The sequence below is a fragment of the Citrobacter freundii complex sp. CFNIH9 genome (assembly GCF_002903305.1).
In the GTDB taxonomy this organism is placed as follows: Bacteria; Pseudomonadota; Gammaproteobacteria; order Enterobacterales; family Enterobacteriaceae; genus Citrobacter; species Citrobacter portucalensis.
Map to the genome: position 1 here is coordinate 4129446 of NZ_CP026238.1, position 115343 is coordinate 4244788.

Consider the following 115343-nt stretch of genomic DNA (forward strand, 5'->3'; position numbering starts at 1 on the left):
ATTAATCGTCGTCTGGGACTCACCATTCTGCTGATTACTCACGAGATGGACGTTGTAAAACGTATTTGTGACTGCGTGGCGGTCATCAGTAATGGTGAACTGATTGAGCAAGACACCGTTAGTGAAGTGTTCTCACACCCGAAAACGCCGCTGGCACAGAAATTTATCCAGTCCACGCTGCACCTGGATATTCCGGAAGATTATCTGGAACGTTTAAAAGCGGAGCCGGAAGCCGACAGCGTGCCGATGCTGCGTATGGAATTCACCGGTCATTCGGTCGATGCACCGCTACTTTCTGAGACGGCCCGTCGCTTTAATGTGAATAACAACATTATTAGCGCGCAGATGGATTACGCCGGCGGCGTGAAGTTCGGCATCATGCTGACTGAAATGCACGGCACACAGGAAGATACACAAGCAGCCATTAGCTGGTTGCAGGAACACCATGTAAAAGTAGAGGTACTGGGTTATGTCTGAGCCGATGATGTGGCTGCTGGTTCGCGGCGTATGGGAAACGCTGGCAATGACCTTTGTGTCCGGTTTTTTTGGCTTTGTGATTGGTCTGCCGGTCGGCGTGTTGCTGTACGTAACGCGTCCGGGGCAAATTATTGAGAACGCGAAGCTCTACCGTACGCTCTCTGCGCTGGTGAACATTTTCCGTTCCATCCCGTTCATCATCTTACTGGTGTGGATGATTCCGTTCACCCGCATGATCGTAGGCACCTCTATCGGACTGCAGGCAGCTATCGTTCCGCTGACCGTCGGTGCCGCGCCGTTTATCGCCCGTATGGTGGAAAACGCGCTGCTCGAAATCCCGACCGGGCTGATAGAAGCCTCTCGTGCGATGGGCGCCACGCCGCTGCAAATTGTACGTAAGGTATTACTGCCAGAAGCGCTGCCAGGACTGGTCAATGCGGCCACCATCACCCTTATCACGCTGGTTGGTTACTCCGCGATGGGCGGTGCCGTCGGTGCCGGTGGTCTTGGACAGATTGGCTATCAGTACGGCTATATTGGTTACAACGCTACCGTAATGAATACAGTACTGGTATTGCTCGTCGTTCTGGTTTATTTAATTCAGTTATCCGGCGATCGCATCGTCCGGGCTGTCACGCACAAATAACGTTGCACACAACACTAAAAACTCATTAAGAAAAGGAAATAAGCATGGCGTTCAAATTCAAAACCTTTGCGGCAGTTGGAGCCCTGATCGGTTCTCTGGCACTTGTGGGTTGCGGTCAGGATGAAAAAGATCCTAATCACATCAAAGTGGGCGTTATTGTTGGCGCAGAGCAGCAGGTTGCAGAAGTCGCGCAGAAAGTGGCAAAAGAAAAATACGGTCTGGACGTTGAGCTGGTCACGTTTAACGATTACGTTCTGCCTAACGAAGCGCTGAGCAAAGGCGATATCGATGCTAACGCCTTCCAGCACAAACCATACCTGGACCAGCAGATCAAAGATCGTGGTTACAAGCTGGTTGCTGTAGGCAATACTTTTGTTTACCCGATTGCGGGCTACTCCAAAAAAATCAAATCACTGGATGAGCTGCAGGACGGTTCCCAGGTCGCGATTCCAAACGACCCGACTAACCTTGGCCGTTCCTTGCTGCTGCTGCAAAAAGTGGGCTTAATCAAACTGAAAGACGGTGTTGGCCTGCTGCCAACCGCGCTGGACGTGATTGAAAACCCGAAAAACCTGAAGCTGGTTGAACTGGAAGCACCGCAGCTGCCGCGTTCCCTGGACGATGCACAAATCGCACTGGCGGTCATCAACACCACCTACGCCAGCCAGATCGGCCTGACTCCGGCAAAAGACGGTATCTTTGTTGAAGATAAAGATTCCCCGTACGTAAACCTGATTGTAACTCGTGAAGACAATAAAGATGCTGAGAACGTGAAGAAATTCGTTGAAGCATACCAGTCTGACGAAGTGTACGAAGCAGCAAACAAAGTCTTCAACGGCGGTGCTGTTAAGGGCTGGTAATTTTAGGCTGTTTACAGAATCTGTAATATCATCAGGACGGGCGCTTGCCCGTCTTGTCATTTATGCAAGCACCTGATTCAATATCTGACGTTTAGATCATTCATTGAGGAAATATTATGCGTGCTTTACCGATCTGTTTAGTAGCACTCTTGCTGAGCGGCTGTTCTATGTTAAGCAGATCCCCTGTTGAACCCGTTCAAAGCACCGCAACCCCGCCGAAAGCGGAGCCGGAAAAACCGAAAGCACCGCGCGCTACGCCGGTAAGAATCATTACTAACGCTGAAGATTTAGTAGGCAAACCGTTCCGCGATCTTGGCGAAGTTAGCGGTGAATCCTGCCAGGCTTCAAACCAGGATTCCCCTCCGAGCATTCCAACCGCACGCAAACGCATGCAGATTAACGCATCAAAAATGAAAGCTAATGCGGTATTGCTGCACAGTTGCGAAGTGACCAGCGGAACGCCGGGTTGCTATCGTCAGGCGGTTTGCATCGGTTCTGCACTGAACATTTCGGCGAAATGAGCCATTTTCAGTTCGAGCAAATAGGCGTTATCCGCTCACCTTATAAAGAAAAGTTCGCCGTTCCACGCCAGCCCGGTCTGGTGAAAAGCGCCAGCGGTGAACTGCATTTGCTCGCACCTTATAACCAGGCCGATGCCGTTCGCGGCCTGGAAGCCTTCAGTCATTTGTGGGTGATTTTTGTTTTTCACCAGACAATGGAAGGTGGATGGCGTCCGACCGTGCGCCCTCCCCGCCTTGGCGGCAACGCCAGAATGGGTGTCTTTGCCACGCGTTCAACGTTTCGTCCTAACCCTGTTGGCATGTCGTTGGTTGAGCTACGGGGCATCCGTTGCCATAAAGAGCACGTGATCCTCGAACTCGGTGGGCTGGATCTTGTTGATGGCACGCCAGTCGTAGATATAAAACCGTATCTGCCGTTTGCCGAATCGTTACCCGATGCTCGCGCCAGCTATGCTCAGGATGCCCCCCAGGCCAGCGTAGACGTGACGTTCAGTGAAGATCTCGCGGAGCAGCTACCGAAGCTCGAACAACGTTACCCGCATCTTCGTCAGTTTATTGCCGAAGTGCTGGCGCAGGATCCGCGTCCTGCCTACCGTAAAAACGAGGAAGAAGGCAAAACCTACGCCGTCTGGCTGCTGGACTTTAACGTCCGCTGGCGCGTCACGCCGTCAGGATTTGAGGTCTTTGCTCTGGAAGCCCGCTAATTTGCGTCGCGTACTCTTTTGACATCCCTTTCTCGCTGGTAAACTAAACCACTTTTGTTTTGTGCCAGGCTCGTTTTGAGCCTGTTCGATCGTTCAACTGGAACCGTAACAACATGCGTACTAGCCAATATCTGCTCTCCACTCTGAAGGAGACACCTGCCGACGCCGAAGTCATCAGCCACCAGCTGATGCTGCGCGCCGGGATGATCCGCAAGCTGGCCTCCGGGTTATATACCTGGCTGCCGACCGGCGTGCGCGTCCTGAAAAAAGTCGAAAACATCGTGCGTGAAGAGATGAACAACGCCGGTGCGATCGAGGTGTTGATGCCGGTCGTTCAGCCTTCTGAACTGTGGGAAGAGAGCGGCCGTTGGGAACAATACGGCCCGGAACTGCTGCGTATTGCTGACCGTGGCGATCGTTCGTTCGTCCTCGGCCCAACGCATGAAGAAGTGATCACCGACCTGATCCGTAACGAGCTGAGCTCTTACAAACAGCTGCCGCTGAACTTCTATCAGATTCAGACCAAATTCCGTGACGAAGTCCGTCCGCGCTTCGGCGTGATGCGCTCCCGCGAATTCCTGATGAAAGATGCATACTCTTTCCACACCTCTCAGGAATCCCTGCAGGAAACCTACGACGCGATGTACGCTGCGTATAGCAAAATCTTCAGCCGTATGGGGCTGGATTTCCGTGCAGTACAAGCGGATACCGGTTCTATCGGCGGCAGCGCCTCTCACGAATTCCAGGTGCTGGCGCAGAGCGGCGAAGACGATGTGATCTTCTCCGACTCTTCCGACTATGCGGCGAACATCGAATTTGCCGAAGCCGTTGCGCCGAAGGAGCCGCGCGCGGCAGCAACCCAGGAAATGACGCTGGTAGATACGCCGAACGCTAAAACCATCGCCGAACTGGTTGAGCAGTTCAACCTGCCTATCGAAAAAACCGTGAAAACCCTGCTGGTGAAAGCGGTTGAAGGCAGCAGCTACCCGCTGGTCGCCCTGCTGGTTCGTGGCGATCACGAGCTGAACGAAGTCAAAGCGGAAAAACTGCCGCAGGTTGCCAGCCCGCTGACCTTTGCCACCGAAGAAGAAATTCGTGCGCTGGTAAAAGCAGGTCCTGGCTCGCTCGGTCCGGTGAATATGCCAATTCCGGTGGTTATCGACCGTACCGTTGCAGTAATGAGCGATTTCGCTGCCGGTGCCAACATCGACGGTAAACACTATTTCGGTATCAACTGGGATCGCGACGTGGCCACCCCGGAAGTTGCTGACATCCGTAACGTGGTCGCCGGCGACCCTAGCCCGGACGGCAAAGGTACGCTGATGATCAAACGCGGTATCGAAGTCGGCCACATCTTCCAGTTGGGTACCAAGTACTCTGAAGCGATGAAAGCCGCCGTTCAGGGCGAAGATGGCCGTAACCAGACGCTGACTATGGGCTGCTACGGTATCGGGGTCACTCGCGTAGTCGCTGCTGCTATTGAACAGAACTTTGACGATCGTGGCATCGTATGGCCAGATGCCATTGCCCCGTTCCAGGTCGCCATTCTGCCGATGAACATGCACAAATCCTACCGTGTGCAGGAGTTGGCTGAAAAGCTGTACGCTGAGCTGCGCGCGCAGGGTATCGAAGTGCTGATGGACGATCGTAAAGAGCGTCCGGGCGTGATGTTTGCCGATATGGAACTGATCGGTATCCCACACACCATCGTGCTGGGCGACCGTAACCTCGACAACGACGATATCGAATACAAATACCGTCGTAACGGCGAGAAAGAGCTGATTAAAACCGGCGACATCGTCGACTTCCTGGTCAAAGCCATTAAAGGCTAATACCAACAAAAAGGCCCTGATTATCAGGGCCTTTTTTCTATCGATTAATTACACGCTTTACCAGGGATAAATTTCGCGTCTTTATCCGCCATCAACGTTTTCACTTTCTCACCCGTATCCGGGTTTGACTCCAGCGTGAAATGCGCCTCAAGCGTCAGCAGTACGGACTGTCCGTTTTCCGCACGAGCGGCTAAATAGTCGCGTTCAAGCTGAGCGTTATTCGCCACCGGCATCCGTTTACCCGTTGCGCAGTCGGTAAAGATTGCCGCGTCAGCCATATAGAAATACATGCCTCGCATCGGCATTGGCGTCACCGGTAAGCTGGCGGAAACCGGCTGGAGCGTGTAGTTAAACTGTGACTCAATCGGGTTACCTTCACGATCGAGCATTTCCAGCGCCTCGCCTTTAGCCCGGTAGTACGATTTTTCACCTTTACTGTCGGTCAGCACCAGTTTGTCGGCTGTACGCGCCCATGTGCCATAAGAGGCAAACGAAGACGGTTCATCCCGCACGCCCTGATAGCGTTCGTTCATCACCCATGTGCCGTCTTTTTCCAGAAACAGAGAGGTTTCAATCCCTTCGCAGTCCGCGCAAGGTAAGATGCCACGCCAGCTTTGCTGCATCGGTTTTAATTCTGCCGCCCGCGTCGGCTGTAGTACTTCAACTTCAGTACGGTTATTACAGCCGATCAAGGAAAAAAGCGTGCATGCAGCGACCACGGACAATATTGCTGTTTTCACTATCAATTCCTTATTAATTTTTATTCCCGCTCGTCAGTCTTGCGTTCGACGAACTCTCCCACGCAGTGCTTTCACTGTGGATTTTTGCGCCTTCGATGACAACCTGCGCTCTTTCGAGGCGCGCGTAGGGCGAGTTGCCTGTCGGCTTTTTTGCACCGCGGTTAATTCTTTTATCACCGCCACCAGTCGGGAGATTGCCGCTTCCCGATTGAGCTCCTGGCTACGGTATTCCTGCGCCTTAATGATAATAATGCCATCGCCGCTAATCAGATGATGGCTGGCGGCCAGCAGGCGTTCCTTGTAATACTCTGGCAGGCTCGAGGCCCGAATGTCAAAGCGCAAATGGATAGCCGTCGAGGTCTTGTTAACGTGCTGACCACCCGCGCCTTGTGCCCGAATCGCCGTGATTTCCAGCTCATTATCAGGTATAGAGACGTTTCGGGAGAGAACAATCATGAACGCGGCTGCCACGCGGTCAGATGAATTTCCAGATTGTTCTGAGAGTCGGACAGCCAAATAGCGCCGTCCTGAATAGTCGCCTGCAGCGCCATTGTACGACCAGCAAAATCACTCAGTTGCGCCAGCTGTTCATCATCCAGATACCACACGGTGAGATTTTTAAACTGCGCACATTTGTTCTGGTTTTGCTGCCACCAGATCTGAGCCGCACGGCTGTTGTAGGCAAACAGAGCAACCTCACCAGACTGGGTACAGGCTTTCTTGATACGGCGCTCATCCGGCAGACCCAGCTCAATCCAAAGATCGATGCCCAGATGGTCGTTACGCAGCCATGCTTCAGGCTCGTCTTCCGCGCTCAGGCCACGCGTGAACTGCAGCCGTTCATCGGCATATTTAATCCAGGCCAGCAGGCGCAGCATCATGCGCTCCTGGGTTTCAGAGGGGTGACGCGCCAGCGTCAAGGCCGCGTCAAGAAACTGGTTGCGGTCAAGATCCGCTACGTTGACGACGGCTTTATAAATTGTCGCTTTAAGCGCCATGGGAGAACTCCTTTCGAATCAGGCGCACATTGTAGCGAAAACGGCGGCAAAAGGCTGCTAACTGCTCATCTATCAAGGCGCTGATATTGCTTGAATGAGTATGGTATAGTCACCTTGCTAAACAGAGTTTATCTTCGTAGGCTTAGACTTGCATCCACGGTTAAGTCAGAGTGCTGACAGGAGGGCATGTGGAAAAATATTGTGAGTTAATACGCAAGCGGTACGCGGAAATCGCCAGCGGAGACTTAGGGTATATCCCGGATGCGCTGGGTTGCGTATTGAAGGTGCTTAATGAAGTGGCGGCAGACAGCGCCCTTCCAGAGTCGGTCAGGGAAAAAGCGGCCTATGCTGCCGCGAACTTACTGGTGAGCGATTATGTCAATGAATGAAACGTATCAACCCATCAATTGCGATGATTACGACAATCTTGAACTCGCCTGCCAGCACCATTTGTTACTGACGCTGGCGTTAAAAGATGGCGAAGTTTTGCAGGCGAAAGCGAACGACCTGGTTTCACGCAAAAACGTGGAGTATCTGGTCGCAGATGTCGCAGGTGAAACCCGGGAGCTTCGCCTCGACAAAATTGCCAGCTTCAGCCACCCGCAGATCGGTACCGTGGTGGTCAGCGAATCCTGATTATTTTGGTGCCGGATGACGGTGCAAAGCACCTTATCCGGCCTACTTTCCACGCCAAACCAGACTCACGCCTTCTTCATCTTCCGCCGCTCCCTCACGCGTCACGAAAACACCCGCAGCCGCAATCAACGTTTCGCCGTAAAACAGCATCGGTGTGGTATCTCGTCGCCAGGGCGGGATCCCCTGCTCCTGCCAGATTTTCTTTAATTTCCGTCCACCGTTACGCCCGACAATATGCAATAACCCTGGTGCTTTGAAACGAATGCTGACGGCTTCATCCGCTTGCGGCATGCGCAATTCACCCGCAGAAATTAACTGAACCGAACCCAATCCGGCAGGCAGCGCCAACGGTGTTTTCCACTCTAACCATGGGATAACGGTTTCGCTTTGCCCATCGACTGACTTCACCCACCACAGCTGTGACTGATAACGACGGACCTCGTACTCCCCGAGGCGAAAACAGGGTGAGGCATCTTCCCGCGCCAGCGCCACTTCCTGCCAGATACGTTCCAGTCCATCACGAGAAGGCATCGGCGCATTTAACCCCGCCAGCCAGCGACGAAGCAGCGCGGCACGACGCACGTCGCTCATCATCATTAACGGTACCAGTAGCAGTGTGCCGTGGGCTGTGATGCAATCGGCTAAATCGCTGGCCAGCAGTTCATCCAGTAAACTCTCCTGCTCAGCACACAGCGCGGCGCTGCGGGCTACGGCTTGCGCGAAGTGCGGCCAGCGCTGTTGGAGCAATGGGGTAACGCGCAATCTGAGGAAATTGCGATCGTAGGTATCATCCTGATTGCTTTCATCTTCAATCCAGCATAATTCATGCTGCCGCGCCCATGCTTCAAGCGCCTCTCGCGTTTGCGCCAGCAGCGGTCGAATCAGCTGGGTTCCGGCGAACGGTGAGTTTTCGCCCATGGCGGAAAGTCCGGCAGGGCCGCTGCCGCGCTTAAGCGCCAGCAAAAAGGTTTCACACTGGTCATCGAGATGCTGGGCGGTCATCAGCACCTCGCCCGGTAGTAAGGTCTGCGCAAATGCCTGATAGCGCGCTCGTCGCGCCTGAGCTTCGATGCCCAGGCCATCGTCCTCAAGGTGTACCCGCTCAACCACCAGCGGCACCTGCCACTGCATACATACTGACTCACAGTGCTGCACCCAACTGTCTGCATGTGGGCTTAATCCGTGATGAATATGGATTGCGCGTAAAGCGACCTCAGGATGCTGCGCTCGCCACTGCACCAGCTGATGCAGGAGTACGGTTGAGTCCAGCCCGCCGCTAAAGGCGACCAAAATCGATTGAGAATTCAGCAGTGAAGTGTTCAGCGTGAGTGTCGTCATGATGGTTACTTACAATGGCATTGCCCGGCACGTTACCGGGCTAACGCCACAATGACAAGCCTTACAGCTCGTACAGTTCGAGGGGCAATCCGTCCGGATCGTTGAAAAACGTAAAGCGTTTACCGGTAAATGGATCGATACGTATGGATTCACACTTCACGTGGTGTGCTTCCAGATGCGCGATCGACTTTTCCACATCCTCCACGCTGAACGCCAGATGACGCAAACCGCAGGCTTCCGGTCGGCTCGGACGGCAAGGTGGAAACGGGAAAGAAAAAAGCTCAATCACATACTGGCCGTTCAATGCCAGATCGCCTTTCCACGAGTCTCTCTCTTCCCGATAGGCTTCGCTCATCAGTGTAAAGCCAAGCACATCGCAGTAAAATGCCTTACTCGCCGCGTAGTCCGTCGCAATAATGGCAATATGGTGAACCTGTTTTAATCCCAGCATAGCGTCATCGCCTCTTTCATTTTTCTGTCAGCACGTTACTCGTACGTCTTAGGGTCAGGCAAGTCGTTATGCCATTTTTAAGACTCTCACGCGATACACGCCATCCTCGCCCAGTTTAGCGCCATGGATATCGGTTTCAAATCCCGGGTAGCGCTGCCCCACTGAACACAGCATCAGAAGAAAATCGAGGACAGCCCGGCTTTTGGCAGTGATCATTTCCCCGGGCATCAAGAGCGGCACGCCTGGAGGATAAGGCAGGATCATATTGGCGGACACGCGTCCTACCAGTTGATCAAGCGCCACGGTTTCCACCTCACCTTTGATCTGCCGCTGCCAGGCCTGGTGCGGTGTCATTTTCATTTCCGGCAAGGTATCAAATGCCCGCAGCATCAGTCCGGAGAGATCGTGCTGGCGGATCAGCTTATGGATCCCCTGTGCCAGATCCTGAATACGCATATTGCGATAGAAATCGGGATCTTCAGCATACAGATCCGGCAGCATATTTTTCACGCGTAAATTCAGATCGTACGAGCGCTTAAATTCCGTCAGGCCACGTAGCAGCCCCATCGCCCGGGTCTTATCTATGCCAATACTGAACAGGAACAACAGGTTATACGGTCCCGTTTTTTCGACGACGACGCCGCGTTCATCAAGGAATTTCGCCACCAGCGCCGCGGGGATCCCCTCTTCGCTCATATTTCCCTGTTCATCCATTCCCGGCGTCAGAATCGTGACCTTCACCGGGTCGAGGAACATGTGGTCGGCATCAGCATCAACAAATCCGTGCCAGTCTTCACCTGGCGCTACCGGCCAACATTCTGCTTCATCGACCTTTTCCGGCTGCCAGATATCAAAGAACCAGCCATCCGACTCTTCGCGCAGACGCTGCACTTCTTTACGGAAATGCAGCGCCCGTTCCACCGAACGATTGATTAACCGCTTGCCGGAATTACCACGCAGCATTGCCGCCGCCGTTTCTATCGACGCCACAATCGGATAGCTCGGAGACGTGGAGGTGTGCATCATAAAGGCTTCGTTGAACGTGTCTTCATCATAGTCACCCTTAATGTGGATCAGCGAAGCCTGTGACAACGCCGCCAGCATCTTGTGGGTGGACTGTGTTTCAAAAATCACCTTTCCCGGTACCCGTTCGCCGCTCATCCCGCTTTTCCCCTGATAGATCGGATGAAAATGGGTATATGGCACCCAGGCTGAATCAAAATGGATGGAGGGCACATCCAGGGTTTGCTTGATCCAGTTGGTGTTATAAAGCAGCCCGTCATAGGTGGAGTTGGTGATCACCGCGTGTACCGGCCATTGCGCCTGAGTCGTCTCTTCTACCTTACGTTCAATACTTGCATGGGTAAATTCCCGACGGGGTATACCGCCGAGGATCCCCAACGCGTTACGCGTAGGCTTCAACCAGATTGGCACCACATCGCTCATCATCAGCAAATGCGCCAGCGACTTATGGCAGTTGCGGTCAATCAGTAACGTACTGCCTGCAGGCGCAGCATACATGCCGACAATCTTGTTCGATGTCGAGGTGCCGTTGGTCACCATATAGCTCTGTTCGGCACCAAAAGTACGCGCGATGTACTCCTCCGCTTCGAGGTGTGGTCCGGTATGATCAAGCAATGAACCCAGTTCGGTTACGGAAATGGACACGTCGGCTTTCAGCGTATTGCCGCCAAAGAAATCATAGAACAGGCAGCCGACCGGGCTTTTCTGGTACGCCGTACCCGCCATGTGCCCGGGCGTACAGAAGGTATACTTTCCTTCCTTCACATAGGTAAACAGCGCCTTGGTGAACGGAGGCGTGATGTTATCGAGGTATTCGCTGGTGTACTGGCGAATGCGGGTGGCAATGTCTTCAGACTGACCCAGCGCATACTCAAAAAACCACAGCGCCATGCGCAGGTCGTGCGCACTGACATCCATCGTCGAATGGGTATTAATAAAGGCATAGAGCGGGAGATACTCGTTGAGCTGGTTGATGTCACTGCACAGCTCCAGGCTATATTCATCCCAGTCAAAAATGACGCCGCAAATTCGCGGGTTGTGTTCGATAAACTTCAGCAGGTCAACGCTATTCTGCGGCCAGATAATCTGAAATCCCTGCTGTTGCAGCGCACGTTCAAGTTCCTTGATGGGCTCATCTTTATAAAAGACGCCATGCGGTCCCATGATGGCAATGATATTCATGCGTTCCTCCTGGAAAAACCTTAGTTAATCATAGCCTGCCCAAACCACAGGTAAAAAAAAGGGCCACAACGTTGTGGCCCTTTTCGGAATTAATGCAGTTTACGCGTAACCGTAGCTCATCAGACGCTGGTAACGACGGTTTTTCAGATCGTCTTTGCTTAACACGTCGAGATCGGCGAGATCGGCCAGCAGCTGTGCTTTCAGGGACGCAGCCATCACTTCCGGATTGCGGTGTGCGCCGCCTAACGGTTCCGGAATGATAGAGTCGATAAGCTTCAGCTCTTTCAGACGCGGGGCAACAATTCCCATCGCTTCTGCGGCCAGCGGTGCTTTGTCGGCGCTTTTCCACAGAATTGAAGCACAACCTTCCGGGGAGATAACGGAATAGGTGCTGTATTGCAGCATATTCACTTTATCGCCTACACCGATCGCCAGCGCGCCACCGGAACCACCTTCACCGATAACGGTGCAGATTACCGGTACGCTCAGACGCGACATTTCACGCAGGTTGCGCGCGATCGCTTCTGACTGACCACGCTCTTCCGCGCCCACGCCCGGGTAAGCCCCTGGGGTGTCGATGAAGGTAATGATCGGCATGTTGAAACGCTCGGCCATTTCCATCAGACGCAGCGCTTTGCGATAGCCTTCCGGCGCTGGCATGCCGAAATTACGGCGAATCTTTTCTTTGGTCTCACGGCCTTTCTGATGACCAATGATCATCACCGGACGGCCATCCAGACGCGCGATACCGCCGACAATAGCTTTATCATCCGCATAGGCACGATCGCCCGCCAGCTCATCAAATTCATCAAACGCCAGGCGGACATAATCCAGGGTGTACGGACGCTGTGGATGGCGCGCCAGTTGGGCTACCTGCCATGCGCCAAGATCGGCGAAGATTTTACGCGTCAGTTCTACGCTTTTTTCACGCAGGCGATGCACTTCTTCATCGATGTTAATATCCAGTTTCTCATCCTGACGGCTAACCGCAGTCAAAGAATCGATTTTTGCTTCCAGCTCTGCAATCGGCTGTTCAAAATCAAGGAAATTCAGACTCATAGTATTCCTGTATTAGTCAAACTCCAGTTCCACCTGCTCCGAACCAATAAGGCCACGGAGATCGTTTAGCAAACGATCGCTCGGAGAGACACGCCACGTCGCGCCAAAACGCAACCGCGCACGTGCATCCGCCCTCTGATAGTAGAGATGTACTGGAATTGTCCCCGAGCGGTGGGGTTCCAGAGACTGACGGAGTCGGTTTAAAAGCTGGTCATCAATTTGCCTGTCCGTCAGCGAGATAGCAAGCCCGCGAGCATATTTTTCCCGGGCTTCGTCAATATCCATGACTTCACGGGCCATCATTTTAAGCCCGCCGCTGAAGTCATCAAAGCTGACCTGTCCGCTGACGATAAGTATGCGGTCTTTTTCCAGCAATTGCTGGTATTTATCCAGAGCATCGGTAAACAACATAACTTCCAGACGTCCGGAACGGTCATCCAGTGTACAGATGCCGATACGATTGCCGCGCTTGGTGACCATTACCCGCGCAGCAATGACGAGCCCCGCAGCCGTGGTGACTTTACCACGTTCTGTCGGATGCATGTCTTTCAGCCTGTAGCCTCCGACATAGCGCTCAATTTCTTTTAAATACTGGTTGATGGGGTGTCCCGTCAGGTAAAGCCCCAACGTTTCACGCTCACCATCTAATACCACCTGCTCCGGCCACGGTTGGCAACTGGCATAGGATTGTTCAATTTGCTCCGGTTCTTCTGCCAGTACGCCAAACATATCGGCCTGACCGATGGCTTCGGCTTTTGCATGCTGATCGGCGGCTTTTAGCGCATCGTTGAGCGAATTCATCAACGCCGCGCGATGCGGGCCAAGGCGATCAAACGCCCCGGACATGATTAGCTTTTCCAGCACCCGGCGGTTAAGTTTTTTGATATCCGTGCGCGCACAGAGATCAAACAACTCACGGAAGTAACCACCTTCGTTACGCGCCTCAATAATAGCTTCAATTGGTCCTTCACCCACGCCTTTTATCGCGCCGATGCCATAAACAATCTCGCCATCATCATTCACGTGAAAATGGTAAAGACCGGAGTTGATGTCCGGCGGCAGGATTTTGAGCCCCATACGCCAGCATTCATCTACCAGCCCGACCACTTTCTCGGTGTTATCCATATCGGCGGTCATTACCGCCGCCATAAACTCAGCAGGATAATGCGCCTTCAGCCACAGCGTCTGGTAAGAGACCAGCGCATAGGCTGCGGAGTGCGATTTGTTAAATCCGTAACCGGCGAATTTCTCCACCAGGTCAAAGATTTTCATCGCCAGTTCGCCGTCTACGCCGCGCTTTTTCGCCCCTTCTTCAAAGGTGCCGCGCTGCTTAGCCATCTCTTCCGGCTTTTTCTTACCCATCGCACGACGCAGCATATCCGCGCCGCCAAGGGTGTACCCGGACAACTCCTGGGCAATCTGCATAACCTGTTCCTGATACAGGATAATGCCGTAGGTCGGCTCCAGTACCGGTTTCAGACACTCATGCTGCCATTGTACGTCCGGGTAGGAAATCTCTTCGCGACCATGCTTACGGTCGATAAAGTTATCTACCATCCCCGACTGTAGCGGACCTGGGCGGAACAGAGCCACCAGTGCGATCATGTCTTCGAAGCAGTCAGGCTGCAGACGTTTGATCAGGTCTTTCATACCGCGGGATTCAAGCTGGAAGACCGCCGTGGTCTCCGAGCGTTGCAGCATATCGAAGCTTTTCTTGTCATCCAGCGGGATAGCCGCAATATCCAGCGGTGGCTCACCGTTCTTTTCACGGCGCGCGTTGATCATTTCCAGCGCCCAGTTGATGATGGTGAGCGTACGCAGGCCGAGGAAGTCGAACTTCACAAGACCGGCATATTCCACGTCGTTCTTATCAAACTGAGTAACCGGGTGCAGCCCCTGCTCATCGCAGTACAGCGGCGCAAAATCAGTAATTTTTGTCGGTGCGATAACCACACCACCGGCGTGCTTACCAGCGTTACGCGTGACGCCTTCCAGCTTACGCGCCATATCAATCAGCGCTTTAACCTCTTCATCTGCTTCATAGATTTCCGGCAGTTGGGGTTCGGCTTCAAAGGCTTTTGCCAGCGTCATGCCCGGATCGGGCGGCACCAGTTTCGAAATACGGTCAACGAAACCGTACGGATGTCCCAGCACGCGGCCCACGTCGCGGATAACCGCTTTTGCAGCCATCGTACCAAAGGTAATAATCTGCGAAACCGCATCACGACCGTACATTTCCGCCACGTGCTCGATAACCTGGTCGCGTTTCTCCATACAGAAGTCAACGTCGAAGTCGGGCATTGAGACACGTTCCGGGTTAAGGAAACGTTCGAACAGCAGGTCAAATTCCAGCGGATCGAGATCGGTAATTTTCAGCGCATAGGCGACAAGTGAGCCAGCGCCGGAACCACGTCCCGGGCCCACCGGTACGCCGTTATCTTTCGACCACTGGATAAATTCCATAACGATCAGGAAGTAGCCAGGGAATCCCATCTGGTTGATAACTTTAAGTTCAACTTCCAGACGTTCATCGTAAGGCGGGCGCTTCTGCGCACGAACTTCAGGGTCAGGGAACAAAAATTCGAGACGTTCTTCCAGCCCTTCGCGTGATTTCGCCACGAGGAAATCCTCGGTGGTCATATCGCCGGTCGGGAACTGCGGCAGGAAGTATTCGCCCAGACGCACCGTCACGTTGCAGCGTTTGGCTATCTCGACGGTGTTTTGCAGCGCTTCCGGAATATCGGAGAACAGCTCGCACATCTCATCTTCGCTGCGCATGTACTGCTGCGGCGAATAGTTACGCGGGCGTTTCGGGTCATCAAGGGTGAACCCGTCGTGGATTGCTACGCGGATTTCATGCGCGTCGAAATCTCCGGTTTCCAGGAAGCGGACATCGTTAGTCGCCACCACCGGTAGACCACGCGTTTCGGCCAGTGCTACGGCTGCATGCAGATAATTTTCTTCATCTTGCCTGCCGGTGCGAATCAGTTCGAGGAAATAGCAATTGGGAAAATGTTCTTCGTAAAACGCCACGCACTCGTCAACCAGTGCGCTATTGCCGCGCAGCAGGCTGCGTCCGACATCGCCCATGCGACCGCCGGAGAGCAAAATCAAACCTTCTTTTAGCTCAACCAACCAGTCCCGGTCGATAACCGGTCCTTCTGCGCCATAGCCGCGCTGATAGGCTTTCGAAATCAACAACGTCAGGTTCTGATAGCCGGTATTATTTGCGGCCAGCACGGTGAGTTGCGTGAGTTCATCGCCCAACAGCTCACTGCGGACATGAAAATCTGCGCCAACTATCGGCTTGATACCCGCGCCGTGGCCCGCTCCGTAAAACTTCACCAGACCACACAGGTTGGTAAAATCGGTGATCGCCAGCGCAGGCATGCCTAACGCGGCCGCCTTTTTCACCAGCGGCCCGGTTTTCGCCAGCCCATCGATCATGGAGTAGTCGCTGTGCACCCGTAGGTGGACGAAACGTGGTTCAGACATCTTCAGATTCCTTCGACACAAGAATCAGGACGAGAGTCCCAGTGCGCGTTTGACGGGGCCAAAGCTGCGGCGATGGTGCTCAGTCGCACCATGCAGTGCCAATTTTTCCAGATGAAATGCGGTTGGATAGCCTTTGTGCTGTGCAAAACCATACTGTGGAAAAACCGTATCCAGCGCCGCCATTTCAGCGTCACGGGTCACTTTTGCCAGAATCGATGCGGCGCTAATCTCCGCCACGCGGCTATCACCTTTGACCACCGCCATCGACGGTACCGGTAATGCCGGGCAACGATTGCCGTCAATCAGCACGTATTCAGGCGCAATATGCAGACCCGCAACCGCACGCTGCATGGCCAGCATGGTGGCATGCAAAATGTTCAGCTCGTCGATTTCATGCGGTTCCGCCCGACCCAGGCTCCAGCTTAACGCTTTTTCTTTAATTTCATCAAACAGCGCCAGGCGACGTTTTTCTGACAGTTTTTTTGAGTCGTTAAGACCGATAATAGGGCGAGCCGGATCCAGAATGACGGCAGCTGTGACGACTGCGCCAACCAAAGGGCCGCGCCCGACTTCATCCACACCCGCTACTAAATGCGTATGCGGATACACAAATTCAATCATTGCGCTAACTCCAGGACCGCATCCGCTGCCTGCTCATCAGCATTGCAACGGATCTGCTGGTGCAGTTCACGGAATGTGTCGTGCATCGCATGGCTGGTTTTACCATTTGCCAGCAACGGCAACAGCGCTTGCGACAACGCCTGCGGTTCACACTCTTCCTGCAACAGCTCTTTAACCAGTTCTCTTCCCGCCAGCAGGTTAGGTAGCGAAACGTAATCCGTTTTCACCAGGCGCTTCGCCAGCCAAAAGGTGAAGGGTTTCATACGGTAGCCAACCACCATCGGGCATTTTGCCAGCATACATTCCAGCGCGGCGGTACCTGAAGCCAGCAGTGCGGCATCGCTGGCCACCATTGCTTCACGTCCCATCCCATTGAGCAGATGTACAGAAAGCTCCGGTGCAACTTCCGCTTTAATGCGTTCAAACTGCTCGCGACGTTTGGCATTCACCAACGGCACCACCACTTCGAGATCCGGATAAGGCTGGCGTAATAGCTGCGCCGTTTTCAGAAAATCGGCGCTGAGCATCTCCACTTCTGCACCGCGGCTTCCTGGCAATAGCGCCAGGCAGTGAGCGTCATGAGGAATGCCCAGAACATCACGTGCCGCATTTTTATCCGGGTCCAACGGCATGGCATCCGCCATGGTATGACCGATAAAGCGGCACGGGACGTTAAATTTGTCATAAAACGCTTTTTCGAAAGGCAGAAAGGCCAGCACCATGTTGGTGGATCTGCCTATTTTGAAAACGCGTTTCTGTCGCCACGCCCAGACGGACGGACTGACATAATGAATGGTTTTAATGCCCTGTTTTTTCAAGTTCCCTTCGAGGGTAATATTGAAATCAGGCGCATCAATGCCGACGAAAACATCCGGCTTTAAGTCGGTGAATCGGCGAGTGAGGTCGGCACGAATATGCAGTAAACGGCGCAGGCGTCCGAGCACTTCAACAATGCCCATGACCGCCAGCTCTTCCATTTCGTACCAGGCTTCACAACCTTCGGCCTGCATCAGCGGACCCGCCACGCCAACAAAACGCGCATTGGGAACGCGAGCCTTGAGTGCACGGATTAACCCTGCACCAAGAATATCGCCGGAGGTTTCTCCGGCGACGAGGGCAATCGTTAAAGGACGCTGTTCAGTCATTAACGAATCAGGCCACGCGTTGAGCGCTCAAAGAAGTCGCTGAAAGCCTGAACTTCGGGGTACTGTTTCGCCAGTTCCGCGATTTCTGGTTTCACTTCTTCCAGCGTTTTACCGCTACGGTACAACGCTTTGTAGGCGTTACGAATCGCGGTAATCGCTTCGCGGGTGAATCCACGACGCTTCAGACCTTCGATATTGACGCCAAACGGCGTCGCGTGGTTGCCCTGGGCGATAACGTACGGAGGCACGTCCTGGGCTACACCAGAACAGCCGCCAACCATCACATGTGCACCGATGATGCAGAACTGATGCACCGCAGTCATGCCGCCGATGATAACAAAATCATCAAGCGAAACATGTCCGGCAAGCGTGGCGTTATTCGCCAGAATACAGCGGTTGCCTACCGTACAATCATGCGCGACGTGCGCATTAATCATCAGTAAGTTATCGCTGCCCACCTTCGTCACTCCACCGCCCTGCACTGTGCCACGATGAATGGTGACGCTTTCGCGGATGCGGTTGCGATCGCCAATTTCCACACGGGTCGGTTCACCAGCATATTTAAGATCCTGGTTAACTTCACCGATGGAGGCAAACTGATAGATCTCGTTATCGCGACCAATTTTTGTATGGCCATTCACGACAACGTGAGACTTCAGTACGGTACCCTCACCAATTTCAACATGGGGTCCAACAATACAAAATGGGCCAATGTGAGCATTGGCACCAATGCTGGCGCCCTCTTCTACAATGGCGGTCGGGTGAATAAAGGCGGATTTATCAATCACGTATCAGGCCTCCCGGCTACGGGCACACATCATCGTTGCTTCGCACACAACTTTACCGTCGACCAGCGCAACCCCTTTAAAACGGGTCAGGCCACGGCGCGTTTTCTCGAAAGTCACTTCCATGATCATCTGATCGCCAGGCACGACAGGACGCTTAAAGCGTGCTTCATCAATACCAGCGAAATAATACAGTTCGCCTGGTTCCAGTTTTCCTACGCTTTTAAACGCGAGGATACCGGTAGCCTGTGCCATCGCTTCCAGAATCAATACGCCAGGGAAAATAGGTTTACCCGGGAAGTGGCCCTGAAAGAAAGGCTCGTTAACGGATACATTTTTCACTGCGCGCAGAAAACGACCTTCTTCAAAATCCAGCACGCGGTCAACCAGCAGAAACGGAAAACGGTGCGGCAGAAGTTCTAAAATCTCTTCAATATGCAGAGTATGAGTGTTAGTAGTCAAAATACTCTTCCTGTCAAAATATACTAAAAGGCAATAATAACACGGCCTGTCGCAATCGTATGAATGGGACAGGCCGAAAAGTCAGACATGCAAAAACGGTGCTTTAGTCTTGTTGATTAACCTTGCGCTCAATCGCTTTGAGGCGCTTGCTCATATCATCAATATTCATCACCAGTGCAGCTGTTTTACGCCATACCTTGTTGGGTTGTAGCGGAATGCCTGAGGAGTAGACGCCAGGTTCAGTGATAGGACGCATCACCATACCCATGCCAGTTACCGTAACTTTGTCGCATATTTCCATATGCCCATTGATCACGCTGGCACCGCCAATCATGCAATAACGGCCAATCTTCAGGCTACCCGCCATAATGACGCCACCGGCTACCGCCGTATTGTCGCCAATCACAACGTTATGCGCAATCTGGCACTGGTTATCAATGATAACACCATTACCGATCACAGTATCGTCCAGAGCACCACGGTCAATGGTGGTACAAGCGCCGATCTCGACGCGATCGCCGATAATCACGCGACCAAGCTGGGGGATCTTCACCCAGTTACCACGATCGTTCGCGTAACCAAATCCATCAGATCCAACGACAGTGCTGGACTGGATCAGGCAATTTTCACCGATCTGGATGTCGTGGTAAATCGTCACATTCGCCCACAAGCGTGAACCTGCACCGATTTTGGTATTTTTTCCGACGAAGCAACCTGCACCGATAACCACGTTATCGCCCAGTTCTACGCCAGACTCAATGACCGCATTTGCGCCCACAGAGACATTATTACCCAGCTTCGCCGTTGCATCGATCACTGCACTGGGTGCAATGTTCTGTGCAGGCTGAGGCGTGGTATCTAAAATTTGCGCCATACGTGCATAGGTCAGGTAGGGATTCTTCACTACCAGCGCCGCACTCTTAGCAAAAGGAAGATCGTCCTGCGTCATCACAACGGCAGACGCCTGGCATACGCCTAAATGTTCACGGTATTTAGGATTCACCATGAACGTGATATTGCCAGTTTGCGCAGATTGCATGGACGCTACGCCGGTGATGACGATATCGCCATCACCGTGTAATTCTGCATCCAACTGCTCTGCTAAATCAGCCAGTCGAATTGAAGGCATTACTTATTTAACCTGTTTCAGTACGTCAGCGGTGATGTCTTTTACATCGCTGCTGTTGTATGCAACGGTGTTTGCGTCAACGACCAGATCAATGCTCTGGCTGCTGGCAACAGATTTCACAGCTGTCTGGATACGAGTAACCAGTTTGCCACGTTCTTCGTTGGAACGACGTGCACGATCCTGCTCGAAAGCCTGAGCTTTCTGAGAGAAAGTCTGGCGCTGAGCCATGACGTCTTTTTCCAGCTTGGTACGATCGCTACCTGCTTTCATTGATTGCAGACGCTGCATTTTAGATTGCAGATCGGATTCCATACGCTGCAGTTCGCTGGCACGGCCTTTGAACTCGTTTTCCAGCGTAGCAGAAACACCCGTCTTCTGTGCAACCTGTTGGAACAGGCTACCCATATTGACGATTGCAATTTTGTCAGCAGCCTGTGCGGACGTTGCCATCGCTAAACCGAGACCTGCAGCTAATAACCACTTTTTCACAATTAACTCCTTACCATCCCATTTGCACCCGAAGGTGCAGTTCTTTGCGTGGCCAGGCGATCCCATGCAAGATCGCCTAAAGTCATCGCTACACTACCACTACATTCCTTTGCGAAGAACAGTTACCAGGTTTTACCAATGTTAAACTGGAACTGTTCCGCTTTGTCTCCATCGTACTTCTTGAACGGCTGGGCGTAGGAGAAAACCAACGGCCCCAATGGGGACATCCATTGTAACGCGATACCTGCAGACATACGGATATTGCTCGGATCACCGTAATCTGGAACCCCAATAGCACGAGTTTGATCGCTATCCTGCCAGTTAGTATCCCAAACGGTACCCATATCCCAGAAGAAGGAGGTACGGACCGAGTTAGCATACTTATCGCTGATAAACGGCGTCGGGGTAATAAATTCCAGGCTGGCTACGGCCATGGCGTTACCACCGACCGCATCGTCTGATTTACAGTACGAACCGTCTTTATTGGTACACTCTTCGTAGCTGTCAGTATCGCCGGCGTAAGCCCCAGGTTTATAGACCGCTTTCGGACCGATGGTATTAGACTGGAAACCACGCACGGTGCTGGAGCCACCCGCATAGAAGTTCTCGTAGAACGGCAACTCTTTGCTGCCTATACCGTCTCCATAACCTACCTTGGTACGACCCAGGATGACCCATTTATGATCGTCATCGATCGGCACATAGGTCGCGGTATCCAACGTCGCTTTATAGTATTCGTTGTCAGAACCCGGAATGGTGACTTTGCCGTTCAGGTTGACGCGCGTACCTTCCGTTGGGAAGTAGCCGCGGTCAAGCTTGTTATATGTCCAACCATAGTTAAAGGTGAAGTCATCCGCAGCAAAGCTGTTGGTATTGGTCTCACCCATTGACTCAAGATAACGATCCATCGCAACCTGCGGCTGCATATTGGACAGTTTGTTATGTACATAACCCAGGCCCGCACGCAACGTGTTGTATTCGTTGACCGGGAAGCCCAGCGTCACGTCTGTACCATAACTTTTGTTGGTATAGTCGGACAGGTCTGCATCATCCGCTTCAAAGTCGTTATAGAAGACGCGGCCACCAAGGCTCACACCATCAACGGTGAAGTACGGGTTAGTGACAGACAACTCAGTATAGGTCTGGTAGTCGTTTTTGGTGCCGTTAATCCCGACAGAATAACCGGTACCTAACCAGTTATCTTGCTGAACGCCAGCCTGGAAGCTCACGCCGCTCTCGGTACCGTAACCGACGCCGAAGTTAAAGCTACCGGTGTTACGCTCTTTGACCTTGTAGACCACATCAACCTGATCCGGGCTGCCCGGAACACGCTGAGTATCGGTATCAACGGTTTCAAAGTAACCCAGACGGTTCAGACGCTCTTTACCCTGGTCGACCAGATCGCTGCCCAACCATGCGCCTTCCATCTGACGCATTTCGCGACGCAGAACGGAGTCTTTAGAAGTGTCGTTACCTTCAAAACGGATCTTACGCACATAGAAACGGTTACCCGCATCCACGTTTACACGTAATTTAACGGTTTTGTCGGCGTCGTTGATTTCAGGCTGCGACTGAACGCGCGGATAGGCATAGCCATAGCGACCCAGAAGCTTCTTGATGTCATCTTCCATTTTGGTCACTTTGGTGCCGTTATAGAGTTCACCTGGCTCGATCTTCGTCAGGGTCTCAATTTCGGCGGAGTGCCCGGCCAGGTTACCGCTCACCTGAACCCCAGAAAGCTTGTACTGCTCGCCTTCAGTGATGTTAACGGTGATGTAGATGCCTTTTTTATCCGGCGTCAGGCTGACCTGAGTGGAATCAATATTGAAGCGAGCATAACCGCGATCCAGATAGTAGCTACGCAGGGTTTCAAGGTCGCCCGCCAGCTTCTGTTTCTGGTATTTACGATCGCCCACCACGTTCCACCACGGCACTTCGTCACGCAACTGGAAGTGAGAGATAAGTTCGTCAGTCGAGAAGGCATGGTTGCCGACGATATTGATCTGTTGGATCTTCGCCGAAACACCTTCCTGGAAGACCAGCTTGAGGTCAACGCGGTTACGCGGCAACGGCGTCACCACCGCTTTCACACTGGCGCTGTACTTACCGACGCTATAGTAGAAATCTTCCAGGCCCTTTTCGATATCGGCAAGCGTTGTGCGATCCAGAGACTCGCCAACACGCACGCCAGACGCCTCGAGGTTTTGCTTCAGCATGTCATCTTTCACCGATTTGTTACCGGAGAAAGTGATGCTGGCAATCGTCGGACGTTCTTTTACCTGAACCAGAAGGGTATCACCATCGCGCAGGACGCGGACATCCTCAAAGTTTCCGGTGGCGAACAGAGCACGAATGGTATTACTGATGTCTTCATCATTAACCGTGTCGCCTGTGCGCACCGGCATACTGAGGAGAGCCGCACCAACGGCGACTCGCTGTAGGCCTTCGAAATGAATGTCCTTCACTACGAACCCTTCAGCACCGTATACGGTGGCGCTGCTAAACAGCAGCGACGCTATGAGCAACTTTTTCATCGCCATCGTTATTATGCGTTCTTCCTAACACTCTCTTACAACCGAGAGAAATCATTGAAAAGTGCAAGCCCCATTAACAACACCAGCAAGATAGAGCCAATGCGATAACTAAAGTCTTGAACCCGCTCGGATACCGGACCGCCCTTCAGCTTTTCAATCGCCAGGAACAGCAGATGCCCCCCGTCAAGAACGGGCAACGGAAACAGGTTGATTATCCCTAAGTTCACGCTGATAAGCGCAAGGAACATCAGGTAATAAATAATCCCGAACTCCGCTGACATCCCAGCCCCCTGGGCGATAGAAATCGGCCCACTGAGGTTGTTCAGTTTTACATCACCGGTAATCAATTTTCCCAGCATACTGACCGTCAGCTTCATCAACTGCCACGTTTTATCCGAGGCTTCGAGGATGGCGCTGAATGGCCCATACTGGCGTACAGTCTTATACTCATCAGGCAGAGGAATAACTTTAGGCACCACGCCCGCAAACCCTTCTGCCTTACCGTTAACCTGTTTTGAATCTGGGGTTAACGTTAAAGACAAGGAACTTCCTTGTCTTTCAATATCTAGCGCTAACGGCGTATCCGGATTATCGCGCACCAGCGTCACGAACGTCATCCATTGCGTCAGCGACTGACCATTGACTTTAACGATCCTGTCGCCAGCTTGCAAACCTGCCTTACTTGCAGCGGAGTTAACCTGCACTTCTGACAGTACCGGTTCAATCTGCGGACCACGCGGACGCATGCCCAAACTAGAGACAGGATCCTCTTTGTCTGGCTCAAATGCCCAATGGCGTAAATCCAGCGTTTTGTCCTGTCGCTGGTTACTGCCAAATTGCGCCACGCTGAGGGTCGTATGCTCATCGCCAATTTTGGATACCAGTTGCAATCGCACGGCATCCCAATCAGGGGTTTCGATGCCATCAACCGCTTTTAGTTCCGTACCCGGCTGAATTTGCGCCTGTGCAGCAATCGAGTTGGGTGTTATTTCACCAATAACCGGACGAACGCCAGGGACGCCAATGATAAACACCAGCCAATAAGCAAAAATAGCAAAAAGGAAGTTTGCAATCGGACCCGCGGCGATAATGGCAGCACGTTGTCCAACCGTTTTATTGTTGAAGGCGTAATGGCGCAATTCCGGTGCGACCGGTTCAGCGCGCTCATCCAGCATTTTGACGTAACCGCCGAGGGGAATCATGGCGATGACGTATTCCGTACCTGATTTATCGGTACGCCGCCAAAGCGCTTTTCCAAAGCCAATGGAAAAGCGTTCGACGCGGACTCCGCAGCGCCGCGCAACCCAGAAATGACCAAATTCATGCACGGTGATAAGCACACCAAGTGCGATGATGAATGCAGCCAAATTCCAGAGAATACTCAGCATAAGACCATCCGTTAGAGCGTCCTGAACACCAGTAACAACAGGCAGGCAAAGACCGGTACCGCAGCCGTCAGGCTATCAATACGATCCAGAATACCGCCGTGTCCTGGAATTAAGTGACCACTGTCCTTAATACCTGCTTCACGCTTAAACATACTCTCGGTCAGGTCACCCAGCACGGAGGCCAGGGCTGCAACGATGGAGCAAATGAGCAAGGTGACAGGCGCAACTTCAAGATTCGCCCACATGCCATAACCCCATGAGATCACGGCCGCAGTGGCGAGTCCGCCAAAAAAACCCTGCCAGGTTTTTCCAGGAGAAACCTTCGGTGCCAGCTTATGTTTGCCAAACAGCTTACCAAACATATACGCACCAGAGTCCGCTCCCCAAACGAGGATCATGACATACAGCAGCCATAGCGCGCCACTATAATGATTCTCATCATAGTGCCATGCACGTAGCGCCAGCATTCCCCAAAAGAACGGGACAATGGTTAACACGCCGAAAATTATGCGTAATGTTTTGGAATTACGCCAGACCGACGCAGACCCTGGGTAAAACAATACCAGTAACAGCGCTACGACCCACCAGCCCAGCGACGCCCACAGCGATACTTCAACCAGCGGTTGATGGATATCGCGATGGTATTCTGGCAGCAAAAATAGCATCAGTGCCAGCAATAGCCCGCACAAAACCGCCAGCCAGACTCGCTGCGTACGCGTGGTAAAACCGCTTAACTGTCCCCATTCCCAGGCGGCCAACATACAGACGACCAACGTAACAATGGCGAACCCCACCGGCGGCAGCAAAAACAGCGCCGCGATGACAACGGGTATTAAAACAAAAGCAGAAATCAGGCGATACTTCAGCAAAAGCGACCCCCATCAGGCTTTTTCATCACCGGGTTCGGTGCCGCCGAAACGACGCTCACGATTAGCAAAGGCATGCAGCGCACCTTCAAAGTCTTGTTCATCGAAATCGGGCCAGAGAACATCGGTAAAGTAAAGTTCGGCATAGGCAATTTGCCACAACAGAAAATTACTAATTCGGTGCTCTCCCCCAGTCCTTATCACTAAATCCACAGGAGCCAGCTCATGCATACAAATTTGCTGCCCAAGCATCTCTTCATCGATTTGCTCAGGATGCAGCACACCGTCCTGCACCTGTTGCGCCAGTTGCCTGACTCCCTGGACAATATCCCACCGTCCACCGTAATTCGCTGCAATATTCAGCGTCAACCCGGTATTCTGGGCGGTAATCGCTTCTGATTTGCGAATCCGTTCTTGCAAACGTGAGTTAAATCGACTGATATCCCCGATAATACGCAGGCGTACGTTATGGCGATGTAGGTTTTTCACTTCGCTATCAAGTGCCCACACAAACAGTTCCATTAACGCGCTCACTTCCTGCGCAGGTCGGTTCCAGTTCTCACTGCTAAAGGCATACAGCGTTAACGCATCAATACCGTTATTTGCAGCAAAAGAGACAGCCCGGCGGACGGATTTTGCTCCAGCCTTATGCCCAAAGGCGCGAATCTTCCCTTGCTTTTTCGCCCAGCGGCCATTGCCATCCATGATAATTGCGACATGGCGACAACCATGTGCTGGCAAATTTTCGCTTAATGGTTTAGTTGCAGACAACATAACGCGTTATTAGTCCCTGAAAGGATTTACGGTACTCAGGAATACTGAAGCCTATCCACAAAAAAGCCGTGTCAAACCACGGCTTACCCGACCGAAAAAAAGCAAATACCCGCGATCGGGTGGCGCAGACTATATCACTGAAGCCCAACGCTAACAAATAGCACGATTCTCCGTAGAGGGATTATCATCAGCTTGAGAGTCGCATCACTTCTTTTCTGGCGACTTCCCGCGCGATGGCATCGACCTTCAACACGTCGTCAACGCTCTGCGGTTCCTGCAAATCCATCTTATCCAGTACAGATAAATTGAGATCGGCAATATCGGTAAATCGGATCTGCTGCGCCAGGAATGCGGCAACGGTAATTTCATTCGCGGCATTGAGTGCGGTCGTCGCCGCCTGACCTTGCTCAAACGCGTCCATCGCCAGTTTCAGGCACGGATAACGCTGGTAATCAGGTGCGGAAAACGTCAACGCACTGAGTTTGCAAAAGTCGACAGGCTTAACACCGGACGTCACACGTTCTGGCCATGCCATCGTATGGGCAATAGGTGTACGCATATCAGGTTCACCCAACTGCGCCAGAACACTACCATCCTGATAACGGACCATCGAATGAATAACCGACTGCGGGTGAATCAGCACTTCCATCTGGCTTGCACTGGCATTAAATAACCAACGCGCTTCAATGTATTCCAGACCTTTGTTCATCATGGTGGCGGAATCGACAGAGATTTTTCGTCCCATCGACCAATTCGGATGACGGCATGCCTGATCGGGGGTCATAGAGACCAGATCGCGCAATGGCGTTTCACGGAATGGGCCACCAGACCCGGTAAGCAGAACTGACATGACGCCGTTTTGCTCAAGGTCAGCGTATCCCAGATTGTGTTGGATAGGTTGCGGTAAACTCTGAAAAATCGCGTTATGCTCGCTATCTACCGGCAAAAGCTGCGCTTTGTGGCGTTTCAAGTCGTCCATAAACAGACGACCGCAGGTCACCAGCGATTCTTTATTCGCCAGTAAAATGCTTTTGCTCGCACGAATTGCCGCCAGCGTCGGCAGCAAACCCGCTGCGCCGACAATCGCCGCCATGACCTGATCAACATCATCCAGCGCAGCCATATCACAGGCAGCCTGCTGCCCGCTCATCACCTCGGTACGGCTACCCTGTGCCAAAAGAGCAGCTTTTACCTGTGCCGCGCTTTTTTCATCATCCATTACCGCATAGCGAGGTGCAAACTCCAGGCATTGCTCTACCATACGGGCAACATTTTTACCCGCCACCAACGCAGCAACACGAAATTTTTCCGGGTTATGGCGTACTACATCCAGCGTACTGCAACCAATGGAACCGGTTGATCCCAGGATGGTTAATTGCTTCATCGGACATCCAGAAGAATTTTACTCGCCATACTTCAAGTTGCATGTACGTTGGCTTTACTCGGCCTTTGGCGTCACCGCCTTCCTGCAACTTGAATTATTTAGAGTATGTAGACAGAAAAAAGCAAAACGCCGCCATCCAGCCTTCTCAGGCCTTCTAAGCGGCGTTTTTAGCGTACAGGCGAATCAGAACTGCATCAGTTCTGCTTCTTTCTCTGCCAGCGCCGCATCAACTTTTTTGATTGCTGCGTCAGTCAGTTTCTGTACGTCGTCCTGAGAACGGCGATCGTCATCTTCGCTGATCTCTTTTTCTTTCAACAACGCTTTCACTTTGTCGTTTGCATCACGGCGTACGTTACGTACCGCAACACGCGCGCCTTCAGCTTCACCACGTACGATCTTGGTCAGATCTTTACGACGTTCTTCGGTCAGCGGCGGCAGCGGAACGCGGATGTCAGAGCCCGCAGAGCTTGGATTCAGACCGAGGTCGGAAGCCATGATTGCTTTCTCAACGGCTGGACCCATAGAACGGTCAAATACGTTGATTTTCAGGGTACGGGAATCTTCAACCGTTACGCTTGCCAGCTGGCGCAGCGGAGTCGGCGTGCCGTAATATTCCACGACAATACCATCCAGCAGGCTAGGAGAAGCACGACCCGTGCGAATTTTGCTGATTTGGTTTTTGAACGCTTCGACGCATTTGTCCATGCGTACTTCAGCATCTTTTCTGATATCGTTGATCACGTTACGAATCCTTGAAAGCTTGTTTCAGTCAGACCATACCCGCCACGCAAGATGTGACAAGTATAGTCTTGATTAATTTTGAGGGACGTATCCCGCGACATTAAAGCGGAATATTACCTGCATTTAGCCGCAACGGGAATTATTCCGTGATTAACGTGCCTTCTTTTTCACCCATAACAACACGGCGCAGTGCACCTGGTTTGTTCATGTTAAAGACACGAATCGGTAATTTGTGGTCACGAGCCAGCGTGAACGCGGCAAGATCCATTACTTTCAGCTCTTTATCCAGTACTTCAGTGTAGGTCAACTGTTCGTACATAGTCGCCGTTGGATCTTTAGCCGGGTCGGCAGTAAATACGCCATCGACTTTGGTGGCTTTCAGAACCACATCCGCTTCAATTTCAATACCGCGCAGGCAGGCTGCAGAATCGGTGGTGAAGAACGGATTGCCGGTACCCGCAGACAAAATAACAACGCGGTTGTTACGCAGCAGGCTGATAGCTTCGGCCCAGCTGTAGTTATCACACACGCCGTTCAGAGGAATTGCGGACATCAAGCGAGCGTTCACATAGGCGCGGTGAAGCGCATCGCGCATCGCCAGACCGTTCATTACGGTGGCTAACATGCCCATGTGGTCGCCCACAACGCGGTTCATCCCCGCTTTCGCCAGACCAGCGCCACGGAACAGGTTACCACCACCAATCACTACGCCAACCTGAATACCCAGCTCAACCAGCTCTTTGATTTCCTGAGCCATGCGGTCGAGGATGCTTGCATCAATACCGAAGCCTTCTGAACCTTGCAGAGCTTCGCCACTTAACTTAAGCAGAATACGTTTGTAGACGGGTTTTGCATTGGTAGCCATGTTTCTTTCCTGAGACTGTCAACGAATGAGATGAGTTAATTCCGGCGACATTGTATGTCGCTTTTCAGCATGACCACTATAGCGGTTCGCTGAATTTACAAGCCAGACACAAAAAGAAGCCGCCCTCAGGCGGCTCCTTTAAAAATTAAGACTGCTTGGACATCGCAGCAACTTCTGCTGCAAAGTCAGTCTCAACTTTCTCGATGCCTTCACCCACTTCAAAGCGGATGAAACCAGTTACGTCAGCGTTATGCTCTTTCAGCAACTGACCAACAGATTTGCTCGGTTCCATGACGAAAGGCTGACCGGTCAGAGAAACTTCGCCGGTGAATTTCTTCATGCGGCCTTCAACCATTTTCTCTGCGATTTCTTTCGGCTTGCCAGACTGCATAGCGATGTCCAGCTGAACCTGGTATTCTTTTTCTACCACTTCAGCGGAAACGTCTTCCGGTTTAACGAATTCTGGTTTGCTTGCAGCAACGTGCATTGCCAGCTGTTTAACCAGTTCTTCGTCAGCGCCAGTTGCAGCAACCAGAACACCGATACGAGCACCGTGCTGGTAGTTACCCAGAACTTCGCCTTCCAGGGAAGCAACGCGACGGATGTTGATGTTCTCACCGATTTTAGCAACCAGAGCAACACGTTCTTCTTCGAACTGTGCTTTCAGAACTTCAACGTCAGTGATTTTGCCAGCAACGGCAGCGTCCAGTACTTTGTCAGCAAATGCCTGGAAACCAGCATCTTTAGCAACGAAGTCAGTCTGGCAGTTAACTTCCAGAATGAAAGCGATGTTGCCGTCGATTTTGGTTTTGATTACGCCGTCAGCAGCAACGTTGCCTGCTTTTTTCGCCGCTTTGATTGCACCGGACTTACGCATGTTTTCGATTGCCAGCTCGATGTCGCCATTAGCTTCAGTCAGTGCTTTTTTGCAATCCATCATGCCTGCGCCAGTACGCTCACGCAGCTCTTTTACCAGGGATGCGGTAATTTCAGCCATTCTAAAATCCTCGGAAGATTTGATCTGCCCGGCATGAAACCGCACAGATTTAAAAGTGAAAAAGGGGGCCATATACAGGCCCCCTAACCAAACGTGATACTACCTGGTCTATAAGGGCTCTAACGAGCGTGCCTTATTATTCAGCTTCTACGAAGCTTTCTTCCGCCTGGGAAGCCAGATCCTGAGAACGGCCTTCACGAACGGTAGTAGCTACAGCGCCCAGGTACAGGGTCACAGCACGGATTGCGTCGTCGTTACCCGGGATAACGAAGTCAACACCGTCCGGATCAGAGTTGGTATCAACGATAGCAAATACTGGGATACCCAGGTTGTTTGCTTCTTTGATAGCAATGTGCTCGTGGTCAGCATCGATTACGAACAGAGCGTCCGGCAGACCGCCCATGTCTTTGATACCGCCCAGGCTGTTTTCCAGTTTCTCAAGCTCACGAGTACGCATCAGCGCTTCTTTCTTGGTCAGCTTTTCGAAAGTACCGTCCTGAGACTGAGTTTCCAGATCTTTCAGACGTTTGATGGACTGACGAACGGTTTTCCAGTTAGTCAGCATACCGCCCAGCCAGCGATGGTTCACGAAGAACTGGTCGCAGCTGTTAGCAGCTTCTTTCACCGCTTCGCTTGCAGCGCGTTTAGTACCAACGAAAAGGATTTTACCTTTACGAGCAGAGATCTTGTTCAGTTCAGCCAGAGCTTCGTTGAACATCGGTACAGTTTTCTCAAGGTTGATGATGTGAACTTTGTTACGCGCACCGAAGATGAACGGCTTCATTTTCGGGTTCCAGTAACGGGTCTGGTGACCGAAGTGAACACCAGCCTTGAGCATGTCGCGCATGGAAACAGTTGCCATGATTAAAACCTCTATATATAAAAGTTGGGGTTAAGCCTCCACGCATCCCATATTACCGACCCCAAAGGGCACCCCGGAATATGTGCCGATACGTGTGTGTTGTTACACAAAGTGAGATTTGTCGCTCCCGTCCATCGTGTGTAGTCTTCGAATGGATCGGAAGTCCGGCGCGCTTTATACCACAAATACGCCACCGACACCAATAATTGTTGGCGGTCTGTGCTGAATGAACGATGAATTTCGTGTTACAGGAAGGCGGCAAATTTTTGAATCCCCGGGAGCTTACAACCAGTAAGTGACTGGGGTGAAAAAATGTAGCCAACGCATCTGTGGCACGAAAGGCGAAGTTCAGAATGATTCTCAATTTGGCAGGGTACACCCCAGACTGATACCATTGGCAGCACTTAAACAATTATTGCCGATATCATCGGCACTGATGGACAGAATTTATGGCTATCTCAATCAAGACCCCTGAAGAAATCGAAAAAATGCGCGTCGCTGGCCGCCTGGCCGCTGATGTACTGGAAATGATCGCGCCGTTTGTTAAACCGGGCGTCAGCACCGGCGAGCTGGATCGCCTCTGTAATGACTATATCGTGAATGAGCAGCAGGCCATTTCCGCCTGCCTGGGCTATCACGGTTATCCGAAATCCGTGTGCATCTCTATTAATGAGGTGGTGTGCCACGGGATCCCGGACGACGCCAAGCTTCTGAAAGACGGCGATATCGTTAACATCGACGTCACCGTAATTAAAGACGAGTACCACGGCGATACCTCCAAGATGTTTATCGTCGGCAAACCTACTATTCTGGGCGAGCGTCTGTGCCGCGTCACACAGGAAAGCCTGTACCTGGCGCTGCGGATGGTAAAACCGGGCATTCGCCTGCGCACGCTGGGCGCTGCAATTCAGAAATACGCGGAAGGCGAAGGTTTCTCTGTTGTTCGTGAATACTGCGGTCACGGTATCGGTCGCGGCTTCCATGAAGAGCCACAGGTTCTGCACTACGATGCAGACGACGGTGGTGTGGTACTGCAGCCGGGCATGACGTTCACCATAGAACCGATGCTGAATGCCGGTGATTACCGCATCCGCACCATGAAAGACGGCTGGACGGTGAAAACCAAAGACCGGAGCTTGTCTGCACAGTACGAGCATACTATTGTAGTGACGGAAAACGGCTGTGAAATTCTGACGTTACGCAAGGATGACACCATCCCGGCGATCATCACACACGGCGAATAATGTTTTGCCTGATGGCGATGCATTCGCATCTTATCAGGCCTACAAATTGTACTACTTAGTAGGCCGGATAAGGCGTTCACGCCATCATCCGGCTTTTTAATGGGTGGCGCATAATGAATACTCTTCCTGAACAGCACGCAAATACTGCCCTCCCCACCCTGCCTGGCCAACCGCAAAACCCAGGGACATGGCCACAGCAAGATCTCAACTGCTCCGGCATTAAAGCGCATATCGACACCTTCCAGAACTGGTTAGGCGAAGCGTTTGACAGTGGAATTTCCGCAGAACAGCTCATTGAGGCCCGCACCGAATTTATTGACCAACTGCTACAGCGTTTGTGGATAGAAGCTGGGTTCGGGCAAATAGCCGATCTGGCGCTGGTTGCCGTTGGCGGCTACGGGCGAGGCGAACTGCACCCGCTTTCCGATATTGACCTGCTGATCCTGAGTCGTAAAAAGCTGCCTGATGCGCAGGCCGAGAAAGTCGGTGAGCTGTTAACGCTGCTATGGGACGTGAGGCTGGAGGTTGGGCATAGCGTGCGTACGCTGGAAGAGTGTCTGCTGGAAGGATTGTCAGATTTAACCGTCGCCACCAACCTGATTGAAACTCGCCTGCTGATCGGCGATGTGGCGCTGTTTCTGGAGCTGCAAAAGCATATTTTTAGCGAAGGTTTCTGGCCTTCCGACAAGTTTTACGCTGCCAAAGTGGAAGAGCAGAATCAGCGCCACCAGCGCTATCACGGCACCAGCTACAACCTGGAGCCGGACATCAAAAGCAGTCCCGGCGGCCTGCGCGATATCCATACCCTGCAATGGGTGGCCCGCCGCCATTTTGGTGCCACCTCACTGGACGAAATGGTCGGCTTCGGCTTTTTGACACTGGCAGAACGTGCCGAGCTGAATGAATGTTTGCATATCCTGTGGCGGATTCGCTTCGCCCTGCATCTGGTCGTTAGTCGTTACGACAACCGCCTGCTGTTTGACCGCCAGCTCAGCGTGGCGCAACGGCTAAACTACGGCGGCGAAGGCAACGAGCCTATCGAGCGGATGATGAAAGACTATTTCCGCGTCACCCGACGGGTCAGCGAACTGAATCACATGCTGTTGCAACTGTTCGACGAGGCGATCCTCGCCATGCCCGCCGATGAAAAACCGCGCACGATTGATGACGACTTCCAACTGCGCGGCACGTTGATCGATCTGCGCAACGACGATCTGTTTATCCGCAAACCAGAAGCGATACTGCGGATGTTTTACATCATGGTGCGTAACAGCGCGATCAGCGGGATTTACTCCACCACGCTGCGCCATTTGCGTCATGCCCGCCGTCATTTAACGCAGCCGCTGTGCTACATCCCGGAAGCGCGATCGCTGTTTCTCAGCATGTTACGCCATCCGGGCGCGGTGAGCCGCGGTCTGCTGCCGATGCATCGCCACAGCGTGTTGTGGGCCTATATGCCGCAATGGTCGCATATTGTCGGCCAAATGCAGTTTGACCTGTTTCATGCCTATACGGTGGATGAACACACCATCCGCGTAATGCTCAAGCTGGAAAGTTTTGCTAACGAAGAGACCCGTCAGCGCCATCCGCTGTGTGTGGATCTATGGCCGCGTCTGCGACAGCCGGAGTTGATTCTGATTGCCGCGCTGTTCCACGATATCGCCAAAGGTCGCGGCGGCGATCACTCGGTACTCGGCGCTCAGGATGTGCTCAAGTTCGCCGAACTGCACGGCCTGAATTCCCGCGAAACGCAGCTGATCGTGTGGCTGGTGCGCCAGCATTTGCTGATGTCGGTGACCGCTCAGCGCCGCGATATTCAGGATCCCGAAGTGATCAAGCAATTCGCCGAAGAGGTACAAACGGAACACCGTCTGCGCTTTTTGGTGTGTCTGACCGTCGCGGATATTTGCGCCACCAACGAAACGCTGTGGAATAGCTGGAAGCAAAGCCTGCTACGCGAGCTGTACTTCGCAACGGAAAAACAACTCCGTCGTGGCATGCAAAATACGCCGGATATGCGTGAGCGTGTACGCCATCATCAGCTTCAGGCGCTGGCGCTACTGCGAATGGACAACATTGATGAAGAAGCGTTGCACCACATCTGGTCACGCTGTCGCGCCAACTACTTCGTGCGTCACAGCCCAAATCAGCTGGCCTGGCATGCGCGCCATCTGCTGCAACACGATCTCAGCAAGCCGTTGATCCTGCTCAGCCCACAGGCCACGCGCGGCGGGACAGAAATTTTCATCTGGAGCCCTGACCGCCCTTACCTGTTTGCCGCCGTCTGCGCTGAACTGGACAGGCGTAATCTTAGCGTCCACGATGCGCAGATTTTCACTACCCGCGATGGGATGGCGATGGATACGTTCATCGTGCTGGAACCGGACGGCAGCCCGTTGTCTTCAGATCGACACGAAGCGATCCGTTTTGGACTGGAACAGGCCATCACGCAGCGCAGTTGGCAGCCACCGCAACCGCGTCGCCAGCCGGCAAAATTACGCCACTTTACCGTCGATACTGAGGTCACCTTTTTGCCGACCCATACCGACCGAAAATCATTCCTGGAGCTTATCGCTCTCGACCAGCCCGGCCTGCTGGCGCGGGTCGGGCAGATTTTTGCCGATCTGGGAATTTCGCTGCATGGCGCCCGAATTACAACCATTGGCGAGCGAGTAGAAGATTTATTCATAATCGCCACCGCCGACCGGCGCGCCCTTAATAATGAGCTGCAGCAGGAAGTGCATCAACGGTTGACAGAGGCCCTCAATCCAAACGATAAAGGGTGATGTTTTTATTTATTATGGAAAGAGTTTAACAATGCAGCAGTTACAGAACGTTATTGAGTCCGCTTTCGAGCGCCGTGCCGACATTACTCCGGCAAATGTAGATACCGTAACCCGCGAAGCGGTGAATCAGGTTATTTCTTTACTGGATTCCGGTGCACTGCGCGTCGCAGAGAAGATTGAGGGTCAGTGGGTCACGCATCAGTGGCTGAAAAAGGCGGTCCTGCTCTCTTTCCGTATTAACGATAATCAGGTCATCGAAGGTGCGGAAAGCCGTTACTTCGATAAAGTACCGATGAAATTCGCCAACTACGACGAAGCGCGCTTCCAGAAGGAAGGTTTCCGTGTGGTTCCGCCTGCGGCCGTGCGTCAGGGTGCGTTTATCGCCCGTAACACCGTGCTGATGCCATCTTACGTAAACATCGGCGCTTATGTTGATGAAGGTACGATGGTTGATACCTGGGCGACAGTCGGTTCCTGTGCGCAAATCGGTAAAAACGTACACCTGTCCGGCGGCGTTGGCATCGGCGGCGTACTGGAGCCGTTGCAGGCTAACCCGACCATCATCGAAGACAACTGCTTCATCGGCGCACGCTCTGAAGTGGTTGAAGGCGTGATCGTCGAAGAAGGTTCTGTTATCTCCATGGGCGTGTACATCGGTCAGAGCACCCGTATTTACGATCGCGAAACTGGCGAAGTGCATTATGGTCGCGTTCCGGCAGGCTCCGTGGTCGTCTCCGGCAACCTGCCGTCGAAAGATGGTAAATACAGCCTGTACTGCGCGGTGATTGTGAAGAAAGTCGATGCCAAAACGCGTGGCAAAGTGGGAATCAACGAACTGTTGCGCACTATCGACTAACAGCGATTTGAAAAAGCGGGCTTAGCCCGCTTTTTTTACATCTGCGAGTGGCATAAACAAGGCTTTTCGTTAATTATTCAATGGTTATAGTGAGCTTAAGGGTACCGCTATGTATGACAATCTGAAAAGTCTGGGCATTACTAATCCTGAAGAAATCGATCGTTACAGCCTGCGGCAAGAAGCCAACAACGATATCCTGAAAATCTATTTCCAAAAGGATAAAGGCGAGTTTTTTGCCAAGAGCGTGAAGTTCAAATATCCCCGTCAGCGCAAAACGGTGGTAGCTGATGGCATCGGCCAGGGTTACAAAGAAGTGCAGGAGATCAGTCCCAACCTGCGCTATGTGATCGATGAACTGGATCAGATCTGCCAGCGCGATCGCAGCGAAGTCGATCTTAAACGCAAGATCCTTGATGATTTACGTCATCTCGAAAGCGTCGTGACCAACAAGATCAGCGAAATTGAAGCCGATCTGGAAAAACTGACGCGTAAATAACCGCGCGTGAATGTATTCGTAAGCCGGGTAAGGCGAAGCCGCCACCCGGCATTTTGCCTGATAAGCGTAGCGCCATCAGGCAATTAATCAATGCTGTTCATCCAGTTGTAACGCCACATACAGCAGCAGTCGGTCGTCAAAATTCCCCAGATCCAGTCCGGTCAGTTCTGAAATACGATTCAGGCGATATTCCAGCGTATTGCGGTGAATAAACAGTGCCTTTGAGGTCGCCAGCGGCTGGACGTTATGACGAAACCATGCCGCCAATGTCCGACGCAGCAACCCATTGTTATCCATCGCTTTCAGCCTCACCAACGGACGCGCCAGCTCATTGGCCTGCCAGCCACCGCGCAGGCTGTCCAGCAGCACTGGCAACATCAAATCCTGATAGAAATAGCTACGGCTTTCCGGCATCCGCTGTTTACCGACCATCATGGTGGTGCGCGCCGTACGATACGAACGGGCAATGCTACCAGGCCCGGTAAAATAGTTGCCCAGCGACACGCGAAAACGCAGCTGTCCGTTCTCTTTCATGCGGGCAATAAGCTGCTCAACCCGCTTACGATGATCTTCAGCGTCCCAGCGGCCAAACTGATTGAGCGCCGGTTTCAGCACCACCATCTCGGTCAGAGAGACAATCGCAATCAGATTATTACGTTCGGGCGTGGTCAACGCATTCTGCAATTGCTGTAACTCCGCCATCGCACTGTCAACGCCAAGCTGGCCACTATCGACCTCCAACACCGCCACCACGCGTGGCTGGTTCAAATCAATGCCTAAACGCTGGGCCCATTCCATCAGCGCTGGCGTATTCTCTTCCGCCTGAATCAGGTTCATCACCAGCTCTTCACGCAGACGGCTATCCTGCGCTAACAGATGCATCAAGCGCGACTGTTCCAGCATCATTTCGGCGGTCATACATACTAACTCGCCGTATTTACGCAGATGCTCCGGCTCGCCGGTAAGGCCGATAACGCCAACGATTTCGCCTTCCAGACGTAGAGGCAGGTTTATCCCCTGTCGTACACCGTGCAAGTGACGTGCCACCGCATCGTCGATATCGACCACCCGACCCTGCGAAAGCACCAGCAGCGCGCCTTCGTGCAATTCACCAATACGTTCGCGATCGCCGCTGCCGATTATCCGCCCACGGGCATCCATTACGTTGATATTGGTATCAATGATGCGCATGGTACGCGCCACGATATCCTGCGCCATTTTGGTATCAAGATGCCAACCAGCCATAAACCCCTCCTGTGAGCAGAGCTCAAGCATAGGGAAGATAATAAGCGGCGACATTGTGCAAATGCACAAAGCGAAAGGGAGAAGTATGGAGTTGTGGGAAGTATCACAAAAAGAAACCCCTTCCTGTGCAGGAAGGGGCTGAGGGAGATTACTGCATCAACAGATAGATGGAGCTGTCACCGCGCTGAATGTTCAGCGCCAGTACAGCCGGTTTGCTGTCGAGGATTTTGCGCAGTTCAGCGATGTTTTTCACCGGCTGCTGGTTCGCGCCGATAATCACATCCCCTTTCTTCAGGCCAATCTGTGCAGCCGGAGAATTCGGTTTCACGTCGCTTACCACGACACCTTTGTCCTGGCCTTTGTTGCTCATATCGGCACCTTCGATGCCTTTAAAGATAGAGCTGGAGTCAACCTGAGTCTGGCTGCTCTGCTGCAATTCCAGGTTCACGGTGACCGGCTTACCGTCACGCAGCAGACCCAGGGTGATTTTGCTGCCAACCGGCATCGTACCGACCTGCGCACGCAGGGCGGCGAAGCTGCTGATAGGTTTGCCGTTCAGGGAGGTAATCACATCCCCGGCTTTAATCCCCGCTTTCGCTGCGGAAGAGTTCGGCATCACCTGGCTGACGAATGCGCCACGCTGGGCGTCAACTTTCATCGCTTTCGCCAGCTCAGAGCTCAGTTCGGTACCCATAATGCCCAGCTCGCCGCGTTTAACCTGGCCGAACTCAACCATCTGTGAAGTCAGGTTTTTCACCATGTTGCTTGGGATCGCAAAACCGATACCGATGTTACCGCCGTCCGGTGCGAGGATCGCGGTATTAATACCGATCAGCTCACCGTTCAGGTTGACCAGCGCACCACCGGAGTTACCCCGGTTGATCGCAGCATCCGTCTGAATAAAGTTTTCGTAGTTCTCCGCGTTCAGGCCACTACGTCCCAGCGCAGAAACAATACCGGAAGTCACCGTTTCACCGAGGCCAAACGGGTTACCAATTGCCACGGTGTAATCACCCACGCGCAGCGCATCGGAATCTGCCAGCTTAATCGCCGTCAGGTTTTTCGGATCCTGAATTTGGATCAGCGCGATATCGGAGCGCGGATCTTTACCCACGATCTTCGCGTCAAATTTACGACCATCGCTCAACTGAACTTTAATCACCGTGGCGTTATCTACCACGTGGTTATTGGTCACGACATACCCTTTCGCGGCATCAATAATTACGCCGGAACCGAGTGCCATAAATTTCTGCTGCTGGCCGCCGCCATTGTCAGCGCCCGGTGCGCCGCCCTGGCAGAACGGTGAACTCTGGAACGGAGAACCGTCCTGGCAGAACGGTGAATTATCACCGAAGAACTGCTGGAAATTACGCGGCATGCGCGGCGTATTTACCGTCGTGCTCCCCTCGACGTTAATACTTACCACCGATGGCATCACTTTTTCGAGCATCGGGGCCAGGCTTGGCATCTGTTGGGCGGTCATTGCTGAAGACGACGTCTCAGCCGCTGTAGCAGACAGGGGGGACAACGCCAAACCTAAACTCAGAGCCAGTGCACTCATTGCTAATGTGGTTTTTTTCATGTGTTTCGTTCTCGATTAACAGGTAACGCAAAATTGCTGTATACGTCAGAGTCGTTTTATAGCGCTAAGTTCCAGAATTAAGTTTAAGGAAAAAGTAAAATTTTATTGTCCATCTTTACAAATGAGTATTTATTGTTCTACGGCCATCAAGCGACGATATTCATCCCAGGCATACAAATCTGTCATTCCGCTGATATAATCCTGAATCAGCCGGCAGCGATAATAATATTCCAGAACCGAATACTCGGCGCACCCCGTCGATATTTTACTAACCGCCTCAACATACGCAAGACGATGGCGGGTAGACAACTTCTGAAATAAACGGGACTCGATAGGAAAACGTTTTACTCTTTCATTGTCGACCAGTTCAGAAAAATCTGACTGAGACATTTTTAATAACGGCTGATAGATCTCCAGCAACCCGCTGATCACCCGATAGCCCTGTAGTTCCAGTTGTTCAACATCCGGATGGCTAAACACATGTTTTACCGCCACATTTTTATAAACACCCAGTAACTGGCTGAAGCTGCTGGCATCTTCTAGCAGCGCATGATTAAAGCTGCCTTCATAAATCTGCGGCAAATTATCAATAAACCGCTGGGCCGCATATGGCACCAGTTTATTCAGCGTATTGACGCGTAAATACATAAAGAACTGATCTTCGGTACTCCGGCTTAATGTATTTGAACGTGACTTCTCCCAGGCGTTCTCAACAACCTGGCTAAACAGGGAACCTTTTTCATGCTGCCCCCACGCCTCATACAGGTGGTGATAAAGTTGCTCGACGCTAAAGATTCTTTTCTCAACGGCATCTTCCAGATCCGCCACGCAATAAGAGATATCATCGGCAGCTTCCATAATCCAGGTTAATGGAAAGCGACTGTAAGGCGCTAATGATAATTCTTTACGCAACCGCTCAATATACGGTTCTTCAGAAAGGTAATAACCCGGCTTCTTCATTAAATAATTGTGTGTTTCGGGTGCACTGCCGCGCCACCACGCTGGACGGGTATATTTTAAAATACCGCCAACCTGCGCCCAGGTAAGGTTCATACGCATCAACGTATGCACAAGGCGAATACCCTGCGCATTGCCTTCAAAATGGCACAGGTCCTGGCGTACCTTACGGCGAATATCATTCAGCGACTCCTCGCCTTCACGCAACCGTAATGCCGCCACCTGGCAGCGGTCATCACTTAGGGGCTGACTTTCTGCGTCTGCGGGATACAGCCGCTGGCGGAACCAGTCATTAATCGCCGCTTCCCCAAAATGGCCAAACGGCGGATTGCCAATGTCATGCATCAGGCAGGACATTTCGACAATACTCTCAAATGGCCCTGTCAGTTCATCCAGGCCATACTGCTCCAGCAGCTTTAGTTCTTTCAGTCGGCTGAGGATCTCTTTCGCGATATAGCGCCCAACCTGCTGAACTTCCATCGAGTGCGTCAAGCGCGTGCGTACTGCCGCATTACGCTCCAGCGGAAAGACCTGCGTTTTTTGTTGCAGTCGGCGAATGGCCGGTGAATTGATAATACGTCCGCGATCGCTTTCGAAAATACGCAGGATCTCATGCTCAGTCTTCACGCCCTGCGGCGAACGGTAACGACGATGCCAGTTTATTTTTTTTCGGAAATCGATCTGTGCCATGTCCTCTCCCGCCTGAGAAATGCGCTACCCCTTAAGCGCATGATAGACTATGCCCTCAAATCTGGCTTATCGCGAGTAAATCTATGAAAATCGGCATCATTGGTGCAATGGAAGAAGAAGTTACGCTGCTGCGTGACAAAATCGAAAACCGTCAGACCATCGCGCTCGGCGGTTGTGAAATTTACACCGGCCAACTGAACGGTACAGAGGTTGCGCTGCTGAAATCGGGTATCGGTAAAGTGGCTGCGGCACTGGGCGCTACGCTGCTGCTTGAACGCTGCAAGCCGGACGTCATCATTAATACCGGTTCTGCGGGTGGCCTGGCCTCTACGCTGAAAGTCGGGGATATCGTAGTTTCTGACGAAGCGCGCTATCACGACGCCGACGTCACTGCCTTTGGCTATGAATTTGGTCAGCTACCGGGCTGCCCGGCTGGTTTTAAAGCCGATCCTGCGTTGATTGCTGCCGCAGAGTCTTGCATCGCCGAACTCAATCTGAACGCCGTTCGCGGACTTATTGTCAGCGGCGACGCATTCATTAATGGATCCGTAGGGCTGGCTAAAATTAAGCATAACTTCCCGCAGGCTATTGCCGTTGAGATGGAAGCGACCGCAATTGCGCACGTTTGCCACAACTTTAACGTGCCATTTGTCGTGGTTCGCGCTATCTCTGACGTTGCCGATCAGCAGTCCCATCTCAGCTTTGACGAATTCCTGGTGGTTGCCGCGAAGCAGTCAAGCCTGATGGTTGAAACGCTGGTACAGAAACTGGCGCATGGCTAAATTACTCTCCAGGGCGCTGGTCGCCCTGCTTTTCACTCTCCCGGCGTTCCTTTACGCCGCGCCGCGTGTTGTGACGCTTTCTCCTGCCAATACTGAACTCGCTTTTGCCGCTGGCATTACCCCCGTTGGCGTCAGCAGCTATTCAAACTACCCGCCAGAAGCCAAAAATATTGAGGAAGTCTCAACCTGGCAAGGGATGAATCTTGAACGTATTGTGGCGCTGAAACCTGATTTGGTTGTCGCCTGGCGCGGGGGAAATGCTGAGCGGCAGGTGAATCAACTGACCTCTCTGGGTATTAAGGTCATCTGGGTGGACGCCGTTACCATTGAGCAGGTTGCCGATGCGCTACGCCAATTAGCGGCATGGAGCCCCAAGCCTGAACAAGCTAAACAGGCGGCGCAAACCATGCTTGATGACTATGCTTTACTTAAATCTCAGTATGCCAACAAACCGAAAAAACGCGTGTTTCTCCAGTTTGGTGCCAATCCTCTGTTTACCAGTGGAAAAGGTTCTATTCAGCACGAAGTTCTTGAGGTATGCGGCGGAGAAAACATCTTTGCCGGTAGTCGGGTTCCCTGGCCGCAGGTTAGCCGTGAGCAGGTCCTGGCACGAGCCCCCCAGGCTATTGTTGCCACAGGCGGTCCGGGTGAAACTCTGAAAATTGAGCAATACTGGGGAAACCAGCTAAAAATACCCATTATTACACTTAATAGTGACTGGTTCGAACGCGCGAGCCCGCGTATTATCCTCGCCGCAAAACAACTCTGTAATGCGCTTTCACAGATAAATTAGCGCCTGCCCCCACCAGGTCTGTTGTGAGGATTTAAAAATGCTCGTCTATTGGCTTGATATTGTCGGCACCGCGGTATTTGCAATCTCTGGCGTATTACTGGCCGGAAAATTACGTATGGATCCGTTTGGCGTCCTGGTACTCGGCGTGGTTACCGCCGTTGGTGGTGGAACGATCCGCGATATGGCGCTGGATAATGGACCGGTTTTTTGGGTTAAGGATCCGACCGATCTGGTGGTGGCGATGATCACCAGCATGCTGACGATCCTGTTGGTACGTCAACCAAGACGCATACCGAAATGGATCCTTCCGGTGCTGGATGCCGTTGGTCTGGCGGTGTTCGTGGGTATTGGGGTCAACAAGGCATTTCTCGCAGGAACAGGGCCGCTGGTGGCGATTTGTATGGGGGTGATTACCGGCGTTGGTGGTGGGATCATTCGCGATGTGTTAGCTCGTGAAGTCCCGATGATTTTGCGCACCGAGATCTACGCCACAGCCTGTATTATCGGCGGGATCGTGCATGCGACAGCGTTTTATACCTTTGATGTTTCACTGGAAAACGCCAGTATGATGGGGATGATTGTCACGCTGCTGATTCGGCTTGCCGCCATTCGCTGGCATCTGAAATTGCCGACGTTTGCGCTGGATGATAACGGGCGTTGATATGACGATACAGAACATGTAGGCCGGATAAGGCGTTTACGCCGCCATCCGGCACATTGCCCGGTGGCGCTACGCTTACCGGGCCTACAACATCAGACCATCAGTATTACAGACAGCAATCAGATGCTGAAAGAAGAACCACACCCGCAGGTGCTTTTCGCATTCGGGTTAGTCACAACGAAGCGGGAACCTTCCAGACCTTCAGTATAGTCAACCGCGCCGCCCACCAGATATTGCAGACTCATCGGATCAACGACCAGACCAACACCTTGTTTCTCGATGGTCATATCACCTTCATTGACCTGATCATCAAAGGTGAAACCGTACTGGAAACCGCTGCAACCACCGCCAGTGATATACACGCGTAATTTCAGATTCGGGTTATCTTCGTCAGCGATCAGGCTTTTAACTTTATTGGCTGCTGCTTCAGTAAATTGCAGTGGCAGCGCTACGTCATCACTCATATTTTGCTCCAAACGACATCGGCAATTGGGTAAATTTCAACCCAATATTTTGGGCCATTATCTAATACCCTGGTATTTCGTTCAAGTATTCTCGCCAGCGGCAGTACCCTGGCTTTTTGCCGCCTGCTCCGCTTCCTGTTTTGCCAGCGTACGAGCCAGGATAGTCGAGTATAGCGGCTTTCCGCCCATAAATTGGGCTAATAGTGTTGCGCCAAGACAGGTAATAATCATTGGCAAAATGAGCTGATAGTTATCGGTCATCTCCAGCACCAGTACAATACCCGTTAGCGGCGCACGCACCGAAGCAGCCAACAAAGCCCCCATTCCGGCAATGGCAAAGGTTCCGGCCTCCAGGTGATACTGCGGAAAAGAGGCCGCCGCAGCCATACCGAACGCCGTACCAAGCAACGTCCCCAACGCCAGCATCGGGGCAAAGATCCCACCGGGCGCGCCGGACGAGAAGCACAGCAGCGTGGTGACGACCCGGGTGATAAATATAAACAGCAGCAGACCAACGCTAAAATTGCCTGCCGCGGCGATAGGAATCAGGTTAAAGCCACCGCCTGCCGCTTCCGGTTGAATTAACCCGAGGATCCCGCACAGACCGCCGATCGCGCCGCCCATCAGCACCCATTTTTTAATTTCACCACCGTGGAAGCGCTGGAACATATCCTGGGTGCGCAACACCATGGTGTTGAACAATGGCCCGACACAGCCAAAAATAAGCCCGAGCACCAGATACAGCCACAGCGTATTTACCGGCGCATTGGAGAGCTTCCCAACTTCAATAATCGGCGCTTCGCCGTTGAACACGCGAAACACAATGCTCGACATAATAACGCCGGTAAACACGGCTTTGATCGACACAAGGTTATAGCGAAACTGCGGGCGCATCTCTTCAATAATGAACAGGATCCCCGCCAGCGGAGCGTTAAACGCCGCCGAAAGGCCCGCAGCCGCACCGGTAGCCAATAAGGTATGCCGCGCTTCGGCGCTACGCATGCGGAAAATATCCAGCACCATGCGCCCGAGGTTACCGCCAATCTGCACGGTCGGACCTTCACGCCCAAGCACCATGCCAGCACCCAGCGTGCCCATGCCGCCGATAAATTTCACCGGCAGGACACGCCACCAACGCACAGGTCGCAGCTCTTCCAGTGCACCTTCAATCTCTGGGATCCCCGAACCACCGGCTTCCGGCGCAAATTTACGCACCAGGAAATAGCCGACCATCGCCAGCAACGCCGAGAGAATAAACGCCAGCGGCCACAGCAGAATGTCATGGTCCGCAACCTGAGCCAGCGTGCCAATGCGCTGATTCTGCACCCAGGTCACCGCTTTCTCAAATGCCACGCCAACAAGCCCTGTCACAGTACCCACTACTGCAGCCATCAACAGGATCGCCAACGGCGTTTTGTCTCGTTCCAGGAGACGACGAATTTGATCCCTGCGGCGTAAACGCACAATTTGCTGTGCTTCAAAAGAGGGAGTGTCTGTCTTCATCAGATGATCATTAATTGGTAATACAAATACGGAATCGGCATTCTACTCGCACATTTCGCGAAAATCCCCTGCAAATCGCATTGTTTCAAATGCGTAAAACTTTCATAACCTTCTCTGAATAACTAGAATAGCGGGCATTTACTTTTTCTACGAACCAGGACCCCATCCATGAGTAAGTCTGAAAATCTCTACAGCGCAGCACGCGAACTTATCCCAGGCGGCGTTAACTCCCCCGTTCGCGCCTTTACTGGCGTGGGTGGTACTCCGCTGTTTATCGAAAAAGCGGACGGCGCGTATCTGTACGATGTCGATGGTAAAGCCTATGTCGATTACGTCGGTTCCTGGGGACCGATGGTACTGGGTCACAACCACCCGGCAATCCGTAATGCGGTGATTGAAGCTGCGGAGCGCGGTTTAAGCTTCGGTGCACCGACCGAGATGGAAGTGAAAATGGCGGCGCTGGTCACCGAATTAGTGCCGACCATGGACATGGTGCGCATGGTGAACTCCGGTACGGAAGCGACAATGAGCGCAATCCGTCTGGCGCGCGGTTTCACCGGTCGCGATAAAATCATCAAATTTGAAGGCTGCTACCACGGCCATGCCGACTGCCTGCTGGTTAAGGCCGGTTCCGGTGCATTAACGCTGGGCCAGCCGAACTCCCCAGGCGTTCCGGCCGATTTCGCGAAACACACCCTGACCTGCACCTACAACGATCTCGCTTCAGTACGTGCGGCATTTGAACAGTATCCGCAGGAGATCGCGTGCATCATCGTTGAGCCGGTCGCCGGCAACATGAACTGCATCCCGCCGCTGCCGGAATTCCTGCCGGGCCTGCGTGCGCTGTGCGATGAGTTTGGCGCACTGTTGATCATCGATGAAGTGATGACCGGTTTCCGCGTAGCGCTGGCCGGAGCACAGGATTATTACGGCGTCGTGCCGGATCTGACCTGCCTCGGTAAAATTATCGGTGGCGGAATGCCCGTTGGCGCATTCGGCGGTCGCCGCGATGTGATGGACGCACTGGCGCCGACCGGTCCGGTTTACCAGGCGGGGACGCTTTCCGGTAACCCGATCGCGATGGCGGCAGGTTATGCCTGTCTGACCGAAGTCGCCCAACCGGGTATTCATGAAACGCTGAACGAACTGACGACGCGTCTGGCGGAAGGTCTGTTGGAAGCTGCCGAAGAAGCGAATATTCCGCTGGTGGTTAACCATGTGGGCGGGATGTTCGGGATTTTCTTCACCGATGCAGAAACCGTAACCTGCTATCAGGATGTGATGGCATGCGACGTCGAACGCTTCAAGCGCTTCTTCCACATGATGCTGGATGAAGGAATTTATCTGGCGCCGTCTGCTTTCGAAGCGGGCTTTATGTCCGTGGCGCACAGTGAAGACGATATCAATAACACCATCGACGCCGCGCGCCGGGTGTTTGCGAAGTTGTAAAAAAGAGAACGTGCAGAAATGTAGGCCGGGTAAGGCGAAGCCGCCACCCGGCTTTTTTATTGCCGGATGTCGACGCAAAGCGTCTTATCCGGCCTACATGAAAGGGGTCAGCCTCAGCGGCTCTGCTTTCTCAGCAGATAGATAAAGTACGGCGCACCAATAAACGTCGACAATAATCCCGCCGGGATCTGATACGGAAACAGCACCATCCTGCCGCACCAGTCAGCAAAGACCAGCAACACGCCACCCGCCAGCGCCGAAATCAGCATATGCGGCATCGCCCGGCGAAAACCCATCATACGGGCAATATGCGGAGCCATCAGCCCGACAAAGCTCAACGGTCCAATTGTCATGGTGGCTGTCGCCGTCAGCCCTGCCGCCAGCAGCAGTAACCCCACGCGTGATGGCGTGATAGCCATACCGACAGCCCGCGCCGTATCTCCGCCGAGCGGTAAAATTGTTAGCCAACGGCGGCACAGCGGCGTCATCGCCAGCAGAATCACCATCACAATCCCGGTACGCAGTACCTGCTCTCCGCTCGCGTTATAGGTTGAACCGGAAATCCAGGTCAACACGCCCGCCATGCGCGGATCGCCGCTGGCCTGCAGCATCATCAGCAGCATAGTAAAGGCCGTACTGAGCGCCATACCGGCCAACAGCATACGGTGCGGTGAAAAACCACCGCGCCCGGCGGCAATCATAATGATAAGCAGAGTGCCCGCGGCCCCGAGGCTTCCGGCGGGCAGCAGCCAACCAAAAGCATTTCCGGGGACCAAAAACAGCATGAGCACCACGCCAAATGCCGCACCGGAGCTAATGCCCAGCACTTCCGGGCTGGCCATCGGGTTGCCCGTCAGACGTTGAATAATACAGCCCGCTACCGCCAGCATCACCCCGGCAATCAGTGCCGCCAGAATGCGAGGCCAGCGCCAGGGCATCAGCTCATCCAGCATCGCGCCGCTAGCCCATGTCCAGCCATGTGCGTCGCGGCCAAACGACTGCGCCACCACGAGGGTTAGCAGCAAGATTACGCCACCTGCCAGCGCAAACATCAGCACATTCTGACGCTCAGCGGCGATGCGATTACTGGCGTTCATATCCGGGGCGCTCATACTCCTCAAGCGCGGCAACAACCACAGTAGCAACGGTGCGCCAATCAACGCCGTCACTGAACCGGTGGAGACTTCCATCCATACGCGGGTCAGCCACAGAATGATTTGGTCGGAGAGCCAGAGGATCAACGCACCAATCAGCGGGGCAAGCACCAGACGTGCCAGCAAACGACGCGCACCGAGCATTTTCGCCAGCAGCGGTGCAAACAGGCCAATAAAGCCGATAATCCCAACCGCGTTAACCAGTAAGGCGCTGATGACAATGGCCAGCGATAACGCCGCCAGACGTGCCAGCGACAGCGCCAGACCGAGGTTGCGCGCCACGCCGTCATCCAGTCCCATCAGCGTCATTGGGCGTAATAACAACAGAGTCAGCATCACACCGCCCAACAGCTGCGGCCACAGACGCTGTACGCCGCTCCAGTCGGTTTGCGTTAACGTGCCGCTGCTCCATAAAAACATGCTTTGCAGCTGATCGTGATGGAAGATAACCATCAACTGGTTAATCGCCCCGCAGTACAGGCTGACCACCAGCCCGGCAAGGATTAACGTCACCGGAGAAAGACGCTTGCCCCAGGCAACGCCAAACACCAGCGCCCCAACGACACATGCTCCCGCCAGCGCCGCAAATTGCGTGGTCAGCGCACCAGGAATAGCCCACAGCGTGGTAACCGTAATGCCCAACTGCGCACCAGTCGCAACGCCCAGCGTGGTTGGCTCCGCCAGCGGGTTACGCAACACCTGCTGAAACAACACGCCGACCAGGCCCAGCCCGGCGCCGACCAGTAGCGATATCGCCAGCCTCGGCAGCAGGCTATAGTGAAAAACCATCTGCTCAATGATGTCGATATCCGGTGACCAGATAGCCTGTTGCCACTGACTGCGCGGTAGCGCAACGGAGAAGTTAACCCATGTCAGCCAGCAGGCAGCAACAAACAGCACCAACAACAGCAACGCCGGATGGCGGCTTCGCCTTATCCGGCCTACAAAGCGCCCAAACCGTAGGTCGGATAAGGCGCTTTTCGCGCCGCCATCCGGCATTTCAAGTTTCCTGCTCACGCTTTGCCTCCCAACGCATTATCCAGAATACGGGCAAAATGCATGGCCGATAGCGTTGCGCCATAGAACCAAACGGCAGGCACACGTTGAAAACGTCCGTCACGGACAAACGGCATCGCCTGCCATAATGGCGTAGACATCAGCGCAGCCATCTCTTTATCGTTGCCGTGATCAAAGCACAGCACATCGACATCCTTATAAGCAGCCAGACGGTCAATACTCACGGCAGTGCTGCCCCAGAAGTTTGTTTCTCCCTGCCAGGCGTTAGGGATCCCATATTCGTCCAGTACGTCCTGGAACAGGCTGTTTGAACCAAACACCAGCATATGCCGCGAATCAAGCAGGGATGTCAGGAGCACGGGACGCGCGCCGCGTTGCATAAAGCGCGGTTTCAGGCTGGCGATATAACGATCGTACTCAGCCAAATGGCGTTCAGCAGAAGCTTGCAGATTGAACAATTGCGCCATTTCCTGCAGCGACTGTCGCGCAACGGCCAGCGGCTTTTTGCCATCGCTGAAGTTAAATCCCCGGCCAGGTGCAATCCGCGCCAGCTTTTCAGGGGAAGGACCGTAACCTGCCGACCAGAGCAGAAATGAGGGCTTCATTTCGGTCAGCAGTTCGAGATTGGGTTCCGTACGTAGCCCGACGTCAATTACCGAGTCCGGCAGAGGAGGCTCACTGACCCACAGCTTGTAGTTAGGGATATCTGCGATGCCATACGGCGTAATACCCAGCGCCAGCAGCAGCTCTACCGGCAGCCATTCCAGCGCTACAATGCGCTGTGGATCAACCGCCGCGGCGTGCGCCGTATTCATCCGCCACAGCAGAGGCGACAGCGCCATCGCCGTAAGCAGCCGCCGACGGGTAATATGATGTAATCCGATCATTAATAGACAAAACTCACGGGTGCGGCACCGGCCGGATGCGGCAAAATGCCCATCGGGATACCGTAAATTTGTTCCAGAGTTTCACTGCGCATCAGTTCAGCAGGCGTTCCTTGAGAAATCATCTCACCGCCGCGCAGCGCAACGAGGTAATCGCAGTAACGGGCCGCCATATTGATATCATGCAGCACCGCAACCACCGTCAGCCCGCGCTGCTGGCTTAAGCGGTGCACCAGCGCCAGCACGTCAACCTGATGGGCAATATCCAGCGCGGAAGTCGGTTCATCAAGCAGCAGACAGCGGCTGTCCTGTGCCACCAGCATGGCAATCCATGCGCGTTGGCGTTCCCCACCGGACAGGCTATCGACCAGACGGTGCGCCAGCGGCTTTAAACCGACCAGCGAAATTGCTTCTTCTACCTTCTCTCTGTCGGCAACGCCAAAACGCCCCAGCGCCCCGTGCCACGGATAACGACCAATCGCCACCAGTTCGCGTACGGTCATCCCTTCTGCCTGCGGCAGCTGTTGCGGCAGATAGGCGACCTTGCGGGCAAACGCTTTACTACTCCAGCTCTCCAGCGGCTGTTCGTCGAGCAGGATTTCACCTTCTGACGGCGGCTGATGACGTCCCAGCATTTTCAATAATGTCGATTTACCGGAACCGTTGTGGCCGATAAGACCAGTCACTTTCCCTACAGGAAAAGTTAATGAGAGAGGATGCAAAAGCGTGCGACCAGGCACACGAAAGGAGACATTACGCAACGCAAAAGTGGTGTCGGGATGGGATCTGTTTTCCTGCATAGCAGCCAACTTGTAAAACGGGCACGCAAAGCGTGCCCAAAGAGAAATTAGAAACGGAAGGTTGCAGTTGCAACGACCTGACGTTCTGCGCCCCAGAAGCAGCCATAAGTATTGAAGCAGCTGGCGACGTATTCACGGTCAAACAGGTTGTTCACATGCAGCGCCACGTTGGAGCCAGCCATACCTACACGCGCCAGATCGTAACGCACTAACGCATCTACCAGCGTGTAGCTTCCCACTTTGAAGGAGTTTGCCGGATCGCCATAACTGGAACTAGTATAACGAACACCCGTACCCAACGTCAGCCCGGAAAGCGCACCATCATAGAGGGTGTAATCCCCCCACAGTGATGCCATATGTTTTGGCACCTGGGCAGGCGTATTGCCTTTGTAGTTGGTGTCAGTGGTGTATTCCGCATCGGTATAGGTATAAGAACCAACCACGTTAACGCTGGCTGACAGCGCCGCTTTCGCTTCAATTTCTACACCACGTGAGCGAATTTCGCCGCCTTCAACTGACCAGATCGATCCATTCGGGTCGGCCATCAGGTTGTTGGTTTTGGTCAACTGGTAAACGGCACCGGTCAACACGATCGGACGATCGCTCGGTACGTACTTCACGCCCGCTTCGTACTGCTTACCTTTAGATGGCGCAAAGATATTACCGCTTTCCCCAACCTGAGAATTTGGTTCAAACGATTCGCTGTAGCTGAAATACGGGGTTACACCGTTATCGAACAGATAGTTAACACCGCCACGCCAGGTGAACTGTCGGTCATCACGGGAGTCCAGCACACCAGAAACTCGGTTCAGAGAGTCCTGCTTAGCCCAGTCGTAACGACCGCCCAGAGTGACCAGCACCTTATCCCACTGCATCTGATCCTGAGCGTACAGGCCCGTTTGTTCCTGTTTATTCAGAACGCGATAAGCTGCGCCAGGTCCAGGGTGCGAGCCAAAGTCAAAATCGCTACGGTCAAGATTATAGATATCAGACGGCGCTACCGAACCAGCCCAACCGAACCAGGAGTTGATATCGTTACGCATACGCATATAGTCAACGCCGGTCAGCAATGTGTGATCCAGGGAACCGGTGGCGAATGTGCTCTGCAACTGGGTATCAACAGAGAAATTCTGCAATTTTTCATTATCGTCAACGTACTGACGAGTCAGCGTGTGATCCCAATCTGACTGAGGGATGCTGGCGCAAGGGCTGTTAGCCGGATCTTTGGTATACAGCGGATCGGAGCACATGCCATAGCCGTACACGCTTTTCTGCGACACTTTGTTTTGGGCATAACGCAGGTTCTGACGTACGGTAAAGGTGTCGTTAAATTCGTGGTCGAAGCTGTAGCCCACCATCTTCTCGTTACGAGAGTAGGTATTGTTGTCCGCACCTTCGTTGAAATCGGTCGGCAAACGTGAACCATTTGGCAGCTTAGACACGGTCCCCTCTTTCGGCAACCAGCCGTAATAACCGGTTTCCGGCTCGTTCTGGAAGTAGGAGAGGAAGGTGAAATTCGTCTTATCATCCGGACGCCATGTGAAAGATGGCGCGATGGCATAACGCTGTTCTTCTGCGCCCTGCTGCTGCGCATTCGCGGAACGCGCCAGGCCGGTCAGACGGTATGAGTACACACCATCGTCATCCAGCGCATCGCTGAAGTCAAAACCGGTCTGGAACAGGCTGTCAGTGCCCATTTTGAACTGAACTTCTTTCAGCGGCTCCGTTGTCGGGCGCTTGCTGACCATGTTCAACAACCCACCCGGGTTGCTCTTTCCGTACAGAACGGAAACCGGACCGCGCATCACTTCGGCGCGCTCCAGCATATAAGGGTCGATGACCGCATCATTGTAGAAGTTGCCCTGCATCTTCAGGCCATTCAGATAGTTATTCTGACTTTGGCCGTCTGCGGCAAATCCGCGAATAATCAGGTAGTCATAGGTATTGGACGCGCCACGCGTACCCACGGCAACGCCCGGGGTGTAGCTGAGCGCTTCTTTGACCGATTTTGGCTGATGCAACGCCATCTCTTCGGCGGTGACCACTGAAATAGACTGAGGAACTTTTTGAATCGGAGTGTCGGTTTTGGTCGCCGTAGCAGACTGTCGTGCAGCGATGGTTGCCGCAGGCCCCCATGCGCTTTCCTGCGGAGCAGGTGCAGCAGTTACGGTGATGGTTTCTTCTTTCGGGTCAACCGCCGCCTGTGCATAGACAGACATGCCGCTAACCGCTGTGGCTACCACTACTGCGATTTTACGCAGCGATGAACTTGGCTGAGCAGTTTTAAGACGCGCCATTGGTATTTCTCTGATGAAAGTGAATGATAACGTAAACGAGAATTATTATTATAACGAGAGCATAATATTCGAAACACCGTTGCGATCGCAAGCAATACGCGTCCCTACTAAAACTGAGGGGTTAAGAAATAACCAGATGAAAAGAAAGGGTTAATAAATTAGGCTGGAATGTTGAAAAGAAAAGCCTGCAAATACACAGGCTATTTTTGGCTAGCGGTAAAAAACGTTAAATGTCGCAACAGAGTCAACCTTTCCCGCTTTTACAGTTCCTGTTTGTACATATCTTGCTTTCAAAGGGATAGTGACAGACTGCCTATCGGTTGTTTGCGCTACCGCGTTGTAATCTTGATCAAATTTCAGCACATTATTGTTGCTGTCGAGAATTTGTAATCCGACCCCTTCGGCTGCGTCATTACCACTGGCGATCTCCAGGATGTCGCTATTGCCACTCACGCCAGTTGAACCGGCAGTGGTGAATTTATAATCAAGTTTGATGCCCGCGACACACTGTTCCAGCTGAATCTTGAAACTATCATCAGATACAACATCGGAATAACCGTCCACAATATCGCTAGTCATGATTCTCTTAAGCGGCACTGTGATATTTTTTTCAACTAAATTGCAGGTGTTAGCAGTAACGTTAATAACTATTGGCGCAAAGCGAATTTGAGCAATAACCTGCGAATCATAAATCCAGTCCGCATTGAGCATGTTGACGTCAATAACCCCTGACTGCACAACGCCAGTGACGACAAATTCAGCTCTCGCATGTGATTGAATACTATAGTCACTTAAATGGTCTGTTTTTGCCGACCCTAGATGCATAGGGGTAACCAGCGATCCTTCTGTTAGGGCGAAAGGGCTATCTTTAGCCCAGGCGACCCGAAAACCTATTCCCGAAACATTTGTTTGATAAACGCGGCTAAGGGGATTATCCGTGCGGGCATCGCTACTCGTGAATACGGTATAACCTGTATAGATATCGCCATTATCTGTACAGTCCACGACATTAATAAGGTCACCAGTCACTTCCTGGGTTGCAATGATCGTACCTGGAGCGGCGTCCGCATTTACCGTAAACGACGGCATATTGAACGTAGAGGTTGACGGCGACGCATCATTCTCAATTTTGCAGGATGCCTGAACTGATTGCTGTGCGAACAATAGACCGCAACATAGAATCAATCTAAAAATCATATAATTATTCATATTCCTACAGTCCATTTTATGTTTTCCCTTTACACTATCGACACTCAACCGCAGCCTGGTAAATAGAGGACTCGATATCGTCTGGGATCTGCGCATTTCCTTCACAGCGCTGTTCTGGAGCACTACCCCACTGTACTTTAAACGGTACATTACCTTTCAAACCGGTCAGATAAACTTCGCCACCATCTCCGACTATTGAGGAGCCCCCCTCAATTGACAGTACCGCGCCGAAAGGCACAAAACTCGATCCATGGTGAAGTGTTAATAAGGCGCGAATACCCTGGCGGGCAGAGAAATTAGCTGCGACAACTGCCCCTTTCGTAGGTACGACATCTTTGGCCGGTTTTTCGATATCCAGATCGTCGCGTTCCCCGCTGTTCACCGTGACGGTATTACGACGATAATTAGTTAAATATGGTACGACCGCATTTCCCCAGTAGTCAGTGTAAATACCTTGCATATTCTGGACCTTAACATCTGCTCCCTCGTCAATATGGACAATAGCAAAAGCATCCTGGACAGATTGCCCCAGCGTAATACCATAAGGATGTGCGACGACGGATCCTTGCGCGCTGTAGTTCCACTGTTTGCTATCTTTGGCATAGCTATAGTTCGCCCCAATTTCACCGTATGAGCCACGATAACGCCCCGTCATGCTCGCACCATATCCAGTATCGTGATCGGTATAGCTTTGCTGCAGGTTATAACTTAAGTTGTTATCTTCCAGCGCAGTCCCGCCAATCCCAACCTGATGCACGGTATTGCCATTTTTAGCGCTGTTTAGGTTGTAGGTCGCCCAACTGTTTGACAGCCAACGTGACAAAGGAATATTGACGGAAAATGCAACCTGCTGATCATTATCGCTGTTTGGTGTTTTTGTCAGGCTATAGTTCACAGACCAGGTGATGTCCTGCCAACTGGAACTGAATCCCATACTGGCACTGCGCTCATGCCCACTCATATCCCAGTAATCTTGTTGATAACCATTGATATACACAGACCCTACAGAGCCCAATGATTGCGACATACTCAACTGTAAACGGCTACGACGGTTGTTTGTTTTACGGTAATTGTAGATTCCATCATCTTCACCTCTATCACGCTGATCGAGTGCTTCCTGGAAGGTATAAAAACCAGAAGTGGAATAACGGTAACTGGCCAGCGTCACCGTGGTATCTGTTGCAGAAAAGTCTTTGGAATATTGTGCGCGCCAGGATAAACCATTGGCATTACCACGCCCGTCGTCAAACTGAGTTCTGGCCGCAGTAACATCTACAGACACAGAACCAAGCTCACCGAGATCGGCCCCCGCCCCGACCAGACCGGCACGATAAATTGATGCTTCGAGCGCTCCGCCATACAGCGTAATGCCATGAGGCATGCCGTAGATTACCGTCGCCTGACCAAACCCAGGTTCCTCGCCGTTATCGATATCGCGGTATTTTCCACCAGCAAGGCTATATTTCAGCGCACCTTCACGCTGTAAGATGGGTACCGAAGCGCTTGCCTGAATAAACGAATGCTCGCTTCCATCAGCCTCTTTAACGGTAACTTGTAGATCTGACCCTGCTGTTACCTGACTGAGATCTCTGATTTCAAAGGGGCCGCTGGAGACATAAGTCTGATATATCGTGTAGCCATTTTGCTTAATCGTTACTTTTGCATCGCTATTGGCAATTCCGCGCACAACAGGCGCAAACCCTTGTAAGCTATTGGGTAACATGCTGGTATCGGTTTCCAGCTTCACCCCTGTCATCTGTACGCTGTCAAACAGTTCGCCGTTGGTATATGTCTGGCCAATTTCAAGCTGACTTTGCAGAAATTTAATATCCCGCTCCAGCGTGGTGCTGATCGCATCCCAGCCATCCGAATTGCTGTAGGTACTTGAATTACGAAGCCGCCAGGCGCCAAGATTTAGACCAGAATTAAGGCTTGCCCAGTTCGAGTTATCGTTCTCGCCATTTACTTGCTGGCGGTTGCCGCTAATGTAATAGCTGCTCCATGCCGCAGGAATGCCATCGTCCCAGTCTTTAATAGGGATAGCGCCAGCGACTTGCTGGTCGCGATAAATTTGCGGGATCCGCATGAAAAGAGTTTGGCTATCGAGTTGAAAATCAAACTTTGCTCCCGATATGTACTGGGCGATGTCGCCAACTGGAGCCGTATCAGCCAATGATTTCAAGCCGGGAAGGCTATCGACCTTCACCCCCAACTCTCTGAGATCCCCTTTGCTGAACTGCGGGAGTAACTGCGTCTTATCCTGCGATAGTACGTATGTAATATTTCGCTTATCAATGCGATCATAATCCCACACAACTTCAGTCAAATAAGTTCCTGGCTGTAACCCATTATTTTGCAAAAAGGTTTCCAGTGTTGACGTATTCTCTAACGGTGTACCGAGTTCCAGAATATGCAAATTGAATTCATCTTCAGCACTCGCTGGGTGCAAAAATGAGCATAATGCCAGCGTGATGCTGTTGAGCAAAAAGAGTCGACAAGATCGCAAAGGATAAGGCCGCATATAATAAATTCCCTTTAATTATTACCCATACGGTCATTGCGTATTATAGTGATTGGCGCTTTTTCACCGTTGCAGCACCATAGTCATTCACTGCAGCCCATGACACATCACCTACTGCAGTTGCAGGTATTGAAAATATCTGTTCCCCAAAGGGAGGAACCGTCATTGACAATGACTCAGGTACAGAACTGTCTGCGAGAGGTTTTACCTGCTTTCCGCCAACAGAGAGTTCTAATAACGAAATATGAAATGGCGTTGGATTCTTTGCGGTTAATTGAGAACCCTGACGGCTAAACCGTAATTTTTCCCACGCACCGGCAGCGGCCGATTCTTTAAGACTCACTGGCCGCCAAAATAGTTTCAGCTGTGTTTTCATCGCAAACTGCAGCGTATTTTTATCTTTTAATTCATCAGGCATAGCCGAAACAGATTTAAAGTTGGCAACAAACATCGATTCACGGTCTTGTGGTAGCGATCCTTTATCGCCAATAAAGACGATATGCAGCAGAGCCTGGCCATTAGCGTCCATTTTATAAATCGGCGGAGTGATAATAAATGGCGCTTTTGTGTTATCTGTCTTTGTTACCCAGCTTTGTATCAGATATTTATTGGCATCTTCTTTATTCTTAATAGATATCTGTACTTCTTTTTTATTCTCCGGGTAAATGATTCGAATCCCCCCCAGGACAATGCTGGCCTGTGCATTTATGGCAATAAGCCCAATGATGGCAAAACAAATTCGCGCATATAATTTCACCCGCAATACTCCCTGGTCAGGCAGCCCTGAAGGGCTGCCTGTCATACTTAACGATAGAACACGGTAAAATTCGCGGAGGCGTGATATTTACCCGGAGTCGGTTTTGCATCACCAATCTGAATCACTTTCGCGGTATAGTTGAAAATAGAAGGCGTTGCTTCATCGCCAGTATTCGCCACATCCGTGGTTGATACCGGAACGGAGTCATCAAACACAACGTCAGTGTTACCACCATTATTATTGGTTACGGTAATACCTACATTTGTTGCAGCACTCGCATCACTAAGGTCGTTCTTCAGGCGCAAATTCTCGCCGTCAGTTGTGTCACCACTGAACCTCAGGTTTAAACTTGCTATGGCAGGGTCACATTTAGCCAGAGAAATCTGGAAATCTTTTGTCGGGCCAATTGACCCATCCTTCTCAAAATTATCCGGGTAAGCATCAGCAAAAGTAACCACGGTATTTGCTCCTGCGCCATCGACATCAATAACGCAAGTGTCGGCAACAATACGGCCAGAAAACTCTACCTTACCCGTATCTTCTGCAAATGCAGACGTATTTACAGCGGCAATCAGGCTTCCGGCCATCAGCACAGTAAGAAGCTTTTTATTCATTAGAATCCCTTAATCAGAACGATTGAATGACAAAGTCCCATTGCCAATAATAAATTACTGGCGAGAAATATTGAGGGTGAGCACGGAGAGAAAAGAATAAAGATATGCAAAAAACATGATCTTCTGAAATCCCTTCATCAAATCAATACAATGAATCGTGTATAGTGTTCACTCGCGGATTAAATCAAACCACCGGAGAGACTGTCTATAGCCTGCAATTTTTCACACATCATAAAAGAAGTTAACTATTTAATTTCCAATGTTTTTTGCAAACATTTATTTTACTTAATCTGTTCTTAATTAAAATTAAATCAATACAATTACATCATGAAAAAATAAAACTCATTTTACCCAGAAATAAAAACACCCGCTAATAGCGGGTGTTTAGGTCTAATTTACTACTGAATTAATTACTACCAAACATCTCTTTAATCCAACCGGCTACGCCATCGCCGTCCTTCTTCTCTTGCTGCGGCGGTTGCTGCTGTTGAGGCTGCTGTTGCTGCGGCTGCTGAGAAGATTGATCGAACGGATTACCCGACTGCTGCAGCATCTCACCTTGCTGACACAGTGAATCCGGATCGGTGGTCCATACAGGAAGCGTGCGCATACCCCCGCTACAAACGAAGTTACCGTCGTAGTCTACGCCCATATCCACCACATCCTCCGGTGGCGTCAACACCAGCGGTGTTGGCGTCTGGTTGGCCAGATAACGCTGATAAATCGACATCGCGCCGCTGGCACCGTACAGCTTGGTTGGCTGGTTGTTATCGCGGCCCACCCAGGTAATGGTCACCTGGCTGCCGTCGATCCCGGCAAACCAGGTATCCACGTTGTTGTTGGTGGTCCCGGTTTTCCCTGCCAGATGCAGACCCGGATACTTCGCGCCAAGTTGGCGACCCGTACCACGCTGAACCACCTGCTGCATAGTCCACAGCGTCATATACGCTGCCTGCGCCGGAACGGCACGCTCGGCCTGTGGGAAACTCTGGTACAGTACGGTTCCATCTTCGGCAATCACCGAACGCAGCGCCGACAGCGGCGCGCGGTTCCCGCCGCTGGCGATAGTCTGGAATGCCTGCGCCACTTCGATTGGCGTCAGGTTCAACGCCCCCAGCAGCATGGCCGGAACCGGGTTAAGCTGATCTTTCGGCGCCCCCAGCTTCAACCAGGTATCGGTTACAGCAGGCAGGCCCAGCGCCATCCCCAGATTTACCGTTGGCACGTTCATTGAACGCGTTAACGCATCCACCAGCATCACTTTACCGCTTTCGCTATAGCGACGGTCATCGTTCTGCGGTGACCACACCTGACCGTTCGGCTGGCGCAGCGCAATCGGCGCATCGGCAATCCAGGTATTCAGGCGGTACAACTTCGGCTGGCTGAGCGCGGTCAGATAGGTCGCAGGCTTGGCCAGAGAACCAATCGAACGACGCGCCTGCATCGCACGGTTATAGCCCGCAAACTGCGGTTCTGCTCCGCCGACCATGGCGCGAACTTCGCCGCTAAAGCGGTCAACAACCACAATCGCGGTTTCCAGATCGCTCAGCTTACGCTGTTTCTTCAGTACCGGAATGCCTTCCACCGCCGCTTTTTCTGCGGCGTCCTGCGCCACGGAATCAAAGGTGGTGAAAATCTTCACGCCGGAGAGATCTTTAACTTTATCGCCCAGCTTCGCCTGGAGCTCCTGACGCACCATCTGCATAAAGGCAGGCTGCGGGGAGATCACCCCACCACGCGGCTGTACGCCTAACGGACGCGCGCTCAGCATGTCATACAGATCCTGGTCGATAATCTGCTGCTGTTGCAGCAAACGCAGAACCAGGTTACGACGCTCCAGCGCCAGTTTCGGGTTACGCCACGGGTTGTAGATCGACGCCCCTTTAACCATCCCCACCAGCAGCGCCTGCTGGTCGAGGCTCAGCTCTTCTACCGGACGACCGAAATAATAGAGGCTCGCCAGCGGGAAGCCGCGAATCTCGTTATCACCGCTTTGGCCGAGATAGACTTCGTTCATGTACAGCTCAAGAATGCGGTCTTTGCTGTAACGCGCATCCATGATCAGCGCCATATAGGCTTCGTTGGCCTTACGCCAGTAGGAACGTTCGCTGGACAGGAACAAGTTTTTCACCAGTTGCTGAGTCAGCGTACTGGCCCCCTGTACCGTACGACCCGCCGTCAGGTTCGCCAGCACCGCACGACCAATGGAATAAAGGCTGATACCGTCATGCTCATAGAAGTGACGGTCTTCGGTCGCCAGCAGCGTGTCCACCAGCAGATCCGGGAAGCCGCTACGCGGAACAAACAGGCGCTGCTCACCGTTAGGTGAAGAGAGCATGGTGATCAGACGCGGATCGAGACGGAAGAAACCGAACTGGCGGTTGTTATCCATATTCTCGATAGTGTCCAGATGATCGCCGTCAAAGGTCAGACGCGCACGCACCTGCCCTTCTTTACTGTCCGGGAAGTCAAACGGACGACGAATCATCTCAATGCTCTTCGCCTGCACGGTAAATTCGCCCGGACGCGTCATCTTCGTCACCTGACGATACTGCGTGGCCTCCAGCAGCTTCACCATCTCGTTTTTGCCGATAGGCATTTCTGGCTCAAGGTTAACCATACGGCCATAAACTGCCGCAGGAAGCTGCCAGACTTTGCCATCAATACGGCTACGAATTTTTTGGTCCAGATAAACGCCGTAAATGGCGATCAGTACCAAAAAGACAATCGACAGTTTTACCAGCAGCCAGAACCAGCCGCGCTTACCACGAGGCTTACGCCCTTTGCCTTTACCCTTACGCGGCATCGGTTCTTCATCCTCATAGTCATCATCATCATAATCGTCGTCATACTCATCATCTCTGAGTTGACGACGGCTCACCTTTTGTTTCACCGGACGCGAGGGTTTTCCTTTACGTCCAATTGGCTCGCGGTCATTCCCCGCCATGCTTTTTCTCCGCAACATTCAGGCGCAAGGGCCCGATTCTCTGTTCTTCCGTCCTGCGACAGAAGAAGAAATCTCTCAATTATTACCGCTCTTTCGCCGGATGCGGCATAACGCCTTATCCGGCCTACAGTTACATTACGAATACTTTTTGGTGCGCCGCGTTGGCGCGGTATTCGCCGGATCGTCCGGCCAGACATGTTTGGGATAACGCCCTTTCATCTCTTTTTGCACCTCGCGGTACGATCCCTGCCAGAACGCGCTCAGATCGCTCGTCACCTGTAGCGGTCTTTGGGCCGGAGACAGCAGCTCCAGCACCAGCGGCACGCGCCCCTGGGCAATGGTTGGAGTCTTTGCTTCACCAAACATTTCCTGCATCCGAACTGCCAATACTGGAGGATTATCCTCATGATAGCGAATGGCAATCCGGCTTCCCGTCGGCACAGTGTAATGCGCAGGCAGCTCACTATCCAGACGTTGCAACATTGACCAGTCCAGTAAACCGCGCAACGCCTGTCCCACATTGAGTGCTTTTAATGCGCGTAACGAGTGCACACCGCCCATGTGCGGCAGCAGCCAGGTCTCCAGCGACGCCAGCAGAGAATCCTCATCTACCGCGGGCCAGTCATACTCTGGCAACCAGTTTGCCGCACATTGCAGACGCAGTCGAAACTGCTCGGCTTCCGGCGTCCAGTTGAGCACACTTAGCCCTTTATCGCGAATGCCATTCAACATCGCCTGATGCAACTCCTCTTCCGAGGGTTTGGCCAATGGCTGTACTTTTACCGTGAGCTGACCAATGCGCGACCGACGCAATGCCTTTAACGTTCCCTGGGTTTCATCCCATTCGATGGTGTCGGACTGTTGCAGCAGCTCAGGACATGCCTGCATCAGCGACTCGATATCCAGCGGCAGAGCCAGCAAGATACGCGCGTCTGGCGAAGCGCTGCCCTGCAACAAAAGTGGCGCTATCAACCATTCATGGCGTCCTGAGGCATCATCGGCATCCAGCATGGCGCCCATGCCATTCGCCAGCTGATAGCGCCCTTCCTGCCCGCGTCGACGCGCGATCCGATCGGCAAACGCCCGCGCCAGCAATGAGGGGAGCAGCGTGCTGTCGGGCTGCCCGCTGCTAACGTTAAGCCGTTTCAGCAACTGTTGACTGCGCTGCTGCCAGGCGGGCTGATTTCGTGAAAACGCCACGGTCAGATCGGTACTTCCACCGCGCGACGGCTCTTCCAGAATCGCGGCCAGTTTTGCCGCCGTAGCCGCTTCGGTATTATTTTTGGCACAGACCAGCATCGCCGCTAAACGAGGATCGTTACCCAATGCCGCCATTTTCTGCCCGCGGGCACTGAGCCTGTCGCCCTCAAGCGCGCCCAGCATCTGCAACAGCCGTTTTGCCGCCTGCAGGTTGATGGCGGGCGGCGTATCCAGCCAGTTCAGTTGTTCAGGTTCGGTACATCCCCATTGCAGCAACTCCATCAGTAGCCCGGACAGATCGCTCTGCAATATCTCCGCTTCCCCCTGCGCTGCCGCTCTTTCTGCCTGCTCTTTGGCAAGCAGATGCAGGCAAATACCGGGCTCCAGACGACCCGCACGTCCCGCGCGCTGAGTCATCGAGGCCTGGCTGATGCGCTGGGTAATCAGTCGCGTCAGACCGGTACGCACGTCATAGCGCGCCACGCGTTCCTGGGCGCAGTCCACCACCAGTCGGATGCCTTCGATCGTCAAGCTGGTTTCAGCAATATTGGTGGCCAGCACCACTTTGCGTTTGCCTTGCGGCGCGGGCACAATCGCCTGACGCTGCTCGGAAAGCGTTAACGCGCCGTACAGTGGACACAGCACAACATCGCTGCCTACACGCGTAGCCAGTTGCTCCTGTACACGCAGGATTTCGCCCACACCCGGTAAAAATAGCAGCAGTGACCCGCTTTCATGGCGCAATAGCTCCGCCGTCGCAATCGCCACCGCTTCATCAAAACGCAAATGCGCCGCCAACGGCTGATACCGCCGCTCAACGGGAAATGCGCGGCCTTCAGAAACGATCGTCGGCGCATCGGGCAACATCTGCTGCAAACGCCCGTTATCCAGAGTGGCGGACATAATCAACAGTTTCAGATCGTCCCGCAGCCCTTGCTGCACATCCAGCAATAGCGCCAGCGCCAGATCAGCCTGTAAACTCCGTTCGTGAAATTCGTCGAGGATCACCAGCCCGACGCCTGTCAGTTCAGGATCGCGTTGGATCATCCGCGTCAGGACGCCCTCTGTTACCACTTCCAGCCGGGTCTGCGGCCCTACGCAACTTTGCGCGCGCATGCGATAGCCCACGGTTTCACCAGGCTTTTCGTTCAGCAATTCCGCTAATCGTTGCGCCACATTGCGCGCTGCCAGGCGGCGCGGCTCCAGCAAAATAATCCGCCCCGTGATACCGCGATGCTCAAGAAGTCGCAACGGCAGCCAGGTCGATTTCCCGGCACCGGTCGGCGCCGTCAGCAGAACCTGCGGCGAGGCATCAAGGGCGGTAAGCAGTTCAGGCACTACAGCGGCAACGGGCAACGACGTCACAAATGGCTCCAGAGGGTTAACATTCTTCGCGCTGCATTGTAGCATCGCGTTAATTCATAACCGAGTATCCATCATGTCTGAGCCAAAAAGGCTGTTCTTTGCGATTGAATTGCCAGCCGGGGTTCGGGAGCAGCTAATCCACTGGCGGGCCGCGCAGTTCCCCCCTGAAGCGGGTCGCCCCGTCGCGGCTGATAATCTGCATCTGACGCTGGCCTTTTTAGGCGACGTCAGCGCTGAGAAGCAACAGGCGCTGTCGCAGCTCGCGGGGCGTATTCGCCAGCCAGGTTTCACGCTCAAATTCGATGATGCCGGGCAATGGCTGCGCTCCAGGGTCGTGTGGCTGGGTATGCGTCAGCCGCCGCGCGGGTTGCTGCAACTGGCGAATATGCTACGGGCGCAGGCAGCGCGTAGCGGGTGCTATCAAAGCCCGCAGCCGTTTCACCCGCATATCACGCTGCTGCGCGATGCCGGTCACGCGGTGCCAATCCCTCCACCGGGCTTTGGCTGGTCATTTCCGGTTACGGAGTTCGCACTTTACTCCTCCTCATTTTCACGAGGACGCACGCGTTATACGCCGCTGCAACACTGGACGCTGACTGAATAATTAAAGGGACTGCTTATGCAATTTTCTCCACCTTTACAACCTGCAACGCTCATTCAGCGCTATAAGCGCTTTTTAGCGGATGTGATCACACCCGATGGCACAGCGTTAACGCTACACTGCCCAAATACCGGTGCAATGACCGGATGCGCAATGCCAGGTGACACCGTTTGGTATTCGACATCAGAAAATACTAAACGCAAATATCCACATACCTGGGAATTAACGCAAACCCAATCCGGTGAATTTATTTGTGTTAACACGCTGTGGGCCAACAGATTAACGAAAGAGGCGATTCAACAGGCGTTAATTTCGGAAGTTTCAGGCTACAGTACTTTGAAAAGTGAAGTAAAATACGGCGCCGAAGGGAGCCGCATCGACTTTTTGTTACAGGCAGATTCCCGACCTGACTGCTATATTGAAGTGAAATCAGTCACGTTGGCGGAAAAAGAGCAGGGTTATTTTCCCGATGCCATCACTGAACGAGGTCAGAAGCATCTTCGGGAATTGATGAGCGTAGCGGCTGAAGGCAAGCGGGCAGTGATATTTTTCGCCGTGCTACATTCAGCCATTACACGGTTTTCACCCGCGCGCCATATCGATGCAAAATATGCGCAATTATTAGTTGAAGCACAGCTTAAGGGGGTTGAAATTCTGGTTTATAAAGCGGAACTTTCTGCCCACGGTATGACTCTTAAAGAGCCGTTGCCCATTACCTTGTAATGGTGTAAATATCTGGTCAATTAGTATTCTGGGCGCGTGGGCAAATACGCTTTTCCTCACAGGGTTGTCAAGTGTTACGTTTAGATAATTGCTATCCGGAAAAGCATCTGCTATTTATAGCGACCTGATTTTTCCCCCGAACATGGGGATCGATAGTGCGTGTTAAGGAGAAGCAACATGCAAGAAGGGCAAAACCGTAAAACATCGTCCCTGAGTATTCTCGCCATCGCTGGGGTGGAGCCGTACCAGGAGAAACCGGGCGAAGAGTATATGAACGAAGCCCAGCTGTCGCACTTCAGGCGTATTCTTGAGGCATGGCGCAATCAACTTAGGGATGAAGTCGATCGCACCGTAACTCATATGCAAGACGAAGCGGCTAACTTCCCTGATCCGGTGGACCGCGCCGCACAGGAAGAAGAATTCAGCCTTGAGCTGCGTAACCGTGACCGTGAGCGCAAACTGATCAAAAAGATCGAGAAGACGCTGAAGAAAGTAGAAGACGAAGATTTCGGCTACTGCGAATCATGCGGCGTAGAAATTGGTATTCGCCGTCTGGAAGCGCGTCCGACAGCCGATCTGTGCATCGACTGTAAAACGCTGGCAGAAATCCGCGAAAAACAAATGGCAGGTTAATTCCGGTCATTTTTACCACGTTTACTACAGGCGGGAGCTTCTCCCGCCTTATTATTTGTTAGTCCGCAAAATGAGCGATTCACACTATATAGGCCGCTTCGCCCCTTCCCCTTCTGGCGAACTGCATTTCGGTTCACTAATTGCCGCCCTCGGGAGTTACCTGCAGGCCCGCGCACAGCGCGGAATCTGGCGAGTGCGCATTGAAGATATTGACCCCCCTCGTGAAGTTCCCGGTGCTGCAGATACGATTCTGCGTCAGCTGGAACATTACGGACTGCACTGGGATGGCGATATTTTATGGCAATCCCAACGTCATGACGCCTACCGCGAGGCGCTCGCCTGGTTACATCAACAGGATCTGAGCTATTACTGCACCTGTACGCGGGCGCGTATTCAAAGCGTCGGCGGTATTTATGACGGCCACTGCCGTGAGTTACGCCTCGGACCAGAGCAGGCGGCAGTCCGCATAAAGCAACGTCACCCGGTGATGCAGTTTACTGACCAACTGCGCGGTGAAATTCAGGCAGATCCACAGCTTGCAGGCGAAGATTTTATCATTCACCGTCGCGACGGGCTCTTTGCCTATAACCTCGCCGTGGTGGTTGATGACCACTTTCAGGGCGTAACAGAGATTGTACGCGGTGCCGATCTTATCGAACCCACGGTGCGGCAAATCTCTTTGTATCAGCAGTTTGGCTGGCAAGCACCTGACTATATTCATCTTCCGCTGGCGCTCAACGAACAAGGCGCTAAACTTTCAAAACAAAATCATGCACCTGCGCTGCCGCAAGGCGATCCGCGTCCGGTGATTATTGCCGCGCTGCGCTTTCTCGGCCAGCGTGCCGATATCCCGTGGCAGGATATGCAGGTTGATCAGATCCTGGAGTTTGCCGTTGAGAATTGGCGTCTGACAACGGTGCCTGAATCGGCGATCTTAAATCCGGCATTCTCAAATGCATCATGCTGAGCTATGATTAGCCGCTATTTTTACACAGCAACACTTGTTCTGATTGAAGTTTGACACTACCGAGGTGCACTATTTTTACCCGAGTCGCTAATTTTTGCCGCAAGGTGCTAAGCCGCGAGGAGCGCGAGGCTGAGCTCGCCGTCGCCCGTCCACATATGACGGTAATTCCGCGTGAGCAGCACTCTATCTCCCGCAAAGATATCAGTGAAAATGCCCTGAAGGTAATGTACAGGCTCAATAAGGCCGGATACGAGGCATGGCTGGTTGGCGGTGGTGTACGCGATCTTTTGCTGGGCAAAAAGCCGAAAGATTTTGATGTCACCACTAACGCAACGCCGGATCAGGTACGCAAACTGTTTCGTAACTGTCGCCTGGTCGGTCGCCGTTTCCGTCTGGCCCATGTCATGTTCGGCCCTGAAATTATCGAAGTTGCGACGTTCCGCGGCCATCATGAAGGCAGCGAATCCGATCGCACAACATCGCAGCGCGGGCAAAACGGTATGCTGCTGCGTGACAACATCTTCGGCTCCATCGAAGAAGATGCACAGCGTCGCGATTTCACGATTAACAGCCTGTATTACAGCGTGGCCGATTTCACCGTACGTGATTACGTTGGGGGAATGCAGGATCTCGAAGAGGGCATCATTCGCCTGATCGGTAATCCGGAAACGCGCTATCGCGAAGATCCCGTGCGTATGCTGCGCGCCGTACGCTTTGCCGCCAAGCTCGACATGCGTATCAGCCCGGAAACCGCAGAGCCGATCCCACGTCTGGCAACCTTGCTTAACGATATTCCTCCTGCACGCCTGTTTGAAGAAGCGCTCAAGCTGTTACAGGCGGGCTATGGGTACGAAACCTATAAAAAACTGCGTGAGTACAGCCTGTTCCAACCGCTGTTCCCAACCATTACGCGCTACTTCACCGAAGACGGTGACAGCCCAATGGAACGCATCATTGCCCAGGTACTGAAGAATACCGATAACCGCATTCACAATGATATGCGCGTTAACCCGGCGTTCTTGTTTGCTGCCATGTTCTGGTATCCGTTACTGGAAGCCGCACAGAAAATTGCGCAAGAAAGCGGTCTGGCCTATTACGACGCTTTCGCGTTGGCAATGAACGACGTGCTGGACGAAGCCTGCCGCTCGCTGGCGATCCCGAAACGTCTGACCTCACTGACCCGCGATATCTGGCAGTTGCAGTTACGTATGTCGCGTCGCCAGGGTAAACGCGCCTGGAAGCTGATGGAGCATCCAAAGTTCCGCGCAGCTTACGACCTGTTAGCGCTGCGTGCAGAAGTCGAACACAACGCGGAATTGCAGCGACTGGCGAAATGGTGGGGTGAATTCCAGGTTTCTGCGCCGCCAGAACAAAAAGGCATGCTGAACGAGCTGGATGAAGAGCCAGACACACGTCGTCGCCATCGTCGCCCGCGTAAACGCGCGCCACGCCGTGAAGGCTCCGCATGACCTATCACGTATACCCAACAAATTTCGAGTCGCATCAAGGTGGTGACACAGATGCAGCTTGAAAAACGACGGGTATATATCGCCCTCGGCAGTAATTTAGCCTCCCCTCTGGAGCAGGTTAATGCTGCCGTGAAAGCGATCGGTGAAATCCCTGACAGCCGAATCGTGGCTGTCTCCTCATTTTACCGTACGCCACCATTAGGCCCACAGGATCAACCCGATTACCTGAACGCCGCCGTCGCACTGGAAACCACCCTTGCGCCGGAAGAATTACTCAATCACACCCAACGCATTGAGTTACAGCAGGGCCGGGTACGCAAAGCCGAACGCTGGGGACCACGAACGCTGGACCTCGACATTATGCTGTTTGGCGATGAAGTGATTAACACCGAACGTCTGACCGTACCGCACTACGACATGAAAAACCGTGGTTTTATGCTGTGGCCGCTCGCTGAAATCGCGCCGGATCTTATCTTTCCAGACGATAAACAACCACTTGCGTTTTTCATCCAGCAAACCACTCCTCGTCCGGCGCAATGGTAACCGCGTTATATAATAAAATTAATTATGAAAAGCCTCACTCAAATTAATTAAACTACATTTTCCTTTCAGTAAATCTAATTAAAACATACTGCTCAGACATCATCCATGCAAAACAATTATTATTAAAGACCAGTAGTTGTTTGTTCCTTGCGCTTTATCACACAAACCTATATCCCATAAAAATATATTTCAAAAAACAAAGAAAGCCCTCCTACAATAATTTTGAAATAAAATGATTTTATAAAACTCATAGACCCAAGTTATTTTACAAAACATTACTAACCGCTAGAATATGCCCCTGCTATTTAATATAGCAAAGTAGTAATTATCTAATATTTCAAATCCTGTAAGGATACAGTAATGAAAAAAGCAATTTTGGCAGCAGCTATGGTTATGGCAATGGGCTCAACTTCAGCAATGGCAGCGGATGCAGAAGGCGGTCAGCTTAATTTTCACGGTTTAGTCAGTGCTACAACCTGTTCTAAAGTCGTTTCCACCAGCCGTGGTGATGAATCCACTGATGGCAACATCTATCTGGAAACCGCAACCCCGGCGGATATCACCACTGAAGTCGCTGATGCTACTTACGGCGCAAAAGCAGAACCTTTCTCCATCGTTCTGAACTGTAAAGATGCATCCGAAGTGACCACCGGAACTAAGGCCAGTCTGTCAATGGTCTCTTCTTTTGGTAACACCAAAGGCACGCTGGATAATGACACCAACCTGACTGCCGCCGGTATGGCTGCTGCGAAAAACGTAAACATCGCGATTCACGATGCAGACACCAAAACGCTGATGAAAGTTGACGGTGCAGATGTTCACGAAGCCACCTTCGATGCCAGCAAAATCGCTACCTACCACTTTGTAGCTTCCTATGTGAAAGCGGTACTGAGTGATGACGTAACCCCAGGTCACGTTACCACTAACGCAATGTATACCTTTACTTATCAGTAAGCATTAACGCTTTACTGATGAAATAAGTATACAAAAAAGCGCGTTAATAGCATTAACCGGAATTATTACACCGTTTGTCATTAACACAGCTTGTAATAACGAGGTGAGAATTACGATTACTATCGCACCTCGTTTCTTAAATTAAGAACACCAAATCATCCACTGGCAAGGAATGCTCATGTTGAATTTTAAGAAAACGCTTACCACATTGGTACTAGCAGGAAGCTTATTGAGTAATACCAGTCATGCCGATATTATCATTTCCGGCACGCGCATCATTTATGATGAAAATAAAAAAGATGTCAGTATCCGCCTGGAAAATAAAGGTACCCGACCGCTGCTGGTGCAAAACTGGATTGATCTCGGGAATGATAATGCCGATCCTGGCAGTATTAAGGCCCCATTCGTCTCCACTCCTCCCGTTTCACGTATAGAACCAAAGCACGGTCAATCCGTGAAAGTTATGTTTACCCAAACCACAGCATTGCCAAAAGACCGTGAAAGCGTGTTCTGGTTTAACGTGCTGGAAGTACCGCCAAAAGCAGACGCCAACAAAGAAGAAAACAAAAGTTTGCTGCAGTTAGCTTTCCGCACTCGTATCAAACTGTTTTACCGCCCTGCCGGTTTACAGGGTTCGCCTGCAGAAGCCACCAAACAGTTGAAGTGGCAGATGGGGAATGAACAAGGCCATACGACGCTAAAGGTTAATAACCCAACACCTTACTACGTTTCATTTAATGATGCTGTCGTTACGGTTGGCGGGAAGCGCTATACCGTTGATGCCACCATGGTTGCGCCTTTGAGCAATGCCTCTTTTAACGTCAAAGGTCTACAAAATACCGTATCAGGCAAACTGGACTACCACGCCATTAACGATTATGGCGGCATGATCGAAGGCTCTGTTTCACTGTAATCGATTAATCAAAACGCAGGATGCAAAAGACGGTGCAAAACTTTCCTTATACCGAATCGATGCCGAAAAAAACGCTACTGGCGATGTGCTGTGCACTGCTTTACAGCCAGCCCGGTTTTGCCGCAGAAAGCGTCGAGTACGACAGCTCATTTTTAATGGGAAGTAGCGCGGCTAGTATCGATATCAGTAAATATTCCGACGGCAACCCTACGCCAGCGGGAACCTACAGTGTGAAAGTTTTCGTCAACGAGAAATCAGTAGCAAGCCTGACCCTACCCTTTGTTGATGTCGGTAAAAATAGCGCACAAGCCTGCCTGACATCGAAGAATCTGGCACAGCTGCACATAAAGCAGCCTGAGATCGGCAACGAACACGCTATTCTGAAAAAAGGCGATGAAGATGGGGATGACTGCTTAAACCTACCTGCACTTATCGAGCAGTCAAACGTAAGCTTTGATATGGGTGAGCAGCGCCTGGATATCTCCGTTCCTCAGGCGTGGCTCATTAAAGGTTATTCTGGCTATGTCGAACCCTCCTTGTGGGAAAGCGGCATCCCGGCAGCCCTGTTTTCCTATACCCTTAACGGCTACCACAGCACCAACCACGATACTGACAGCGATAGCTTGTATGCTGCATTTAATACGGGCATCAATCTCGGTGCATGGCGTCTTCGTGCCAGTGGTAACTACAACTGGGCGAAGGACGGCGGCAGCAATTTCGAATACCAGAACCGTTATCTGCAGCGCGACCTCCCGGCACTACGCTCACAGCTGATTGTCGGCGAAGCCTATACCACTGGCGAAACCTTTGACTCGGTGAACATCCGCGGGGCACGTCTGTATAGCGACACGCGTATGCTGCCTTCACAGTTGGCTAACTATGCGCCTATTATCCGCGGCGTCGCCAACACTAACGCCAAAGTGACCGTGACTCAGGGCAGTTATAAGATTTATGAAGCGACCGTTCCGCCGGGACCTTTCGAGATCAACGATATCAGCCCTTCCGGCTACGGTAGCGACCTGATCGTCACCATCGAAGAAGCTGATGGCAGTAAACGTACTTTCTCCCAGCCGTTTTCTTCGGTCATGCAGATGCAGCGCCCGGGCGTCGGACGCTGGGACGTGAGCGTCGGGGAAGTCAATAACGACGAACTTCATGACAAACCAAACCTGGCGCAGGGCTCATACTACTACGGTCTGAACAACTTTCTGACGGCCTACACCGGTATTCAGGCAACGGACAACGACTATTTCGCTGGACTCCTCGGTCTGGGTCTGAATACACCCTTTGGCGCACTGGCGGTTGACGTTACCCATTCACGCGCAGATATCCCTGACGACGATACCTATCAAGGCCAAAGCTATCGCTTGACCTGGAACAAACTGATTGAGGCGACCGATACGTCGTTCAACGTCGCGGCCTATCGCTACTCGACGCGAGACTACCTGGGCCTGAATGACGCGCTAGAGCTAATCGACGATGCCAAATTCAAAGGTACTGACGCTGAACGCAATACCATGAATAACTTCTCGCGTATGAAGAATCAGGTCACCGTCAGCATGAACCAACCTTTGCAGTCCGCTGAGGTTGATTACGGTTCATTTTATCTGTCAGCCACCTGGACCGACTACTGGGCAAGCAACGAGAGTCGCAGCGATTACAGCCTGGGTTATGGCAAAGGATTTTCCTAGGGCAGCATGAGTATCAACCTGCAGCGCACCTGGGATGAAGAAGGCGATAAGGATGATTCGCTTTATATCAACTTCAATATTCCGCTGGAGAACCTGCTGGGTGGTGAACGTCGCCGCTCAGGATTCAGCAACTTGAGCACCCAGATGCGTACCGATTTTAACGGTGGGCACCAGCTCAGCATGAACAGTAGCGGCAGCAGCGAAGACAATAAGCTGAACTACAGCGTGAATACAGGCTATACCATGCAAAAAGAGGGGAAAAACATCTCCGATATTGGTGGATATACCAGCTATCAGTCCCCATGGGGAGATCTTTCAGCATCCGCCTCGGCGAATAACGACAGTAACCGTCAGTATTCGCTCTCCACTGACGGCGGTTTTGTGTTGCACAGCGGTGGTTTAACGTTTACCAACGACAACTTTGGCAACAGCGATGCCATTGTGCTGGTGAAAGCGCCTGGCGCTAAAGGCGCTCGGATTAACGGAGGAAGCAGCACAATTGATCGTTGGGGTTATGGCGCAACGAACTCATTGACGGCCTACCGGGAAAACCAGGTCAATCTCGACATCGACACGATGGATAACGACGTCGAGCTGAAGAGCACCAGTACCACACTGGTACCACGCGATGGTGCGGTCGTTTTCGCCAGTTTCGAAACCGATGAAGGACGTTCAGCCATTCTCAACATGACGCGCAGCGATCACCAGACGATCCCATTCGGCGCCGAAGTTTATGAGAACAATGTACAGATCGGCAATATGGGCCAGGGCGGCCAGGCTTTTGTCCGCGGTATTAGCGATAACGGCGAACTTACGGTGCGCTGGTTTGAAAATAACCAGCCCGCAACCTGTACGGCAACCTTCCAGTTGCCAGCAACGCAACAAACGGTCGGCACCAGCCAGACCCTACTGTTAGACAACATTACGTGTCGTGTCATTAACCACAATACAAATGGAATCCCCAATGAAAAGGAATAAGCGCTTTTTAGCTGCCTCCGTACTCGCGGTACTCTTTCCGCTGGCCAGTCAGGCGGAAACACTTAACGTCGACTTCACCGCCACCGTGTTGGCCACTACCTGCAGCATGACCATTGCCGCCCTGGATGGCTCATCGGTTTCTGGCGATGCCACCAACGGCTATAAGCTAACTGTGGGCGATGTTGGTCTGGATAAGATCATTAAGAAATCAGCGGAATCGCAGAAGAACTTTAAGTTCGTCGCCAGCGATTGTGCCGGTTCATTGACCAGTATCACCACAGCACTGGCAACCTCGACCTCCGCCAGCGGTAACTTCATTAAAAATGAATCCGCTGATTCAGGCGCCGCCACCAATATCGGTATGGGCTTTAAACGTAAAAGCGTCAGTGATGAAACCTATATGACGCCAGGTTCTGGTTCCTTCACCTGGACCACTGAAGAACGTACTAACAATGCCGTCGAAATGACAGTGGCACTGCGCGAACTGACGGATGGCGCAGGTACCACCGGCGCATTCAGCTCTAAAGCGACCTTCACCTTCACTTATCAATAACAGGGACGATGATAATGAAAAAACAACTTTTGCGCGGGTTAATGATTGGCGCACTGGCAACGATGGGGGCGGGCGTTTCCACCATGGCGCAGGCTGACGGTACTGCACAGTTGGACTTAACCGTAGAGGCAAATATCACCGCCGGTACCTGTGCGGCATCAGTGCTTGACGGTGAGACCGCCACCGCTACGATTGGTCTTGGCGACGTGTATGTCTCGGAAGTTTTCGCAAAAAGCAAATCGAAATCCTTTAACCTACGCTTTAGCGACTGCGCAGGGTTAAAAGATAAAACGGCAAAACTGCGAATTGCTTCGTCAAACACCTTGTGCACCGGTTCAAATTCCAAGAACCCTGAGTTTGCCAACAACTCAACGTCAGCAACCAAAGCAGGTAAAACCGGTATGGAGATATGGTCAACAGCAACACCTGCTGGCACAGATAGCATCCAGTTCAACTGTGGCGACCCTACATCAAGCGAGCAAACTATCGACCTCTCAACCGCGACCTCTACCACCCCTGTCGATTATCCGTTAAGTGCGCGTCTGGTGCCGGTATCCAGCCCAGTAACAACCCTTTCTCAGATAACTGCGGGTGATTTTCTGAGCAATACTGTTTTCACCATTACTTACCAGTAACGGTAATCACCATGATGCGTTTGCGTAGATTCACACTCTCCGCGTTAATTCCGGGGCTGGCAACAGCCCTGGTTGTCGCGCCGCTGTATGCCGACACCAACGTGGATTTCACCGCCACCGTGCAGAAGGATACCTGCCAGTTAGAGATTAACGGCAGTGGAACGGTAAATTTCGCAACCGTAGGTCCCGCCTATTTTGCCGACGGCATTACTGCGGAAACTGATTATGAAGGCGGTCAAGAGTTTTCAATTAAACTTCTGAATTGTCCAATCAGTGACGGAGCCATCACTAATGTTACCTTTAACTTTACCCCCCAAAGCGGCCAGTTTGCGAAGGGCAATCAGCAGGTATTTGCGAATGATCTAACTCAGACCTCGGGCGGTGTGGCAAATGTAGGAGTAGTGATTTTCACCACAGATTCACCACGTCAAAATGTGTTGAATACTGACGGCTCGTCAAGGGCGATATTTTCCGCTACAGATTATAGCGATACAACCTGGACCTTTTATTCACGGATGCAGAAAATCCTGAGTACCGAAACGGTTACCCTCGGCGAATTAAGTAGCCATGTACTTGTCAATGTCACCTACCAATAAAATTCGGAACGACCATTAATAGGGAAATTAGCCATGAAAAAAAACATACTCCTTTTAATATCATCTCTATTTTTATGGTTAGGAGCCAGCAACGCTTATGCCTGGTCTGTCTATATTGGGCAAGCGACCTCATATCAAGGAGGTATAGAATATGGAGATGTACAAGACTACTCAGCTCCATTCTCATGGAACCTGCTCCCTTCAGTTGCCGCCCATACAGAATCAGGCTTACGCGAACTTGCCGTTTCTGGTGCGACAGAATTTGATCCCAAGCATGGGCTTAATTGTAACTATAACCACGATGTTCATAGTGTAAACCTTTATCATGGTTTTCAAAGTGCGGGTATTAAAAATGATAGCGGCAATCCATTATGGAAAACAAATACTACGGGTTTGTATCTTGGTATGGAAATTACCAAGATTAACTTTGGCACCGCCTATTACCCAGGGAGTTCATTTTGGGTTGACTGGAACGGCGGTGGTACGGATTATAAGTCCTTTGATCTGAATTTCCTCAGCACTTCTTATGCAGGTTTCTCCACTTACTGTGATTCAATCGCATGGAAGAAAGGTTATTTTGAAATGGGGGGAATTGTTCTGTGGATTAAATTCCATCTTTATGCTGATGATACATTTAAGCCAACCACATCAGCAGTTAACGTTACCTTTCCAACAAGTACCGGTTACAACTTCCGATTTAAGCTTTCAGACACCAGTATCGGTGGTGGCAACCACTACCTTGATTACGTCATCAGTCCAGGTTCAATAACGATTCACTACCCAACATGTACCGCCACTGCCGTTACAGGTGAAGGTGTTTCAGGATCTACCGTGCCTTTTGGTAGTCGCAACGCAGAAGAACTGAAAGGCGACGGTGTGACAAAAGACTTTTCAATAAAATTAAGTAACTGTACCTACATTAAAAATGTCGAAGTGAAGTTAGGATCAACAATAACAGGCAGCAGTGACAACGCATTATTGGGTAATACTTTAACATCTGGTGCCGCCAGCGGTATTGGCGTGACGGTTGCCGGCGAGAAGAACCCAGCAAGCATCAGCGACTGGATGACGATCATGCCAAACAACTCCAGCTCCGTTTATAAGTTTACGAATATGGAAGACTATACTTATAGCAATATCGGTAACCCCGATCAGATTCTGAATTTCAGAGCAACGCTGAAACAAGACGGTAGCAACACCATCAAACCCGGCGAGTTCAAAGCGACGGGCAGCTTCACTATCGACTATCCCTAAGCGCGTTAATCCGGCGGCTTTCGCTGCCGGGAATACACACAAAGGGCTAACGCTTTTCTGCTTCATTCCCCTACAATGCGGCCATTATATTCATCAATATTATGGCCGGAGAGGTTATGAGCAAACCCACCACTATCGCTGTGTTGCAGAAATGCAAACAAGAGAAAAAGCGCTTCGCGACTATCACCGCCTACGACTACAGCTTCGCTAAGCTGTTTGCCGATGAAGGCATCAACGTGATGCTGGTCGGTGATTCGCTGGGCATGACGGTACAGGGGCACGACTCCACCCTGCCCGTCACCGTTGAAGACATTGCTTACCACACCCGAGCCGTGCGTCGCGGTGCACCGAATTGTCTGCTACTCTCCGACCTACCGTTTATGGCTTATGCCACTCCGGAGCAGGCGTTTGAAAACGCTGCGGTGGTCATGCGCGCGGGCGCTAATATGGTCAAAATCGAAGGCGGCGCCTGGCTTACGGATACGGTGAAAATGCTCACCGAACGCGCGGTGCCGGTTTGCGGTCATCTGGGATTAACGCCCCAGTCGGTGAATATCTTCGGCGGCTATAAAATTCAGGGCCGCGGCGACGCCGGGCAGGTACTGCTGGATGATGCGCTGGCCTTAGAAGCCGCTGGCGCTCAGTTGCTGGTGCTGGAGTGCGTGCCGGTTGAACTGGCGAAGCGCGTCACTGAAGCGCTGTCGATTCCGGTGATTGGTATCGGCGCCGGCAACGTCACCGACGGGCAAATCCTTGTCATGCATGATGCCTTTGGCATTACCGGTGGCCATATCCCGAAATTTGCGAAGAATTTCCTCAATGAAGCAGGCGACATGCGCGCCGCAGTGCGGCAGTATATGGCTGAAGTGGAGTCCGGCGTTTATCCGGGCGAAGAGCACAGCTTCCACTAATTTTCTGACCGTGCCGGATGACGACGCTACGCGTCTTATCCGGCCTACGGTACCTCAGGCAACTCAAGGAGTCTTGTCGTGTTAATCATTGAAACCTTGCCGCTGCTACGCCAGCATATTCGTCGTCTGCGTCAGGAAGGCAAACGCGTCGCACTGGTTCCCACCATGGGTAACCTGCACGACGGCCATATGAAACTGGTCGATGAAGCAAAAGCGCGGGCTGATGTGGTGTTCGTCAGCATTTTCGTTAACCCGATGCAGTTTGACCGACCGGACGATCTGGTGCGCTATCCGCGTACCCTGCAGGAAGATTGCGAAAAGCTGAACAAGCGTAAAGTCGATTATGTCTTTGCTCCGGCCGTTGAAGAGATCTACCCGCAGGGTCTGGAAGGTCAGACTTTCGTTGATGTTCCCGGCCTCTCTACCATGCTGGAAGGCGCCAGCCGTCCAGGCCACTTCCGTGGTGTTTCCACTATCGTCAGCAAGTTGTTTAACCTGATCCAACCCGATATCGCCTGCTTTGGTGAAAAAGATTTCCAACAGCTGGCGCTGATCCGCAAAATGGTAGCGGACATGGGTTATGACATTGAGATCGTTGGCGTACCGATTATTCGCGCCAAAGACGGTCTGGCCCTCAGCTCACGTAACGGTTATCTAACGGCGGAACAGCGTAAAATTGCGCCAGGCCTGCACAACGTGATGAACGGTATCGCTGAAAAGCTGATTGCGGGTAATCGTGAGCTGCAAGAAATTATTACCATTGCCGAACAAGAACTGAATGAAAAAGGCTTCCGCGCCGACGATATTCAGATTCGTGATGCCGACACGCTGCTGGAGTTGACTGAAACCAGTAAACGCGCGGTGATTCTGGCCGCAGCATGGCTGGGTCAGGCTCGTCTGATCGATAATCAAAGCGTTACATTAGCCCAGTAGACAGGGGTTAAAAATCGGGCAATACTGCCTGAAGATTTCTCAAAGCAGGCCAGTCGCGCCTGCTTAGCCAAGGTAAACGACAGGGTATAGAAGTTATGATTCGCACCATGCTGCAAGGCAAGCTCCACCGCGTAAAAGTCACGCAGGCGGACCTGCATTACGAAGGCTCCTGCGCCATCGACCAGGATTTCCTCGATGCCTCAGGTATTCTGGAAAACGAAGCTATTGATATCTGGAACGTGACCAATGGTAAACGTTTCTCAACCTATGCCATTGCGGCTGAACGCGGCTCCAGAATCATCTCGGTGAACGGTGCAGCGGCGCACTGTGCTGAAGTTGGCGACATTGTGATTATCGCCAGCTTCGTCACCATGTCTGACGAAGAAGCCCGTACATGGCGTCCGAAAGTGGCCTATTTCGAAGGCGACAACGAAATGAAACGTACTGCAAAAGCCATTCCGGTACAGGTCGCCTGACAGCCCTTACCCCTGCGGCTGATTGACTATCAGCCGCGACATTGTTTCCAGCGAATCCGTCCGCAGGATATACAGCCGCTTTAGCAACATCGGGTTATCGCCAGGCTTCACCTTCCCTTTCACCGTCGTCACCGCCAAATGAAAACCAGCGTCATGCGCCGCTTTCACCGCCGTCGCGTTATAGCCGCCAAACGGGTAGGAAAGATAGAGCACATGCGGATTAAACTGCCCGAGCGCCCGACGGGAGTGTTCAAAATCAAACAGAATATTGTGATAGTTACGGCTGAGTAAAATTGGTCGTCGCTGGCCATCCACCCGATGCAAGAAATGGGTGTGCGACTGGAAGTCGAAAACATCTTTAATCCCTTCCAGCTCGGAAATACTCATAAACTGCAGCGATTTCGGATCCCACTTTTGCGGGTGACGCTTGATACGTGAGCTAATGATAAACGCCGTCGCCTTAAAGCCATACTGCTTGAGGACGGGATGCGCATAGCGGCTAACGGACTTCAGGCCATCATCGAACGTAATAACGACCGAACGCGCCGGAAGGTTTGCGCGATTATTGAGGTAGTCTTCTAACTGATACATCGTCAGCGTGGTATAGCCCATATCTCGCAGCCAGGTCATCTGATTACTGAACGCGCGCACTGATGTGGTGGTGGAGGTATGACGAAAACGCGTGTTCTCTTCATCGCGCAGAATATGATGGTAAGTCAGAATCGGGATACCGTTATCCTGCTGAGCATCCAGCGCGCTGATATAGGCCAGCCGCTCGCCGATGCGAATCTGATACCAGGTCTGATTCAGTCTGTCTTTCAGCCGACTGAGCACCGGGTAACGTAGATTCTCAGCCAGCGTACCAAACGGCGCACTGCCTACGTCCGGCGCGTTATAGACCGGGGTATCTTTCCAGGTAATCAGGTTCTGGTTACTCAACGGTTTATTTAAGTCACCCAGGCCGTCTTCCACACGCTGATGCCCCTGCACAGGTTCCAGGTGCCCTTTGTCGATGTAGCCTTTGCCAAAGCCGAAGTTGAAGGTGTAGTAATCCTTTGCATCCGGTTCAACGGCAATAATCTGTCCCGCGCGTAAATTACCGACAGTCTCCGTCTTATTGCCAATATGCGCCCAGATCACCGCATCTTCCGTGGTTTGCATATAGTGAGCGGGCAAGGCCGCACCTACGCCACCAGAAAACAGGAGCAACAGAACAAACAGAACGCGCATAACCATATGATTTAACCGAGGCGAGAAACCTCGGTTATTGTAGCAAAAGCATCATCAATACCAATGATTAATACTCATACAAATCATGCTTCAACACGAAGGGGGGATTTTTTTGTTGTTGATGCCAGAGGCTGGAGACTTCGGGGCCGCCAAGCGCGACGATGCAATCGCGAAACGCAGAGCTGCTCAGCGATTCCCGTGACGAAATCATTCGCTCAAGCAATGGATAGCTGATACCTGAAATCACTTCGCACTGGGGATGTTTATGACTCATTAACGAAGCCACACGGTAAGGCGCAGCCCCGGCCATATCCGTCAGGAATACTACCCCTTCACCAGAGTCTGTAGCATGCAGGGCATGGCACATCATGCGGCTTAACATATTCGAGCTGAGCCCACGCCAGAAACTTACCGCCTGACATTGCTCCAACGGACCGTACTTTTTCTCCAGACGATGCAGCATATCCTGTGCCTTATCGTCATGACAGGTAATTACCCAACCTAACATTGCCTACCTCCTTAGCAGGCAAGTAGTTTATCAGGGTGATAAATCGGTAATGGTGATAAGCATCAAAAGTCTTCCTCTCCCGAGTCAGGAGAGGAAGAAAGAATTAGCTACGCAGGCCGCGTCCGCGCTGAATCAGGTACCAGCACAGCAAGTAAAACGCCGCAATGAACACCACCAGCACGCCAAACGTGGTGACCAGCGGAACATCATGAATACCCAGGAAGCCGTATCGGAAGCCGCTAATCATGTAGACAATTGGGTTCAGATGCGACAGTCCCTGCCAGAACGGCGGCAGCAGCGTTAACGAATAGAACACGCCACCCAGATAGGTCAGCGGTGTCAGCACGAAGGTGGGGATCAGGCTGATATCGTCAAAGGTTTTTGCAAAGACTGCGTTCAGCAAACCGGCCAGCGAGAATAGTACCGCCGTTAACACCAGCGTGAGCGCCACAAAGACCCAGGAATGCACCTGGAACGGCACGAAGAACAGTGAAATAGCCGTCACCAGAATGCCTACGCACAGGCCACGCGCCACGCCGCCGCCGACAAAACCGGCGATAATCACGTGCGTCGGCACCGGGGCGACCAGCAGCTCTTCGATATTGCGCTGAAACTTGGCGCTAAAGAACGACGAGGCCACGTTGGCGTACGAGTTGGTGATCACTGCCATCATAATCAGCCCCGGCACAATAAACTGCATGTAGCTAAAGCCATGCATTTCGCCGATACGCGAGCCGATCAGGTTACCAAAGATAATAAAATAGAGCGTCATGGTGATGACGGGAGGCACCAAAGTCTGGATCCAGATACGCATAAAGCGGTGGATCTCTTTCGCCCAGATGCTTTTCAGCGCAACCCAGTAAAGCTGCATCATGCGCGATCTCCTTGTTTTTCATGCACCAGAGAAACAAACAGTTCTTCCAGTCGGTTCGCTTTGTTACGCATACTCAATACCTGAATGCCCTGCGCGCTCAGCTGAGAGAAGACGCTATTGACCCCTTGTTCACGCAGAACCTCCACTTCCAGCGTGGAAGTGTCGACCAGTCGGTACTGATAACCTTCCAGTTTCGGCAGCGGACTTTTTGGTGCCAGATCGAGGATAAAGGTCTCGGATTTCAGCTTGGAGAGCAGACTCTTCATCGAGGTGTTTTCCACCAGCTCGCCGTGCTGAATAATGCCGATATTACGACACAGCATTTCCGCTTCTTCGAGATAGTGAGTGGTCAGAATAATGGTGGTGCCTTTGTCGTTTAAATCCTTTAAAAAGCCCCACATTGAACGACGCAGCTCAATGTCGACGCCCGCCGTTGGTTCATCCAGAATGAGTAATTTCGGCTCGTGCATCAGCGCACGGGCAATCATCAGACGACGTTTCATCCCACCAGACAGCATGCGCGCGCGCTCGTTACGTTTTTCCCATAAATCGAGCTGCTTTAAATATAGTTCGCTGCGTTTGACCGCTTCTTTATGCTCAACACCGTAGTAACCCGCCTGGTTGACCACGATCTGCTGCACGGTTTCAAACGGGTTAAAGTTAAACTCCTGCGGTACCAGGCCAAGCTGGCGTTTAGCGTTAACCGTATCTTTTTCAAGATCGTATCCGAAGACACTCACCCGCCCGGAGGTTTTATTCACCAGCGAGCTGATTATTCCAATGGTGGTGGATTTTCCTGCGCCATTCGGTCCCAAAAGCGCATAAAAATCACCCGCTTCGACTTGCAAATCTATCCCGCGTAACGCCTGAACGCCACCGGGGTAAGTTTTTTTAAGTTGTTGAAGTTCCAGAGCAATGGTCATGTTTTTATACTTACCTTACGTTCTGACATTTTATATATAGTTTAAATAATGATGGAGTTACCCTATATTAGCCCATCGAATTTATCTGGCTTCGGGTCGTGCTACTCCATGAAAGACATAGATACACTCATCAGCAACAATGCACTATGGTCAAAGATGCTGATAGAAGAAGATCCCGGATTTTTTGAAACGCTGACGCATGCCCAGAATCCGCGTTTTCTATGGATTGGATGTTCCGATAGCCGCGTTCCCGCTGAACGATTGACCGGTCTTGAACCGGGCGAATTATTTGTTCACCGCAATGTTGCCAATCTGGTTATTCACACCGACCTGAACTGTCTCTCAGTGGTTCAGTATGCGGTGGATGTGCTGGAAGTGGAACATATTATTATATGCGGCCACTATGGATGCGGCGGCGTCCAGGCGGCGATTGAAAATAAAGAACAGGGGCTGATTGATAACTGGTTACTGCACATCCGCGATATCTGGTTCAAACACAGCTCACTGCTGGGCGAAATGCCGCAGGAACGTCGTATGGACACCCTGTGCGAACTGAATGTCATGGAACAGGTCTATAACCTGGGCCACTCAACCATTATGCGTTCAGCCTGGAAGCGCGGTCAGAAAGTGACCATTCACGGCTGGGCTTACGGTATTCATGATGGCCTGCTGCGCGATCTCGACGTCACCGCCACCAGCCGCGAAACGCTGGAACAGCGCTATCGCCAGGGGTTGTCTAACCTAAGTCAGAAATACAGCAACCATAAATAATGTGACATTGCCGGGAGGCGGCGACGCCTTACCCGGCCTACAAACCTGCGCCATCAGGCGCTCCAGCCAATTACTCGTCCAGCAGCACTACTTTGCCAACATACGGCAGATGGCGATAACGCTGGGCATAGTCAATGCCGTAACCGACCACAAACTCATCAGGAATTGAGAAGCCGATAAACTCGACCGGAACATTCACTTCACGACGAGAAGGTTTGTCCAGCAGCGTACAAATAGCCAGGGATTTCGGCTCACGCAGGCTCAGAATTTCACGCACTTTGGACAGCGTATTGCCGGAATCGATGATGTCTTCGACAATCAGCACGTCCTTGCCACGAATGTCTTCATCCAGGTCTTTCAGGATTTTAACATCACGCGTGGTAGACATTCCGCTACCGTAGCTGGATGCCGTCATGAAATCGACTTCGTGAGAGACATGCACTTCACGGCACAGATCCGCCATAAACATAAATGAGCCACGTAACAGACCAACCAGCACCATATCGCTGCCGCTGTCCTTGTAACGTTCATTAATCTGGCGCCCCAGTTCAGCAATACGCGCTTTGATCTCCGCTTCCGGGATCATCACTTCAACAGTATGTTTCATAAACCCTATAACTCACTGATTTTTATCAGTTGACACATCATGCAGATCGAAAGAAAGCGCTTACGTTGATACACCGACTGACAGACGGCGACCCGCTCTAACCACAAAACTTGCGACAGCATACAAACAATTCAGTTGATGAAGTATACCAGTAAAGAGAGCGGGTTCCTCCGATAGTTCACAGGAGAACCCGTTTGCGTCGTTTTTTGTACGCTTATTAATCAAAACCAGGAGTGCACGGCAGTCTGTGGCTAAAACGTTTCCCAGTGTGGATCTTGTGGCGAACTCCCCGCAGAGGTCGCTCGTGGAGTATCCTTAGGTGGTTTTCGATGCTCACTGTTGGAGGCATCGCGAGTGATGCGAAATGCCGCCACGGCCAGGCGTAACTGTTCAGCTTGTTGTTCCAACGAAGCGGCTGCAGCGGCAGACTCCTCTACCAGCGCGGCGTTTTGTTGTGTGACACTGTCCATCTGCGAGACCGCGAGACTCACCTGCTCAATCCCCCGACTCTGTTCCTCCGAGGCTGAGGCGATTTCCCCCATGATGTCCGTCACGCGGGTGACCGCTGCGACAATCTCTTTCATCGTTTTACCCGCGTCCGACACCTGCTGAGATCCCATCCCCACGCTGTGGGTTGAGTTATCAATCAACGCTTTGATCTCTTTGGCTGCCTGAGCGCTACGGCTTGCCAGGGTACGGACTTCACCCGCCACAACAGCAAATCCACGTCCCTGCTCTCCTGCTCTGGCAGCCTCAACCGCCGCGTTGAGCGCCAGGATATTGGTCTGGAAAGCAATACTGTCGATAACGCTGGTGATCTGCGCAATTTGCTGTGAACTACCGGCAATTTCACTCATCGTGTGCACGACAGTATCAACAACCCGTCCACCACGAGCGGCAGTATCAGACGCATTCTTAGCCAGTTGAGTCGCCTGTTTCGCATTGTCCGTATTTTGCTTCACGGTCGCGGTAAGCTGTTCCATGCTGGCGGCTGTCTCTTCAAGTGAAGCAGCCTGCTGCTCAGTACGCGAAGACAGATCGTTGTTACCTGATGAGATTTCCGTTGCGCCGCTATGAATCGTTTCTGAGCTGTTACGCACCGACGTGACTGTCGAAATCAGCGACTGTCGCATTTCATCTAAGCCCGTCGCCAAACGTCCCATTTCATTACGTCCCTGGACGTCGAGTTGATGGGTCAGATCACCACGGGTAATAATGCGGATATGCTCCATGATCTGCGCCAGGGGTTTAAGCAGCATATGCTGCAACCCACTCCAGATCATGCCCAGAACGATGAGCACAGCGACGACAATTGCCCCTAACGTCCATTGCATGCGGGTAAAGCTGTGCTGATTCTCCGCCGCCGCGTGTTGCAGCAACGCGTTGTTTTCGTTACGCCACTGGTCATAGCTGGCTTCCATTTCATCCTGCGCCTTCTGAGCATCAAGATCGCCATAGGCCTGATAGTTATTCGCGCGCAGATACTCTATCGATAACGCCATCACGTCGTGCATCTGCCGATACTGTTTTTCCATTTCAGATGCAATTTGCGGATTCTGCCCCGACACCTGCGGCAATGACTGATAATGCGCGAAGTATCCCTCAGCCTTCTTCATCGACTCACTCGCCGTTTTTAGCAAAGTATCAATGGCCGCCAGTGAGGCCGGATCGCGTTGATTCTTTAAGAAACGAATTGCTACGCGGGTTACCGTTACTCGGGTTTTAATCAGCGTATTGACGCTATCACTCAGATTTTCCTGTTGGGCATTCAGGGTGCCTGAGTTCTGGAAATTATGGCGATCATTGTTTACCGCAGAATAAAAAAAGCTTCCTGTCACGACCTGTAGCAAACAGAAAATGGCGAGAACCAGAAGAATGCCGGTAATAACACGCACATTTTTAATCATAGTATTTCATCCATTGAACTCACATTGGGTACCCAATGATTATCGGCTTCAAAGGCGATTACTTTATGTGCAATAGCAGAATTTGCAGGAGGAGGGAGTCGTGCGGTGAAACGCTGTAAAGAGACTGTGTCTTATCCAGCCTACGAGAGATTTCTGCAGGCCGGATAAGCACAGCGTAATTTTTTAGACGGTGAAGCCGAGCATCATCCCGGTATCTTCATGCTCTAACAGATGACAGTGCGCCATATAGGCATGCTCTTTTGGCGCGTCGTGGTCAAACTTCACTAACACCTCGCTCACGCCGCCTTCTACCCGCACAGTGTCCTTCCATCCCGCGCGGTGTGCGGCAGGCGCTTTGCCATTCTCAGACAGAATGCGGAACTGCGTACCGTGAATGTGGAACGGATGCAGCATCATGTCGCCCTGACCGGAAATCACCCAGCGTTCGTGCTGACCTTTCGCCGCGGCAAACATCGGTTTATTCATATCAAATGCCTGACCATTAATCCGGTTGGCATTATGGAAGTCGAATGATCCATGCTTCATGTTGCCCATGTCGCCATGCTGCATATTCCCCATCTCACCGTGGTTCATATTGCCATGATTCATATTGCCGTGGCCCATATTGTCATTATTCATATGGCCCATCATCTTCCCATGATCCATACCCGCCATGGCCTGACCGCCGTATTTCTTCATCAGCATTTGCATGCCCATCATATCGAGCATCGGATCCATCGACAGCTGCAGCTTGCGCACCGTCAGACCTTCCAGTGATGGCAGCGATGGCATGGATGTCAGCGAATCTGGCAGCGTGCCGGAAGCGGTAATCAGCAACGGTTGAACGCGCATCACCGGGTGCGGCTTATCGAATGGCGCAATCGCCATCCCCATCTGGCTGACTGGCAGAGTGACCAGATCAAAAGCTTTGCCGTCACTGACATCCACCAGCACTTCAAAGCGCTCGCCCATCAGCATAGGAAGCTCGGTCACTTTTACCGGTTCCGCCAACAGTCCGCCGTCGCTGGCAATGACGTACAAAGGACGATTGTCGCTGGCCGCAATGTTCAGTGAGCGTGCGTTACAACCATTCAACAGGCGTAGACGCAGCCAGCCACGCGGTGCGGCATGCTGAGGATAAATCGCCCCGTTGGTTAGCAGCGTATCGCCAAACCAGCCGACTGCGGCGGTCATGATGTCCAGTTGATAATCAACCTGCCCATCAGCAGAGAACTGTTTATCCTGAATAATCACCGGCACATCATCAATGCCCCACTGCTTAGGCAGCATCAGCTTGCGAATCTCTTCATCTTCAATCAGCACCAGTCCGGCCAGTCCCATCGCTACCTGACGACCGGTCTTTCCATGCTGATGCGGGTGGAACCAGCAGGTCGCCGCCCGTTGATCCGGCGTGAAGGTCACTGAACGTTTCCCGCCCGCCGGGATAATGCCTTGCGGCCCACCGTCGACTTCACCGGGGATTTCCAGACCGTGCCAGTGCAACGTCGTCTCTTCGGCAAGCTGGTTATGGATATCCACGGTCACCGACTGCCCTTTGTTCAGCTTGACCGCAGGTCCGAGTAAATTGCCGTTATATCCCCAGGTCGTCGCTGTTTTACCAGCAAAGCTCGATTTTCCGGCTTGCACCACCAATTGCATACGGTTTGAGGCATCCGCGGTTAACAGGTCAGGAATGGGCAATGCAGGGCGGTCTGCGGCAAATACGCTCCGGCTCCACAGAGGTAACGCTGACGCGACGCCCAGCGCCACGGAGTACTTTAAAAAGTCACGACGTTGCATAATCACTTCCTTATATTCAGCAGCTTAAGCAGGCTATCTTTTAAGCATAAGCCTTCCCCTTACGGGAAGGTCAAGTGAACGGCTAATAATAAAGGTCGTCGCTTCGCTCGCAGTATGCTAACGTTTAAATTCCGTGATGCAGTGGTAGAAGCAATGAAGACGTTTTTCAGAACAGTTTTGTTCGGCACCCTGATGGCCGTATGCGCAAATAGCTACGCGCTCAGCGAGTCCGAAGCCGAAGATATGGCCGATTTAACGGCAGTTTTTGTTTTTCTGAAAAATGACTGTGGATACCAGAATTTGCCTAATGGGCAGATTCGTCGCGCACTGGTCTTTTTTGCCCAGCAAAACCAGTGGGACCTGAGTAATTACGACACCTTCAATATGAAAGCGCTGGGTGAAGACAGCTACCGCGATCTCAGCGGTATCGGCATCCCAACAGCAAAGAAATGCAAAGCGCTGGCGCGTGACTCTCTGAGCCTGCTGGCCTACGTTAAATAATCTCCGGCGCAATCAGGGTTGAGAGTGCAGTTACTCTGGCTGTACCAGCGTCAGGGCAACGGATTGCGCTTTTAATTCAGCCTGCGCGTTTGGCGGTAGATTCACATCGGTAACAACATCGGTAAAGCAACTAAGCGGCGCGACGTTAAATAACGAATGTGCGCCGTACTTACTGCTATCCGCCAGCAATACCTTCCGTTGGGCATTCGCAATAATTTCCTGCTTTAATCCCGCTTTGTCTTCCGTTGGCGTGGTTACACCCTTTTCCATACTCCAGGTGTTACAGCTCATAAAAGCAATATCAGGATAGACGCTGCGCAACATTTTCCGGCCAAACTCACCAATACAGGACTGGCTGCTGTCATCGATGCGTCCACCGACGATCGTCACCTCTATCTGACGGAATTCTGACAAAAACAGGGCAATATGCAGATCAACGGTAATCACTCGCAGCGGCAAATGCGTCAGACATTTTGCCAGCTCCAGCATTGTGGTACCGGCATCAAGCACCACGGCATCGCCCGCACGCACCATTGAGGCGGCAAAACGCGCAATCGCCCGTTTCTCAGCAGGCGATCGCAGTTGCTTTTCGTTTGTGGTTGGCTGCGCCGCTTCAAAGCGTCGTAACGCAACACCGCCGTGGCTGCGGCTGATCACACCCTGTTCATCCAGCTTGATGAGATCGCGCCTGATCGTTGCTGGAGAGGCGTCAACCGCGTCAACCAACTGTTCCACGGTAACCAGCGTATGATTTTTCAAATACGCCACAATCTTATCCAGACGGTGTTGCCCTTTCATAACAGTAAATTACGCCAGTTGCATTGCCAGTTTGATCGATACGGCCATGCTCTCAGATTTTGCTTTTCCCGTCCAGGCGATATCAAATGCCGTACCGTGATCGGCAGAGGTACGAATAAACGGTAAACCTGCTGTGATATTTACACCATCATAGAAACCCAGCAATTTCAGCGGGATATGCCCCTGATCGTGGTACATCGCCACCACCATGTCATACTGACCTTCATAAGCCTGTAAAAACACGGTATCCGGAGGGCACGGACCGTAAACATCCATCCCCTTCGCTTTCATATTCTCAATCGCGGGTCCGACAATACGAATTTCCTCATCGCCAAACAGGCCATTCTCTCCGGCATGTGGATTCACCCCCGCAACGGCAATACGCGGGTGTGCAAAGCCTACGCGCTTCAGGAAGGTATCGGCGATACCAATCACCGTTTCGACACGTTGCCCATTGAGCGTATCAAGGAATTTGCGCAGAGCGATATGCGTCGAAACATGGATAACTTTCAGCTTATCGGTGTACAGCACCATCGCATAGTCGCGGCTTTCGGTTAGCGTTGCCAGCAGTTCGGTATGTCCAGGATAATTGTGTCCGCCGAGATGCAGCGCTTCTTTGTTCAACGGCGCGGTCGCGATGGCATGTACATCCCCCTTCATCGCCAGTTCAGTCGCCCGCTTCACACAGCGATAGGCCAGATCGCCCGCCTGCGCCTGCACTGTACCAGGGACCAGTTCGTCAGGCTGCGCCAGCGGTTCATCAATCACATGAATCGTATCTGGCGTGAATCTGGCATCGGCGACCTGTTCAATAGCGCGAAATGTTACTCCGTCAGCCAGCCCCTGAGCCTGTAACCGCTGCAGCGTTTTTAGGCACCCAACCACCACCAGCGGTGCACCATTAAGTTCATCTTCGCGTAGCGCTTTAACAATAATTTCCGGACCAATCCCCGCCGGATCTCCCATCGTAATCGCAATTGTTTTAGTTACCACGGTACATCTCCTCAATAAAATACAGCGCATCGCAAAGGGTCGTATCAGAACCGAATCCACCCGCTTTGGTAATAACCGGCAAGTCGTCAATCTCGCTATTCACAAACGTTCCGCACGGAATACACGGGGCGACCTCACTGTGGATGCGATACCCTTCTGCACCCAACGCACTGGCGACCGCCGTGGCAATATCGCCTCCGGTCAGGAACAATCCGCCGATACGTGCTTGTTCAATAATGCGCAGCGTTATCTCCCCTAGACGCTGACTCAGCAGTTCTCCCAACTGCTGGCGACTCATCCCCACGTTGAAACACAGCGTGTCGATCATGTCCCGGTCTTCTGCACATCGACTGGTGCGTAAGATCGTGTGCTGCTGCTGGCTCAGTTGCGCGCAAGCCTGTTCAATAACAGAGTCCATTTCCGGTGCAAATGACGATGCAACCAACCGCGCGGCATCGATATCAACGACTTTTGCCCGCCCCTGACACACTGCTTTTTCCACCTGACGTCGCGTTGCCTCACTCATTGAGCCAGCCACAACCAACACCGGTAATTCCTGCTTTTCTTGCATAAACGTTGCGGCCGGTAGCGCATTGGCAAGCCCCGCAGCCCCTACGAGCAGCGGCATCTGTTTTTGCTCACAAACCGCCTGCGCAATGAGCGCGAGATCTCGCTCTTCCACGGCATCCACCACCACCATACATTCGCCGGCTTTTGCAAAAGCACTCAGCAGCGCACTCAAACTTCCCCGACGCACATCCACCAGCGACACCTCATGTACAGGGACATCGCTTTGCAGCGCGACCAGTTCAGCAATACGCGAAGAGTGAATAGGCGTTTTTGGATCGCTGGCGAATTCCGTTTCCAGCAGCGGCACACCATGGACCAGGCACAAGCCATCCTGCGTGGTGCGCCCGGCAGCAGGAATTGCCGCCGCAATCACGGCCAGCGTCCGATCGGCTGTACGCATGGCTGCAGTGACTTCAGCCCCCACATTGCCACGAAATGTCGAGTCTATTTTTTTGTATACCAGCGGTATTGCTTCGCCCTCACACCATGGCGCTAACGCTTGTTGTACAGCCGCGGCGGCCTGCGTTGCCGGCATCGCCCGGCTTTCCGTATTGATGACCAGAACATCGGCGCGGCGCGACGGTTTCTGCGCTGGGGTCAGCATTACTTCGGTACGCGCCCCTTTTTTCGCCAGCTGTACGCCGGTATCGTTAGAGCCCGTAAAGTCATCGGCGATAACGATCATTTTCATGCTTTCTTCTCCTGCACGGCCTGACGAGACTGCCTTTTCGCGACCCACGACGTAAGAATTGGCGTCAGAATGGCGGTTGTAATGACTGACGCAGCGATCAGCGGCGCTGCCGCAGCGGCAACCTCTGCCAGCGAGGGATCGGCCTGTGCTATGGCCAGTGGCGTCGCGACGGCGTTCCCCGCCGTACTGGATGCCGCAGCACCAGCAATACCACTCCCGCCAACCAGACGATCGGCACGAATGTTAAAGAAACCGCCCACAAAGGTGGTCAGCACGCCCAGCAGAATGCCCGCCAGACCGCCTTGCAGCAGCATTTCCAGGTTAATACCGGCTCCAAGTGCAAACGCAAAGAAAGGAATAAGCAGTGGACCACCTTTGGTCAGGAAGTCACGCATATTAGCGTCGAGGTTACCGAGGATCATGCCAACCACCAGCGGAACAAGAACCGCCACCAGCGCCATGATAGGAATATTTGCCATACCCGCCGCGCCCAGCGCGATCATGGTAAAGAAAGGTCCGTCATTCAGAGACAAAATGGAGATCGCACCGACATCACGTTCATTGCCAAACTCGCCAACCAGCGCCGCGTAAAGCCCGCCATTGGAGTTACTCATTGCCGCAATAATGGCAACACCGCTTAAGCCAAAGATGCCCTCCGCGCCAAACAGGTGTTCAACCCCGAGACCAATTGCAATCGCGACCAGTAACTTGGTCAGCGTAATCGTGCCGCCTTGTAGCAAAGCTTGCGGCGCCGCCTTTACGCTAATTCCCGCCCCCATACAGAGCAGGAACGCGCCAATCAAGGGAGCCGCGCCATTTTTAAATAAAGCCGTGGTGAATCCACCGATCTGCAACGCCTGCGGGGCAAAAGTGTTGATAATGGCACCGATAACCAACGGCACAACCATCATGCCGCCGGGTACGCGTTCTATTGCCTTCTTGATGTTCATGGTCTTCCCGCCTGTTGTTATGTTGTGATTAAATAAAATCACAACGATTATATTCAATCAAAATCAGATCACAAACGCGGCAGATCACAGTTTTTGAATGATTAATAAAAATCAAATAATCATTCGGACGAAAAAAAAGCCGGGTTTGTCTCACCCGGCTTCATTGATATCTGAAATATCTCAGGATTGATGCACAAATTCGCGGTATGCCGCCACAACCTGAAGAAAGTCCTCTACACCACAGAGCGAAAAACTTTCTTCGTCGTAGTAGCTCATCCCCTCTTCCATCTCATCTCCAGAGAACTCCAGCTGATTAGCGCGAACCATCACTTCTTCGCCATCCAGCCAGAGCGTGTATTCATGCCCTGCTCGCTGCCAGGAGCGCTCACTGCCCTTAACCGCACGCGCTGCCTGTTCCACTTCATCAAGTAAGGCCAGGTTTTCTTTCACTTCCTCATTAAACCAGTGCCCCACCACCTCGTGGCCCATGGACATACGCACTTTTACCACCCCGGTAATATCGCGCAGAAATTCGTAATCCATAATGTCTTCCTCTACTCCCGGCAATGCGCCAATACCGCATTGCGCCTTGCTGTAATTATCGCAGCAGCGCGGCAGAAAAAAAGCGTAGTGGGTATAAGGAATAGAAATAAAAATGCCCGGAGAAGCAGACTTCTCCGGGCATTGATGCGTTTTTACACAAAATGCTTTAGGGCATTACACCGCGGTCTGGAAAATCACACCATCCGCTTTCTCGGTGTACTGAGACAGCTGGTCGAAGTTCAGATAACGGTAAGTATCTACGGCCGTTTTATCTACCTGCGCCACATAGGTCTGGTACTCTTCCGCCGTCGGCAGTTTGCCGATGAGCGCCGCAACCGCCGCCAGTTCCGCAGAAGCCAGGTAGACGTTCGCCCCGGTACCTAAACGGTTCGGGAAGTTACGGGTAGAGGTCGACACCACCGTTGCGCCGTCGGCTACACGCGCCTGGTTACCCATGCACAGAGAGCAGCCTGGAATTTCGATACGCGCACCGCTCTTACCGAACACGCTGTAATAACCTTCTTCGGTCAGCTGTGCCGCATCCATACGGGTTGGCGGAGCCACCCACAGACGCGTTGGCAGTTGGCCTTTGTGCGCATCCAGAAGCTTACCAGCGGCACGGAAGTGGCCGATGTTAGTCATGCAGGAGCCGATGAACACTTCGTCGATCTTCTCGCCCTGTACGTCAGACAGCAGACGCGCGTCGTCCGGATCGTTCGGTGCACACAGGATTGGCTCTTTGATATCCGTCAGATCGATGTCGATCACTGCCGCGTATTCTGCGTCAGCGTCGGCTTCCAGCAACTGCGGATCCGCCAGCCATTTTTCCATGCCCTGCACACGACGTTCCAGCGTACGGCGATCGCCGTAACCTTCTGCGATCATCCACTTCAGCAGAACGATGTTAGAGCTCAGATACTCAACGATCGGCTCTTTGTTCAGCTTGATGGTACAACCGGCAGCAGAACGTTCAGCGGAGGCGTCGGTTAATTCGAACGCCTGCTCCACTTTGAGATCCGGCAGACCTTCGATTTCAAGAATGCGACCAGAGAAGATGTTCTTCTTACCTTTCTTCTCAACGGTCAGCAGACCCTGTTTGATCGCGTACAGCGGGATGGCGTGTACCAGATCGCGCAGGGTGATACCCGGCTGCATTTTGCCTTTGAAACGCACCAGAACGGATTCCGGCATATCCAGCGGCATCACGCCGGTCGCAGCAGCAAACGCCACCAGACCAGAACCTGCCGGGAAGGAAATCCCGATAGGGAAACGGGTATGGGAGTCACCACCGGTACCTACGGTATCCGGCAGCAGCATGCGGTTCAGCCAGGAGTGAATAACGCCGTCGCCCGGACGCAGCGACACACCGCCGCGGTTCATGATGAAGTCTGGCAGCGTGTGATGCGTGTTCACGTCAACCGGCTTCGGATACGCCGCAGTGTGGCAGAAGGACTGCATCACCAGGTCAGACGAGAAGCCCAGGCACGCCAGGTCTTTCAGTTCGTCACGGGTCATAGGGCCAGTAGTATCCTGAGAACCGACGGAGGTCATCTTCGGTTCGCAGTACGCGCCCGGACGGATGCCTTTCACGCCACAGGCACGGCCAACCATTTTTTGTGCCAGGGAGAAGCCACGGCTGCTTTCCGCCACGTCTTTCGCCTGACGGAATACGTCACTGTGCGGCAGGCCCAGCGCTTCGCGCGCCTTGGTAGTCAGGCCACGACCGATGATCAGCGGGATACGGCCACCGGCGCGTACTTCGTCGATCAGGACTTCGGTTTTCAGCTCAAAGCTTGCCAGCAGTTCGCCGGTTTCGTGGTTGCGTACTTCGCCTTTGAACGGGTAAACGTCAATCACGTCGCCCATGTTCATGTTCGACACGTCCACTTCAATCGGCAGTGCGCCCGCATCTTCCATGGTGTTGAAGAAGATAGGTGCAATTTTGCCGCCGAGGCACAGGCCGCCGCCGCGCTTGTTCGGCACATGAGGAATGTCGTCACCCATGAACCACAGCACGGAGTTGGTTGCGGATTTACGCGAAGAACCGGTACCGACAACATCACCCACATAAGCCAGCGGGTAACCTTTTTTCTGCAATTCTTCGATCTGTTTGATCGGGCCAACCACGCCAGGCTGATCCGGTTCGATACCTTCACGGGCGTTTTTCAGCATCGCCAGAGCGTGCAGAGGGATATCCGGGCGAGACCATGCATCCGGTGCCGGAGAAAGGTCATCGGTGTTGGTTTCACCCGTCACTTTAAAGACGGTAACGGTGATTTTTTCAGCCAGAGCTGGACGGTTCAGGAACCATTCGGCATCAGCCCAGGATTGCATTACCTGCTTCGCATATTCGTTGCCCGCTTTGGCTTTTTCTTCTACATCGTAGAAGTTATCGAACATCAGCAGCGTTGAAGAGAGCGCTTTGGCGGCAATCGGCGCCAGTTTTGCATCGTCCAGCGCGTCGATCAGCGGATGAATGTTGTAGCCACCCTGCATGGTGCCCAGCAGTTCAATGGCTTTTTCTGGGGTAACCAGCGGGGAGGTGGTGTCGCCTTTTGCGACAGCGGCGAGAAAACCAGCTTTAACATAAGCGGCTTCATCTACGCCAGGAGGAACACGGTTGATCAACAGGTCTAACAGGAATTCTTCTTCGCCCACAGGCGGGGTCTTCAGCAGCTCGACAAGTGCAGCCATTTGGGTTGCGTCTAAAGGTTTTGGCACAATCCCCTGGGCAGCACGCTCAGCTACGTGCTTACGGTATTCTTCTAGCACGACGATATCTCCTCGCTCTCATTGTCATAATGCGGCGCTTTTGTAGATGGGCGATTCTCTTCACGCTCCTGTGAGACAGTAGTTAGTAGGGTAAATGCCCGGTACCGCATAAGGCACAATAACAGGATTTTCATTAAGTGTTAATCCGTTTACAAAAAAGCAACATAAAAAATTGGCTGAATCGTTAAGAATGGTATAGCGACAAGGCGAGGTGAAATTAAGTCAGCTTAAAACCACCCATAAACGGTTAATTTTCAAGCGCGATCGGCTGAATATTCCAGCGATTTTTCCGCCATCACATATAATTGTGTAATAAATACTCACACTCTTTTTTCGGACCTACCTGGTGAATCAACCATAAAAGTCAAAACTGTCTAACACGGGTGAATAATACTCGCGGCAACAGGAACGCCTCACGGCACAGCGCTCGTCTCGTTGGAGTCATTTTATGAAGTTGCCCCTTAAGCCACATCTGCTTGTCCTTTTGTGCAGTGCCGGGCTGTTTGCCGCCTCTGGCGTGATGTTTGTTAAAAGTCGCACAACGGAGCCTGCTGCTCCGCCCCCCGTTGCGCAGCAACCGTCAACACCGGCCCCAGCTCCCGTAGCGACCCCTGCCCCGGCCGACCAAACAGCGCCCGCCGTGGCACCAACCTACTCGGCAGCACAGATCGATCAGTGGGTTGCACCCATCGCGCTCTATCCAGACTCGCTGTTGTCGCAAATTTTGATGGCCTCAACCTATCCGGCTAATGTCATCCAGGCCGCACAGTGGTCAAAAGACAATCCCAAACTGCAGGGCGATGCTGCCATTCAGGCCGTTGCCAGCCAGCCCTGGGATCCCAGCGTGAAATCGCTGGTCGCTTTTCCTCAGTTGATGTCGCTGATGGGTGAAAATCCGCCGTGGGTACAAAGCCTGGGCGATGCTTTCCTCGCACAGCCGAAGGACGTCATGGATTCCGTTCAACGTCTGCGTGTACTGGCGCAACAAACCGGCGCGCTGCAATCAACACCGCAACAGACCGTCACCACCGTGACCAAAGCGGCACCGGCGAAAACCGCCACCAGCACGTCGACGACCAGCACTACCACCACGACAAGCCCTACTGTCATCAAGATTGAATCCGCCGATCCGCAGGTGGTGTACGTTCCAACCTATAACCCGAACACGGTTTACGGTACCTGGCCGAATACCGCCTATCCGCCAACCTATCTGCCACCAACGCCCGGTGAGCAATTTGGTAACAGCTTCGTCAATGGTTTAGGCTTCAGCCTTGGTGTCGCCACAACCTATGCCATCTTCAGCAACATCGACTGGGATGACGACGACGACCACCATCATAATGATGACTGGGATAACCATGGCGGCTATAACCGCAACGGTGATAACAACATCAACATTAACGTTGATAACTTCAATAAAATCAGTGGTCAGCGCCTGACAGATGCCAACCGTACCTGGCAGCATAACCCGGCCTACCGTGAGGGTGTGCCTTACCCAAATAGCCAGCTCAATAACCGCTTCCACTCCACTAACACGGCAACCGGATTAAGTTCGACCCAGCAAAGACCGGTCAACCGTGATAACCAGCGCCAGGCCGCGATGAGCCAAATGGAAAAATCGACGGGGAAAACATTCCCGCAAACGGCGCGTACGGGCACGAGAGACGCCCAGCGTCAGGCATCGAATCAACAACTGAAGCAAATTTCCCAACGTAATAACTACCGCGGTTACGATACCAAACCGCAAACCGCGAAGCGGACGAGCTCTCAGCAGCGGGAGAATCGCCAGGCAGTCGCCCAGCGACAGGAGAAACGGGTCACGCAACCGGCACAACAACGCAATGTGCAACAGCACAATCTTCAACAGCGAACCAGCCAGCCACGCGCCAATGCGCTGAGCGGTAACGACAGTCGCTCCGCCAACTGGCAGGCACAGCAACAGCGAGGTGCCCAGAGCCGGCAGGTCGCCCGTAATCAGCCATCACGCCAGCCTTCTGGCGGGCGTGCTGAACACCGTGAATTCCGTCATCGTTAAGGGAACCGACATGAAAAATAAACTACTCAGTGGAATGGTGTTGTTCATGGTTTCGGCCACCGCGATGGCACAACAATCCTTCAGCACACCAGACCAGGCAACAGATGCGCTGGCAAACGCTATTAGTGAGCAAAATGAAAGTGCAATGAGCAATCTGCTCGGGGAAAACTGGCGTGATTTTCTGCCGCCAGAAGGCGTCGATCCTGATGCGGTTGATCGCTTCCTGCGTGACTGGAAGGTACGCCATAGCACTGTCATCGACGGCAATACGGCACATCTTGTGGTTGGGGACAGCGACTGGCAACTGCCAATCCCCGTCGTCAAAAACGCTTCAGGCTGGCAATTTGATATCAAGGAAGCGGCCGAAGAGATCCTGACCCGTGAGATTGGACGCAACGAACTTGCTGCCATCGAGGCGTTGCACGCCTATGTGGATGCTCAGCAGAGCTATTTTGCGATGAACCAGAAATACGCGCAAAAGATTGTCAGTTCTGAAGGGAAAAAGGATGGTCTGTACTGGCCTGTTTCGCCGGGCGAAGCGCCCAGCCCGCTTGGCCCAGCCTTCAGTCCACAGGAGCCGGGCATGGGCTATCACGGCTATCGCTTCCGGATCCTTCCCGATAAAACCAGCGGTTTTGCCATGGTAGCCTGGCCCGTTAGCTACGATCACACCGGCGTGATGAGTTTTATGATTAACGGTGAAGACAAAGTCTACCAGGCCGATCTCGGTGTTGAATCACAGCAGAAAGCACAAGCGTTAACCACATTCCATCCGGATAAAAACTGGCAACCTGTAGCGCCCTGATACCGAGTCGGAAGGTTAGTAGGCCGGGTAAGGCATAGCCGCCCCCCGGCAACCCGCAACAAATTACAGGATGTTAGCGACAGATTTCGCCAATTGAGCTTCCAACACCGGCTTCGCTTCTTCGAACTTCAGATTCACTTTGTTAGCATTAGACACAACGCGGGTCTGGTATTTTGCGCGATCGCCTTGCGCGCTGCTGGTTTGCAGCTTGATGCCAGATGTCCCTTGACGCAATGCAGCAACATTATCCGTTGTCACTTTCGCTTTGCTGCGTTCAGAGATTTGCAGGTCAGTAACCATGGTGTAGTTAACGTCTTCCACCATCGCATCCGCGGCCATGCCGATCAGCCCCGCCGCGATACCAACACCCAGCGCCGCACCAGAGGAGTTGCTGTTATAAGCGGTAATCCCCGCGCCCAGCGCTGCGCCCATCGCGGCACCTTCGTAACCCGTTTTCAGGAAGCCTTGAGCTTCACGCAGATCCATTTTGTCCGCTTTCAACACGTTCGCCTGCACCCAGTAATAAGCGCTGTCTGGCGAACTGGTCACTTTATACCCCTTCGCTGACAGGTCATTTGCCAGCAGGGTTTGCAGGTTACTCATGTCTTTGTCAGAGGTGTTTTTTACCTGAATGTAGACGGTCTTCTCGCTGGAAGGCTCCAGCCAGATGGTTTCACTCATCTGCGTTTTCACTTCAAGGTTACGTTTTTTAACGGCGGTGGTCATCGCACCACAACCGGTCAGCGTCATTGTCGCGACAACCATGCCAACAACCGCGATTTTTTTTAAAGACATGTATTTTCCTTTTTCGTGTAATAGAGAGTCCAGAGCCTCTTCTCCGTGCGGCCAGTAGCCACACAATGGCGAAAAAAGTATCGGCAGTTGCGCAATTTTTTTTAGTGGAAATATCAATGAGATGACTACTAAAACTGGTAGTTTTCAGGCAAAAAAAACGCCTCCGAAGAGGCGTTTTCACAAAAGCGGGAAGATTACTTTTTCTTCGCTTTCGGGTTTGGCAGGTCGGTAATGCTACCTTCAAAGATTTCTGCCGCCAGGCCCACGGACTCGTGCAGAGTCGGGTGCGCGTGGATGGTCAGCGCGATATCTTCTGCGTCACAACCCATTTCGATCGCCAGACCGATTTCGCCCAGCAGCTCGCCGCCGTTGGTACCGACAATCGCACCACCGATAACACGGTGAGATTCTTTGTCAAAAATCAGTTTGGTCATACCGTCTGCGCAATCGGAAGCGATAGCACGGCCAGAAGCAGCCCACGGGAAGGTGGCGGTTTCGTAGCTAATGCCTTTTTCTTTCGCTTCTTTCTCGGTCAGACCAACCCATGCAACTTCTGGTTCAGTGTATGCAATGGATGGGATAACTTTCGGATCGAAGTAGTGTTTCTTGCCGGCGATAACTTCAGCGGCAACGTGACCTTCATGAACACCTTTGTGTGCCAGCATCGGCTGACCGACGATATCGCCGATAGCAAAGATGTGCGGTACGTTGGTGCGCAGTTGTTTGTCAACGCGGATGAAGCCACGGTCGTCAACTTCCACGCCAGCTTTGCCCGCGTCGAGGTTTTTACCGTTCGGTACACGACCGATAGCGACCAGCACAGCATCGTAACGCTGAGCTTCGGCAGGGGCTTTTTTGCCTTCCATGGAAACGTAGATACCGTCTTCTTTCGCTTCAACGGCGGTCACTTTGGTTTCCAGCATCAGGTTGAACTTCTTGCTGATGCGCTTGGTGAAGACTTTAACCACGTCTTTGTCGGCAGCCGGGATAACCTGATCGAACATTTCAACCACGTCTATCTCTGAACCCAGCGCATGGTACACGGTACCCATTTCCAGACCGATGATACCGCCGCCCATTACCAGCAGGCGCTTAGGAACAGTTTTCAGTTCCAGTGCATCGGTGGAATCCCACACGCGCGGATCTTCATGCGGAATAAACGGCAGTTCGATCGGACGGGAACCCGCCGCGATGATTGCGTTGTCGAAGTTGATCACGGTTTTGCCGTTTTCGCCTTCAACTTCCAGGGTGTTTGCCCCGGTAAATTTACCCAGACCGTTAACCACTTTCACTTTACGGCCTTTGGCCATACCCGCCAGACCGCCGGTCAGCTGAGTGATAACTTTTTCTTTCCAGGTACGAATCTTGTCGATATCGGTTTTCGGCTCGCCAAAAACGATACCGTGTTCAGCCAGCGCTTTGGCTTCTTCGATAACTTTTGCTACGTGCAGCAGCGCTTTAGAAGGGATACAGCCGACGTTCAGACAAACACCGCCAAGGGTGCTGTAACGTTCTACGATGACGGTCTCCAGACCTAAATCTGCGCAACGGAAGGCAGCAGAGTAACCTGCAGGGCCTGCCCCAAGTACCACGACCTGAGTTTTGATTTCAGTGCTCATCATGACCTCTTAATTTATACCCGTCGTCCAGCGGGTCGTTCTATCCGCCCGTATTTTACAAAATTGTTAACAATTTTGAAACAACAAACGGCAACCGATTTGTCTTTCGCACAATAACCTCACTGACTTCATGAGATTACCAGAAAAAAGCCGGCCGTCGGGCCGGCTTTTTCGCTTACATCACCAGGCGGCGAATGTCAGACAGCATGTTGTTGATGATGGTGATAAAGCGCGCACCATCCGCACCGTCAATTACACGGTGGTCGAAGGAGAGCGAAATCGGCATCATCAGACGCGGCATAAACTCTTTACCGTTCCACACTGGCTCCATAGAGGACTTGGAGACACCGAGGATAGCCACTTCCGGCGCGTTCACAATCGGCGCGAAGTGGGTAGTACCCAGGCCACCGATGCTGGAGATGGTGAAGCAACCGCCCTGCATTTCGCCAGCGGTCAGCTTGCCATCACGCGCTTTCTTGGAGATCACGGTCAGTTCACGAGACAGCTCGGTAATGCTCTTCTTGTTCACGTCTTTGAAGACCGGAACAACCAGACCATTCGGAGTATCAACCGCTACACCGATGTTGATGTATTTCTTCAGGGTCAGGCGCTGACCGTCTTCAGACAGGGAGCTGTTGAAGCGCGGCATCTGTTCCAGAGCTGCGGCAACGGCTTTCATGATGAAGACTACTGGGGTGAATTTCACGTCCAGTTTACGTTTTTCAGCTTCGGCGTTCTGCTGTTTACGGAACGCTTCCAGATCGGTGATATCGGTCTTATCGAAGTGAGTAACGTGCGGGATCATCACCCAGTTACGGCTCAGGTTAGCACCAGAGATTTTCTGGATACGGCCCAGTTCCACTTCTTCGATTTCACCAAACTTGCTGAAGTCCACTTTCGGCCAAGGCAGCATGCCCGGGATACCGCCACCTGCTGCTGCAGCCGGAGCCGCTTCAGCACGCTTGATAGCGTCTTTCACGTAAGCCTGAACGTCTTCACGCAGGATACGACCTTTACGGCCAGAACCTTTCACTTTCGCCAGGTTCACACCGAATTCGCGCGCCAGGCGACGAATCAGCGGCGTTGCATGAACGTAAGCGTCGTTTTCAGCAAACTCAGATTTGCCTTCCGCTTTTGCGGCCGGAGCTGCGGCTTGCGCAGGTGCTGGTGCAGCGGCCGGAGCCGGAGCTGCTGCTTGTGCAGGAGCGGCTGCAGGTGCTGCGCCTTCGACTTCGAAGACCATAATCAGAGAACCGGTTTTAACTTTGTCGCCGGTGCTGATTTTGATTTCTTTCACGGTACCCGCGAACGGTGCCGGAACTTCCATCGACGCTTTATCGCCTTCAACGGTGATCAGTGACTGCTCAGCGGCAATTTTATCGCCCACTTTAACCATCACTTCAGTGACTTCAACTTCGTCACCACCGATATCCGGTACGTTAACTTCTTTCGAGCCGGAAGCTGCCGGAGCCGCCGCTGCTGCTGGAGCAGCCGCCTGAGCCGGTGCAGCAGCAGGCGCAGCGCCCGCCACTTCGAAGACCATAATCAGGGAACCGGTAGACACTTTGTCACCCGTGTTGATTTTGATCTCTTTAACGGTACCTGCGAACGGCGCCGGAACTTCCATAGAGGCTTTGTCACCTTCAACGGTGATCAGAGACTGTTCAGCCGCAACGGTGTCGCCCACTTTAACCATGATCTCGGTAACTTCTACTTCGTCGCCGCCGATGTCAGGTACGTGTACGTCTTTCGCCGCAGAGGCAGCAGGTGCTGCTGCCGGAGCTGCTTCTTTCTTCTCTTCTGCCTGAGCAGGTGCAGCTGCTGCTGCACCGTCGGCGGAATCGAAAATCATGATCAGTTTGCCGGTCTCAGTTTTGTCGCCAACAGAGACTTTGATCTCTTTAACGATACCCGCCTGAGGGGACGGAACTTCCATAGAGGCTTTGTCGCCTTCTACGGTGATCAGCGACTGTTCAGCTTCAACTTTGTCGCCTACTTTGACCAGGATCTCGGTGATTTCAACTTCATCAGCCCCGATGTCCGGTACATTGATTTCGATAGCCATTATTCTTTTACCTCTTACGCCAGACGCGGGTTAACTTTATCTGCATCGATGTTGAATTTGATGATTGCGTCAGCAACCACTTTCTTATCGATTTCGCCACGTTTAGCCAGTTCGCCCAGGGCCGCTACAACCACGTAGGAAGCATCAACTTCGAAGTGGTGACGCAGGTTTTCACGGCTGTCAGAGCGACCGAAACCGTCAGTACCCAGTACGCGATAATCATCAGCCGGTACATAAGTACGAACCTGTTCGGCAAACAGTTTCATATAGTCAGTAGATGCCACTGCCGGAGCGTCGTTCATCACCTGAGCGATGTACGGAACGCGCGGAGTTTCCAGCGGGTGCAGCATGTTCCAGCGCTCACAATCCTGGCCATCACGCGCCAGTTCAGTGAAGGAGGTTACGCTGTAAACGTCAGATCCTACACCGTAGTCGTTCGCCAGGATCTGTGCTGCTTCACGCACGTGACGCAGGATAGAACCGGAGCCCAGCAGCTGAACTTTACCTTTCTTACCTTCGAGGGTTTCGAGTTTGTAGATACCTTTACGGATACCTTCCTCGGCACCTGCTGGCATTGCCGGCATGTGGTAGTTTTCGTTCAGCGTGGTGATGTAGTAGTAAACGTTCTCTTGTTTCTCACCGTACATACGCTCCAGACCATCGTGCATGATGACCGCAACTTCGTACGCGTAAGACGGATCGTAAGAGATACAGTTCGGGATAGTCAGAGACTGAATATGGCTGTGACCATCTTCGTGCTGCAGACCTTCACCGTTCAGCGTCGTACGACCGGAAGTACCACCAATCAGGAAGCCACGAGCCTGTTGGTCGCCTGCCTGCCAGCACAGGTCACCAATACGCTGGAACCCGAACATGGAGTAGTAGATGTAGAACGGGATCATCGGCAGATCGTTGGTGCTGTAAGAAGTCGCAGCAGCCAGCCAGGATGCGCCTGCACCCAGTTCGTTGATACCTTCCTGCAGGATCTGGCCTTTCTCGTCTTCTTTATAGTAAGCAACCTGCTCACGGTCCTGCGGGGTGTACTGCTGACCGTTCGGGCTGTAGATACCAATCTGACGGAACAGACCTTCCATACCGAAAGTACGCGCTTCGTCAGCGATGATCGGAACCAGACGATCTTTGATCGACTTGTTCTTCAGCATCACGTTCAGGGCACGAACGAAAGCGATAGTGGTGGAGATTTCTTTGTTCTGCTCTTCCAGCAGCGCACCGAAGTCTTCCAGAGCTGGCAGTTCCAGCTTCTCGGTGAAGTTCGGCTGACGAGCTGGCAGGTAGCCATGCAGTTTCTGACGCTGAGCGTGCAGATAAGTGTGCTCTTCAGAACCTTCCGGGAAGGTGATGTAAGACAGGTTTTCAACCTGCTCATCGGTCACAGGAACGTTGAAACGGTCGCGGATATAACGCACGCCGTCCATGTTCATTTTCTTAACCTGGTGAGCGATGTTTTTACCTTCAGCAGTGTCACCCATGCCGTAACCTTTGATGGTATGGGCCAGGATTACAGTTGCTCTGCCTTTGGTTTCCTGTGCTTTTTTCAGTGCAGCGTAGACTTTCTTCGGATCGTGACCACCACGGTTCAGAGCCCAAATCTGCTCGTCAGTCCAGTCAGCAACCAGTGCTGCGGTTTCCGGGTATTTACCGAAGAAGTGCTCACGTACGTATGCGCCATCTTTGGATTTGAAGGTCTGGTAGTCGCCGTCAACGGTTTCGTTCATCAGTTGGATCAGTTTACCGCTGGTGTCTTTACGCAGCAGCTCATCCCAACGACCGCCCCACATGACTTTGATAACGTTCCAGCCAGCGCCCGCGAAGATGCCTTCCAGTTCATTAACAATCTTGCCGTTACCGGTTACCGGGCCGTCAAGACGCTGCAGGTTACAGTTGATAACAAAGACCAGGTTGTCCAGTTTTTCACGGGTCGCGATGGTGATCGCACCTTTAGATTCTGGCTCATCCATCTCGCCGTCGCCCAGGAAGGCGTAAACGGTCTGTTTAGAGGTATCTTTCAGGCCACGGTGTTCCAGATATTTCAGGAATTTAGCCTGGTAGATAGCACCGATTGGGCCCAGACCCATAGATACGGTCGGGAACTGCCAGAATTCTGGCATCAGTTTCGGGTGCGGGTAGGAAGACAGGCCTTTGCCATGTACTTCCTGACGGAAGTTGTTCATCTGCTCTTCAGTCAGACGACCTTCCAGGAATGCGCGTGCGTAGATGCCCGGAGAGATGTGCCCCTGGAAGTACACCAGATCGCCGCCATCTTGCTCGTTGCGTGCACGGAAGAAGTGGTTGAAGCAAACATCATATACCGTTGCGGAGGACTGGAAGGATGCCATGTGGCCACCCAGCTCGAGGTCCTTTTTAGACGCGCGCAGTACGGTCATGATGGCGTTCCAGCGGATAGCAGAACGAATACGACGTTCCAGCTCCAGATTGCCCGGGTATTCCGGTTCATCTTCAACGGCAATAGTGTTTACATAATTGCTGGCCCCTGCACCTGCCGCTACTTTCACGCCGCCTTTGCGAGCTTCTGAAAGCAGTTGGTCGATCAGATACTGAGCACGCTCAACACCTTCTTCACGGATGACCGATTCGATCGCCTGTAGCCAGTCGCGAGTTTCGATCGGATCCACGTCATTTGGGAAACGTTCTGACATGGGGGTATTCCTTATCTATCTAATACGTTGAGTTATCTGGAACCTGTCCCATTACGTTCTCGCCAGAGAGCGTAATAAGACAGGTTCTGCGTTTAGTTGCCGCGCACTTTATATGGCGCTTGATTTACAACATCTTCTGGTTAACGTTCTACCAGAAAAATCACTAATTCTTTCGTTGCTCCAGACGGCGTAAGGCGCGTTCACGACGGCTTTCCTCACGGCTTCTGTCCAGCAGGATCTCTTCGATAAACGCCAGGTGACGGTGGGACGCTTCACGCGCCTCTTCCGGCTTCCCGGCAATAATTGCTTCAAAAATACGGGTACGGTGACTGCTAACCAGTGGCAGCATTTCACGACGCGCATACAGCAATTCGAAGTTTTGCCGAACGTTCTGGGCCAGCATCGGCTCCATACACCTTAGCAAATGGAGCAGCACCACATTGTGTGCCGCTTCGGTGACAGCAATTTGATACTGGAGTACCGCATCAGATTCGCCGTCAAGATCGCCGGACTGTTGAGCAAGCTCGATCGCATGGTGGAGTTCACGGATACGCGTTTTGTCTTCATCCGTGCTGCGCAGTGCAGCGTAATAAGCCGCAATACCTTCCAGCGCATGGCGCGTCTCAAGCAGGTCAAACTGGGATTCAGGATGGTCGGAGAGCAGCTCTACCAGTGGGTCGCTAAAGCTCTGCCACAGGCTGCTCTGAACAAAAGTGCCACCGCCCTGACGACGAAGCAGTAAGCCCTTCGCTTCAAGGCGTTGGATCGCCTCGCGTAAGGAGGGGCGGGAGACGTCGAACTGTTTTGCCAGCTCGCGTTCCGGTGGGAGTTTTTCTCCAGGGCGAAGTGTCCCCTCAAGAATTAAAAACTCCAGCTGCTGCTCAATCACATCGGAGAGTTTTGGTTGGCGGATTTTGCTGTAGGCCATGATTTCCTGTCTTAAGCCATTTGCCCGGAGTCAATTGGTCTTACCAATTTCATGTTCTTGACGCTAAAGTAACAAAGTATTCACCTTCTGTCCATACAGGTTTTGATTGAAATCAGTAAAGGAGGCATATTTTAACAACATTACAGAAATAACGTTTCAAACATGTAACTATGCACAAATGTTAAATTTACCCACCTCGGGGTAGTTTTAACGTAACTGAAACGAAAAATTATCTCATCTGAACCGATTCACCTGCTTATTTATCGATATATCAACCACTATTAATGAATAGAAATTCAAAATGGAAATTTTGTGGTAGATAAACTCGCATTTACAAATGGTTTCTTTTTATTCAACTAGTCATCTTCCCCGCATAAAGCAGGTGCATTCGCGCTCGCATATCATTATTCTGATCAAGACAAAAGTATTAAGGCAACATTTTATCAAAAGCATCTGTAAACAAATTAATACAACAAACGGAATTGCAAACTTACACACGCATTGCTGCGTAGTTCAAAAAATAAGCACTCGAAATATGAAGAGTAAAACCACACACGAGGTTTCATGATGGAAAGTCAACAGCATGGCGATCAGCTCAAGCGCGGCCTTAAGAACCGCCATATACAGCTAATCGCGCTGGGTGGCGCGATTGGTACCGGGTTATTCCTCGGTAGCGCATCCGTTATCCAGTCTGCAGGACCGGGTATTATTCTGGGTTACGCTATTGCCGGCTTTATCGCCTTTTTGATTATGCGTCAGTTAGGTGAAATGGTGGTTGAAGAGCCCGTTGCAGGCTCATTTAGTCACTTTGCTTATAAATACTGGGGCGGTTTCGCGGGGTTCTCTTCCGGCTGGAACTATTGGGTGCTGTACGTGCTGGTTGCCATGGCTGAGCTAACTGCCGTGGGTAAATACATCCAGTTCTGGTACCCGGAGATCCCAACATGGGTGTCTGCGGCTGCCTTCTTTGTGCTGATCAACGCCATCAACCTGACCAACGTGAAAGTGTTTGGTGAGATGGAGTTCTGGTTCGCCATTATTAAAGTCATTGCCGTCGTAGCGATGATCCTGTTCGGCGGCTGGTTACTGTTTAGCGGTAACGGCGGCCCGCAGGCCAGCGTCAGCAACCTGTGGGACCAGGGAGGCTTCCTGCCGCATGGCTTCACCGGTCTGGTGATGATGATGGCTATTATTATGTTCTCTTTCGGTGGGCTGGAGCTGGTCGGGATCACCGCAGCAGAAGCGGATAACCCAGAGCAAAGCATTCCCAAAGCGACCAACCAGGTTATCTACCGTATCCTGATTTTCTATGTGGGTTCGCTGGCGGTTCTGCTTTCCCTGATGCCGTGGACGCGTGTCACGGCGGATACCAGCCCGTTTGTCCTTATTTTCCACGAGCTGGGCGACACCTTTGTTGCTAATGCCCTGAACATCGTAGTGCTGACTGCCGCCCTTTCTGTCTATAACAGCTGCGTATACTGCAACAGCCGTATGCTGTTCGGTCTGGCACAACAGGGCAATGCGCCGAAAGCGCTGATGAACGTCGACAAACGCGGTGTACCGGTGAACACCATTCTGGTTTCCGCACTGGTGACGGCTCTGTGTGTGCTGATCAACTACCTGGCACCGGAATCCGCCTTTGGCCTGCTGATGGCGCTGGTGGTTTCCGCACTGGTTATCAACTGGGCAATGATTAGCCTGGCACACATGAAGTTCCGCAAAGCCAAACAGCAGCAGGGTGTTACCACCCGCTTCCCGGCGCTGCTCTATCCGCTGGGTAACTGGGTGTGCCTGATTTTCATGGCTGCAGTACTGGTGATTATGCTGATGACGCCGGGTATGGCGATCTCGGTGTACTTAATCCCTGTATGGATTGCCATTCTTGGCATCGGCTACCTGTGTAAACAAAAAACGGCCGGCGCGGTTAAAGCGCATTAATCCCCCCCTCCCCCCACCTGCGTCAGGTGGGGGTTGTTACCTGCCTCACACTTTCCCACTCACGACTGTTTAGTCCATATCAGCGGCGTTATCCTGCAACGCAAAAACACCGGTGCCGGACAATAATTCTCTCCATATCTCATTAATGGAGTGCAGTTGATGGAAACCAGTAAGCTCACGGTGAAAGAAAAGATCGGCTATGGAATGGGCGACGCCGGATGCAACATCATCTTTGGCGCCATCATGTTGTTTGTTAACTATTTTTACACAGACATTTTTGGTCTGGCACCTGCACTGGTCGGCGTATTACTGCTCTCAGTACGCGTTATCGACGCCGTTACCGACCCTATAATGGGCGCGATGGCCGACCGCACCCGTAGTAAATATGGTCGATTTCGTCCATGGCTTTTATGGATGGCTTTCCCGTACGCGTTATTCAGCGTACTGATGTTTACCACTCCAGAGTGGACCTATAACAGCAAAGTTATCTATGCGTTCGTTACCTACTTCCTGCTATCTATTACTTATACAGCGATCAACATTCCCTACTGCTCGCTCGGCAGCGTCATCACCAACGATCCGAAGGAACGCGTCGCCTGCCAGTCATATCGCTTTGTGTTGGTAGGCATTGCAACCCTGCTGCTGTCCCTCACCTTGCTGCCAATGGCCGACTGGTTCGGCGGGGAAGACAAAGCCAAAGGGTATCAGATGGCGATGGCGGTTCTGGCTTTCATCGGCATGTGTATGTTCCTGTTTTGCTTCGCTACGGTCCGTGAACGCGTGCGTCCTGCTGTCCAGACCAATGACGATTTAAAAGCCGATCTGAAAGACGTGTGGAAGAACGATCAGTGGGTAAAAATTCTGCTGTTAACACTGTGCAACGTCTGTCCGGGCTTTATTCGCATGGCTGCCACCATGTACTACGTGACATGGGTTATGCAGCAAAGCACGCAGTTCGCAACGCTGTTTATCAGTCTTGGTGTGGTCGGCATGATGATCGGCAGTATGTTGGCGAAGGTATTAACCGATCGCTGGTGCAAACTGAAAGTCTTCTTCTGGACCAATATTATCCTGGCGATTTTCTCTGCCGCGTTTTACTTCTTCGATCCGAAAGCCACCATGATGATTATGGTGCTCTACTTCCTGCTCAACATCCTGCACCAAATCCCTTCTCCGCTGCACTGGTCGCTGATGGCGGATGTCGATGACTATGGCGAGTGGAAAACCGGTAAACGCATAACCGGAATCAGCTTCTCCGGTAACCTGTTCTTCCTGAAACTGGGCCTGGCAATTGCCGGAGCGATGGTCGGCTTCCTGCTCTCCTGGTACGGCTACGACGCTGGGGCGAAAGCGCAAAGCGACTCTGCCATTAACGGTATTATGCTGCTGTTTACCATCATACCGGGCGTAGGCTACCTGATTACCGCAGGCGTGGTTCGTCTGCTGAAAGTTGACCGCGAGTTTATGCAGCAAATCCAGACAGATTTAGAAAAGCGCCGCGCCAACTACCGTGAACTGAATGAATACCACGATATAAAAACGACTGAAACCGTAAGGAAAGCCTAATGAATCAGTGGCCAAATCCCTTTATTGAACAGCGTGCCGATCCGTTTATCTTACGTGACGGTAGCCACTATTATTTCATTGCTTCAGTACCCGAATATGACCGACTGGAGATACGCCGGGCCGACTCGCTGGAGGGGTTGCGCACCGCCGCCCCGGTTGTCGTCTGGCGCAAACCAGAAAGCGGCCCCATGAGCCAACTCATCTGGGCACCCGAAATCCATCATCTGGCAGGCAAGTGGTACATCTATTTTGCTGCCACCCACACACAGTCGCTCGACAAGCTGGGGATGTTCCAGCATCGCATGTTTGCGCTCGAATGTGCCGACGCCGATCCGTTGACCGGGCAGTGGACGGAGAAAGGTCAGATTAAAACGCAGTTTGATACCTTTGCGCTTGATGCCACCACCTTTAACCATCAGGGAAAACAGTGGTACCTCTGGGCGCAGAAGTCGCCCGATATCGCCGGAAACTCCAATATCTATCTCGCTGAGCTGGAAAATCCATGGACGATTAAAGGCGAGCCGGTCATGCTAAGTCATCCTGAGTATGACTGGGAATGCCGGGGTTTTTGGGTCAATGAAGGTCCTGCCGTCATGGTTCATGGCGATAAGCTGTTTATCAGCTATTCCGCCAGCGCCACCGATGAGAACTACTGTATGGGATTATTGTGGATTGACCTCAACGCCGATCCGCTCAAACCGCAGAACTGGCACAAATCACCGCGCCCGGTCTTTACCACCAGTTATGAAAACCGCCAGTTTGGGCCAGGACACAACAGCTTTACACAAACGCCGGAAGGTGAAGATGTACTGGTGTATCACGCGAGAAACTACACCGAAATCGAGGGCGATCCGCTGTACGACCCAAACCGCCACACTCGTCTGAAGCTCGTGCGTTGGGACGAAAACGGCATGCCAGATTTTGGCGTGCCGCCTGCTGATACGAACTAAACCGTTGCACTGCCCGGTGGCGCTAACGCTTACCGGGCCTACACGTTTTTCATTGTAGGCCGGATAAGCATTAGCGCCATCCGGTACAACGCTATACTAATGCCCCATAAATGGTGAGCACCGCAATAACCACCACCACCACAAACGAGGTTTTCTTCGCCAGCGAAACGGCGGCTTTTGGCGTTTCGACTTTATCGGTGTGCGGTTCACGCGCCAGCGCGAACTGCGCCAGACGCGTAAGCACCTGATATTGCGACGTGTGCAGATCCGCAAGCGAGGCAAGCCAGGCCGGCAGCGCCTTCTCGCCATGTCCCAACAGCGCATAGACCACGCCCGCCAGACGCACCGGGATCCAATCCAGCACATGCAGGATCGCATCAATACCTGATTGCAGACGCTGGTGCGGTGTCTGATAGCGCGCCAGCCAGGACTGCCAGGCACGTAAAAAAGCATAACCAACCAGCGTCACAGGTCCCCATGGACCACCGACAATCAGCCAAAATAACGGCGCCAGATAAAAGCGGAAGTTGTTCCATAACAACGCGTTCTGCAGTTCGCGCAAGAATTCACGCTCATCGCAGTCCGGCGGAACCCCATGGATAAGCGTCAGCTCGCTGGCCATCGCATCACGGGCGTGAGCATCATCGCGAGCAGCCGCGTTCAGGTAAGCGTGATAGTGAAGGCGCGCCTTGCCAGCACCGATGCACAGCAAGCCAATTAAGATCCACGCCACCAGCAACGGAACATTAAACAACAGCCCATGAAGTGCACGCAGTAGCAGAAATGTCACTCCCATCGCAATCAGAGTCATGCCTACCGTACGCATCATCGAAAAATGCTTAATCCGGCGGAAAAAAGCTTCAATCCGGTGATCAAGCTGCCAGTGCTCACCCAGCTTAAACAGGCGTTCAACAATCAACACCAATAATGTTGTAAACAGCGTCATGTCATCTCCTTGTGCGACGAGGGGGTGACCAGGGCGCGGAACCTTGCCCAGTCAAAGGACGGCCCGGGATCGGTCTTACGCTCGGGCGCAATATTGCAATGTCCTGTCATGTTGTTAGCAATGGCCGGATAACGCGTAATCAGAGTATTCGTCACGGCAGCCAGTTGCTGATACTGCGCATCGGTATAGGCCAGCGTATCCGTCCCTTCCAACTCAATACCAATTGAAAAATCATTACAGCGTTCTCGCCCTTGATAGCTCGACACACCCGCATGCCAGGCGCGTTTATCAAAAGGCACATATTGCACGATTTCACCGTCACGGCGAATCAAACAATGGGCCGAAACACGCAGATGGGCGATCCCGGCAAAATAAGGATGGGCGTTGGGATCAATCGTGCCCGTAAACAGCGCGTCTATCCACGGGCCGCCAAACTCGCCGGGCGGCAGGCTGATATTATGCACCACCAGCAGAGAAGGGTTTTCGTCATCCGGGCGGCAATCGTAATGCGGAGAGGGAACGCGTCGCGCCTCTGCCAGCCAGCCCTCGTCTAACAACATGCAGAATCTCCTTATTGGTGGTGCTCATATCAGGTTCAGGGTAGCATGTTTCCACCTTATGATTCGTTAGCAATTTGGAGTTTTATCATGCCGCCTCGCCGCTATAACCCTGACTACCGACGTGACGCGCTGTTGGAACGCATAAATCTGGATATCCCTGCCGCTGTAGCTCAGGCGCTGCGTGAAGATTTAGGCGGAGAAGTTGATGCCAATAACGATATCACCGCACAGCTTTTACCCGAAGACATGCGCTCCCATGCCACCGTAATCACCCGCGAAGATGGCGTTTTTTGTGGAAAACGTTGGGTGGAAGAGGTCTTTATTCAGCTGGCTGGCGATGATGTCAACATCACCTGGCATGTCGAAGATGGCGACAGCATAAAGGCCAATCAGCCGCTGTTTGAACTGGACGGCCCTTCCCGCGTTTTACTGACCGGTGAACGTACTGCGCTGAATTTTGTGCAGACGCTTTCAGGTGTAGCGAGCGAAGTGCGTAAATACGTCGACCTGTTAGCGGGAACCAAGACCCAACTGCTGGATACCCGCAAAACCCTGCCGGGACTGCGTACCGCGCTAAAATACGCCGTATTGTGCGGCGGCGGCGCGAATCATCGTTTGGGGCTGTCCGACGCCTTCCTGATTAAAGAAAACCACATTATTGCTTCCGGCTCGGTACGTCAGGCCGTCGAAAAAGCCTTCTGGTTGCACCCGGATGTGCCGGTTGAAGTCGAAGTAGAAAGCCTGGATGAACTGGACGACGCGCTGAAAGCCGGGGCCGATATCATCATGCTCGATAACTTCGAAACTGACCAAATGCGCGAAGCGGTAAAACGCACCAACGGCCAGGCGCGTCTGGAAGTGTCGGGCAACGTCACCCATGAAACGCTGCGCGAATTTGCCGAAACCGGTGTGGACTTTATCTCCGTTGGCGCGCTGACCAAACATGTTCGCGCACTCGATCTCTCCATGCGATTTCGCTAATTGCTGATTGTATTGCCCGATGACGCTTCGCTTATCGGGCCTACTACACAGGTTTATTCCGTAAGCCGAATACGGCATTTACACCACCACCCGGCAGTTTCTTCGAGTCTCTTCGCAAATACATTGTCTGACTCTGTAATTTCGTAAAAATCCTCTGAACCCGCTTTCCCGTTTTGTTTTTTGTCTCTCGCCGTCCTCCCGTCGGTTTGCCAAAGTAGCGCCAGCAAACTCAAGGAGCGAACGATGAACAAGCAACGAGGCTTTACGCTTATCGAACTCATGGTGGTGATTGGCATTATTGCCATCCTTAGCGCCATCGGCATTCCGGCATATCAAAACTATCTGCGCAAAGCCGCGCTGACGGACATGCTGCAAACCTTTGTCCCCTATCGCACGGCGGTTGAGCTCTGTGCACTGGAGCATGGCGGAACAGATACCTGCGATGCCGGAACGAATGGTATTCCCTCTCCAACAACTACCCGTTACGTCTCAGCCATGAGCGTTGAAAAGGGAGTTGTCAGTCTTAGTGGGCAGGAAAGCCTGAACGGGCTAAGCATCACCATGACGCCAGGTTGGGACAATGCCAACGGCATTACCGGCTGGAACCGAAACTGCGTCATCCAGAACGACAGCGCATTGCAGCAGGCCTGTGAAGACGTTTTCCGCTTCGATACCCACTAAGGAACAGAGATGAATACCACCCAACTTACGGCACTATGCCAACGTTATCAGGCAATATTACTGGATGCAGACAATGAAGTGGTGCATATCGCCGTCGTAGACGCCCCATCACACGAGCTGCTGGATGCGCTGCATTTTGCCACCACCCGACACATCGACATTGTCTGCTGGACACGTCAGCAAATGGAAGGCCACACGCATACACCGCAGAAAATGCTCCCGGCAGTAGTCACGAAAAGCAGCGCCAGCGCGGCAGACTTGCTGAATCAGACGTTTCATTCCGCTCTGACGCAACGGGCTTCTGATATTCATTTTGAACCCGAGGAAAATCACTATCGAATCAGATTACGCGTAGATGGCGTGCTTCACGCTTTACCGGAAGTCACGACCGAGATGGGCATTGCCATCACCGCAAGGTTAAAAGTATTAGGCAGCCTGGATATCGCCGAGCATCGTCTTCCACAAGACGGACAATTTACCGTTGAGATTTCAGGAGAGCCGGTCTCGTTTCGCATCGCCACCCTACCCTGTCGCTACGGCGAAAAAGTCGTGTTACGGCTACTTCATCAGGTCGATCAGTCACTGGAGATCGCGGCGCTGGGAATGCAAGACGCGCAGCTGGCCGCATTTTCGCAAGCCTTGCAGCAGCCTCAGGGGTTGATTCTGGTCACCGGACCTACCGGAAGCGGCAAAACGGTCACGCTGTACAGTGCGCTGCAAACCCGAAACACCCCGGATGTGAATCTTTGTAGCGTGGAGGATCCGGTAGAGATCCCGATCGCAGGTCTCAACCAGACGCAAATTCACCCACGCGCCGGTTTGACTTTTCAGGGCGTATTGCGCGCGCTGCTGCGCCAGGATCCCGACATTATCATGGTGGGTGAAATCCGCGATGGCGAAACGGCAGAAATAGCCCTTAAAGCCGCACAAACAGGTCATCTGGTTCTTTCTACGCTGCATACCAATTCCACCAGTGAAACGCTGGTGCGCCTGCAACAAATGGGTGTCGCACGCTGGATGATCGCCTCCGCGCTGACGCTCGTTATTGCACAGCGGTTGGTCAGAAAGTTGTGCCCCCATTGCCGACAACGTCAGAGTACACCTATCACGCTCCCGAAAACTGTCTGGCCTACACCACTACCGAATTGGCAGGCCCCTGGCTGCAAACATTGTTATCACGGATTTTATGGCCGTACGGCATTGTTTGAAGTGCTCCCTGTTACTCCGGCATTACGTCAGAGTATTGCCAGTGGCACATCCGTAGACGAAGTGGAATCTGATGCTCAGCAATCAGGAATGAGAACGCTTTTCGAGAATGGCTGTCAGGCCGTCGAGCAAGGGTTAACGACATTTGAAGAGCTGATTCGTGTACTGGGCATGCCTCATGTCCGCTAAACAGCTTTGGCGCTGGCAAGGCATTAACAACGAGGGTAAATCGCTGGAAGGCACACTATGGGCCGATACCCGACCGTCATTGATGCTGGCTCTTGAGGAACAACAGATTACGCCGCTGCGCATTAAACGTATGCGTGTCAAAATCTCGCACTGGAGCCGTACAAGAAGTGCCGAAACCATACACCAGTTGGCGACATTGCTAAAAGCAGGGTTAACGCTCTCAACAGGGCTAGCTCTGCTTGCTGAACAGCATCCCAGCACTCAATGGCAGGCGCTACTGCGTACGCTGTCTTACGATATGGAACAGGGCATTACCCTCTCCACCTCGTTATCACAATGGCAACACGTTTTTCCGCCCCTTTATCAGGCAATGATCCGTACCGGAGAACTTACGGGTAAGCTGGACGACTGCTGTTTTGAACTCGCCTACCAGCAAAAGAAACAACAGCAACTTGCTGATAAAGTTAAAAAAGCCCTGCGCTATCCGATCATCATCATAACAATGGCGGTGATGGTCGTATTTGCGATGCTGCAGTTTGTACTCCCTGAGTTTGCCGCTATCTACCAGACGTTCAACACCCCGCTACCGGCGCTCACTCAGTGGATTATTACCATCGCACACTGTAGCAGCCAATGGGGATGGCTGGCGGTAGCACTTGGCCTGGTAGCAGTTGCCACACATCATTTGATAAAGCAGAAACCGTACTGGCTCATTCTGCGCCAGAAATTGCTGCTCAGCCTCCCGGTCATAGGGCCGATGGTGAGAGGGCAAAAACTCACGCAGATATTCACTGTTCTGGCGTTAACGCAAAATGCGGGCATTCCCTTTTTGCAGGGTCTTGAGAGCGTTACCGAA

101 protein-coding genes and 1 pseudogene (2 of these 102 cut by a window edge) are annotated in these 115343 nt (G+C 52.4%); 43 read left to right on the plus strand and 59 right to left on the minus strand.

Features of this window, described 5'->3' with window-relative positions; genetic code table 11:
- The 6 genes from metN to proS form a co-directional block, all read left to right on the plus strand.
- Positions 1 to 477, plus strand: partial view of a methionine ABC transporter ATP-binding protein MetN gene (gene metN / locus C2U43_RS21010; protein ID WP_003829140.1) — the final stretch only. It extends 555 nt beyond the left edge of the window; 477 of the gene's 1032 nt are visible here — the last part of the coding sequence; the start codon falls outside the window, past its left edge; it ends in the stop codon at positions 475 to 477.
- Complete coding sequence (locus C2U43_RS21015; RefSeq protein ID WP_003018471.1) at positions 470 to 1123, plus strand: methionine ABC transporter permease MetI; 654 nt, start codon at positions 470 to 472, stop codon at positions 1121 to 1123. Before metN ends, C2U43_RS21015 begins: the two co-directional genes overlap by 8 nt.
- A gap of 44 nt (positions 1124 to 1167) precedes the next feature.
- On the plus strand, positions 1168 to 1983 hold the full coding sequence (gene metQ, locus C2U43_RS21020; RefSeq protein ID WP_003829145.1) for a methionine ABC transporter substrate-binding lipoprotein MetQ: 816 nt from the start codon (positions 1168 to 1170) through the stop codon (positions 1981 to 1983).
- Between the two features lie 116 nt (positions 1984 to 2099).
- Positions 2100 to 2504, plus strand: a complete 405-nt coding sequence (gene rcsF / locus C2U43_RS21025; protein WP_003018477.1) for an Rcs stress response system protein RcsF — start codon at positions 2100 to 2102, stop codon at positions 2502 to 2504.
- Positions 2501 to 3208 carry a tRNA (N6-threonylcarbamoyladenosine(37)-N6)-methyltransferase TrmO gene (gene tsaA, locus C2U43_RS21030; RefSeq protein ID WP_003829147.1) on the plus strand — a complete coding sequence of 236 codons (708 nt, stop codon included), beginning with the start codon at positions 2501 to 2503 and terminating at the stop codon, positions 3206 to 3208. The genes rcsF and tsaA overlap by 4 nt, the downstream gene beginning before the upstream one ends.
- Positions 3209 to 3321: 113 nt before the next feature.
- On the plus strand, positions 3322 to 5040 hold the full coding sequence (gene proS, locus C2U43_RS21035; RefSeq protein WP_003829149.1) for a proline--tRNA ligase: 1719 nt from the start codon (positions 3322 to 3324) through the stop codon (positions 5038 to 5040).
- A 44-nt stretch (positions 5041 to 5084) separates the two neighbouring features.
- Here the strand turns inward: proS and nlpE are convergent, their stop codons facing one another.
- The 3 genes from nlpE to C2U43_RS21050 are packed head-to-tail and all read right to left on the minus strand — an operon-like array spanning position 5085 to position 6778.
- Positions 5085 to 5783 (minus strand): envelope stress response activation lipoprotein NlpE, encoded by a 699-nt coding sequence (gene nlpE, locus C2U43_RS21040; protein ID WP_085951559.1) that lies wholly within the window; start codon positions 5781 to 5783, stop codon positions 5085 to 5087.
- Positions 5784 to 5813: 30 nt separating this feature from the next.
- Complete coding sequence (gene arfB, locus C2U43_RS21045) at positions 5814 to 6236, minus strand: alternative ribosome rescue aminoacyl-tRNA hydrolase ArfB (protein ID WP_032942412.1); 423 nt, start codon at positions 6234 to 6236, stop codon at positions 5814 to 5816.
- Positions 6233 to 6778: a YaeQ family protein gene (locus C2U43_RS21050; protein ID WP_003018497.1), complete on the minus strand. Its 546-nt coding sequence runs from the start codon at positions 6776 to 6778 to the stop codon at positions 6233 to 6235. The genes arfB and C2U43_RS21050 overlap by 4 nt, the downstream gene beginning before the upstream one ends.
- Before the next feature lie 188 nt (positions 6779 to 6966).
- On the opposite strand from C2U43_RS21050, the gene C2U43_RS21055 reads away from it, so the two are divergent.
- Entirely contained in the window at positions 6967 to 7167 is a 201-nt protein-coding gene (locus tag C2U43_RS21055; RefSeq protein WP_003018499.1) for a YaeP family protein, read from the plus strand.
- The gene (gene rof, locus C2U43_RS21060; protein WP_003018503.1) at positions 7154 to 7414 is read left to right on the plus strand and encodes a Rho-binding antiterminator; all 261 of its coding nucleotides are present in this window, start codon (positions 7154 to 7156) and stop codon (positions 7412 to 7414) included. Before C2U43_RS21055 ends, rof begins: the two co-directional genes overlap by 14 nt.
- Before the next feature lie 42 nt (positions 7415 to 7456).
- On the opposite strand, the gene tilS is transcribed toward rof, so the two are convergent.
- From tilS to rpsB, 20 genes are all read right to left on the minus strand, one after another.
- On the minus strand, positions 7457 to 8752 hold the full coding sequence (gene tilS / locus C2U43_RS21065) for a tRNA lysidine(34) synthetase TilS (protein WP_060682718.1): 1296 nt from the start codon (positions 8750 to 8752) through the stop codon (positions 7457 to 7459).
- Between the two features lie 61 nt (positions 8753 to 8813).
- Positions 8814 to 9203, minus strand: a complete 390-nt coding sequence (locus tag C2U43_RS21070; RefSeq protein ID WP_003829160.1) for a VOC family protein — start codon at positions 9201 to 9203, stop codon at positions 8814 to 8816.
- A 66-nt stretch (positions 9204 to 9269) separates the two neighbouring features.
- A complete protein-coding gene (gene ldcC / locus C2U43_RS21075; protein WP_100271477.1) occupies positions 9270 to 11408 on the minus strand; it encodes a lysine decarboxylase LdcC in 2139 nt (712 codons plus the stop codon).
- Positions 11409 to 11507: 99 nt separating this feature from the next.
- Positions 11508 to 12467: an acetyl-CoA carboxylase carboxyl transferase subunit alpha gene (gene accA / locus C2U43_RS21080; RefSeq protein WP_003829164.1), complete on the minus strand. Its 960-nt coding sequence runs from the start codon at positions 12465 to 12467 to the stop codon at positions 11508 to 11510.
- 12 nt (positions 12468 to 12479) lie between these two features.
- Positions 12480 to 15962: a DNA polymerase III subunit alpha gene (gene dnaE / locus C2U43_RS21085; protein WP_008786271.1), complete on the minus strand. Its 3483-nt coding sequence runs from the start codon at positions 15960 to 15962 to the stop codon at positions 12480 to 12482.
- Between the two features lie 24 nt (positions 15963 to 15986).
- The gene (rnhB, locus tag C2U43_RS21090; protein ID WP_003018518.1) at positions 15987 to 16583 is read right to left on the minus strand and encodes a ribonuclease HII; all 597 of its coding nucleotides are present in this window, start codon (positions 16581 to 16583) and stop codon (positions 15987 to 15989) included.
- Positions 16580 to 17728, minus strand: coding sequence for a lipid-A-disaccharide synthase (lpxB, locus tag C2U43_RS21095; protein ID WP_103285737.1), 1149 nt, complete (start codon positions 17726 to 17728; stop codon positions 16580 to 16582). The genes rnhB and lpxB overlap by 4 nt, the downstream gene beginning before the upstream one ends.
- Positions 17728 to 18516, minus strand: a complete 789-nt coding sequence (gene lpxA / locus C2U43_RS21100; RefSeq protein ID WP_003018525.1) for an acyl-ACP--UDP-N-acetylglucosamine O-acyltransferase — start codon at positions 18514 to 18516, stop codon at positions 17728 to 17730. Before lpxA ends, lpxB begins: the two co-directional genes overlap by 1 nt.
- A 3-nt stretch (positions 18517 to 18519) precedes the next feature.
- Positions 18520 to 18975: a 3-hydroxyacyl-ACP dehydratase FabZ gene (gene fabZ, locus C2U43_RS21105; RefSeq protein WP_003018528.1), complete on the minus strand. Its 456-nt coding sequence runs from the start codon at positions 18973 to 18975 to the stop codon at positions 18520 to 18522.
- A gap of 103 nt (positions 18976 to 19078) precedes the next feature.
- Positions 19079 to 20104, minus strand: a complete 1026-nt coding sequence (gene lpxD / locus C2U43_RS21110) for a UDP-3-O-(3-hydroxymyristoyl)glucosamine N-acyltransferase (protein WP_003018531.1) — start codon at positions 20102 to 20104, stop codon at positions 19079 to 19081.
- Positions 20105 to 20107: 3 nt separating this feature from the next.
- Positions 20108 to 20593: a molecular chaperone Skp gene (skp, locus tag C2U43_RS21115; protein ID WP_003018533.1), complete on the minus strand. Its 486-nt coding sequence runs from the start codon at positions 20591 to 20593 to the stop codon at positions 20108 to 20110.
- A 122-nt stretch (positions 20594 to 20715) separates the two neighbouring features.
- Positions 20716 to 23133: an outer membrane protein assembly factor BamA gene (gene bamA, locus C2U43_RS21120; protein ID WP_103285738.1), complete on the minus strand. Its 2418-nt coding sequence runs from the start codon at positions 23131 to 23133 to the stop codon at positions 20716 to 20718.
- A 29-nt stretch (positions 23134 to 23162) separates the two neighbouring features.
- Complete coding sequence (rseP, locus tag C2U43_RS21125; protein WP_103285739.1) at positions 23163 to 24515, minus strand: sigma E protease regulator RseP; 1353 nt, start codon at positions 24513 to 24515, stop codon at positions 23163 to 23165.
- An 11-nt stretch (positions 24516 to 24526) separates the two neighbouring features.
- Positions 24527 to 25384 (minus strand): phosphatidate cytidylyltransferase, encoded by an 858-nt coding sequence (gene cdsA / locus C2U43_RS21130; RefSeq protein ID WP_008786267.1) that lies wholly within the window; start codon positions 25382 to 25384, stop codon positions 24527 to 24529.
- 12 nt (positions 25385 to 25396) lie between these two features.
- On the minus strand, positions 25397 to 26155 hold the full coding sequence (gene ispU / locus C2U43_RS21135; RefSeq protein WP_008786266.1) for a (2E,6E)-farnesyl-diphosphate-specific ditrans,polycis-undecaprenyl-diphosphate synthase: 759 nt from the start codon (positions 26153 to 26155) through the stop codon (positions 25397 to 25399).
- 187 nt (positions 26156 to 26342) lie between these two features.
- On the minus strand, positions 26343 to 27539 hold the full coding sequence (gene ispC / locus C2U43_RS21140) for a 1-deoxy-D-xylulose-5-phosphate reductoisomerase (protein ID WP_103285740.1): 1197 nt from the start codon (positions 27537 to 27539) through the stop codon (positions 26343 to 26345).
- A gap of 183 nt (positions 27540 to 27722) precedes the next feature.
- Positions 27723 to 28280: a ribosome recycling factor gene (gene frr / locus C2U43_RS21145; protein ID WP_003018547.1), complete on the minus strand. Its 558-nt coding sequence runs from the start codon at positions 28278 to 28280 to the stop codon at positions 27723 to 27725.
- A 139-nt stretch (positions 28281 to 28419) separates the two neighbouring features.
- Positions 28420 to 29145, minus strand: a complete 726-nt coding sequence (pyrH, locus tag C2U43_RS21150) for a UMP kinase (RefSeq protein WP_003018549.1) — start codon at positions 29143 to 29145, stop codon at positions 28420 to 28422.
- 145 nt (positions 29146 to 29290) lie between these two features.
- Positions 29291 to 30142, minus strand: a complete 852-nt coding sequence (gene tsf, locus C2U43_RS21155; RefSeq protein WP_003018551.1) for a translation elongation factor Ts — start codon at positions 30140 to 30142, stop codon at positions 29291 to 29293.
- Between the two features lie 136 nt (positions 30143 to 30278).
- A complete protein-coding gene (rpsB, locus tag C2U43_RS21160) occupies positions 30279 to 31004 on the minus strand; it encodes a 30S ribosomal protein S2 (protein WP_003018553.1) in 726 nt (241 codons plus the stop codon).
- A 449-nt stretch (positions 31005 to 31453) separates the two neighbouring features.
- On the opposite strand from rpsB, the gene map reads away from it, so the two are divergent.
- The 4 genes from map to C2U43_RS21180 all read left to right on the plus strand — a co-directional run bounded on the left by map (position 31454) and on the right by C2U43_RS21180 (position 36386).
- A complete protein-coding gene (gene map / locus C2U43_RS21165; RefSeq protein ID WP_003829182.1) occupies positions 31454 to 32248 on the plus strand; it encodes a type I methionyl aminopeptidase in 795 nt (264 codons plus the stop codon).
- A 113-nt stretch (positions 32249 to 32361) separates the two neighbouring features.
- Positions 32362 to 35034 (plus strand): bifunctional uridylyltransferase/uridylyl-removing protein GlnD, encoded by a 2673-nt coding sequence (gene glnD / locus C2U43_RS21170; RefSeq protein ID WP_103285741.1) that lies wholly within the window; start codon positions 32362 to 32364, stop codon positions 35032 to 35034.
- 31 nt (positions 35035 to 35065) lie between these two features.
- Positions 35066 to 35890 carry a 2,3,4,5-tetrahydropyridine-2,6-dicarboxylate N-succinyltransferase gene (gene dapD, locus C2U43_RS21175; RefSeq protein WP_003829186.1) on the plus strand — a complete coding sequence of 275 codons (825 nt, stop codon included), beginning with the start codon at positions 35066 to 35068 and terminating at the stop codon, positions 35888 to 35890.
- 109 nt (positions 35891 to 35999) lie between these two features.
- Positions 36000 to 36386 carry a DUF3461 family protein gene (locus C2U43_RS21180; RefSeq protein ID WP_005132126.1) on the plus strand — a complete coding sequence of 129 codons (387 nt, stop codon included), beginning with the start codon at positions 36000 to 36002 and terminating at the stop codon, positions 36384 to 36386.
- Positions 36387 to 36473: 87 nt separating this feature from the next.
- On the opposite strand, the gene cdaR is transcribed toward C2U43_RS21180, so the two are convergent.
- The 3 genes from cdaR to dgt all read right to left on the minus strand — a co-directional run bounded on the left by cdaR (position 36474) and on the right by dgt (position 40860).
- Complete coding sequence (gene cdaR / locus C2U43_RS21185; protein WP_003829189.1) at positions 36474 to 37631, minus strand: DNA-binding transcriptional regulator CdaR; 1158 nt, start codon at positions 37629 to 37631, stop codon at positions 36474 to 36476.
- 148 nt (positions 37632 to 37779) lie between these two features.
- Positions 37780 to 39213, minus strand: a complete 1434-nt coding sequence (degP, locus tag C2U43_RS21190; protein ID WP_003829191.1) for a serine endoprotease DegP — start codon at positions 39211 to 39213, stop codon at positions 37780 to 37782.
- A 129-nt stretch (positions 39214 to 39342) separates the two neighbouring features.
- Complete coding sequence (dgt, locus tag C2U43_RS21200; RefSeq protein WP_103285742.1) at positions 39343 to 40860, minus strand: dGTPase; 1518 nt, start codon at positions 40858 to 40860, stop codon at positions 39343 to 39345.
- An 83-nt stretch (positions 40861 to 40943) separates the two neighbouring features.
- Between dgt and mtnN the strand changes: the two genes are divergently transcribed.
- From mtnN to C2U43_RS21215, 3 genes are read left to right on the plus strand one after another with little or no spacing between them, the layout of a single operon-like run.
- Entirely contained in the window at positions 40944 to 41642 is a 699-nt protein-coding gene (mtnN, locus tag C2U43_RS21205) for a 5'-methylthioadenosine/S-adenosylhomocysteine nucleosidase (protein ID WP_103285743.1), read from the plus strand.
- Positions 41635 to 42435 (plus strand): vitamin B12 ABC transporter substrate-binding protein BtuF, encoded by an 801-nt coding sequence (btuF, locus tag C2U43_RS21210; protein ID WP_003829197.1) that lies wholly within the window; start codon positions 41635 to 41637, stop codon positions 42433 to 42435. Before mtnN ends, btuF begins: the two co-directional genes overlap by 8 nt.
- Before the next feature lie 37 nt (positions 42436 to 42472).
- Positions 42473 to 43096: a TRIC cation channel family protein gene (locus tag C2U43_RS21215; RefSeq protein ID WP_003829199.1), complete on the plus strand. Its 624-nt coding sequence runs from the start codon at positions 42473 to 42475 to the stop codon at positions 43094 to 43096.
- Between the two features lie 119 nt (positions 43097 to 43215).
- Here C2U43_RS21215 and erpA read toward each other — a convergent pair whose 3' ends face one another.
- From erpA to clcA, 3 genes are read right to left on the minus strand one after another with little or no spacing between them, the layout of a single operon-like run.
- Positions 43216 to 43560 (minus strand): iron-sulfur cluster insertion protein ErpA, encoded by a 345-nt coding sequence (erpA, locus tag C2U43_RS21220; RefSeq protein WP_008786260.1) that lies wholly within the window; start codon positions 43558 to 43560, stop codon positions 43216 to 43218.
- Positions 43553 to 43618, minus strand: a complete 66-nt coding sequence (gene yadW / locus C2U43_RS29455) for a small protein YadW (protein ID WP_122973801.1) — start codon at positions 43616 to 43618, stop codon at positions 43553 to 43555. The genes erpA and yadW overlap by 8 nt, the downstream gene beginning before the upstream one ends.
- Before the next feature lie 23 nt (positions 43619 to 43641).
- A complete protein-coding gene (gene clcA / locus C2U43_RS21225) occupies positions 43642 to 45063 on the minus strand; it encodes a H(+)/Cl(-) exchange transporter ClcA (RefSeq protein ID WP_008786259.1) in 1422 nt (473 codons plus the stop codon).
- A gap of 168 nt (positions 45064 to 45231) precedes the next feature.
- Here clcA and hemL point away from each other — a divergent pair, with 168 nt between their 5' ends.
- Complete coding sequence (gene hemL, locus C2U43_RS21230; RefSeq protein ID WP_008786258.1) at positions 45232 to 46512, plus strand: glutamate-1-semialdehyde 2,1-aminomutase; 1281 nt, start codon at positions 45232 to 45234, stop codon at positions 46510 to 46512.
- 113 nt (positions 46513 to 46625) lie between these two features.
- Here hemL and fhuB read toward each other — a convergent pair whose 3' ends face one another.
- The 10 genes from fhuB to hrpB all read right to left on the minus strand — a co-directional run bounded on the left by fhuB (position 46626) and on the right by hrpB (position 63277).
- Positions 46626 to 48665 carry a Fe(3+)-hydroxamate ABC transporter permease FhuB gene (gene fhuB / locus C2U43_RS21235; protein ID WP_103285744.1) on the minus strand — a complete coding sequence of 680 codons (2040 nt, stop codon included), beginning with the start codon at positions 48663 to 48665 and terminating at the stop codon, positions 46626 to 46628.
- Between the two features lie 14 nt (positions 48666 to 48679).
- Entirely contained in the window at positions 48680 to 49570 is an 891-nt protein-coding gene (gene fhuD, locus C2U43_RS21240; RefSeq protein WP_103285745.1) for a Fe(3+)-hydroxamate ABC transporter substrate-binding protein FhuD, read from the minus strand.
- Positions 49570 to 50367, minus strand: a complete 798-nt coding sequence (gene fhuC / locus C2U43_RS21245; RefSeq protein ID WP_003829206.1) for a Fe3+-hydroxamate ABC transporter ATP-binding protein FhuC — start codon at positions 50365 to 50367, stop codon at positions 49570 to 49572. Before fhuC ends, fhuD begins: the two co-directional genes overlap by 1 nt.
- 47 nt (positions 50368 to 50414) lie before the next feature.
- The gene (fhuA, locus tag C2U43_RS21250) at positions 50415 to 52664 is read right to left on the minus strand and encodes a ferrichrome porin FhuA (protein ID WP_048227070.1); all 2250 of its coding nucleotides are present in this window, start codon (positions 52662 to 52664) and stop codon (positions 50415 to 50417) included.
- Positions 52665 to 52874: 210 nt separating this feature from the next.
- Entirely contained in the window at positions 52875 to 53873 is a 999-nt protein-coding gene (locus C2U43_RS21255; RefSeq protein ID WP_233899554.1) for a fimbrial protein, read from the minus strand.
- Between the two features lie 34 nt (positions 53874 to 53907).
- Positions 53908 to 56394 carry a fimbria/pilus outer membrane usher protein gene (locus tag C2U43_RS21260; protein ID WP_103285747.1) on the minus strand — a complete coding sequence of 829 codons (2487 nt, stop codon included), beginning with the start codon at positions 56392 to 56394 and terminating at the stop codon, positions 53908 to 53910.
- 43 nt (positions 56395 to 56437) lie between these two features.
- Entirely contained in the window at positions 56438 to 57151 is a 714-nt protein-coding gene (locus tag C2U43_RS21265; RefSeq protein WP_103285748.1) for a fimbrial biogenesis chaperone, read from the minus strand.
- Between the two features lie 47 nt (positions 57152 to 57198).
- A complete protein-coding gene (locus C2U43_RS21270; protein WP_103285749.1) occupies positions 57199 to 57765 on the minus strand; it encodes a fimbrial protein in 567 nt (188 codons plus the stop codon).
- Positions 57766 to 58171: 406 nt separating this feature from the next.
- Entirely contained in the window at positions 58172 to 60712 is a 2541-nt protein-coding gene (mrcB, locus tag C2U43_RS21275) for a bifunctional glycosyl transferase/transpeptidase (RefSeq protein WP_008786249.1), read from the minus strand.
- Between the two features lie 135 nt (positions 60713 to 60847).
- Positions 60848 to 63277: an ATP-dependent helicase HrpB gene (gene hrpB, locus C2U43_RS21280; protein ID WP_182315528.1), complete on the minus strand. Its 2430-nt coding sequence runs from the start codon at positions 63275 to 63277 to the stop codon at positions 60848 to 60850.
- A gap of 73 nt (positions 63278 to 63350) precedes the next feature.
- On the opposite strand from hrpB, the gene thpR reads away from it, so the two are divergent.
- The 16 genes and pseudogenes from thpR (at position 63351) to panD (ending at position 78107) form a co-directional block, all read left to right on the plus strand.
- Complete coding sequence (thpR, locus tag C2U43_RS21285; protein ID WP_103285751.1) at positions 63351 to 63881, plus strand: RNA 2',3'-cyclic phosphodiesterase; 531 nt, start codon at positions 63351 to 63353, stop codon at positions 63879 to 63881.
- Between the two features lie 15 nt (positions 63882 to 63896).
- Positions 63897 to 64601, plus strand: a complete 705-nt coding sequence (sfsA, locus tag C2U43_RS21290; protein WP_008786246.1) for a DNA/RNA nuclease SfsA — start codon at positions 63897 to 63899, stop codon at positions 64599 to 64601.
- Between the two features lie 177 nt (positions 64602 to 64778).
- Positions 64779 to 65234 (plus strand): RNA polymerase-binding protein DksA, encoded by a 456-nt coding sequence (dksA, locus tag C2U43_RS21295; protein ID WP_003829221.1) that lies wholly within the window; start codon positions 64779 to 64781, stop codon positions 65232 to 65234.
- Positions 65235 to 65304: 70 nt separating this feature from the next.
- Positions 65305 to 66201, plus strand: coding sequence for a tRNA glutamyl-Q(34) synthetase GluQRS (gluQRS, locus tag C2U43_RS21300; RefSeq protein WP_103285752.1), 897 nt, complete (start codon positions 65305 to 65307; stop codon positions 66199 to 66201).
- A gap of 71 nt (positions 66202 to 66272) precedes the next feature.
- Entirely contained in the window at positions 66273 to 67670 is a 1398-nt protein-coding gene (pcnB, locus tag C2U43_RS21305) for a polynucleotide adenylyltransferase PcnB (RefSeq protein WP_204354956.1), read from the plus strand.
- 51 nt (positions 67671 to 67721) lie between these two features.
- Positions 67722 to 68213, plus strand: a complete 492-nt coding sequence (folK, locus tag C2U43_RS21310; RefSeq protein ID WP_008786242.1) for a 2-amino-4-hydroxy-6-hydroxymethyldihydropteridine diphosphokinase — start codon at positions 67722 to 67724, stop codon at positions 68211 to 68213.
- 360 nt (positions 68214 to 68573) lie between these two features.
- Positions 68574 to 69167, plus strand: coding sequence for a fimbrial protein (locus C2U43_RS21315; RefSeq protein ID WP_071446612.1), 594 nt, complete (start codon positions 68574 to 68576; stop codon positions 69165 to 69167).
- A gap of 178 nt (positions 69168 to 69345) precedes the next feature.
- Positions 69346 to 70080 carry a fimbrial chaperone gene (locus tag C2U43_RS21320; protein ID WP_008786240.1) on the plus strand — a complete coding sequence of 245 codons (735 nt, stop codon included), beginning with the start codon at positions 69346 to 69348 and terminating at the stop codon, positions 70078 to 70080.
- Positions 70081 to 70139: 59 nt separating this feature from the next.
- Positions 70140 to 72749, plus strand: a pseudogene (locus C2U43_RS21325) (outer membrane usher protein).
- Positions 72736 to 73302, plus strand: a complete 567-nt coding sequence (locus C2U43_RS21330; protein WP_103285753.1) for a fimbrial protein — start codon at positions 72736 to 72738, stop codon at positions 73300 to 73302. Before C2U43_RS21325 ends, C2U43_RS21330 begins: the two are co-directional and overlap by 14 nt.
- A gap of 14 nt (positions 73303 to 73316) precedes the next feature.
- Positions 73317 to 73937, plus strand: a complete 621-nt coding sequence (locus C2U43_RS21335) for a fimbrial protein (protein WP_103285754.1) — start codon at positions 73317 to 73319, stop codon at positions 73935 to 73937.
- An 11-nt stretch (positions 73938 to 73948) separates the two neighbouring features.
- Positions 73949 to 74533: a fimbrial-like protein gene (locus C2U43_RS21340; RefSeq protein WP_103285755.1), complete on the plus strand. Its 585-nt coding sequence runs from the start codon at positions 73949 to 73951 to the stop codon at positions 74531 to 74533.
- 33 nt (positions 74534 to 74566) lie between these two features.
- Positions 74567 to 75787: a fimbrial protein gene (locus C2U43_RS21345; protein WP_103285756.1), complete on the plus strand. Its 1221-nt coding sequence runs from the start codon at positions 74567 to 74569 to the stop codon at positions 75785 to 75787.
- 116 nt (positions 75788 to 75903) lie between these two features.
- On the plus strand, positions 75904 to 76698 hold the full coding sequence (gene panB, locus C2U43_RS21350) for a 3-methyl-2-oxobutanoate hydroxymethyltransferase (RefSeq protein ID WP_008786234.1): 795 nt from the start codon (positions 75904 to 75906) through the stop codon (positions 76696 to 76698).
- A gap of 78 nt (positions 76699 to 76776) precedes the next feature.
- Positions 76777 to 77631 (plus strand): pantoate--beta-alanine ligase, encoded by an 855-nt coding sequence (panC, locus tag C2U43_RS21355; protein ID WP_008786233.1) that lies wholly within the window; start codon positions 76777 to 76779, stop codon positions 77629 to 77631.
- Positions 77632 to 77726: 95 nt separating this feature from the next.
- Positions 77727 to 78107 carry an aspartate 1-decarboxylase gene (gene panD, locus C2U43_RS21365; protein WP_000621526.1) on the plus strand — a complete coding sequence of 127 codons (381 nt, stop codon included), beginning with the start codon at positions 77727 to 77729 and terminating at the stop codon, positions 78105 to 78107.
- Between the two features lie 6 nt (positions 78108 to 78113).
- Here panD and C2U43_RS21370 read toward each other — a convergent pair whose 3' ends face one another.
- The 4 genes from C2U43_RS21370 to C2U43_RS21385 all read right to left on the minus strand — a co-directional run bounded on the left by C2U43_RS21370 (position 78114) and on the right by C2U43_RS21385 (position 81642).
- Positions 78114 to 79343: a polysaccharide deacetylase family protein gene (locus C2U43_RS21370; protein ID WP_103285757.1), complete on the minus strand. Its 1230-nt coding sequence runs from the start codon at positions 79341 to 79343 to the stop codon at positions 78114 to 78116.
- 61 nt (positions 79344 to 79404) lie between these two features.
- The gene (locus C2U43_RS21375; protein WP_032942385.1) at positions 79405 to 79845 is read right to left on the minus strand and encodes a PTS sugar transporter subunit IIA; all 441 of its coding nucleotides are present in this window, start codon (positions 79843 to 79845) and stop codon (positions 79405 to 79407) included.
- A 103-nt stretch (positions 79846 to 79948) separates the two neighbouring features.
- Positions 79949 to 80719: an ABC transporter permease gene (locus C2U43_RS21380; protein WP_008786229.1), complete on the minus strand. Its 771-nt coding sequence runs from the start codon at positions 80717 to 80719 to the stop codon at positions 79949 to 79951.
- The gene (locus C2U43_RS21385) at positions 80716 to 81642 is read right to left on the minus strand and encodes an ABC transporter ATP-binding protein (RefSeq protein ID WP_003829469.1); all 927 of its coding nucleotides are present in this window, start codon (positions 81640 to 81642) and stop codon (positions 80716 to 80718) included. The genes C2U43_RS21380 and C2U43_RS21385 overlap by 4 nt, the downstream gene beginning before the upstream one ends.
- A 108-nt stretch (positions 81643 to 81750) precedes the next feature.
- Between C2U43_RS21385 and can the strand changes: the two genes are divergently transcribed.
- Positions 81751 to 82413 carry a carbonate dehydratase gene (gene can / locus C2U43_RS21390; RefSeq protein WP_103285758.1) on the plus strand — a complete coding sequence of 221 codons (663 nt, stop codon included), beginning with the start codon at positions 81751 to 81753 and terminating at the stop codon, positions 82411 to 82413.
- Positions 82414 to 82483: 70 nt separating this feature from the next.
- Here the strand turns inward: can and hpt are convergent, their stop codons facing one another.
- The 3 genes from hpt to cueO form a co-directional block, all read right to left on the minus strand.
- On the minus strand, positions 82484 to 83020 hold the full coding sequence (gene hpt, locus C2U43_RS21395) for a hypoxanthine phosphoribosyltransferase (RefSeq protein WP_003018658.1): 537 nt from the start codon (positions 83018 to 83020) through the stop codon (positions 82484 to 82486).
- A 251-nt stretch (positions 83021 to 83271) separates the two neighbouring features.
- Positions 83272 to 84927 carry a methyl-accepting chemotaxis citrate transducer gene (gene tcp / locus C2U43_RS21400; RefSeq protein ID WP_048236121.1) on the minus strand — a complete coding sequence of 552 codons (1656 nt, stop codon included), beginning with the start codon at positions 84925 to 84927 and terminating at the stop codon, positions 83272 to 83274.
- 183 nt (positions 84928 to 85110) lie between these two features.
- On the minus strand, positions 85111 to 86727 hold the full coding sequence (cueO, locus tag C2U43_RS21405; protein ID WP_048214925.1) for a multicopper oxidase CueO: 1617 nt from the start codon (positions 86725 to 86727) through the stop codon (positions 85111 to 85113).
- 153 nt (positions 86728 to 86880) lie between these two features.
- On the opposite strand from cueO, the gene C2U43_RS21410 reads away from it, so the two are divergent.
- Positions 86881 to 87228 carry a YacC family pilotin-like protein gene (locus tag C2U43_RS21410; RefSeq protein WP_032941691.1) on the plus strand — a complete coding sequence of 116 codons (348 nt, stop codon included), beginning with the start codon at positions 86881 to 86883 and terminating at the stop codon, positions 87226 to 87228.
- A 30-nt stretch (positions 87229 to 87258) separates the two neighbouring features.
- Here C2U43_RS21410 and C2U43_RS21415 read toward each other — a convergent pair whose 3' ends face one another.
- The 6 genes from C2U43_RS21415 to acnB form a co-directional block, all read right to left on the minus strand.
- The gene (locus tag C2U43_RS21415; protein WP_032942381.1) at positions 87259 to 88026 is read right to left on the minus strand and encodes a DeoR/GlpR family DNA-binding transcription regulator; all 768 of its coding nucleotides are present in this window, start codon (positions 88024 to 88026) and stop codon (positions 87259 to 87261) included.
- 9 nt (positions 88027 to 88035) lie between these two features.
- Positions 88036 to 89019: a D-threonate 4-phosphate dehydrogenase gene (locus C2U43_RS21420; RefSeq protein ID WP_103285759.1), complete on the minus strand. Its 984-nt coding sequence runs from the start codon at positions 89017 to 89019 to the stop codon at positions 88036 to 88038.
- Positions 89009 to 90280: a D-threonate kinase gene (gene dtnK / locus C2U43_RS21425; protein ID WP_048236124.1), complete on the minus strand. Its 1272-nt coding sequence runs from the start codon at positions 90278 to 90280 to the stop codon at positions 89009 to 89011. The genes C2U43_RS21420 and dtnK overlap by 11 nt, the downstream gene beginning before the upstream one ends.
- Complete coding sequence (locus C2U43_RS21430; protein ID WP_008786218.1) at positions 90277 to 91230, minus strand: 2-keto-3-deoxygluconate permease 1; 954 nt, start codon at positions 91228 to 91230, stop codon at positions 90277 to 90279. Before C2U43_RS21430 ends, dtnK begins: the two co-directional genes overlap by 4 nt.
- Before the next feature lie 180 nt (positions 91231 to 91410).
- The gene (yacL, locus tag C2U43_RS21435) at positions 91411 to 91773 is read right to left on the minus strand and encodes a protein YacL (RefSeq protein ID WP_020996227.1); all 363 of its coding nucleotides are present in this window, start codon (positions 91771 to 91773) and stop codon (positions 91411 to 91413) included.
- A gap of 174 nt (positions 91774 to 91947) precedes the next feature.
- A complete protein-coding gene (acnB, locus tag C2U43_RS21440) occupies positions 91948 to 94545 on the minus strand; it encodes a bifunctional aconitate hydratase 2/2-methylisocitrate dehydratase (protein WP_103285760.1) in 2598 nt (865 codons plus the stop codon).
- Positions 94546 to 94993: 448 nt separating this feature from the next.
- Here acnB and C2U43_RS21455 point away from each other — a divergent pair, with 448 nt between their 5' ends.
- Together C2U43_RS21455 and C2U43_RS21460 are read left to right on the plus strand one after the other, a co-directional pair.
- A complete protein-coding gene (locus tag C2U43_RS21455; protein WP_103285761.1) occupies positions 94994 to 96580 on the plus strand; it encodes a DUF3300 domain-containing protein in 1587 nt (528 codons plus the stop codon).
- A gap of 10 nt (positions 96581 to 96590) precedes the next feature.
- Positions 96591 to 97385 carry a DUF2950 family protein gene (locus C2U43_RS21460; protein WP_008786213.1) on the plus strand — a complete coding sequence of 265 codons (795 nt, stop codon included), beginning with the start codon at positions 96591 to 96593 and terminating at the stop codon, positions 97383 to 97385.
- 63 nt (positions 97386 to 97448) lie between these two features.
- On the opposite strand, the gene traT is transcribed toward C2U43_RS21460, so the two are convergent.
- From traT to pdhR, 5 genes are all read right to left on the minus strand, one after another.
- Complete coding sequence (traT, locus tag C2U43_RS21465) at positions 97449 to 98180, minus strand: conjugal transfer complement resistance protein TraT (RefSeq protein ID WP_048236127.1); 732 nt, start codon at positions 98178 to 98180, stop codon at positions 97449 to 97451.
- 194 nt (positions 98181 to 98374) lie between these two features.
- On the minus strand, positions 98375 to 99799 hold the full coding sequence (gene lpdA, locus C2U43_RS21470; protein ID WP_003829486.1) for a dihydrolipoyl dehydrogenase: 1425 nt from the start codon (positions 99797 to 99799) through the stop codon (positions 98375 to 98377).
- A gap of 175 nt (positions 99800 to 99974) precedes the next feature.
- Entirely contained in the window at positions 99975 to 101864 is a 1890-nt protein-coding gene (gene aceF, locus C2U43_RS21475; protein ID WP_003829487.1) for a pyruvate dehydrogenase complex dihydrolipoyllysine-residue acetyltransferase, read from the minus strand.
- 14 nt (positions 101865 to 101878) lie between these two features.
- Positions 101879 to 104542: a pyruvate dehydrogenase (acetyl-transferring), homodimeric type gene (gene aceE, locus C2U43_RS21480; protein ID WP_048236129.1), complete on the minus strand. Its 2664-nt coding sequence runs from the start codon at positions 104540 to 104542 to the stop codon at positions 101879 to 101881.
- A gap of 163 nt (positions 104543 to 104705) precedes the next feature.
- Positions 104706 to 105470: a pyruvate dehydrogenase complex transcriptional repressor PdhR gene (pdhR, locus tag C2U43_RS21485; protein WP_003018699.1), complete on the minus strand. Its 765-nt coding sequence runs from the start codon at positions 105468 to 105470 to the stop codon at positions 104706 to 104708.
- Positions 105471 to 106034: 564 nt separating this feature from the next.
- Between pdhR and aroP the strand changes: the two genes are divergently transcribed.
- The 3 genes from aroP (at position 106035) to C2U43_RS21500 (ending at position 109924) form a co-directional block, all read left to right on the plus strand.
- Positions 106035 to 107408 (plus strand): aromatic amino acid transporter AroP, encoded by a 1374-nt coding sequence (gene aroP / locus C2U43_RS21490; protein ID WP_008786209.1) that lies wholly within the window; start codon positions 106035 to 106037, stop codon positions 107406 to 107408.
- 159 nt (positions 107409 to 107567) lie between these two features.
- The gene (locus tag C2U43_RS21495; RefSeq protein WP_003829494.1) at positions 107568 to 108974 is read left to right on the plus strand and encodes a glycoside-pentoside-hexuronide (GPH):cation symporter; all 1407 of its coding nucleotides are present in this window, start codon (positions 107568 to 107570) and stop codon (positions 108972 to 108974) included.
- Positions 108974 to 109924, plus strand: a complete 951-nt coding sequence (locus C2U43_RS21500; RefSeq protein ID WP_008786208.1) for a glycoside hydrolase family 43 protein — start codon at positions 108974 to 108976, stop codon at positions 109922 to 109924. The genes C2U43_RS21495 and C2U43_RS21500 overlap by 1 nt, the downstream gene beginning before the upstream one ends.
- Before the next feature lie 91 nt (positions 109925 to 110015).
- On the opposite strand, the gene ampE is transcribed toward C2U43_RS21500, so the two are convergent.
- Together ampE and ampD are read right to left on the minus strand one after the other, a co-directional pair.
- The gene (gene ampE / locus C2U43_RS21505) at positions 110016 to 110870 is read right to left on the minus strand and encodes a beta-lactamase regulator AmpE (RefSeq protein ID WP_103285762.1); all 855 of its coding nucleotides are present in this window, start codon (positions 110868 to 110870) and stop codon (positions 110016 to 110018) included.
- Positions 110867 to 111430, minus strand: coding sequence for a 1,6-anhydro-N-acetylmuramyl-L-alanine amidase AmpD (gene ampD / locus C2U43_RS21510; protein ID WP_008786207.1), 564 nt, complete (start codon positions 111428 to 111430; stop codon positions 110867 to 110869). Before ampD ends, ampE begins: the two co-directional genes overlap by 4 nt.
- Positions 111431 to 111517: 87 nt before the next feature.
- On the opposite strand from ampD, the gene nadC reads away from it, so the two are divergent.
- The 4 genes from nadC to hofC form a co-directional block, all read left to right on the plus strand.
- Positions 111518 to 112411 (plus strand): carboxylating nicotinate-nucleotide diphosphorylase, encoded by an 894-nt coding sequence (gene nadC / locus C2U43_RS21515; protein WP_003837454.1) that lies wholly within the window; start codon positions 111518 to 111520, stop codon positions 112409 to 112411.
- 243 nt (positions 112412 to 112654) lie between these two features.
- A complete protein-coding gene (gene ppdD, locus C2U43_RS21520; RefSeq protein ID WP_003829506.1) occupies positions 112655 to 113092 on the plus strand; it encodes a prepilin peptidase-dependent pilin in 438 nt (145 codons plus the stop codon).
- A 9-nt stretch (positions 113093 to 113101) separates the two neighbouring features.
- Positions 113102 to 114487, plus strand: coding sequence for a type II secretion system protein GspE (gene gspE / locus C2U43_RS21525; protein ID WP_103285763.1), 1386 nt, complete (start codon positions 113102 to 113104; stop codon positions 114485 to 114487).
- Positions 114477 to 115343, plus strand: the 5' portion of a protein-coding gene (gene hofC / locus C2U43_RS21530; RefSeq protein WP_103285764.1) for a protein transport protein HofC. It continues 336 nt past the right edge of the window; 867 of the gene's 1203 nt are visible here — the first part of the coding sequence; it begins with the start codon at positions 114477 to 114479; its stop codon lies off the right edge, out of view. The genes gspE and hofC overlap by 11 nt, the downstream gene beginning before the upstream one ends.

Coding starts and splice junctions, on each gene's coding strand:
- aceE (WP_048236129.1), bottom strand. CDS start 104,542: ATGTCAGAACGTTTCCCAAATGACGTGGATCCGATCGAAACTCGCGAC.
- rnhB (WP_003018518.1), bottom strand. CDS start 16,583: ATGATTGAATTTGTGTATCCGCATACGCATTTAGTAGCGGGTGTGGAT.
- ampE (WP_103285762.1), bottom strand. CDS start 110,870: ATGACGCTGTTTACAACATTATTGGTGTTGATTGTTGAACGCCTGTTT.
- pyrH (WP_003018549.1), bottom strand. CDS start 29,145: ATGGCTACCAATGCAAAACCCGTCTACAAACGTATTCTGCTTAAGTTA.
- C2U43_RS21345 (WP_103285756.1), top strand. CDS start 74,567: ATGAAAAAAAACATACTCCTTTTAATATCATCTCTATTTTTATGGTTA.
- gluQRS (WP_103285752.1), top strand. CDS start 65,305: ATGAGCGATTCACACTATATAGGCCGCTTCGCCCCTTCCCCTTCTGGC.
- fhuC (WP_003829206.1), bottom strand. CDS start 50,367: ATGCAGGAAAACAGATCCCATCCCGACACCACTTTTGCGTTGCGTAAT.
- C2U43_RS21260 (WP_103285747.1), bottom strand. CDS start 56,394: ATGCGGCCTTATCCTTTGCGATCTTGTCGACTCTTTTTGCTCAACAGC.
- C2U43_RS21410 (WP_032941691.1), top strand. CDS start 86,881: ATGAAGACGTTTTTCAGAACAGTTTTGTTCGGCACCCTGATGGCCGTA.
- cueO (WP_048214925.1), bottom strand. CDS start 86,727: ATGCAACGTCGTGACTTTTTAAAGTACTCCGTGGCGCTGGGCGTCGCG.
- C2U43_RS21015 (WP_003018471.1), top strand. CDS start 470: ATGTCTGAGCCGATGATGTGGCTGCTGGTTCGCGGCGTATGGGAAACG.
- can (WP_103285758.1), top strand. CDS start 81,751: ATGAAAGACATAGATACACTCATCAGCAACAATGCACTATGGTCAAAG.
- tcp (WP_048236121.1), bottom strand. CDS start 84,927: ATGATTAAAAATGTGCGTGTTATTACCGGCATTCTTCTGGTTCTCGCC.
- folK (WP_008786242.1), top strand. CDS start 67,722: ATGCAGCTTGAAAAACGACGGGTATATATCGCCCTCGGCAGTAATTTA.
- rseP (WP_103285739.1), bottom strand. CDS start 24,515: ATGCTGAGTATTCTCTGGAATTTGGCTGCATTCATCATCGCACTTGGT.
- C2U43_RS21330 (WP_103285753.1), top strand. CDS start 72,736: ATGAAAAGGAATAAGCGCTTTTTAGCTGCCTCCGTACTCGCGGTACTC.
- dgt (WP_103285742.1), bottom strand. CDS start 40,860: ATGGCACAGATCGATTTCCGAAAAAAAATAAACTGGCATCGTCGTTAC.
- map (WP_003829182.1), top strand. CDS start 31,454: ATGGCTATCTCAATCAAGACCCCTGAAGAAATCGAAAAAATGCGCGTC.
- tilS (WP_060682718.1), bottom strand. CDS start 8,752: ATGACGACACTCACGCTGAACACTTCACTGCTGAATTCTCAATCGATT.
- hpt (WP_003018658.1), bottom strand. CDS start 83,020: ATGAAACATACTGTTGAAGTGATGATCCCGGAAGCGGAGATCAAAGCG.
- aroP (WP_008786209.1), top strand. CDS start 106,035: ATGATGGAAAGTCAACAGCATGGCGATCAGCTCAAGCGCGGCCTTAAG.
- C2U43_RS21215 (WP_003829199.1), top strand. CDS start 42,473: ATGCTCGTCTATTGGCTTGATATTGTCGGCACCGCGGTATTTGCAATC.
- ldcC (WP_100271477.1), bottom strand. CDS start 11,408: ATGAATATCATTGCCATCATGGGACCGCATGGCGTCTTTTATAAAGAT.
- ispU (WP_008786266.1), bottom strand. CDS start 26,155: ATGTTGTCTGCAACTAAACCATTAAGCGAAAATTTGCCAGCACATGGT.
- gspE (WP_103285763.1), top strand. CDS start 113,102: ATGAATACCACCCAACTTACGGCACTATGCCAACGTTATCAGGCAATA.
- C2U43_RS21180 (WP_005132126.1), top strand. CDS start 36,000: ATGTATGACAATCTGAAAAGTCTGGGCATTACTAATCCTGAAGAAATC.
- C2U43_RS21340 (WP_103285755.1), top strand. CDS start 73,949: ATGATGCGTTTGCGTAGATTCACACTCTCCGCGTTAATTCCGGGGCTG.
- tsf (WP_003018551.1), bottom strand. CDS start 30,142: ATGGCTGAAATTACCGCATCCCTGGTAAAAGAGCTGCGTGAGCGTACT.
- accA (WP_003829164.1), bottom strand. CDS start 12,467: ATGAGTCTGAATTTCCTTGATTTTGAACAGCCGATTGCAGAGCTGGAA.
- dksA (WP_003829221.1), top strand. CDS start 64,779: ATGCAAGAAGGGCAAAACCGTAAAACATCGTCCCTGAGTATTCTCGCC.
- C2U43_RS21460 (WP_008786213.1), top strand. CDS start 96,591: ATGAAAAATAAACTACTCAGTGGAATGGTGTTGTTCATGGTTTCGGCC.
- C2U43_RS21050 (WP_003018497.1), bottom strand. CDS start 6,778: ATGGCGCTTAAAGCGACAATTTATAAAGCCGTCGTCAACGTAGCGGAT.
- dapD (WP_003829186.1), top strand. CDS start 35,066: ATGCAGCAGTTACAGAACGTTATTGAGTCCGCTTTCGAGCGCCGTGCC.
- C2U43_RS21385 (WP_003829469.1), bottom strand. CDS start 81,642: ATGACCATTGCTCTGGAACTTCAACAACTTAAAAAAACTTACCCCGGT.
- C2U43_RS21255 (WP_233899554.1), bottom strand. CDS start 53,873: ATGAATAATTATATGATTTTTAGATTGATTCTATGTTGCGGTCTATTG.
- btuF (WP_003829197.1), top strand. CDS start 41,635: ATGGCTAAATTACTCTCCAGGGCGCTGGTCGCCCTGCTTTTCACTCTC.
- yacL (WP_020996227.1), bottom strand. CDS start 91,773: ATGGATTACGAATTTCTGCGCGATATTACCGGGGTGGTAAAAGTGCGT.
- C2U43_RS21270 (WP_103285749.1), bottom strand. CDS start 57,765: ATGAATAAAAAGCTTCTTACTGTGCTGATGGCCGGAAGCCTGATTGCC.
- C2U43_RS21495 (WP_003829494.1), top strand. CDS start 107,568: ATGGAAACCAGTAAGCTCACGGTGAAAGAAAAGATCGGCTATGGAATG.
- clcA (WP_008786259.1), bottom strand. CDS start 45,063: ATGAAGACAGACACTCCCTCTTTTGAAGCACAGCAAATTGTGCGTTTA.
- aceF (WP_003829487.1), bottom strand. CDS start 101,864: ATGGCTATCGAAATCAATGTACCGGACATCGGGGCTGATGAAGTTGAA.
- mtnN (WP_103285743.1), top strand. CDS start 40,944: ATGAAAATCGGCATCATTGGTGCAATGGAAGAAGAAGTTACGCTGCTG.
- erpA (WP_008786260.1), bottom strand. CDS start 43,560: ATGAGTGATGACGTAGCGCTGCCACTGCAATTTACTGAAGCAGCAGCC.
- lpdA (WP_003829486.1), bottom strand. CDS start 99,799: ATGAGCACTGAAATCAAAACTCAGGTCGTGGTACTTGGGGCAGGCCCT.
- tsaA (WP_003829147.1), top strand. CDS start 2,501: ATGAGCCATTTTCAGTTCGAGCAAATAGGCGTTATCCGCTCACCTTAT.
- rpsB (WP_003018553.1), bottom strand. CDS start 31,004: ATGGCAACTGTTTCCATGCGCGACATGCTCAAGGCTGGTGTTCACTTC.
- bamA (WP_103285738.1), bottom strand. CDS start 23,133: ATGGCGATGAAAAAGTTGCTCATAGCGTCGCTGCTGTTTAGCAGCGCC.
- C2U43_RS21315 (WP_071446612.1), top strand. CDS start 68,574: ATGAAAAAAGCAATTTTGGCAGCAGCTATGGTTATGGCAATGGGCTCA.
- C2U43_RS21320 (WP_008786240.1), top strand. CDS start 69,346: ATGTTGAATTTTAAGAAAACGCTTACCACATTGGTACTAGCAGGAAGC.
- thpR (WP_103285751.1), top strand. CDS start 63,351: ATGTCTGAGCCAAAAAGGCTGTTCTTTGCGATTGAATTGCCAGCCGGG.
- traT (WP_048236127.1), bottom strand. CDS start 98,180: ATGTCTTTAAAAAAAATCGCGGTTGTTGGCATGGTTGTCGCGACAATG.
- ampD (WP_008786207.1), bottom strand. CDS start 111,430: ATGTTGTTAGACGAGGGCTGGCTGGCAGAGGCGCGACGCGTTCCCTCT.
- C2U43_RS21415 (WP_032942381.1), bottom strand. CDS start 88,026: ATGAAAGGGCAACACCGTCTGGATAAGATTGTGGCGTATTTGAAAAAT.
- nadC (WP_003837454.1), top strand. CDS start 111,518: ATGCCGCCTCGCCGCTATAACCCTGACTACCGACGTGACGCGCTGTTG.
- panD (WP_000621526.1), top strand. CDS start 77,727: ATGATTCGCACCATGCTGCAAGGCAAGCTCCACCGCGTAAAAGTCACG.
- dnaE (WP_008786271.1), bottom strand. CDS start 15,962: ATGTCTGAACCACGTTTCGTCCACCTACGGGTGCACAGCGACTACTCC.
- fhuD (WP_103285745.1), bottom strand. CDS start 49,570: ATGATCGGATTACATCATATTACCCGTCGGCGGCTGCTTACGGCGATG.
- rcsF (WP_003018477.1), top strand. CDS start 2,100: ATGCGTGCTTTACCGATCTGTTTAGTAGCACTCTTGCTGAGCGGCTGT.
- ispC (WP_103285740.1), bottom strand. CDS start 27,539: ATGAAGCAATTAACCATCCTGGGATCAACCGGTTCCATTGGTTGCAGT.
- C2U43_RS21375 (WP_032942385.1), bottom strand. CDS start 79,845: ATGTTAGGTTGGGTAATTACCTGTCATGACGATAAGGCACAGGATATG.
- C2U43_RS21070 (WP_003829160.1), bottom strand. CDS start 9,203: ATGCTGGGATTAAAACAGGTTCACCATATTGCCATTATTGCGACGGAC.
- C2U43_RS21500 (WP_008786208.1), top strand. CDS start 108,974: ATGAATCAGTGGCCAAATCCCTTTATTGAACAGCGTGCCGATCCGTTT.
- ppdD (WP_003829506.1), top strand. CDS start 112,655: ATGAACAAGCAACGAGGCTTTACGCTTATCGAACTCATGGTGGTGATT.
- lpxB (WP_103285737.1), bottom strand. CDS start 17,728: ATGACTGAACAGCGTCCTTTAACGATTGCCCTCGTCGCCGGAGAAACC.
- metQ (WP_003829145.1), top strand. CDS start 1,168: ATGGCGTTCAAATTCAAAACCTTTGCGGCAGTTGGAGCCCTGATCGGT.
- C2U43_RS21380 (WP_008786229.1), bottom strand. CDS start 80,719: ATGATGCAGCTTTACTGGGTTGCGCTGAAAAGCATCTGGGCGAAAGAG.
- fhuA (WP_048227070.1), bottom strand. CDS start 52,664: ATGGCGCGTCTTAAAACTGCTCAGCCAAGTTCATCGCTGCGTAAAATC.
- C2U43_RS21370 (WP_103285757.1), bottom strand. CDS start 79,343: ATGGTTATGCGCGTTCTGTTTGTTCTGTTGCTCCTGTTTTCTGGTGGC.
- pdhR (WP_003018699.1), bottom strand. CDS start 105,470: ATGGCCTACAGCAAAATCCGCCAACCAAAACTCTCCGATGTGATTGAG.
- C2U43_RS21430 (WP_008786218.1), bottom strand. CDS start 91,230: ATGAACATCAAGAAGGCAATAGAACGCGTACCCGGCGGCATGATGGTT.
- hemL (WP_008786258.1), top strand. CDS start 45,232: ATGAGTAAGTCTGAAAATCTCTACAGCGCAGCACGCGAACTTATCCCA.
- cdaR (WP_003829189.1), bottom strand. CDS start 37,631: ATGGCTGGTTGGCATCTTGATACCAAAATGGCGCAGGATATCGTGGCG.
- glnD (WP_103285741.1), top strand. CDS start 32,362: ATGAATACTCTTCCTGAACAGCACGCAAATACTGCCCTCCCCACCCTG.
- lpxD (WP_003018531.1), bottom strand. CDS start 20,104: ATGCCTTCAATTCGACTGGCTGATTTAGCAGAGCAGTTGGATGCAGAA.
- degP (WP_003829191.1), bottom strand. CDS start 39,213: ATGAAAAAAACCACATTAGCAATGAGTGCACTGGCTCTGAGTTTAGGT.
- panB (WP_008786234.1), top strand. CDS start 75,904: ATGAGCAAACCCACCACTATCGCTGTGTTGCAGAAATGCAAACAAGAG.
- C2U43_RS21455 (WP_103285761.1), top strand. CDS start 94,994: ATGAAGTTGCCCCTTAAGCCACATCTGCTTGTCCTTTTGTGCAGTGCC.
- proS (WP_003829149.1), top strand. CDS start 3,322: ATGCGTACTAGCCAATATCTGCTCTCCACTCTGAAGGAGACACCTGCC.
- arfB (WP_032942412.1), bottom strand. CDS start 6,236: ATGATTGTTCTCTCCCGAAACGTCTCTATACCTGATAATGAGCTGGAA.
- C2U43_RS21335 (WP_103285754.1), top strand. CDS start 73,317: ATGAAAAAACAACTTTTGCGCGGGTTAATGATTGGCGCACTGGCAACG.
- sfsA (WP_008786246.1), top strand. CDS start 63,897: ATGCAATTTTCTCCACCTTTACAACCTGCAACGCTCATTCAGCGCTAT.
- mrcB (WP_008786249.1), bottom strand. CDS start 60,712: ATGGCGGGGAATGACCGCGAGCCAATTGGACGTAAAGGAAAACCCTCG.
- fhuB (WP_103285744.1), bottom strand. CDS start 48,665: ATGCCGGATGGCGGCGCGAAAAGCGCCTTATCCGACCTACGGTTTGGG.
- dtnK (WP_048236124.1), bottom strand. CDS start 90,280: ATGAAAATGATCGTTATCGCCGATGACTTTACGGGCTCTAACGATACC.
- rof (WP_003018503.1), top strand. CDS start 7,154: ATGTCAATGAATGAAACGTATCAACCCATCAATTGCGATGATTACGAC.